This is a genomic window from Microcella sp., assembly GCF_051860105.1.
Lineage (GTDB): Bacteria > Actinomycetota > Actinomycetes > Actinomycetales > Microbacteriaceae > Microcella.
Genome location: NZ_JBHYEO010000009.1, coordinates 1 through 111,727 on the forward strand (window position 1 = coordinate 1; position 111,727 = coordinate 111,727).

The window sequence follows — 111,727 nt, forward strand, 5'->3', positions numbered from 1 at the left end:
GCGGTGGTCGAGCGCCTCGCGCGCTGAGCGGCTCCGCCTACGCGAGACCGAGCAGGGCGCGCAGCTCGTCGACGTCGTGGGCGACGGCGCGGGCGTGCTGCCACTCGGCGGGCTCACCGTAGCCCCACGACACGGCAATCGTCGGGATGCCGTGGGCCGCGGCGCCCTCGACGTCGTGCACGCGGTCGCCGATCATGACGGGGCGCGTGAGATCAGCATCCATCGCCCTCAATCGCACGAGTGCTTCCGCGACGACGTCGGCCTTCGCGCTGCGCACCTCGTCGGCCGACGCCCCCGTGATGATGTCGAAGTGGTGGGCGATCGTGAAGTGCTCGAGCATGAGCGTCGCCGGCAGCTCGGGCTTCGAGGTGGCGAGGCTGAGCGGGATTCCTGACGCGGCGATGTCGCGCACGAGCTCGCCCATGCCCGGGTAGAGCACCGCGTCGTACGCGCCGCGGTCGAGGTAGCGCTCGCGGTAGACCTCGAGGGCGCGCTCGCGCTCGGCGAGCGTCATGCCGGCACGGTCGCGGAACGAGTCGAGAATGGGCGGGCCGACGTACTTCAGCAGCTCGACCTGATCGGGCACGGGCAGGCCGAGCTCGGCGAAGGTGTAGGCGAGCGTGTCGGTGATGCCGGGAGCCGAATCGGTGACCGTGCCGTCGAGATCGAGCAGGATCGCCGTGTAGGGAAGCATGGTTCGAGCCTAGGCGGCGCGCGTCAGAACAGCCGGGGCACGCCGTCGTCCATGCCGCGCATCGCGTCGTAGTCGAGCAGCAGGCAGCGGATGCCGCGATCTTCGGCGAGGGTGCGCGCCTGCGGCGTGATCTCTTGCGCCGCGAAGACGCCGGCGACGGGCGCGAGCAGCGGGTCGCGGTTCATGAGCTCGAGGTAGCGCGTCAGCTGCTCGACGCCATCGATGCCGCCCCGGCGCTTGATCTCGACGGCGACGGATGCTCCGTTCGCGTCGCGCGCGAGGATGTCGACCGGCCCGATCGCCGTCATGTACTCGCGGCGCACGAGCGCGTACCCGGGCCCCAGCAGCTCGATGTGCTCGGCGAGCAGCTTCTGCAGGTGCGCCTCGACGCCGTCTTTCTGCAGACCGGGGTCGACGCCCAGCTCGTGCGCCGAGTCGTGCAGCACCTCGTGGATGCTCACCACGAGCAGGTCGGCGGTCTTCGCGTGGGTGACGCGCCACAACTCGAGCACCCCCGCCTCACGCTGGTCGTCGTCGGGCTCGTCGATGACGAGCGTGCACGGCGGGCTCATCCAGTTGAGCGGCTTGTAGCTGAGTGCATCGGCGTGCACGAGCAGGCTGCCATCGCTCTTGTGGATCAGCAGGCGCGTCGCGAGCGGCAGGTGCGCACTCAGCCGGCCCGCGTAGTCGACGGAGCAGCGGGCGATGACGAGGCGCATCCCCTCAGCCTACGGTCGCCCGTTTCTGCCGAATGACGGAAGATCAGCACCCAGCAGCCCGCTATCCGACCTCGAACAGGGCGATCTCCGTCACTTGGCGGGCGGACTCAGGCCCAGAGGCCGGGGCGGCGCTCCTCGGCGATGCCGTTGCCTCCGTCGACGACGATGAGCTGGCCGGTGATGTAGCTCGCTCCCGGCGAGGCGAGCCACGCGATGGTGCTCGCGATCTCGTCGGGCCGACCGCTGCGACCGAGGGGCACGAGCTCGCCCTCCTCGGCCTCCTGCGGCAGCTGCGAGGCGGTGGCGATCCAGCCGGGCGCGACGGCGTTGACGGTGATGCCGCGGCGCGCCTCGTCGACGGCGAGCCCGCGCGTGAAGCCGAGCACGCCCGCCTTCGCGGTGGCGTAGCCGAGGTCATCACGTGCAGCCTGCACCGCCCCGGTCGTCGAGGCGACGCTCACGACCCGACCCCAGCCCTGCGACCGCATGCCCGCGATGACGGCACGCGTCACGAGGAACACGCTCGTGAGGTTCACGTCGACGGCGCTGCGCCACTCGTCGATGCTCATCTCGATGTCACCGCGCGGAAACTCTTCGCCCGTCGCGATCATGCCGGCGTTGTTGACGAGGATGCTGAGCTCGCCCACCGCCTCGATGGCAGCCGCGACCGCCGCGTTTGCCGCCCGCTCGGTCTCGAGCCGCGCGACAACCCCGTGCGCCTCGAACCCGAGCGCGTGCAGCTCGGCCACGCGCTCGTCGATGCGCTCGGTCGTGGCGGTCATGACGACGCGGGCCCCGCGCTCGGCGAGCGCGCGGGCCGTGGCGAAGCCGATGCCCGAGGCTGATCCGCACCCGGTGACGAGGGCCGCGCGGCTTGTCAGATCGAGGTCGGCGGGCAGAGCGGGGCGTGCGGAGGCGGAGCTCGTCATGCGGTGAGCCTAGAGGCGTGCATCCGGGGCCGGGGCCGCTGCTTCGGCAGGCGTGGCCGTGTCGTCAGCCGACCCGCGCGCGGCGGATCCGCTCTCGCGCGCCGCGGGCGTCGCGATGAACGCGAGCGCGATGAGCACGAGCACGACCCAGAACGCCGAGAGAAGGCCGACGACCTCGCCGAGGAACCCGATGAGGGGTGGGCCGACGAGGAAGGCGAAGTAGCCGACCGTCGCGACGGCCGAGACGCGCGCGGCCGCCTTGGCGGGGTCGTCGGCCGCGGCCGACATGCCGACGGGGAAGCCGAGGGAGGCGCCGAGGCCCCAGGCGACGATGCCGATCGCGGCGGCGACGGGGGAGTCGACCGTGATGAGCAGCGCGAGGCCCGCGATCGCGAGCAGGGCCGAGGCGCGCAGCACGGGCACGCGTCCGAAGCGGTCGAGCACCCACACGCCGCCGATGCGGCCCACCGTCATGGCCGTGGCGAAGAGCGTGAAGTAGAGGGCGCCGGTGGCCTCGTCGACCCCGCGGTCGTCGACCATGGCGAGGGCGAGCCAGTCGTTGGCCGAGCCCTCGGCGAAGGCCATGCCCAGCACGATGAGGCCGATGACGAGCGTGCGCGGCTCGCGCCAGATCGCCATGCGCTCGGCGAACGTCGTGCCCGCCGGGCCGTCACCGTCATCGTCCAGCCCCGGCAAGGCCCGGTGCTTCGGCAGGAACCGCACGACGACGAGCGCGCCCGCCCCGAGCAGCACGGCCATGAGCACGGTGTGCACGTCGACGCCGAGGCCGAGGGCGCTGACGCCCGCGGCGATGCCCGCGCCCGTGATCGTGCCGAGGCTCCACGAGGCGTGGAACCACGGCATGATGCTGCGGCCCTGCGCCTGCTCGACCGCGGCGCCCTCGACGTTCATGGCCACGTCGGTCATGCCCGATGCCGCCCCGAACACCATGAGCCCGATGAAGGTGACCGCGAAGCTCTGCAGGGTCGCGGCGCCGATGCCCATGAGCGCGAGGGCGCCGAGGCTCGACAGCATCGCGACGAGGATCGTCGTGCGCGAGCCGATGCGCGCGATGACGTGCGACGACGCGAGCAGGCCGATGATCGAGCCCGCAGCCATGCCCATGATGAGGATGCCGAACTCGTCGGTGCGTACCTCGAGCGCATCGCGCACGGCGGGCGTGCGGGCGAACCACGTCGCCATGGCGAGGCCGTTGATGGCGAAGACCGCGAAGACGGCGATGCGCCAGGCGGCGAGAGTGGGCAGGGTGCCGGTGGAGGCGGACACAGCGGCCTTTCGAGAGCGTGGGGTGGGGCGCAGGCCCGGGGTGGGGCTGGCAAGTCGAATCGATTCGATAGCAGAGTTCGACTACAGTAACAGCCGATGACGACCCCGGCAACGCGCGCCCCCTCCGCGCCCGACGAGGCGGCCCGGCCGACCCTCGCGGCCGTCGCGGCGCGCGCCGGCGTCTCCGCCTCCACGGCCTCCCTCGCCTTCAGCGGATCCGGTCCCGTCGCCGACGACACCCGCGAACGCGTGCTGGCCGCCGCGCGCGAGCTCAACTACGGCGGACCCGACCCCCGCGCGCGCAGCCTGCGCACGGGCCGTAGCGGCATCATCGCCGTTGTCATCGAAGACCGCATCCGCGATGCCTTCAGCGACCCCATGATGGTCGCCCTGCTCGACGGCATCGCCGACGAGCTCGGCCAGGCCGGGTACAGCCTGCTGCTGCTCACCGACAGCGACGACCGCCCGGTCGGCGGCCTGCGCGATGCCTCGATGGATGCTGCTCTCCTGCTCGGCTGCAGCACCGACCTCGACCCTGCCGTCGCTGTGCTGAGCCAGCGCCAGGTGCCGCTCATCGGCGTCGAGGCGCGCGAGCGCGCCGGCATGCACCGCGTCGACCTCGACAACCGCGTAGGGATGCGCACCGGTGCCGAGCACCTCCACGCGCTCGGCCACCGCCGCGTCGGCGTCATCACGCTGCCCATGGATCGCGCGCACACGCGCGGCCCGCTCACCGCGGAGTGGGAGGCCGAGAGCGACGCGTACACGGGCCTCGAGCGGCTCACCGGCGTGCGCGACATCTACCCGGATGCTCCCGCCGAGGTCGCCGCCGGCAGCCTCATCGACGAAGGCCATCGGGCCGCGCTCGCGCTGCTGCGGCGCGATCCCGAGCTCACCGCGATCGTCGCGCAGAGCGACCTGCTCGCCCTCGGCGCGATCCAGGCCGCCGAGGAGCTCGGCCTGCGGGTGCCCGACGACCTCAGCGTGCTCGGCTTCGACGGGGCGCGCATCGACGGGCTCAGCATCCACCGCCTGACGACCCTCGTGCAGCCGATCGTCGAGAAGGGCCGGGCGGCGGCCCGCATGGCGCTCGCCGCGCTCGCCGGAGAACCCGTCGCCGACGTGGCCTTCACGAGCGAGCTGCGTCTCGGCACGACGACCGCGCCGCCGCGCGCCGACACGCTCCGGTAGACGCCTCGTCGCGCCCTGTCAAGGGGGTGCGCGCTCGCGCCCGGGGTGCGACGGTGGAACGAGCCGGTTCACGAGATCGGCTCGAACACCGACGACGACGAGGAGTCGACCATGAATGATGCAGCAGACAAGATGAAGCACCAGGGCGAAGAGCTCGGCGGCAAGGCGAAAGAGGCCGCGGGCAAGCTCACCGGCAACGAGCGTCTCGAGGCCGAGGGCAACGCCGACCAGGTGAAGGCCAACCTCAAGCAGGCGGGCGACGACGTGAAAGACGCCGTCGGCCTCTGAGCCGCACCGCATCGCGAACGGGCGCTCGAGCTTCGGCTCGGGCGCCCGTCGCCGGTGTCGACCGCGTGCGGACTTGCGTTACGACGCAGCAGGACTAGAGTCTGCGGGTGCCTCTCACGAGGGCGCCCCAGCGACGCTCGGACAACCGCAACCGACTGAACCCGCCCCAGGCCGTGGTCATCGGGTTCCTCGGCGCTATCCTCCTTGCGACCGCACTGCTCGCCCTGCCCATCGCGCACGCGCCCGGTGCGGAGGTCACGGTGCTCGAGGCGGCCTTCACCGCCGTGTCGGCCGTCTGCGTCACCGGGCACATCGTCGTCGACACCGCGACGGTCTGGTCGCCCTTCGGGCACGCGGTCATCGTCGCCTTCATTCAGATCGGCGGGCTCGGCATCATGCTCGTCGCCTCGCTCATCGGCCTCGCCCTGCTGCGGCGCATCTCGCTGCGCGGGCGCATGGTCGCGGGTGCCGAGAACCGCGCGGTGACGACGGGCGACGCCGTGCGCCTCGCCCTCGGCATCGTGCTGACGTCGCTCATCATCGAGGCCGTCGTGGCGGTCATCCTGACCCTGCAGTTCTGGCTGTCGTACGGGGATGCTCTGCCGACCGCGCTCGGACGCGGCGTGTTTCTCGCCATCTCGTCGTTCAACAACGCCGGTTTCGCCCCGTTCAGCGACAACATGATCGGCTTCGCGACCGACCCGATCGTCGTGCTGCCGATGTGCATCGCGACCATTCTCGGTGGCCTCGGTTTCCCCGTTCTGCTGCAGCTGCGGCGCGAGCTGCGCAGACCGCTGCACTGGACCATGAACACCAACCTCGTGCTCGCGATGACCGCGCTGCTGCTCGTGCTCGGCACCGTTGTGATCGCGGTCTTCGAATGGAGCAACCCCGACACGATCGGTGAGCTCTCGGTGGGCGACCGCATCCTCGTGTCGTTCTTCCACTCGGTGCAGGCGCGCACGGCGGGTTTCAACTCGGTCGACATCGGGCAGATGACGAGCGAGACCTGGCTCAGCATCGACGTGCTCATGTTCATCGGCGGCGGTCCGGCCGGCACCGCGGGCGGCATCAAGGTCACGACCTTCGCCGTGCTGCTGTTCATCATCATCACCGAGCTGCGCGGCGAGGGCGCCGTCAATATCTTCGGTAAGCGCCTCTCGCGCGCCGTGCACCGCGAAGCGATCACCATCACGCTGCTCTCGATGGCCGCGGTCATGAGTGCGACGATCGCCCTCATGGTGATCACCCACCTCGACCTCGACGTGCTGCTCTTCGAAGTCGTGTCGGCGTTCGGCACCGTCGGCCTCAGCACCGGCATCACAGCTGACCTGCCCCCGGCTGCGCAGATCATCCTCATGATCCTCATGTTCCTGGGCCGCCTCGGCCCGCTCACGCTCGGCACCGCCCTGGTGCTGAAGCAACGCAAGGTGCTCTACGAGCTCCCCAAGGAAAGGCCCGTCATTGGCTAACTCCCGCATCTTCAGCCGCGATCGTGCCACGCGCATCGCCGAGGCCGATTCGGTCGCCGTCATCGGGCTGGGGCGCTTCGGCCGCGCGATCGCCCTCGAGCTCATGGCCACGGGCACCGAAGTGCTCGGCATCGACGCCGACGAAGACATCGTGCAGTCGCTCAACGGGCAGCTCACCCAGGTGGTGCGAGCCGACACGACGAAAGAAGAGGTGCTGCGGCAGCTCGCGGTCAACGAGTTCGACCGCGTCGTCGTCGCCATCGGGTCCGACGTGCAGTCGAGCATCCTGACCACGTCGATCCTGCTGCGCATGCAGATTCCGCACCTCTGGACGAAGGCCGTGAGCGACGCCCACGGGCAGATCCTCACGCAGCTCGGCGTGCAGCACGTCATCTACCCCGAGCACGAGATGGGCCGTCGCGTCGCGCACCTCGTGCGGGGGGCTGCGCTCGACTACATCGAGGTCGACGACGACTACGCCATCGTGAAGATGGGCCCCAACCGCGTGGTCGAGGGCAAGCGCCTCGGCGACACCGATCTGCGGCGGCAGCATGGCGTGACGGTCATGGCGGTGCAGCGCGGCGACGCCGAGTGGTGCAACGCCGACGCCGACACGGTCATCGAGCCCGGGGATACGATTCTCATCGCGGGCCCGATCAAGAAGGCCGAAGCGTTCGGCCAGTTGCGCTGAGCGCGCACGAGAAGGAGGACACCTGATGGGGTCAAATCTCACCGGCTGGCACGGACTGATCCTGCTGCTCGTCGTGCTGCTGTTGTTCGCGGCGCCCAAGCTGCCGATGCTCGCCCGCAGCCTCGGGCAGTCGATCACGATCTTCCGCGGCGAAGTGAAGAAGCCCGCGGGCGACGAGCACGCGACGGCCGACAACGACGCCGCGAAACCGAGCGCGTGACCGTCGCCGATCAGAGGGTCGCCTGTGGCCGTCGTCGATAGCGCCGTCTACGTCGAGGGCGTGCGCCGCCCCGGCGTCGTCGGCCTCGACGAGACCTACGACGTCACACACGCGACCGGCGGTGTCGCCTGGATCGGCCTATATCGCCCGACCGTGGACGAACTCGACTCGGTCGCCGACGAGTTCGGTCTGCACCACCTCGCGGTGGAAGACGCCCTCAAGGGCCACCAGCGCTCGAAGCTCGAACGCTACGGCGACACCCTCTTCCTGGCCCTGCGCACCGCGCGCTACATCGACGAGACCGAGACGGTCGAGTTCGGTGAGCTGCACGTCTTCGTCGGCCCGCAGTTCGTCGTCACCGTCCGGCACGCCGAATCGCCGGACCTCGCCCTCGTGCGCGACCGCCTCGAGGCTGACCCCGAGCTGCTCGCGAAAGGCCCCGAAGCCATCCTCTACGCCGTGCTTGACGAGGTCGTCGACGAGTACGAGCCGGTGATCGCGGGGCTCGAGAACGACATCGACGAGATCGAGGACCAGCTCTTCGGTGAGGCCGAGCACGACATCCTCACGCGGCGCATCTACGACCTCTCGAACGAGGTCATCGGCTTTCAACGCGCGGTGCAGCCGCTCATCGGCATCATCGGCGCACTGCAGCGCGGCGGCGACAAGTACGGTGTCGACGTCGATCTCAGCCATCACCTCGGCGACGTGCTCGATCACGTCACGCGCGCGGGAGAGCGGGCCGACGCCTTCCGCACGCTGCTCGACAAAGCGCTGCAGGCGCAGTCGACGCTCATCACCCGGCGCATGACCGAGGTGAGCGTGGCGCAGAACGAGCAGATCAAGCGCATCACCTCGTGGGCGGCCATCCTCTTCGCCCCGACGCTCGTCGGCACCGTCTACGGCATGAACTTCCGGTACATGCCCGAGCTCGAGTGGGTGTTCGGCTACCCCTTCGCCATGGGGCTCATGCTGCTGCTCGGCATCGGGCTCTACGTCGCCTTCAAGCGGCGCGACTGGCTCTAGCCGCGAAAGCTCAGGCGGCGCCCGTCACGATCCACGCCGACCCGCGCGCTCGCAGCCCGAGGGTGAGCGCGCGGGCGCCGAGGTAGGCGAACGTGAAGGCCGCGAGCAGGGGAGCAAGGCCCGCGATGAACGGCAGCACCGCCAGGTAGACGAGCAGGTTGAGCACGCCCGTCCACGCCAGGTACCGGGCATCGCCCGCGCCGATCAGCACGCCGTCGAGCACGAACACGAGCCCCGCCAGCGGCAGACCGGCGGCCAGGATGCCCAGGGCGAGAGGCAGCGCCGACCGCACCGCGGCATCCGAGGTCATGACGATCGTCAGCAGCGGGATGCCCGCCGCGACGAGCACCGCGAGCACGGCGCCCGTCAGCACGCCCCAGCCGACGAGCCGCCGGGTGATGGCGTGCACGCGCTCGACCTGCGCCGCCCCGAGCCCGTGGCCGATGAGCGCCTGGCCCGCGATCGCGAGCGCGTCGAGGGCGAGCGCGAGCAGGCTGTAGACCGCGAACCACACGTGCGTCGCGGCGAGCTCGGGCGTGCCGAGGCCTGTCGCCACGACGACCGTCGTGACGAGGGCGATACGCAGGCTCAGCGTGCGCAGCAGCAGCCACGAGCCCGAGCGCGCCGCCGCCTCGATGCCGGTGCGGCCCGGCCGCAGGGCAGCGCCCGCCGCGCGCGCGTGCCGCACGCACACGGCGACGAGCGCGATCGCCATGCCCCACTGCGCGATGACGGTGCCGATCGCCGAACCGGCGATGCCGAGCCCGAGCCCGTAGATGAGCACGGCGTTGAGGGCGATGTTGGCGCCGAAGCCGGCGGCGGCGACGAGCAGCGGGGTGCGGGCATCCTGCAGCCCCCGCAGCATGCCGGTCGTGGCGAGAACGAGCAGCATGCCCGGGATGCCCCACCACGCGATGCTCAGATACTCGAGCGCCGCGCCGCCGACCGCGGGGTCGGCCCCGAACGCGTCGATCACGAGCGGGCTGAGCGGCACCATGAGCGCGAGCAGCAGCGCGCCGATGCCGAGCGCCAGCCACAGCCCGTCGATGCCCGCCGCGAGCGCGCCGCGCGCATCGCCCGCGCCGAGCCGCCGAGCGACGAGCGGCGTCGTGGCGTAGGCGAGGAAGACGAGCAGGCCGATCGCTGTCTGCAGCACCGTGCTCGCGAGGCCGAGGCCCGCGAGCGGTTCGGCGCCGAGGTGACCGACCATCGCCGTGTCGGTGAGCACGAACAACGGCTCGGCGACGAGCGCACCGAGCGAGGGCACGGCGAGGCGCAGGATGTCGCGGTCGAGCGCGGGGCGGCTGGTCACCTCGCCACGGTATCCGGTGAGAGAATCCCCCTCGGCACGGGCCTTGCGGTTAGGCTCTCCCGCGTGACTGACGTGCTCGCCAGCGGCATCGACCGCGCTGAACTCGACCCCGACATCCGGCCCCAAGACGATCTCTACCGCCACGTGAACGGGCGCTGGGTCGCGCGCACGCCCATCCCGGCCGACAAGGCGCGCTACGGCTCCTTCATGATCCTCGCGGAGGAGGCCGAGAAGGCCGTGCGCGAGATCATCGAGCAGGCGCAGGCCGCCGCGCCGGGAACGCTCGAGAAGAAGGTCGGCGACCTGTACGCGAGCTTCATGGACGACGCGCGCATCGAAGCCCTCGGAGCCGCTCCGCTGGCCCCCCTGCTCGCCGAGGTCGACGCGATCGATTCGGTGGATGCCCTGCTCGCCACGCTCGGACGCCTCGAGCGCCGCGGCGTCGCCGGCGCCGTGCAGCTCTTCGTCGACAACGACCCGGGCGACCCCGAGCGCTACCTCGTCTTCGTCGAGCAGGGCGGCATCGGCCTGCCCGATGAGTCGTACTACCGCGACGACGCGCACGCCGACACCCGCACGGCCTATCGCGGTCACGTCGAGCGCATGCTCGGGCTCGCCGGCCTCGACGACGCGGGTGCCCGTGCCGAGCACGTCATCGCACTCGAGACCGCTCTCGCCGCGCACCACTGGGACAAGGTGCGCAACCGCGACGCGCAGGCCACCTACAACCTGTCGACCTGGCAGGCGTGGGCGGGCAGTGCCGCCGGAGTAGACCTCGCCCTCTGGCGCGACGGCTACGGAATCCCCGCCTCGGCGCTCGCCGAGGTCGTGCTGCGCCAGCCCGACTTTACGAGCGGTCTCGCCGCCGAGCTCACCGGCCGCGACCTCGCCGAGTGGCGCGACTGGCTGCGCTTCGCCGTCGTGCGCTCGATGGCGCCCTACCTGTCGAGCGCGTTCGTCGACGAGAACTTCGCCTTCTACGGCCGCACCCTCACGGGTGCGCCCGAGCTGCGCGCGCGGTGGAAGCGCGGCGTCGCCCTCGTCGAGCGCGCCATGGGCGAGGCCGTCGGTGCGGTCTACGTCGAGCGGCACTTCCAGCCCGAGGCCAAGGCCGCGATGGACGATCTCGTCGCGAACCTCATCGAGGCCTACCGGCAGAGCATCGAGACCCTCGAATGGATGACCCCCGAGACCCGCGAGCGCGCCCTCGACAAGCTGCAGAAGTTCACGCCGAAGATCGGCTACCCCGAGCGGTGGCGCGACTACTCGACGCTCGAGATCTCGGCCGATGATCTGCTCGCCAACGTTCAGGCTGCCGGCGAGTTCGAGTTCCAGCGCGAGCTGAAGAAGATCGGCTCGCCCATCGATCGCGACGAGTGGTTCATGACGCCGCAGACCGTCAACGCCTACTACAACCCGGGGTTCAACGAGATCGTGTTCCCCGCCGCGATCCTGCAGTTCCCCTTCTTCGATGCGGGGCGGGATGCTGCCGCCAACTACGGCGCCATCGGCGCGGTCATCGGCCACGAGATCGGGCACGGCTTCGACGACCAGGGCTCGCGCTTCGATGGCGACGGCCGGCTGCACGACTGGTGGACCGAGGAGGATCGGGCGGCGTTCGAGGCGCGCACCGCATCGCTCATCGCCCAGTACGACGCTCTCGAGCCGGCCGAGACGCCCGGCCACCACGTCAACGGCGCACTCACGATCGGTGAGAACATCGGCGACCTCGGGGGGCTCGGCATCGCCTGGAAGGCGTACCTGCTGTCGCTCGACGGCGCAGAGCCGCCCGTGATCGACGGGCTCACCGCATCCCAGCGCTTCTTCCTCTCGTGGGCGCAGGCCTGGCAGATCGCGATCCGTCCCGAAGAGGCCCTGCGTCTGCTGTCGATCGACCCGCACTCGCCGAACGAGTTCCGCTGCAATCAGATCGTGCGCAATATCGACGCGTTCTACGCGGCGTTCGACGTGACCCCTGACGACGGGCTCTGGCTCGCCCCCGACGAGCGGGTCACCATTTGGTAGATGCTCCGCTGACGCGCGATCGGGGAGCCCGGGCGGGCACCCCCCGTCGGGCGCGCCACCTGGCGGAGGTGCGCGAGCCGACGTTCCGCTCGGCCTACCGCGCGCTGGGAGCGGTGGCGTTCGAGGGTGCGCGCGTCTCGGTGGCGGTCGTCGACATCGAGACGGGCGAGAGCGTGTTCGCCGTCGATGAGCGCATCGTGCTGCCGACCGCGAGCATCGGCAAGATCCTGCTGCTCATCGAGGTCAGTGCGCGCCTGACCGATCGCACCGTGAGCGATTTCGCGATCGCCGACCGGTCGACTCAGGATGCTGTGGCCGACAGCGGCATCTGGCAGCACCTGCAGGCTCCCGCCTTCCCGATCGCCGATCTCGCGGCACTCGTCGGGGCGACGAGCGACAACCTCGCCACCAACGTGCTGCTGCGCCAGGTCGGCCTCGACGCGGTGCGATCGCGCACCGAGAAGCTGGGCCTGGTGCGCACGGCCCTTCTCGATCGCGTGCGCGATGTGCGCGGGCCCGACGACGCCCCGCAGCTCTCGGTCGGCTCGACGGCCGAGCTCGCCTGGCTCTTCCAAGCCCTGGCCAACGGACACATCATCGACCCCGTGACGAGCCATCGCGTGCTGAGCTGGCTGTCGCTCAACGCCGACCTCTCGATGGTCGCGAGCGCCTTCGGGCGCGACCCGCTCTCGCACCGCGGGGTCGAGCACAACACCTGGATGGTCAACAAGACCGGCACCGACGTCGGGGTGCGCAGCGAGGCCGGCATCCTCCGCGGTCCGCGAGCGGGCGTCGCCTACGCGGTCTCGGTGCACTTCGACGACATCGACCTGCCCCGCCGACTGCGGGTCATGGATGCCCTGCGCGCGTTCGGCGTCGACCTGCTCGAGTTCGTGCACTGACCGGGCCTCGTCGGGGACCTCTGACCTAGAACTTTCTGTCCACTCTTGCCAGGACGGCGGAGCGGGGAACATGGTACCTACGCATCGCGGGCCCGACATACCCGAAGTTCGTCGGGGGTCGTGATCGACACACCGTGTAACCCCACACCCGAACACCCGAATACCCGAATACCCCGTGACGCGCGTCGGCGCGGGCCTTTGGGCTCCGACCCCCCTGGAGCACATCATGTTGCGTACCCGAATTCTGGCGGCAGCAACAGCTGCCGTCCTCATGCTCGGCATGAGCGTCGGCGGCGCCGGCGCTGCCTTCGCCGACGAGGCACCGCCCGTCGATCTCGACGCGGTGGCCACCACGGTCGATCCCGCGACCGAGCCGGTCGAGACTCTCTCCCCCAGCGTGGCCGCGTTGAAGGTCTACGTCTGCAAGTACGTCGGCACCCCGGGTGTCAACGAGGTTCTGCAGACGGGCAACAACCCCATCAGCGTGAGCGTCAACGCGATCCCCAACTATCAGGGTGTCGGCTCGTACTTCGCCGATGCGCAGGGCCGCTCGTACGTGCTGGCGGAAGACACGACCACCGGAGGAGGCCAGTCCGGCGAGCCCTCGGTGAGCGAGTGTCCCGACCCGGAGGGTCCACCTGAGGCCACGAACGTCACCGTTCGTGTGACCTTCATGTGCAAGGTCACGACGGCGGGCGCCATCACGAACGCGCCCGGCACGTACGCCGCCGGTGACTACGTCTTCCGCATCCGCCACGAGCGACCGACTTCACGGCCGGCGTCGGAGGCTCGGGACTGTTCTCCGGCAACCTGTCCGTCTCGGAGGTCGAGTACTACACGACCACGACTGCGGTTGCCGGCGTGAGCGTGAAGACGACCCCGCTGCCGAACACCTACCTCGGCACCGCCTCGACCAACGAGTCCGCCTGCGGCACCCCGCAGCCGACCCTCGAGGTCGGCCTGTACCTGTACAAGAAGCTCAACCCCGACGCCCCTGCGGCGTGGTCGAACTCGGGCCTGCAGAGGTTCATCGCCTCGCAGTCCGGCAGCTCGTGGTTCACCGAGTTCCCGACCGTCCTCCCCGAAGACGTCTGCGGTGAGGGCTGGGCGGTGCAGCAGGACAAGGTGTCGCACACCGGTGGCTTCACGTGGCCGTCGACCATCGAGTACCCCGATGACAACATCGGGTGGCCTCCGATCTACGCGGCCAAGCACGACAACCTCGAGCTCTACCTCGACGTGCCCGACTGCGAGCCTCCGACCCTGCCTGCTCTCGGGGTCGTCGCTGAAGCGTCTGAGATCACCTGCGAGACCGACGGCTGGTTCGGGTTCGGTCCGGGCCTCGGCGTGACCGAGGACGAGGCTGCGCTGATGGAGTGGACGGTCGGTCCGGCGGAGTACGCGGGCGCGACCGAGACCGATGTGAAGCACCCCGTCTCCGGGCCCGTCACCATCACGGTGACCGTCAGCCTCATCGACAGCGCGCAGGGCGACTACTCCCTGAGCGACGAGTCGGGGGGAGGCACAGCCGACCCCAAGACGGGCGACATCACCTACACGTTCGTGTTCGATGCTCCCGTCGACTGCCCGGTCGTCGTGCCGGAGATCACGTGGGTGGATGAGTGCGTGATGGAGGACATCGAGCTCGAGCTGGCCGCGTCGGCGCTGATTCCGGTCGCGTCGTTCACGGTCACCGCGTCGCCGAACGTGTCGTACACGTACACGATCGATGGTGGTTCCCCGATGGATGTCGTCTTCCCGTTGGGTGAGGACACGGTGACGATCCCGGTGACTCCAGGTGCGACGGTCGTCGTGACCGCTGCAGCTGCGTCGGGCTTCGTTCTGCCCGAGGGCTACGAGCCGTGGGAGAAGACGTTCGAGGTGTCGGAAAGGTGCATCGACCTGCCCGTGCTGGCGAACTGGCCGGCGAGCGCTTCGGCGACCGCCCAGGTGTGCTCGCCGCTGGGCTCGCTCGTGAGCGGTTCGATCACGGTCGTCTTCCCGGAGGGCTCGATCGAGAACCCGGACCCGGTGCGCTACTTCATCGCGTACGGAACTCCTCAGCAGCAGGAGCTCACGAGCGCGGTGACGGCGGTCGCTCCGGGGTCGTACGTCGTGACGGCGATCCCGACGGTTCCGACCGACAGCATCAACGACTCCGGCGATCGGGCGGACTTCCCGCTCACGGTGGGTGCGGCGGCCGATCCTGACTGCGGTCAGCTCGACACCCTCGCCTTCACGGGCGCGGGAGCCGTCACCAACTGGCTCGGTGTTGCCGCCGTGCTGCTCATGGTGGCGGGCATGGGTTTCGTGATCCGCCGCAACCGCGTCGAGGTGTGACCCGCACCTGACCGCGAAACCGGATGCGCCGGGCCGACCCGAATACGGCCCGGCGCATCCGCGCGTCTGCGGGCGCGCTGATGCTCTTCCTGCCGAGCCACCCCCAGAGAGTGGGTAGACAGACCGGTTCATGTTGGGGGGCGATGTGCGACCCGGTATTGTGACCTATAGTCACGAGCCGCGTACACCCGACATTCGCGCGGGGTCGTGATGCACCGCCTACCCGAATACCCGAACACCTGATGTCTCCGAGTCGTCCCCGCGACCGTGAGAGTACGGGCTCCATCCCCCCAGGAGCACCCCCATGCTGCGCAAAGAGCAGCGGCGCCGTGCGCGCCGCGCCGTCGTCCGTACCCGTCTGATCGCTGCCGGAACCGCGGTCGTTCTCGCCCTCGGTGCTGCCGTGGGCGGAACCGCCACGGCCATGGCCTCCAACGGCGGCGGTGGCGGTAGCTCGACGAACACCAACTCGGAGACCTTCTGGCAGCAGCTGCCGGGCGAGGTGTGCGTCAAGCCCGCCTTCTCGAGCGAGAACTCGACGACGACGCCCTTCGTGCTGCCGGCGATCGACTCGAGCCGCGTGTTCTCGAAGGTGATCGTCAAGGCGGGAAGCTCCGGCAAGAGCGTCGTGCAGGAGAACGCGGTCTTCACGACCGACAGGAACGGCGGAACGCTGACGGCGGGCGACACCTTCGTGCACCCCGAGAAAGACAGCATCAGCCATGTGATCTACTGCACGGTGCCCTCGGTTCCCGCAGCCAGCACCGACGTCGACTGCACGAGCATCGAGTTCCTGGTCGGCCGGGCTCTCAACGGCTCCGACCACATCAACGTCGACATCGTCTACAACGGCACGCGCGGCCAGATCAACGTCGAGATCAACGAGGTTCAGCCGGCCAACGGCGACCCGGCCAGCACCTCGGGCCTGTACGCCCTCTACAAGTTCGACGCGATCGGGCTGCCGAACGTCAAGCTGCCGATCTCGGCCGCCGACGCTGCCGCCGGTCGCATCGTCTTCGTCTACAGCACGTACCTCACGGGCGAGTGGACGATCGAGTGGATCCAGTTCAACAGCACCTACTTCAACAAAGACCGCATCCGCTCTGAAGTTCATCGTGTGCGACGACCTGCCCACCAAGGATCTCGTGACGCCGACCGCCCGCATGGTCGACCTCGGCTGCGAGACGAACGGCTCGTACACGCTCGATCGCGTCGAGGGCATCCGCTGGTTCATCGGTGACAAAGAGGTCGAGCCGGGAACCACAATCGTGGCCGTCGCGTCGACCGTGACCGTGCGCGCCGAGGCCATCTCGCCTGACTACGGCATCGAGCCGGGCGCGCAGACGGAGTGGACCTTCACCTTCACCGAGCCCGATGACTGCGTGCTCCCCTGCCTGCCCAACAGTGCCGTCAGCTACACGTACTACAACCTCAGCAACGACAGCGAGGCGAACCCGGCCAACTCGGGCCTCATCACGGTCGCCGCACGCGACGGCTACAGCGCCGAGCTGTGCAACGACTTCTGGGTCGTTGCGGCGGCATGGAACTACTCCTCGTCGACAAGCATCTGGCCGCAGACGCTGCGGTCGACCGATCCCGCGGGCGACCACTCGCAGGGCTACATCGGCTCGGTCGGCACGTACTTCTTCCACGCTCCCGTCGCGTGCGGTCAGGGTGACGTGTACGCCTCGTTCACGGGTATGCCCTATGTCGGCCCCGAGCTGTTCGGCCCGAGCAACCCGTTCACCGAGACGTTCCTGCACAACATGGGCTTCACGGGCCCGCGGCCGACCTACCTGAACACCGCGCCCGGGTGCAACGTCGTGAACCCCATCGCGCCCACGGCGAACCCCATCGTCGAGTGCGGCACGACGGGCTCGATTGACATCAGCGACGTCGCCAACCCCTACATCGGCTACACCGTGTACCGCGGGGCTGCTGACGCGAACGGGTCGGTCGCCGGCCTCGAGACCGTCAACCTGCAGGATGCGACCCAAGGCGTGTTCACGGTCGTCGCGACCCCGATGGGCGGCACGATCTTCGCTCCGGGCACGGTGCGCCAGTGGGAGTTCAACCTCGGCGAGCAGTACGACTGCCCGATCGAGGTCGCGCCGGTCGCCACCAAGAACACCTGCGAGACGGGCGGAGCCTCCATCCTGCTCCCGGTCGTGCCGGGGGTGCTGTGGTTCGTGAACGACGTCGCGACCGTCGGCAGCGCGACGCCCGTGGCGGTGCTCGAGGCCGGTGACTACACCGTGACGGCGCAGATCGATCCCGATGCCGAGGGCGCTCCGTATGCCTTCGCCGCCGGGGCGACGACGAGCTGGCCGTTCGTCTTCACCGACGAGGAGATCTGCGACCTGCCCGAGTTGCCGATCACGAACGCGTCGATCGGCTTCATCGCCCCGACGTGCGAGCTCGGTCAGCAGCTCGACCCGGCGAAGATCGTGGTGGAAGACGCCGACCTCGCGCGGTACGCCCCCGAGCTCTCATCGCTCACCGGGCCGGACTACTCGGTCGTCTTCGTGACGATCGACGAGGATGCGCGGTTCTTCACCTCGTCGACGCCAGTACCCGGCCGCACCGTGTCACCTGACGGCAAGACGCTGGCATTCACGGGCATGTTGTTGGGTCCCGACGCGGAGGACTGCGAACTGCTGCCGCTCGTCGACCCGTTCGACTTCGTCGACACCTGCACCGAGCAGAGCTTCACGCTCTACTTCGTCGAGGGCATCACCTACTGGGTGACCATCAACGACGAGGCACCGTTCTCCGCCGTCTTCGGTCTGGGAGAGGACTCGCGCACCTTCCTGGTCGAGCAGGGCGACCGCGTCTCGGTCATGCCGACCGCCGACCCCGGATACGTGCTCGCGCCCGAGCAGCCGACGCCGCTCGACCGGGAGTTCGCCGTCTACGGACCCGACGAGTGCCAGCTGCCCGAGCTGCCCAACTGGCCGGCCAGCGTGACGGTCGCCGACCAGGTGTGCTCGCCCCTGGGAATGACCGGTGGCTCGATCTCCATCCAGCTCTCGACCGGCCCGGATCAGAACCCGACGCCAGTGCGCTACTACCTCGCCTACGGCACGGCCGGGCAGCGTGAGCTCACGAGCGCGACCACGTCGGTCGCGCCGGGGTCGTACGTCGTGACGGCCGTGGCCACGGTCGCCACGGACAGCATCAACGACGCGGGCAACACCGCGGTGTTCCCCGTGACGGTGGGCGCTGCCGCGGATGAGGACTGCGATCTCACGACGCTCGCCCTCACCGGCGCGACCGTGTCGCTCGCGGGGCTCGGCGCGGCATCCCTGCTGCTCCTGCTCCTCGGCCTCGGGGCCGGGGGTCCATTACCGCTGCCCGCCTGCGGGCGGCGCCGACGCGCCGGAGGGCGCATCCGACCAGTGCACCGGGCCGACCCGAAAGCGGCCCGGTGCACTGCTCTGCTCGCGCCCAGGTGAGCGCGCGACGATGTCGGCATGATCAGCACCGGTCTCGCCCGACAACTGCGCGACGCGGGCCTGCGCTGGAAGCCCGCATCGGGCGACCGGTTCCAGATCGATCGGCACGAGTTCGACGCCGAGATCTTCACCGTGAGCGAGCTCACTATCGAAGCCCACGAGTACCCCACCGGCACGGCGCTCGGCTTCAATGGCACGACGGAGTGGGCGCTCGACTCGGTGGAGGTCGACGACACTCTCTGGTTGCCGCGCGAGGATCAGCTGCGCGACCTGCTGCGCACTGCATTCCGGTCACTCGAACGCACGTCCGAGGGCTACTGCGTCACGATCGAGCTCGATGGCGACGAACGGCGCCACGAGAGCGTCTCGGCGCCCGAGGCCTACGGGCTGGCGTTGCTGGCGCTGCTGGCGCGCGTCGCGGACTGAGCTCGCGGCGTCAGCCAGGGGTTGACACGTACGCTGAAGGCGTGCCGAACCCGCCCGACGGTGACCCCACCCCCCTGACGTCAGCGACGAGCCCCGCTGGGCGGCCGGAGGGCGTCATCGTGGTCGGCGCGGGTATCGCTGGTCTCGTGATCGCCCGGGAGCTCGTTCTGAGGGGCTGGCGAGTCCGGGTCCTCGAGCAGTCGCCGAGCGCGGGAGGGCAACTGAGTGGTGAGGTTCTCGACGGCCTGCGCGTCGATACCGGTGCCGCTGAGTTCTCGACGGCAGAGAGCGCCGTGGGAGAGCTTCTCGAACGGCTGGGGCGACCATCCTCGATCGTCGCGCCGCACGACGAGACGACGTGGCTCTCCGCCCGCGATGGTGAGGTGATGCCTCTGCCGAGCCCGACCCTCCTGGGCATCCCGATGGCTCCTCTCGCGGAAGACGTCGTGCGGATCGTCGGACGAAGCGCTGCATGGCGGGCGATGCTGGATGCCCTGCTCCCCGGCCCGATCGGTGCGCGTTCTGCCACACTCGGCGAACTCGTTCGTCGTCGCATGGGTGCCGGACTGCTGGAGAAACTCGTCGCGCCCGTGGTGGAAGGGCTGCGGGGCCGTCACCCGGATGATCTGCCGATCACCGAGGTGCCGGGCCTGACCCACCATCTGCTGCGCGAGAACTCGCTGGGTCGTGCCGTGATGCGCATCCGCCTCGGTTCTGACGCCCCCGGGCGCGTCGACGCGGAGGTCGCGTCGATCGACGGGGGGATGGTGTCGCTCATCGACCTGCTTCTGGCCGAGCTCGACCGTTTCGGAGTGCCCGTCGACTACGGGGTGCGGGTCATCGAGGCGCACGCTGATCACGTGCGTGTCGCCGCCGTATCGCGTGGTGACGACGGGCGCGATGACTCCGCCGATGGTGCGGTCGAGGCAGATCAGATCGACGGCCTCGTCGTCGTGGCAGCCCCCGGTCTCATCGGCGATGAGTCTGCTCCGGCGGATGAGGCCGGGTGCGTGGTCACACTCGTCCTCGCGCCGAGCGATCCGTTGCGGGCGTCGTTGGGCGCGGCACCGCGGGGCGGCGGTGTCATCGTGGCTCCCGGGTCGAGTGTGCACGCGCGACGCCTCGAGCACCTGAGCGCTGCGTGGCCGCACGTGCGCGCCGCCGCAGGTAGCCGCGAGGTGGTGCGCGTGCACTACGCACAGCAGCCGAGCGTCGAGCGGGCGAGGCTCGACGCGGAGACGCTGCTGGGAGTGAGCATCCCGAGCGAGGCGATCGCTGCCTCATCGATGCGCTCGTGGATGCGGGCGGCGCGTGTCACGTCGCCGACCGGGCTGCCGGTGGTCGGTGAGCAGGTGGTCGGCGCCGACCTCGGCCGTGTGATCGCGCACGCGCGGGCGGTCGCGGACGAGATCGGCGACGCGGCGGCCGCGCGAGACTAGGCCTTCCCGGTCGTTGGCGCCCTCCTCGGTCGAGATCGGGCAGGGCGCACTACGCTGGGGGAGTTGCCGCGGCCGATCCGCCACGGTCGGGCAGCGTGAGGAGTGCGTCATGAGAGGCAAGATCCTGTTCGCCGCCGGCCTCGCCGTCGGCTACGTGCTGGGCACTCGTGCTGGCCGCGAGCGCTACGAGCAGATCGCGAATGCCGCGAAGGGCTTCTGGAACGACCCGCGCGTGCAGAAGCGGGTCGACCAGGTCGAAGACTTCGTGAAGGAGAAAGCGCCCGAAGTCGCCGAGTTCGTCTCCGACGGTGCGAAGAAGGTCGTCGACCAGGTGACCGGTCGGGGGCCGAAGAAGCCGGCCAAGCCCGCCGCGGCCAAGCCGACGGCGGCGGCGGCGAAGAAGCCTGCCGCACGCAAGTCCGCTGCGCAGGGCACTGCCACCGCTCCGTCGTCATGACCGACACGGCGCCGGGTACGACGCGGGAGCGCCGCGGCCTCTTCAAGCTCATCTCCGACATTCCGGGGCTGATCCGTGAGCTCATCGAGGCCGAGATCGCGTCGCTCAAGGCCGAGATCGTCGGCAAGCTCAAGGCCGCGGGCATCGGTGCCGGGTTCCTCGTCACCGCCGGAGTGTTCGCCTTCTTCGCGACGCTCGTGCTGACGGCCGCGGGCATTCTCGCCCTCGCGCTCGTGCTGCCCGCGTGGGCGGCCGCACTGATCGTCGGCGGTGCGCTGCTCGTGCTCGCCGGCATCGCCGCGGCGATCGGCGTGGCCCAGCTCAAGCACGGCGTACCGCCCACCCCCACCCAGACCATCGAGAGCGTCAAAGAAGATGTCCGCGTCGTACGCGGGCTCAGAAAGCGAGGAGCATCATGAGCGACACCGTCTCGAGCCCCGTCGCGGCCACCCGTGCCCGCCTGGAGCAGACCTTGGACGCGATCGACGACAAGCTCGACGTGAAGAAGCAGGCCGGCGAGCTCACCGAGCGCGTGAAGAGCTCGTACCAGGCCAACCCCGTGCCGTGGATCATCGGGGCGACCGCGGCCGCCGTGGTCGTCGTCGGGCTCGTCGCCTGGGCGATCTTCAGCGACGACTGATCGCAGCCCCGGTCGAGCCCTCGCCCGATTATGACTCTCGCGTCAGCAGAGTCATCATGGAAGGGATGGCTCTCTCTTCGCACGACCTGACGATCGAGCGCACGCCTACGGGCGTGCTGCCGGTCATCAAGCCGCTCCTGGGCTGGCGGGTTCTCGTGCCGCGCGGCGGCAAGTGGGGTGACGGCGTCGCGGCACAGCTCCGCGCGCTGGGCGCCGCCCCTGTCATCGCTCCGCTCATCAACTTCGCCGGCACCGAGAACCCCGAGCAGCTCGCCGCCGAGCTCGCCGCGCTGCAGGCGGGCGACTTCGGCTGGCTCGTCGTGACGAGCGCGACCACGGTCGACGTGCTCGTCGGCCATGGCGTGCGGGTTCCGGCGACGACGCGCATCGCCGCCGTCGGCGAGACGACCGCGCACGCCCTGCAGCTCGCCGGGTACTCGGTCGACTTCGTGCCGACCGACCACTCCGCCCGCGGTCTCGTGCGCGAATGGCCCGGCACCGCCGCGCAGGGCGCGGTGCTCGTGCCCCAGAGCGAGATCGCCGAGCCGACCCTCGTGAGCGGCCTCGCCGAGCGCGGCATCGACGCGCGCTTCGTGACCGCCTACCGCACCGTCGGAGTCACGGCCCCCGCAGAGGTCGTGGCCGACATCGCCGCGGGATCGATCGGCGCGCTCATCGTGAGCTCGGGCAGCGTGGCGCGGCAGATCGCCGAGCAGTTCGCCCCCCTGCCGTCGGGCACCGTGGTCGTCTGCATCGGCCCGCGCACGGCCTTCGACGCCCGTGCCGCCGGCCTCGCCGTGCACCGCATCGCCGAGGAGCGCTCGACCCAGGCCCTCGTGCGAGCGCTCGCCGAGTACGCCATGAACCCGAACGACAGCGCTCCGCCCGTCATCCCGTAGCGCCTGTCGGCACCAGCGGTCAGCGACCCGCTACCAGCGCGACGATCGCGACGAGGGGCGGGATGCCCTGCGCGAGCGCAATCGGAAGCGTGCGGGGCGGCGCCGTGAAGGCCAAGGCGGCTCCGGCCACCGTCATGACCGCGCACCCGGCGACGATGACCGCGGTGCCCGCGATCGCGCCGGGATCGAGCACGACGAGCACGATGCCCACGAACACGACGATCGCGAGCGCGAGGTTGTAGACGCCCTGATTGACGGCGAAGAGCCGCAGCGGGGCCGAATCGTTCTCGGCCCGCACGCCGAAGACGCGGCGACCGAGCGGCAGCCGGAAGAGCACGCTCTCGAGCACGAAGAACGCCACGTGCAGGGTCGCAGCCATGCCGGCGAGCACGAGGCCGATGAGCTGCAGCGCGGTCATGCGGATGCTCCCGAGGCCACCCGCACCGCGAGGCGGCCGGGCACCCGCCCGGCGAGCACGTCGGCGGCACGCTCGGCCGCGTGCTCGAGCTCGACCGTGCGCGCGATGGAGTCGACGACCGCGGGGTCGAGGTCGCGCGCCAGTCGCTGCCAGGCCTGCTCGCGCAGGGCGAGCGGGGTGATCGTCGAGTTCACGCCGAGCAGGGCGACACCGCGCAGGATGAACGGCATGACCGTCGTCGCGAGCGCGGGCGATGAGGCGTTGCCGCAGGCGACCACCGCGCCGAGGGGCCGCACCTGCGCGAGGGCCGTCGCGAGCGGCTGCCCGCACCCCGCATCGATCACGCCCGCCCAGCGCTGCGACTCGAGCGCCCGGGAGGGGCGGTCGAGCTCGGAGCGGTCGATGATGCTCGCGGCGCCGAGCGCCCGCAGCCGCGCCGCGTTCTCGGGCCGACCGGTCGCGGCCGTCACCGTGAAGCCCGCGCGGGCGAGCAGGGCGATCGCGAACGATCCGAGTCCACCACTGGCGCCCGTCACGAGCACGTCGCCGCTCGTCACGCCGTGCCGCTCGAGGGCGAGCACGGCGAGCATGGCGGTGAAGCCCGCGGTTCCGATGCCGGCGGCCTGGGCATCCGTGAACACGGTCGGGGTCGCGACGAGCGTTGCCCCGTCGAGGTGCGCGCGCTCGGCGAGCCCGCCGTGGCGCGTCTCGCCGGCACCGGCGCCGTTGAGCAGCACGCGGTCGCCGACCGCCCAGCGCGGGGTCGACGAGGCGGCGACCGTGCCGACGACGTCGATGCCGGGCACGAGGGGCGAGCACCGCACGACACCCGGGTTGCCGGTGAACGCCAGCGCGTCTTTGAAGTTGAGTCCTGAGAACGTGACGGCGACCTCGACGTCGGCCGCAGCATCCGGAGCATCGGCGGGCGGCCGCAGCGACTCGGCGTCCAGCTCGACGAGCTCGACCCGCGGCGCGTCGTCCGTGAGGGTGATCTGCCAGCCGCGCGTCATGACCGCCAGCCTAGGGCGCAGGCGCCGGAGACGGCAGGGTTCAGCCGAACAGCAGCGCGGCCTCGTCGTACCGCGACTGGGGCACCGTCTTGAGCTTGCCGAGCGCCGCCTCGAACGGCACGCGCACGATCTCGGTGCCGCGCAGCGCGACCATCTCACCCCAGCGCCCGTCGTCGACGGCCGAGATGGCGGCCATGCCGAGGCGCGTGGCGAGCACCCGGTCGAACGCGCTCGGGGTGCCGCCGCGCTGGATGTGGCCGAGGGTCGTCGCCCGCGTCTCGATGCCCGTGCGCTCCTCGATCATGGGCGCGAGCATCTCGCCGATGCCGCCCAGGCGCGGGCGGCCGAAAGCGTCGAGCCCGCGCTCGGAGTGCGGCTGGTCGGCCCCGTCGAGCGTGAAGCCCTCGGCGACGACGACGAGCGGGGCGCGCCCGCGGTCATAGGCGCTCTGCACCCACGCGCACAGCTGCTCCATGCTCGTGTTCTGCTCGGGGATGAGGATCGCGTGGGCGCCAGCGGCCATGCCCGAGTGCAGGGCGATCCAGCCGACATGGCGGCCCATGACCTCGGCGACCATGCAGCGGTTGTGGGCGTCGCCCGTCGTGCGCAGGCGATCCATCGCCTCGGTCGCGATGCCGACGGCCGTGTCGAAGCCGAAGGTGTAGTCGGTCGCGTCGAGGTCGTTGTCGACCGTCTTCGGCACGCCGACGATGCGGATGCCCGCATCCGTCAGCCGCTTCGCTGCCGCGAGGGTGCCCTCGCCGCCGATCGCGATGAGAGCGTCGAGCCGGTTCTCGGCGAAGACCTCGTTGATGCGGTCGACGCCGCCGCGGCCCTCGAAGGGGTTCGTGCGGCTCGTGCCGAGGATCGTGCCGCCCTGCTTCGAGATGCCCTTGACCTCGTGCCGGCCGAGGGGCAGAGTGTCGTTCTCGACGAGGCCCTTCCAGCCGTCTTTGAACCCCACGAACTCGTGGTGGTGCACGGTCGTGCCGGTGAGCACGGCCCCGCGGATGACCGCGTTGAGCCCGGGGGCGTCTCCGCCGGAGGTGAGCATTCCGATGCGCATGGGTTCCATCATGGCCCGTCGCGGGGGGCCGTGCGAAAACGGGCCGGTTCACGGCCCGCGCCCGGCCCCCGCGACTATCGTGATCGGCGCAGCCGCACGCCCAGGAGGATCCATGACCGACCCCGTCGTCGCTCTCGCCGACGAGCAGTACGTGCTGCTCACGACCACGCGCCGCTCGGGCGTCGCCGTGCCGACCCCCGTGTGGGTCGCACGGCACGACGATGCCCTGCTCGTGACGACGGGCGCCGAGGCCGGCAAGGTCAAGCGCGTGCGGCACACGCCCCAGGTCACCCTGCAGGCCTGCAACCGGGTGGGCACGCCACTGCCCGGCACCTCGGTCGTCGAGGCGCTCGCGAGCGTGCACGACGATGACGAGACACGGGCGCACCTCGATGCCGCGCTGCGCGAGAAGTACGGGGTGCAATACGCGGCCATCCGGGCCATGAGCGCCCTGCGGGGCCGCCGCGCACCCGGCTCGGTGGTGCTGCGGCTCGTCGCGATCACGGCGTGATCTGAGCAGAAACTGCTCTGCCGCGGCGGGCACGCGGGGCAGTACGATTCGAACGAACGGGGCCACCTCGGCCCCCCACCCCGCAGGAGTCAGAATGTCCGACGTTCCTCCCCCCGCTCCGCCCGTTCCTCCCGCTCCGCCTGCCGCGGCCTACTCCGGTGCCGCTGCCGCCCCCGTCAACCCGGGCAAGACCATGGGCATCGTCGCGCTCGTGCTGTCGATCATCGGTCTGCACCTCATCGGCATCATCGTCGGCTTCGTGGGCCTCAACCAGTCGAAGAAGGCGGGCCAGAAGAACGGCTTCGCCCTCGCCGGCATCATCATCGGTTTCATCGGGCTCGTGATCGGCATCATCGTGATCGTCAGCATCGTCGCCGGCGGTGCCGCGCTCTTCGGCGGCCTTGCGCAGGTGTGCGCCGAGCTCGGTTCGGGTGTCTGGGAGGTCAACGGCGTCACGTACGAGTGCCCGTAAGGCATACGTCACGTCAGTTCGCGACGGCGGGGAGGGCGCTCACGACGAGCGGCCTCCCCGCCGTTCTGCATGGTCAGGGCGCGGCCGTACGCTGAGCGCGTGGTCGAGATGATGCCGGATGCCGAGCGCGAGCTCGCCCCCTCCGAGCCCCTCGACCTCGGCGCCACCCTCGGCTTCCTGCGCCGGGGGCGCGGCGACCCAACCCTGCACACCGCCGCGGGGTCGGATGCGTGGCGCGAGGTCTGGCGCGCGCAGCGCACACCCGAGGGTGTCGCCTCGCTGCGGTTGGCCGTGCTCGACGGCCCGCCGACCGCCGCTCGCCGGCTGCAGCTCGCCGCGTGGGGCCCCGGTGCGGCCTGGAGCATGGACCACGCGCCCGAGCTGCTCGGCGCGGGCGACGACTGGAGCGCTCTCGACTCCCTGCTCGAGCAGCGGGCGCCGCACGACGCGGCCGCGGCGGCCCTGCAGCGCCTGCGCCGGCGCACGCGGGGGCTGCGGCTCACCCGATCCCACCTCGTGCTGGAGGCGGCGGTGGCCGCCGTGCTCGAGCAGAAGGTGACGGGGGTCGAAGCGCGGCGCGCGTGGCGGCAGCTCGTGCGGCAGCACGGCGAGGTGGCGCCCGGCCCCGCACCCGAGGGGCTCACCGTGATGCCCGACGGGGTGGGGTGGCGCAGCATCCCGGATCACGACTGGCATCGCGCGGGCGTGGGCCCGCAGCGCATGGCGACCATCCGTCGCGTGGCCGCGGTCGAGACCGCCCTGCAGCGCACGCTCGCGCTCGGTCGCGGCGGGCCGGCGGCGGTCGCGTCGCTGCGCTCGATTCCGGGCGTGGGGGAGTGGACGGCGGCCGAGGTGCTGCAGCGCTCGCACGGCGACCCCGACACGCTCAGCGTCGGCGACGCGCACCTGCCGCACGTCATCGGCACCTGGTTCACGGGCGATCGCGTCGACGATGCGGGCATGCTCGAGCTGCTCGCGCCCTACGCGGGCCATCGGCACCGGGTTGTGCGACTCATCACCTCTCTCGGCGTCGAGGCGCCCCGCTTCGGTGCGAAGGCCACCATCGAAGACCACCGGGGGCGCTGACCGCCCTAGCGTGGCCGCGTGAACAAACTGCTGCGCTTCCTCTGGGTGCTGTGGCGTGCCCGTCGCGCTACGCCCCTCGCCCCCACCGACGTCGGTTCGGTTCGGTTTCGCGTGCTGCCCAACGACCTCGATCTGCAGCGCCACATGAACAACGGCGTGTACCTCTCGCTCATGGATCTCGGCCGCATCGACCTCATGGTGCGCTCGGGGGTGTGGAGCGAGCTCACCGCCCGCGGCTACTACCCGGTCATCGTCAGCTCGACCATCACCTACCGCCGCTCGCTCGAACTGTGGCAGACCTACGAGCTCGAGAGCCGCATCGTGGGTATCGATGACATCGCCGCCTATGTCGAGCAGCGCTTCGTGCGCGACGGCGAGATCGTCGCACGCGCGGTCATCAAGGCGCGCTTCCTGAAGAAGTCGGGTGGCATCGTGCCCATCCCCGAGCTCGCCGAGCTCTTCGGCATGGACCCGCAGAACCACCCGCTGCCCGCCTGGCTCGCCGAGTGGAGCGGCAACGCCGCGCTGCCCTCGCGCCGCGAGCCCGCCCCGAGCGTGTGGGAGTGAGACGCGTCAAGGGGTCCCGATGACGCGCGGCGAGGCGGTACCGTGCGGTCATGACTGACGACGACCGCCGACCCCGCAGCGTCTACGGCGTGGGCGACGAGCCCGAGGTGCAGGCCTCGCTCGCCAACGAGCGCACGGCCCTGTCGTGGATCCGTACGGGCATGACCCTCATCGCGGGCGGGGTGGCCCTCGCGACCCTGTCGAGCTTCGGCGCGGTTCCCCTCGTCATCCTCGCCATCGCGGGTCTCGCGAGCCTGGGGGGCGCAGCCCTGGCGGTGTGGGCGCTCGTCTCGTGGCGCCGCACCGAGCGCGCACTGCGCCTGCGCGAGCCGATCCCCGAGCCCTCGGTGCTGCCCTGGGTCGTCGCGGGTGTCGTGGCGGTTGGGCTGCTGCTCGCCGTGCTCACGGCGTTCCAGGCGATCGATCTGGCGCGGTGATCGGGCGGGTCGCGATGAACGCCGCCGCACCGGATGCCCGCCGCGCGCCCGTCGACCGCACGAGCCTCTCGTGGCAGCGCACGGCGATGCACTCCGCCCTGCTCGCCCTCGTCGCCGCCGTCACGGCGATCACGCTCGGCGAGCCGCTCGTCGCCGGCCTCGCCGCGGTCGCCGCGGGTTTCGCGATCCTCGTCGGTGCGACGACGCCGCGCGTGAAGCGGTCGGAGGTCGCCGACCGCGATCCGTGGACGCTCATGGTGCGCACCGTCATCGTGCTGAGCGCGACGGCGCTCGTCGCGGTGATGCTCGTGGTGGCGGTCGCCCTCGAGCTCTAGCGCCGCAGCGCCTCACCTAATCACTCATTGCCGCCGCCAGCCATAGTCGAGTTGTGCTCGAGACTGCAATGATGGAGACATGCGCGTGGGTGTCTACATCGATGGCTTCAACCTCTACTACGGAGCTCGCGGACTATGCGGGCGCTCAACTCCAGGCTGGCGCTGGCTTGACCTCCGCGAACTCGCCACAAAGCTTGTGCAGGACCACTCGGCCTGGAACGCCGCAGCTGTCGAACGTGTTGTGTACTGCACTGCTCGCATCAGCGGTGCTTCTAACCACGATGGTCAGCGTGACCAGGATGTGTACCTACGGGCTCTCACGTTCAGTAAGTCAGTGGATGTGCTCGCGCTCGGAAACTACGTTTCACGAGTGACGACCGCACCCCTTGCCGTGTCTGACCGTAAGGGGCGACCGGTTCTCACACGCCCGCAATGGCCCATCATGGTGAAGGATTTCACAGGGGCCGATGACGCGTCCGCAACCTTCATGGCGTCGGTTGCCCGCCGGGAAGAGAAAGGCTCCGATGTCAACGTCGCGTCTCATCTACTCCTCGATGTCCTTGAGAAACGAGTGGACGCGGCGGTCGTCATCAGCAACGACAGTGATCTTGAGTTCCCGATTGCGCAGGCGCGTCTTCGAGTACCACTAGGCCTGGTGAACCCGACGCCCAGCTACCGAGCCGGAAAGCTCGGCGGCTTGCCATCAGACGGTGTGGGTGGTCACTGGTGGCATCAGTTGACGGCGGAGGAAGTGCGTTCTTCGCAGTTGACTCGGACGATAGGAAGAACAACTCGACCAGACGGCTGGTGAATGTGAAAGTCCTCGCTCTCAAGCGTTGGACCGCCGGCGTGGACTGAGTAACGCGGAGCTGTGGCCACCGTGCTATGGTCCTTTACACACCACTCGGTCCCTCTGGGGCCGAGTTTTTTCTGTGCCAGGAGAAATCACTCCTGGCGTACGAGCCGCATCTCCCAGAAAGTAGGGACGCGCTCGTCGGGCTTTTCGACCCCGTCGGCAATAAAGCGGTTCTTCTCGTAGAACCGGTGGGCACGCGGATTATCTCGCGCCACCCAGAGCGTTGCCGGCCCGTCGCCGATGACTGCATCGAGCAACCGCTGGCCGATTCCTTGTCCGTGGTGACTCGCCAATACGTAGATCGCGTAGAGCGATCGTTCGGTTGGCACCCCAAGCGCGTCCTCAAGAGTCGGACCGGACCATGCGAATCCGACGAGTCCTTTATCCTCGGCAACCACGATTCGATGCTTCGAGTCAGGCTCTTGGACTAGCGCGCGGGTCCACATTCGACGACGATGCTCGAGCGCCGCGTCATCATAGAACTGGCTCGGCAACTGGTGGCCGTAGGTCTCGAACCAGGTTCGAATGTGGAGTGCCGCGAGCGACTCAACATCGCTCGCGGTCGCTTGTCGCAGTGACACCGTCATCGTGGCCTCTTCTGTCGTCGGGCCCACCCATACTCTCAAGACGCTCACGACGCAGGCGTCCTGAATCCCCACCACGAATTAGCGCGACTCGAGCACCGCCATCGCGGCGTTGTGTCCCGCGATGCCGCTGACCGCTCCGCCGCGGCGCGCACCCGATCCGCAGAGCAGCACGCCGGGCATCCCGGTGGCGACGCCCCAGCGGCGCGCGGGGGTGTCGAGCGGCTCGTCGTCTTCTGCCCACGGCCACGCGAGATCGCCGTGGAAGATGCTGCCGCCCGGCAGTCGCAGTACGTGCTCGAGATCGCGTGTCGTCTTCGTCTCGACGCACGGCTCACCGTGCGCGTCGATGAGCAGCAGGCTCTCGATCGGCTCGGCGAGCACCGAGTTCAGCGAGTCGAGCACGGCCCGCTGCAGGGTCTCGCGCATGGCGTCGTTGTTCGCCTCGGTCAGCAGCCGGTCGGGCACGTGCAGGGCGAAGACCGTGAGCGTCTGGGCGCCCGAGGCGCGCAGCTCGGGGCCGAGGATGCTCGGGTCGGTGAGCGAATGGCAGTAGATCTCGGCGGGGATGACGCCCGGCACCTGCCCCGCCGCGGCTTCGTCGTAGGCGCGCTGCAGCTGGCTGAACGTCTCGTTGATGTGGAAGGTGCCGCCGAAGGCCGCGGCCGGGTCGACGCTCTCGTCGCGCAGGCGCGGCAGGCGGCGCAGCAGCAGGTTGACCTTGACCTGGGCGCCCTCGGCGGGTGGGGCGGCCATACCCGCATCACCGGATGCTGCGCTCTCGTCGCCTGCGGCGAGCAGCCGCGCGAGCTCGTGCGGCGAGCAGTTGACGAGCACGTGCTCGGCCCTCGTCGCGTGCTCGACCCCGGCGTCGTCGACCCAGCGGACGGTCTTGTCGGCCGTCAGCGCGACGACCTCGGCCCCCGTCGTGAGGGTCGCGCCCGCGAGCCGCGCGGCCCGCTCGAGCTCGCCCGAGACGGCGCCCATGCCCCCGACGGGAACGTTCCAGTCGCCCGTTCCGCCGCCGATCACGTGGTAGAGGAAGCAGCGGTTGGCGAGCAGCGTCTCGTCGTCGTTCGGGGCGAAGGTGCCGATGAGCGCGTCGGTGTAGACGACGCCGCGCACGACGTCGTTGCGGAAGGTGTCGGCGATCGTGCGGCCGACGGGCTGCTCGATGAGGGCATCCCACAGGGCGGCCCCGTCGATGCCGGCCGCGTCGGCCGCCGCGACCACCGCGGCGCGCGCCTCCGACCGCGTCAGCAGCGGGTCGGTCACGGTCGGGAACAGCGCCCGGGCGAGGTGCTGCGTGCCCTCGTAGAAGCGGGCCCAGGCGACGGCGTCGTCCTCAGCACCGAGCGCCGCGAAGCTCTCGGCGGTCGCGACCGGATCGTGGTTGTCGACGAGCAGGCCGTGGTCGGTGCCGGGCACGGGAGTGTAGGAACTGTAGCGGCGCGGCGCGAGCTCGATGCTCAGCCCGAGGTCGTCGATGATGCGCTGGGGCAGCAGGCTCACGAGGTACGAGTAGCGGCTGAGCCGGGCATCCACCCCCGCGAAGGCTTCGGCCGAGATCGCGGCGCCGCCGAGCACGTCGAGGCGCTCGAGCACCTGCACGTCGAGCCCGGCCTGGGCCAGGTAGGCGGCGGCGGTCAGGCCGTTGTGGCCTCCGCCGATGATGACGACGTCGCGCTGTGTGCCCATGGCGCCAGCGTATCCGCCGAGAACTGGGCGCGAGATGCCCGCGCGCGAGAGGATGGGCGCGTGACGACTCTCGAGCAGCCCGATGCCGATGCCGCCGTCGGCCTGGTGCGGCAGTGGCTGCGGCAGACCGAGGGGGCGCAGACCGACGCCGGCGCCGCGCGCTTGGCGGGGCTGCTGCACGACGAGGCGGGGCTCGAGTTCGCCATCGGGTTCGTCGACCGGGTGGCTCGGCCCGACGACCTCGGCGTCGCGGCGCGCAACCTCGAGCAGCTCGCGCAGCGCATCCCGCGCTTCCTGCCCTGGCCGCTGCGCGTGCTCATCGCCATCGGCGGACCCCTCGCGCGGCTGCTGCCCTGGCCCATCGTGCCCATCGCGCGGCGCGTGCTGCGCGGCATGGTCGGGCACCTCGTCGTCGATGCGACCCCGACCCGCCTCGGGCGCACGCTCGAACGGCTGCAGGGCGAGGGCGATCGGCTCAACATCAACCTGCTGGGCGAGGCAGTGCTCGGCGACGGCGAGGCCGATCGCCGACTCGCGGGCATCACCGAGCTCGTCAAGCGCCCCGACGTCGACTACGTCTCGGTCAAGGTCTCGGCCGTCGTCAGCCAGCTGAGCATGTGGGCCTTCGACGAGACGGTCGAGCGGGTCGTCGAGCGGCTCGTGCCCCTCTACGAGACGGCGGCGCTCGGCGTGACCCCGGCCTTCCTCAACCTCGACATGGAGGAGTTCCGCGATCTCGATCTGACGATCGAGGTGTTCCAGCGGCTGCTCGACCGGCCCTCGCTGCGCGGCTACGAGGCCGGCATCGTGCTGCAGGCCTACCTGCCCGAGGCGCTGCCCGCGCTCGACCGGCTCACGATCTGGGCCCAGCAGCGGCGGGCGGCCGGCGGGGCGGGCATCAAGGTGCGCGTCGTGAAGGGCGCCAACCTCGCCATGGAGCGGGTGGATGCTGCGCTGCACGACTGGCCCGTCGCCGTGCTGCCCAGCAAACGCGACAGCGACGCCAACTACAAGCGCGTGCTCGAGGCTGCGCTGCGCCCCGATCGGGTGGATGCGGTGCGCATCGGCCTCGCGGGCCACAACCTGTTCGACATCGCGTGGGCCTGGCTGCTCGCCGAGGCGCGCGGGGTCTCGCAGAGCGTGGAGGTCGAGATGCTGCTCGGCATGGCGCCCGACCAGGCCGACGCCGTGCGCCGCACCGTCGGGCACCTGCTGCTGTACACACCCGTCGTGCACCCGCGCGACTTCGAATCGGCCATCAGCTACCTGATCCGCCGGCTCGAGGAGAACGCGAGCTCCGAGAACTTCCTCTCCGGCGTGTTCGAGCTCACACGCGACGCCGCAATCTTCGACCGGGAGGAGCAGCGCTTCCGCGCCTCGCTCGCCGCGTTCCAGGCCGCGCCTGCCGCTCCCGCGCCGCACCGCGTGCAGAACCGGCTCGACGAGCGGCCGCTCGAGGGCACCACGGCGCTGCCCGAGCCCGGCGGTGTGCGGTCAGGCTTCGAGAACTCTGCCGACACCGACGTCGCCCTCCCCGCGAATCGCACGTGGGCCCGGGCGATCCTGCAGCGCGCTCAGACGACGACACGGGGCCAGGCGCTCGTCGACGCGAGCGCGGTGGCGTCGGTCGCCGCGATCGAGCGCATCGTCGCCGAGACCCGCGGGGCCGGAGCCGACTGGGCCGCGCGGTCGGTCGACGATCGTGCGGGCATCCTGCATGCGGCTGGTCGGATGCTCGCCGCGCGCCGCGCCGACCTGCTCGAGGTGATGGCGGCCGAGGCCGGCAAGACCCTCGCCGAGGGCGACCCCGAGGTGAGCGAGGCCATCGACTTCGCGCACTACTACGCCGAGAGCGTGCGCGACCTGACGCGCATCGATGACGCGACCTTCACGCCCGTGCGGCTGACGGTGGTCGCGCCGCCGTGGAACTTCCCCGTCGCCATCCCCGCGGGCGGCGTGCTCGCGGCGCTCGCCGCGGGCAGCGCCGTGATCATCAAGCCCGCGCCGCAGGTGACGCGCAGTGCGGCCGTCATGGTCGAGGCGCTGTGGGATGCGGGCGTGCCGCGCGAGGTGCTGCGCTTCGTCGACGTGCCCGAGAACGAGGTCGGCCAGGCGCTCATCGCGCACCCGGCCGTCGACCGGCTCGTGCTGACGGGGGCGTGGGAGACCGCGGCGCTGTTCCGTTCGTGGCGGGCCGACCTGCCGATCCTCGCCGAGACGAGCGGCAAGAACGCGATCGTCATCACGCCCTCGGCCGACATCGACCTCGCCGTCGCCGACCTGGTCAAGTCGGCCTTCGGACACGCCGGCCAGAAGTGCTCGGCGGCCTCGCTTGCGATTCTCGTCGGCTCGGTCGCGACGTCGGAGCGGTTCGAGCGCCAACTCGTGGATGCCGTGCGCACCCTGCGCGTCGGCCCCGCCCTCGACCCGACCACGGTCGTCGGGCCGCTCATCGAGCGTGCCTCGGGCAAGCTGCTGCGCGCCCTCACGACGCTCGACGACGGCGAGGAGTGGCTCATCGAGCCGCGCGCGCTCGACGCCTCGGGGTCGAGCTGGTCGCCGGGCGTGCGTCGCGGCGTGGCGCCGGGCAGCGCCTTCCACACGACCGAGTACTTCGGGCCCGTGCTCGGCCTCATGCGCGCGCGCGACCTCGACGAGGCGCTCGACCTGCAGAACGCCACGGCCTTCGGACTCACGGCGGGGCTGCACTCGCTCGACGCCGAGGAGGTGGAGTACTGGCTCGAGAACGTCGAAGCCGGCAACCTCTATGTGAACCGCGGCATCACGGGCGCGATCGTGCGCCGCCAGCCGTTCGGCGGATGGAAGCGCTCGAGCGTCGGGGGCTCGACTAAAGCCGGCGGGCCCTCGTACGTGATGGGCTTCGGGTCGTTTGCGCCGGTGCCGCGCACCCCGAAGCAGAACCTCAGCCTGCGCGGTCTCGACACGGGCGTGCGCGAGGTTCTCGAGGCGAGCCAGCCGGGGCTCGACTTTGTTGGCTTCGACGACGCCCGCGCCGGCGCGCTGAGCGACCAGCGCGCCTGGGATGACGAGTTCGGCGTCGCCCGCGATGACAGCCTGCTCGGTGTGGAGCGCAACCTGCTGCGCTACCGTCGCACCCCGGTGACCGTGCGCGCCGCCGAGGGCGCCCCCCTGGCCGACCTCGTGCGAGTGCTGCTGGCGGCCGCCCGGGCAGGTTCGCGGGTCGAGATCAGCAGCGCGATGCCGTTGCCCGCGACTCTGCTCGCCCTGCTCGACACCGGGGTGTCGGCGCTGCGCGCCACCTCGATCACGATCGAGTCAGACGCTCGCTTTGGCACGCGCATGCGCTCTGTGCGTCCGAACCGTATTCGTCTGATCGCCCCCGCGGGTGATGATGTTGCCCGCGAGCTCTCGGTCGCTCTTGACGGAGACCCCGACGTGGCGATCTGGTCGGGCCCGGTCACGGCTGCCGGCCGGGTCGAGCTGCTGCCGTTTGTGCGCGAGCAGGCCGTGTCGATCACGGCGCACCGCTTTGGCAACCCCTTTCCGGCGATGGCCGAGCTACCCCTGTAGCGCCTCGGCGATCACATGCCCGATGAGCACGGCGCTCGCCGCCGGCCCGCTCGTGGGGGTCGTCGGCAGGATGCCGAGGTCGGCGATGAACAGTCGCTCGACGCCATGAACGGCACCGCGACCATCGACCACCGAGGTTGTGGGGTCGGTTCCCATGGGCGTGGTGCCGCAACTGTGCAGGGCGGTCGAGAGGCGAGCGCCCATCCAGACGTCGAGGTCGGCGTCATCGAGTGCGGTGAGCGCCGGATGCTCGGGCACCGCGCCGAGCTGCCGCATCGCGTCGCTCGCGAGCAGGGTGGCGGCCAGCCGCACGGCCGCACGCAGCCGCGCTCGGTCGCCGTCGGTGCTGAGGTAGCGAAAGTCGAGAGTGGGGGCATGACCGTCGAGGCGGGGGTCGAGAAGCAGTGTGCCGTGACCGTCTGACCGCAGCGGCGAGATCAGCAGGCTGAGCTGCCCGTCGCGCGGGTCGGTGCCCAGCATGCGGCCGAGGGGGTGCAGCACCGACAGCACTTCGAGGTCACCGACATCGCCACTGACACCGCTCGACCCATGGGCCGACACGCCGAGCGACGTCTCACCCCGATGAGCGGCCACTGCCGTGGGTACCGAGAACCGCACGGCAACCTGCGGGTGGTCGTGCAGGTGCACCCCGACCGGAGCATCCTGCACAACGGGCACGCCCGCCTTCGTCAGCAGAGCGGCCGGTCCAATGCCGCTGCGCACCAGCAGCTGGGGCGTGGCGATTGCCCCGCCGCACAACACGACGCGGTCGGCGCGAATGTTCTCGACACGGCCGTTGACCCGCACCGTTACCCCGGTTGCCCGCCCGCCCTCGATGAGCACCGTCATGACCTCATGGTCACCGCGCACCTCGAGCGAGGCCGGTGGGGTGTCGAGGTACGCCCGCGCGGTGCTCCACCGCTCACCCCGGAGGGTGTTGGTGGGTGTCAGCCCGATTCCCGGTGCCCCCTCGGGGCTGGCGTTCTGGTCGGGGTCGAGGGGCAGGCCCGCCTCGACTCCGGCCACGATCAGTGCGGCGCTCACCGGGTGGCTCGCATCACCCCGGGTCACCGGCATCGGCCCGGTCGTGCCGTGCCCGGGGCGGCCGCCGACGTCGTGGTCGTTTTCGATGTTGGCCCACAGGGGCTGTGTGGCAGCGGCACTCCAGCGATCGTCGTGCGCGGCCTCTGCCCAGGCGGTGAGGTCGTGGGCACGGGGGCGCCGAAAGTAGCCGCCATTGATCGCTGTTGACCCTCCGGCGACCCGACCGCGCACGACCGTGTGATCGCGCCCCGCCGTCAGTCGGCTCGGGTACGCGAAGGCCAAGGGATGCCCGGGCATCGCCGCGGCAAGGCTCGCGCCGTCACGCATGGCGGGGGGAGCGGGAACCGGCCCCGCTTCGAGCAACAGCACGCGCCACCCCCGCGCGGCCAGCCGCGCCGCAAGGGGTGCTCCCGAGCCCCCGGCCCCGACCACGAGCACGTCGGGGGCTGCACTCGTCATGGGCGCTGGGGCTCGTCGAGCAGCATGAGGTCGCGGGTGGCCAGAAAACCCTCGTCGAGCAGGTCGCTCAGCGAGGCGTCGTCGTTCGCGAGCCACTGCTCGTAGGCAGCGATCGAGACTCCGAGGCAGACCCAGGCGACCGTTTGCGGTACCAGCGCCGAGGGGGCGATCCCCAGACGCTCACCGACGAAGTCGGCAATGACCTGCCGCCAGGAGGCGTAGCGAATGGTCGAGTGGGCGACGAGCGAGGGCACCGTGAGCAGCAACGTCATGCGCTCGCGGTGATACTGACGCTCGTCGGGGGGGATGTGGTTGAACACGACGATCGCGATGCGCAGGGCATCCCGCAAGGCGAGGCTGCGCGGAAGAGACGCGAGGTGATCGCGCATGCCCTGCAGCATCTCGTCAAACTGGCCCCACGGCAGGTCGTTCTTCGACGGAAAGTAGCGAAAGAAGGTGCGGCGACCAATGCCGCAGGCGGCCGCAATGTCGTCAACCGTCACGCGATCAAAGCCGCGCTCAACGAACAGGCGCAGGCCGATGTGGCTGATCTCGGCGTGCGTGGTGGCCGGCTGGCGACCGATGCGCACCACGCGCGCGTCGCCCACGATCGACAGTTCACTCATGTTTCACCGCCTCCCTCTTCCCTTCGGCACTCAGTGCCAATACAGTACTGAGCACCGGCCGTCTCCGACACCTGTGTCAGAGACTCATTGCAAAGGAGCATGCCATGAGCGTTCCCGTTACCCCCACCCCCGATGTCGTTGACGACCTGGTCGACGACGAGTCGCTGGTAGAAGAAGTATCGATCGACGGAATGTGCGGCGTCTACTAGGCCGATCACTGTGGCTACCGTCGATCTCGACAGCGTCATCGCCGTGCACCCCCGGGTCTCGATCAGGCCCGAGCCCTTCGGCGCCCTGCTCTACCACTTCGGCACGCGACAACTCAGCTTTCTGAAAGACCGCATACTGCTCGACGTGGTTCACGCCTGCGATGGTCGCCGGCCGTTGGCCGAGGCCTTCGCGGTCGCCGGGGTCCCGTCGACCCAGACGGCGCGGTACCTGCGGGCTATGACAACCCTCGTCACCTCAACGATGGTGACGGTCTCGTCGGTGAACGAGGTGGCGGCATGACCCTCACCGCCCCGCCGCCGCGCGCGAGTGCGATTCGCCCGCCCACCGTCTCGGCCGGAGCCCCCGCCCCGACCTCGCAGACCCTGCTCGGCCATTTCGAGAAGGGGCTGGATGCTCCCATCTGCCTGACCTGGGAACTCACCTACGCGTGCAACCTGTCGTGTAGCCACTGCCTCTCAAGCTCGGGTCGGCGCGACCCGCGCGAGCTCACCACCGAGGAATGCAAGGGCATCATCGACGAGCTGCAGCGCATGCAGGTGTTCTACGTGAACATCGGCGGCGGCGAGCCGACCGTGCGCAGTGATTTCTGGGAGCTCGTCGACTACGCCACCGATCACCAGGTGGGGGTCAAGTTCTCGACCAACGGCGTGAAGATCACCCCCGAGATTGCCCAGCGGCTCGCCGCGAGCGACTACGTCGACGTGCAGATCTCGCTCGACGGAGCGACCGCGGAGGTCAACGACCGGGTGCGCGGGCCGGGGTCGTACGACCTCGCGATGCGCGCCATGCAGAACCTTGCTGACGCGGGCTTTCGCGGCTTCAAGATCTCGGTGGTGTGCACGCGCGAGAACATTCCGCAGCTCGACGAGTTCAAGGCCATCGCCGATCGCTTCGACGCCCAGCTGCGCCTCACCCGACTACGGCCGAGCGGCCGCGGTGCCGACGTGTGGGATGACCTGCACCCGCTGCCGCACCAGCAGCGCGAGCTGTACGACTGGCTCGTCGCGCACGGCGACGGCGTGCTCACGGGTGACTCGTTCTTTCACCTGTCGGCCTTTGGTGCGGCACTGCCTGGCTTGAACCTGTGCGGCGCGGGCCGGGTCGTGTGTCTCATCGACCCGATCGGCGACGTCTACGCCTGCCCGTTCGCGATTCACGATGAGTTTCTCGCCGGCAGCATCCGCGAGCCCGGCGGGTTCGAGGGCGTGTGGCGGCACAGCGAGCTGTTCCAGAAACTGCGCGAACCCACCGGCGGCGGCGCCTGCGGCTCGTGCGCGTTCTACGACTCGTGCCGGGGCGGCTGCATGGCCGCCAAGTTCTTCACCGGCCTGCCACTCGACGGGCCCGACCCCGAGTGCGTGCGCGGTTTCGGCGAGCAGCTGCTGGCCGAGCGCGAGGCGGATGATCTGCCCAAGCCCACGGGTGACCACTCGCACCGCACGTCGCCGCCGCGGCCGCGCGGCCAGGCGGGGCCCGTGCCACTCACGCTCAGCATCCGTCGCCCCGATGCGATGCCGACACACGCCTGCGCCGAGAGCCCGCTCGCGGGCTTTAGCCCGACCGCCGCGAGCGCTTGCGCCTGCGGCGGGCACTAGAACGACCCCGCGCCGCGCGGTTCGCGGCACACAACTCCCGTACCGATCACAAAGGAGGCACGCAATGGGGCGTGTAGAAGGAAAAGTTGCATTCGTCACGGGCGCGGCCCGCGGTCAGGGCCGGGCGCACGCGTTGCGCCTCGCCGAGGAGGGCGCCGACATCATTGCGGTCGACCTCTGCGCGCCGGTGCCCGACCTGCAGTACCCGCCGGCCACTCCCGATGACCTCGCCGAGACCGTCCGGATGATCGAAGCTCTCGACCGTCGCGTCGTCGCCCACCAGGCCGACGTGCGTGACATGGCCGCGCTGCAGAAGGCCGTTGACGACGGCGTTGCGCAGCTCGGTGGCCTCGACATCGTCGTCGGCAACGCCGGCATCTGCATCATCGCCGACGCCGAGAGCACGACGCCCGAGATCTGGAAGAACACGATCGACACCAACCTGACCGGCGTGTGGCACACCGTGCAGGCGACGGTGCCGCACCTCAAAGCGCGCGGCGGCGGCTCGATCATCCTCACCAGCTCCGCGGCCGGTCTCGTCGGCATGCCGTTCCTGACCGCGTACATCGCCGCCAAGCACGGCGTGACCGGCCTCGGCAAGGCGTACGCGATCGAGCTCGGCCGGTTCAACATCCGGGTCAACACCCTGCACCCGGGCGGCGTCAACACGATGATGGGCGGCATGGGCGCGGCCTTCCCCGCGGCCATCGAGAAGAACCCCGGCATCGTCATGGGCGGGTACGGCGTGCTGCCGAACACCACTACCGAGCCGGTCGATCAGGCCAACGCGGTGCTGTGGCTGGCCTCTGACGAGGCCAAGTTCGTCACCGGCACGCAGGTCTCGGTCGACGCGGGCATGGTCGTCTGCTAACAGCCCGATCGGGCTGAGACCCGGCGAGGGCGGCCCACCTGCCGCCCTCGCCGCACCCGACCCGGTCACACGGGGCGGCGGGTGAACCACCACCAGGAAGGGAGAACGCAATGGGGCGTTTAGACGGAAAAGTGGTCTTCATCACGGGCGTCGCCCGCGGGCAGGGTCGCAGCCACGCGATCCGGTTCGCGGAAGAGGGTGCCGACATCATCGGCATCGACGTCGTCGAGCCGATCGCAGGCAGCACCTCGCCGCCCGCGACCCAGGCCGATATGGACGAGACCGTTGCCGCGGTGGAAGCCCTCGACCGCCGCATCATTGCGACGAAGGCGGACGTGCGCAATCTCGGGCAGCTGAAGAAAGCGGTCGACGAAGGGGTTGCCCAACTCGGGCGCCTCGATGTCGTCATCGCCAACGCGGGCGTCTCGACGTCGATGGGGCCAGCCGAATCGCTCACGGAGGAGGCATTCGTCGACATGGTCGACATCAACCTCACCGGCGTGTGGCGCTCGTGCATCGCGGCGATCCCGCACATCAAGGCGGGAGGGCGAGGCGGATCAATCATCATGACCAGTTCGGCAGCTGGCCTGATGGCGATGGGCAACATTTCGCACTACGTTGCGGCGAAGCACGGCGTGGTGGGGCTCATGCGCTCGCTCGCGCTCGAACTCGCTGCCGACGGGATTCGTGTCAACTCGATCCATCCGACGACGGTCGACACCCCGATGGTCAACAACGATGCGACCTTCAAGTTGTTCCGACCCGACCTCGAGAACCCGGGAGTCGACGACTTCCTCGACGCGGCCAAGCTCATGAACGCCATTCCGGTGGGCTGGGTCGAGTCTGCTGACATCTCGAATGCCATGCTCTGGCTCGCTTCAGACGAAGCCCGATATGTCACGGGCGTCACCTTGCCGGTCGACGCGGGAATGCTCATCAAGTAGTGCCGTACGAGCCCGGCCCGCGGGCGACCGCGGGCCGGGCATCCCGACGTCAACGAAGAATGCGAAGGAGATCATCATGGGAGTGACCATGCCCGTCCATGCCGGAATGATGGTCCAGTGACCGACACTTCCACGGTCTCGGCGAGTCGCTACCGTGTCGCGGCTCACCTCGTCGGCCGCGAGCGTGAGATCGAACTCACGCTCGCGGCCGTCGCGGCCGGCCGTGACATCGTGCTCGAAGGCCCGCCCGGCACCAGCAAGACGACCATGTTGAAGGCCATCACCGAAGAGTGGGGCATTCCCCTGCTGTTCGTCGAGGGCAACGCTGACCTCACCCCGGCGAAGCTCGTCGGGCACCACAACCCCTCGCGGGTACTGCGCGAAGACTATTCGCCCGACAACTTCGTGCCCGGCCCGCTGACCGAGGCGATGCAGACGGGGGGCTTTCTCTACATCGAAGAGTTCAACCGCGCCCCCGACGACACCCTCAACACGCTGCTCACCGCGATGGCCGACCGCCGGCTCGCCATTCCGCGCGTCGGCATCATCCAGGCGCTGCCCACCTTCCGGGTGATCGCCTCGATGAACCCCTACGACAACGTCGGCACCACCAAGCTGTCGTCGTCGATCACCGACCGCCTCAACCGCCTCGCCGTCGACTACCAGAGTGCCGAGGCCGAAGAGAGCATCGTGCACCTGCGGGCGAAACCGCAGGGTGCGCTGGCCGACCGCCTGGTGGGCGATGCGGTCGCGGTCACGCGGGCGACGCGCGAGCATCCGTACATTCGCCAGGGTTCGAGTGTGCGCGGCGCGATCGACCTCGTCGCGGTGGCGGGTCAGCTGGCGGGCCTGCGGTCGATCGCCGAGCCCGATCACGAGCGCTACCCCGAGCTCGTTTACGACGCGATGGTGGTCGCGCTCTCCGGGCGCATTCACATTGATGAGGCCGTCGACATCACGCCCGAGGCCGTGTTGCGCGAGATCTGGGAAGACCGCTTCGTGCTCGAGCCCGCCATGGCCGAGCCCGGATGAAGAGAACTGCAGGTCGACTCGCCGGTTCAGCGCACACGTCAGGGGCAGCGGTCGACCACACCGAGTCGGCCGCTCTCGCGCCAGCCGAAGCAGCTCGATCAGAAGCCGAGCGTCTTCGAGCCGGGGCAGGGGGGTGCGGGCATGGTCTTTCGCGCGCGCCCGGGAGCGCGGGCGGGGCATCAGAAGCAGCGCCCGGGCGGAACGGCCGAGGGCTTCACCGACGAGGTCGCCGAACTGGTGCCGATCGAGGCGACGGGCGCGCTCGACGCCGAGGTGCGCGCGTTGGCACGGCAAATTGCGTCGCGCCTGCTGATTCCCCGTGCGAAGAAGGATGCCCGCTCGCAGCGCGGCGCGGGTGCGATCGCGAGCGTGCCCTACCGGAGGGGCTCCGACGAGATCGACCTCGACAAGACCATCGAGATGCTCGCCGAGCGTCCGGTTCCGGAAGACGAAGACATCATCGTGCGCGAGCGGGTGCGCACCCGGCGCTCGGTGGTGCTCGTGGTCGACGTCTCGGGCTCGATGAAGGGCGAGAGAATCCGCACAGCGGCGGCGATTGTCGGGGCCCTCGCGGGGGAGCTGTCGAACGACGACCTGGCGCTCATCGCCTTCTGGTCAGATGCCGCCGTGCTGCAGACCTTCGGCCAGCACCAGAGCCCCGATCGGCTGCTCGACCTGCTGACCAGCATTCCCGCCCGCGGCCTCACGAACGTCGGCTTCCCGCTCGAGCTCGCCGCGCAGGAACTGCGCAAGCGGCCCGCGCAGGATGCGCGCGTGGTGTTGTTGTCAGACTGCGTGCACAATGCCGGCCCCGACCCGCGGCCGATCGCGGCCCTGTTGCCGCGGCTCGATGTGATGCTCGACCTCAGCGGCGAGCACGACACCGAGCTCGCCCGAGAGCTGACCAGGGCCGGCCGTGGCGTCATGCAGACGGTGCTCACCCACCGCGACGTCGCCCCCGCCCTCACCCGAATCTTCACCGCATGACAACCGCACAGTACAAGGAGCACACACGATGAGCAGGAACGCCTGGTTCGAGACCGTCGCCGAAGCACAGCGGCGAGCCAAGAAGCGGCTGCCAGCCCCCGTTTACGGCGCACTGATCGCCGGATCAGAGAAGGGCGTCACGCTCGACGACAACATCGCCGCCTACAGCGAGCTGGGCTTCGCCCCCCGCATCGCCGATCACCCGGCGCAGCGCGATCTGTCGAGCTCGGTCATGGGGATGGACATGGCGATGCCGGTGATCATTTCGCCGACCGGCGTGCAGGCGGTGCACCCGCAGGGTGAGATTGCCGTCTCGCGGGCGGCGGCTAACCGCGGGGTGATCATGGGCCTCAGCTCGTTCGCCTCGAAGCCGGTTGAAGACGTCGTCGCCGCCAACCCCAACACGCTCTTCCAGGTCTACTGGAGTGGGTCGAAAGAGGAAATGGTGCACCGCCTCGAGCGCGCGAAGGCCGCCGGAGCGAAGGGCCTCATCGCGACCCTCGACTGGTCGTTCTCCCACGGCCGCGACTGGGGTAGCCCGCAGATTCCCGAAAAGCTCACGCTGGGTGCCGCGATCAACTTTGCGCCGCACGCCCTGCCGCGCATCCCCTGGCTGTGGAGCTTCGCCAAGACCTTCCGCATTCCCGACCTGAAGGCGCCCAACCTGAAGCCGAAGGCCGGCGGTGAGCCCCCCACCTTCTTCGGCGCCTACGGCGAATGGATGACCACGCCTCCGCCCACCTGGGATGACGTGAAGTGGCTGCGCGAGCAGTGGGACGGCCCCTTCATGCTCAAGGGCGTCGGCCGCATCGACGATGCGAAGCGCGCCATTGACATCGGGGCGACCACCATTTCGGTCTCGAACCACGGCGGCAACAACCTCGACACCATTCCGGCGCCGATTCGTATGCTGCCGGCCATCGCCGACGCGGTGGGCGACCAGATCGAGATCGTGCTCGACGGGGGCGTGCGTCGCGGCTCTGACGTGGTGAAGGCCGTTGCGCTCGGCGCTCGGGCCATCATGATCGGCCGCGCCTACCTGTGGGGTCTTGCCGCCAACGGTCAGGCGGGTGTCGAAAACGTGCTCGACATCATGCGCGGCGGCATCGACTCGGCCCTGCTCGGCCTCGGGCGGGCGTCGTTGCGCGAGCTGACGCGCGACGACATCTACGTGCCCGAGGGCTTCGAGAAGATTCGCTGATCACGAGTCGCATCGCTCGGCCGGGCTCGATCGGTACGGTGTCGGGGTGACTCGACTCGACGAGACGGCCTGGCCGGGCATCCCGCCGCAGCCGCTGCTGATCGTGCCGCTCGGCTCGACCGAGCAGCACGGGCCGCACCTGCCCTTCGACGTCGACGCGCGCATCGCGGCGGCGGTGGCGCAGGGGGCGGGGTCACGAATTGGTGCCGTCGTGGCGCCGGTGCTGGCCTACGGCTCGAGCGGCGAGCACCAGCAGTTCGCCGGCACGCTCTCGATCGGGCAGGATGCCCTGCGCCTGCTGCTCATCGAACTGACCCGTTCGGCGCGCACGTGGGCGGCGCGGGTCGCCCTCATCACCGGGCACGGCGGCAACGCGCCCGTGCTGTCGGATGTCGTGCCCACTCTGCGCGGCGAAGGTCATGACGTTGCCTGGCTCGCGTGCGGGGTGCCCGGCGGTGATGCGCACGCGGGGCGCACCGAGACCTCGCTGCTGCTGCATCTCGATGCCGCGCGGGTCGGGGCCTTCACCACGGTCACGGGCGCGACCGCGCCGATCGCAGAACTCATGCCCGAGTTGCGGGCCGGCCGACTGCGAGAGGTGGCGCCGAGCGGGGTGCTGGGCGATCCGCGGCAGGCGAACGCTGCCGACGGGGCCGCTCTGCTTGCCGAGCTTGTCGACGACGCGGTGGCGCGCCTCGAGGGCTGGAGCATCGCCGCTCACGGCCAGCTGCGGCGGATCGCGTGAGCGAGAGTTCGCCCGCAGCGGCGTCGGGCGCGCGCCTGCCCGACGGTTTCGTGGTGCGGCTGAACCGCCGCACGCACGTCGCCGACGACGGGTCGACGCTCGTCGGGGGAGTGCCCACGCGGGTGCTGTACCTCACGGCCGCGGCCCGCACGATGCTGAGCGGGGGGCGCCTCACCGTGTCGTCTGCCGCGACCGCGGCGCTCGCCGAGCGGCTGCTCGACGCGGGCATCGCCGACCCGGTCGTTGCCGAACTGCCCGACCTGGGTGCCGCCGACCCGCTCACCGCCGTGACCGTGGTCGTGCCCGCGCACGATCGACCCGAGGCGGTCGCGCGGCTGCTGGCGAGCATCCCGCGATCGGTGCCGGTGGTCGTCGTGGATGACCACTCCCGGAACCCGGTGGCGGTGCGCCGCGTGGTTGAGCGGCACGGGGCGCGGCTCATCGCGCTGCCCGAGAATCGTGGCCCGGCCGGCGCGCGCAACGCGGGCCTTGCCGCCGTGACCACCCCGTTCGTGGCGTTCATCGACAGCGACATGGTGATCGACGCCGACACGCTGCCGCTGCTGCTGCGGCACTTTGGTGACCCGAGGGTGGGGCTTGTCGCGCCGCGCGTGGCCGGCCTCGAGCCCGCCGACGGGCCGAACTGGATCACCCGGTATGAGGCCGCCCGCTCGTCGCTCGACCTCGGGGCAGAGCCGGCGAACGTGCGTCCGGGCGCGAAGGTCTCGTGGCTACCCGCGGCGTGCCTTGTCGCGCGTACGGCGGCGCTGGGCCGCGGATTCAGCCCCGGCATGCGGGTCGCCGAAGACGTCGACCTGGTGTGGCGACTGTGCGAGGCCGGCTGGCGGGTGCGCTATGAACCCGCCGTCGAGGCGCGGCACGAGCACCGGCGCACGGTGCGCGACTGGTTGGGCCGCAAGGCCTACTACGGCACGGGGGCCGACACGCTCGCCGCGCGGCACGGTGATGCCGTGGCCCCCGCCGTCTACACGCCGTGGACTCTCGTGTTCGTGGGCGCCCTGCTCGCCCAGCGGCGGTGGTCGGTGCCGGTCGCGGGCGCGGCTGCCGTTGTCGCCGCCGTGCGCATCGGCTCGCGCCTGCGAGCCACGCCCGATCGCACGCGCATCGCGGTTCGGCTCACCGGCCAAGGAGCCCTCGCCGCGACCGCGCAGACCGCCGAGCTGCTGACCCGACACTGGTGGCCGGTCGCGCTCGTCGGCTCGATCGTCTCACGGAGGGTGCGACGGGCGACGGTGGTCGCCGCGGTCGCCGACGCCGTCTACGAGCACCGCCGCACCCGCACCGGCATGGGGCTGCTGTCGTTCGCGCTCGCGCGCCGGCTCGACGACCTCGCCTACGGCGCCGGAGTCTGGTGGGGCGCCCTGCGCGCGCGCTCGAGCCGGGCGCTGCGGCCCGTCGTGCGGGTGCGGTCGCGCATCCGGTAGCGGCTCGTGTTCGCCGCTTCGTTGCGTTGCTGCGTCGCCGCTGTGCCGCGCGCGGTCGCGCCCCGCGTCTGAGTCGGCGGCGGGATGCTCAGCCGCGCTGAGCCGCGCGCACCAGGTCGAGCGCCGCTGCGTCGTCGAGCCCCAGCCGCCGAGCCCGGTCGACGAACTCGCGCGCGGCGAGCTGCGCCTGCCGTTGACCCGCATCACCCTGCGGCGCGACGAACGAACCGGCCCGGCCGCGGGTCTCGATGATGCCGTCGGCTTCCAGTTCGCGGTAGGCGCGCGCGACCGTGTTGACGGCGAGCCCGAGCTCGTCGGCGAGGGCGCGCACGGTCGGCAACTTCGCGCCCGCGACGAGTTCGCCGGTCGCGACCGCGTCGCGCACCTGCACGCGCAGCTGCTCGAACGGGGGAGTCGCGGCGTTCGCGTCGATCGAGAACCTCATGGGGCGAGCGTATCCGCGCGCGTGTTCGCAACTCAGGCTGTGCACGGTCATATGCCGCACGAATGGTGCACATCGGGCCGTTCAGCCTGAGTTGCGAACACCACACCGGCTCAGCCGGTCGGCGCGTGCCGCTCGAGGAAGCCGAGCACCTCGGTCTGGTCGACCCCGGGGAACGACTCGGTCGGCAGCGTCGCGAGCAGGCTGGCGTGGATGCGCGCCTGCGGCCGCGCGCGCCCCTCCCACCGCCGCGCGAGGTCGTCGGGCGCTCGGCGGCAGCACCCCGGGTCGGGGCAGGTCGACGCCCCGCGCCGGTCGGTCTCGCGCCCGCGGAACCACTTGACGTGCGCGAAAGGTGTTCCCACCGAGATCGAGAAGTCGCCCCCGGTGCCCGACTCGATGCGCGAGGTGCACCAGTAGGTGCCCGTCGGCTTGTCGGTGTACTGGTGGTACGGGCTGAAGCGGTCGGGTTCGTCGAACACCTGGCGCGCCGACCACTTGCGACACACGAGTTGCCCCTCGACCGCGCCCAGGGCATCCGTCGGAAACTGCACCGAGTCGTTCTCGTAGGCCTTGCCCAGCACGCCCTGCGAGCTGACCTTCAAGAAGTGCACGGGAATCTCGAGGTGCTGCGTCGCCAGGTTGGTGAACCGGTGCGCGGCCGTCTCGTACGAGACCGCGAACGCGTCGCGCAGGTCTTCGACCGCGAGCTCGCGGCGCTGCTTCGCGCGCTGCAGGAAGGCCACCGCATCGGCCTCGGGAATGAGCAGCGCGGCAGCGAGGTAGTTGGTCTCGACGCGCTGCGTCAGAAACTCGGCGTAGTCGCGCGGCTCAGCGCGCCCGAGCACGTGGCCGGCGAGGGCCTGGAGGAGCGTGGTGCGGGCATCCCGACCCGGAGAGTTCTGCACGGGCAGGTAGATGCGGCCGTTGGCGAGGTCGGTGACGGATCGGGTCGAGGCGGGTAGGTCGCCGACATAGTGCAGGGTGAAGCCGAGGTGGGTGGCGAGTTCGGCGGCGAGGCGCTGTGAGAGCGGGCCGCCCTCGTGCCCGACCGCCTTCAGCAGGTCGGCCGCCTGCGTCTCGAGTTCGCCGAAGTAGTTGCCGCGGGCGCGCATCGTTCGGCGCAGCTCGGTGTTCGCGCGGCGGGCCTCTTCGGGTGTCGCGGCGCGCTCGCTGTGCACGCGCTGCAGTTCGGCGTGCAGGGCGAGCACCGTCTCGATCGCCTCATCGCTGACGCTCTTACGCAGCGGCAGAGGCGGGATGCCCAGACTCGCGAACAGCGGACCACTCTGCACGCGCGCAAGCTCAACCTCGAGGGCCGCGCGCCCGGTGAGCGGCTCGACGCTGAGCAGGTCGTCGAGACTCGCGCCGACGGCCCGCGCGATCGCTTGCAGCTCGCTGAGCTTCGCCTCGCGCTTGCCGTTCTCGAGCACGCTCAGGTGCGAGGTCGCGATGCCCACGGCGTCGGCGACCTCGGCGAGAGTCAAGTGGGCGCCCGTGCGCAAGGCGCGGATGCGGTGGCCGAGAGTCAGAGGATCAAGCACGTCTTCAGCCTGGGCGCTGGCGGGCGGCGAATCGAGCATGTCGAGAGCCTGACAGCCCGAACTTTTCAGCGCAACTGAAATATGCGGGTATTTCAGTCAACGAGAGTCGGTCGAGGGTGTTGTTCTTCGCCCAGAGTGGCTCATACGAACCCCACGAGCCCGCCGCCGCTGGCGTTGTGTTCGTAACTCAGGCTGAGAGCCGAAATGTGCGCGAGTAATCGATCACATGTCGACCTACAGCCTGAGTTACGAACACACCCCCGGCGGGAGCCAACCGAAGGAGCACCTCATGACGCAGCACCAGCCGACCCGACCGGGCGACCAGACCGAGACCGCCGCCGAGCTCGAGACCCGCTGGAAGACCGACGCGCGCTGGAACGGCGTGCGCCGCGACTACACCGCGGAGGACGTCGTCGCGCTGCGCGGCCCCGTGCGGGAAGAGTGCACGCTCGCTCGCCGTGGTGCCGAGAAGCTGTGGGAGCAAATCCAGGCCAACACGGGCAACCCCGAGGAGTGGACGTACGCGCTCGGCGCCCTCACCGGCAACCAGGCCGTGCAGCAGGTGCGCGCCGGCCTCAAGGCCATCTACCTGAGCGGCTGGCAGGTCGCCGCTGACGCCAACCTGTCGGGCCAGACCTACCCCGACCAGAGCCTCTACCCGGCCAACTCGGTGCCCGCCGTCGTGCGCCGCATCAACAACGCGCTGCTGCGCGCGGGTCAGATCGAGCAGGACGGCCGCGACTGGATGGCCCCCATCGTCGCCGACGCCGAGGCCGGCTTCGGTGGCCCGCTCAACGCCTACGAGCTCATGCACGGCATGATCGAGGCCGGCGCGGCGGGCGTGCACTGGGAAGACCAGCTTGCGAGCGAGAAGAAGTGCGGCCACATGGGCGGCAAGGTGCTCGTGCCGACGAGCCAGCACATCCGCACCCTCAACGCCGCGCGCCTCGCGGCCGACGTGGCCGACGTGCCGACCATCGTCATCGCGCGCACCGACTCGCTCGCCGCCAACCTCATCACGAGCGATGTGGATGACCGCGACAAGCCCTTCCTCACCGGCGGCCGCACGGCCGAAGGCTTCTACGAGGTCGAGCCGGGGCTGCCGGCCGTGCTCAGCCGGGCGCACGCCTACGCCGAGTACGCCGACATGCTCTGGGTCGAGTCGAGCGAGCCCGACCTCGAGCTCGCGCGCACCTTCGCGGAGAGCATCCACCAGGAGTTCCCCGGTAAGAAGCTCGCCTACAACTGCTCGCCGTCGTTCAACTGGAAGCGCCACCTCGATGACGACACCATCGCGACGTTCCAGCGCGAGCTGTCGGCGATGGGCTACGCGTTCCAGTTCATCACCCTGGCCGGATTCCACTCGCTCAACCACTCGATGTTCGAGCTCGCGAGCGGCTACCGCGACCGCCAGATGAGCGCCTACGTCGAGCTGCAGGAGGCCGAGTTCGCCTCTGAGGCTCACGGCTACACCGCCACCAAGCACCAGCGCGAAGTGGGCACCGGCTACTTCGACCGCATCGCCACGGCTCTCAACCCCGAGAGCGCGACCCTGGCACTCGTCGGCTCCACCGAGTCAGAGCAGTTCCACTGATCCCTCGCACGAATGAAGGAGCAACGACCCTGGTCCGCGGCGTGTCGACCTCGACACGCCGCGGGTGGGGTAGCGCCGTCCTTCATTTGTGCGTTCCCACCACACAGGAGATGACCATGACCACGACCTCCCTCACCATCAATGGCCCGATGCGGCCGCGCTACGACGAGATCCTGAACCCGGATGCTCTGGCCTTCGTCGAGCAGCTGCAGCACCGGTTCGCCGGCCGCCGCCACGAGCTGCTCGCCGAGCGCATGCAGCTGCGCTACGACCTCGGCAACGGCCGCGACCTGCGCTTCCTGCCCGAGACGGCATCCATTCGCGAGGACGCCGAGTGGCGCGTCGCCGGCGCCGGCCCCGGCCTCGAGAATCGTCGCGTCGAGATCACGGGCCCCTGTGACCCGAAGATGACGATCAACGCGCTCAACTCGCGCGCCAACGTGTGGCTCGCCGACCTGGAAGATGCGACGAGCCCGACGTGGGGCAACATCATCGAGGGGCAGCTGAGCCTGTTCGACGCGATCCGCGAGCGGCTCGAGCACACGAGCCCTGACGGCAAGCAGTACTCGGTGACCGCTGAGCGCACCCCGACGATCGTGATGCGCCCGCGCGGCTGGCACCTCGTCGAGAAGCACCTCGAGCACACCGACCGCAGCGGCCGCACCTACGCGGCGAGTGCGAGCCTCGTCGACTTCGGGCTGTACGCGTTCCACAACGCGCGCGAACTGATCCTGCGCGGCCGGGGGCCGTACTTCTACCTGCCGAAGCTCGAGAACCACCGCGAGGCCCGGCTCTGGAACGACGTGTTCACCTTCGCCGAGCAGCAGCTCGGGCTGCCGCACGGCACCATCCGTGCGACGGTGCTCATCGAGACCTTCCCGGCCGCGTTCGAGATGGACGAGATCCTCTACGAGCTGCGCGACCACTGCGCGGGCCTCAACGCGGGTCGGTGGGACTACGTCTTCTCGATCATCAAGAACTACCGCAACCGCGGCCAGCGCTTCGTGCTGCCCGACCGCGACCGCATCCTCATGACGCTGCCGTTCATGCGCGCCTACACCGAGCTGCTCGTCAAGACGGCGCATAAGCGCGGTGCCCACGCGATCGGCGGCATGAGCGCCTTCATCCCCAACCGGCGCAGCCCTGAGGTCACCGAGCGGGCGCTCGAGCGCGTGGCTGCCGACAAGCGCCGCGAGGCTCGCGACGGCTTCGACGGCTCGTGGGTCGCGCATCCCGATCTCATCCCAACGGCGCGCGCGGAGTTCGACGCGGTGCTCGCCGACCGCCCGAACCAGCTCGACCGGCAGCGCGATGACGTGCACGTGACGGCGCGCGACCTGCTCGACATCCGCTCGGCGGGCGGCGAGGTGACGCTCGCCGGTGTGCGCGCGAACGTGTCGATCACGGTGCGCTACCTCGAATCGTGGCTGCGCGGCGTCGGTGCCGCAGCGATCGACGACCTCATGGAAGACGCCGCGACGGCCGAGATCAGCCGCTCGCAGCTGTGGCAGTGGATGCACCAGGACCACCGCACCGTCGAGGGCGAGCAGATCACCCGCGAATTGGTCGAGGGGATGCTGACCTCCGTTCTCGAGGAACTACCGCGCCCCGAGGGCCACAAGCTGGAGGGGGCCGAGGAGGTCTTCCGCACGGTCACGCTGCAGGAGGACTTCCCGACCTTCCTCACGGTGCCCGCCTACGCGCGGTTCCTCGTCGAGCGCGAGGAGCCGGCGCTGCAGGCTGCCGCCGCGTAGTTCTGCTCACGTTATCCTCGGGAGATGGCGCCCACGCAACCGCTGACGACACGACGCCCCGGCCCCTTCGCGGTCGATGCGGCACTGATCGCTCTCGCGTTCGGAGTGTCGGTGCTCGTGTTCGCGGTAGCGCCATCTCCCGAGGTGTGCGCGCTCTCTCTGCCGACGCCCGGCCCGTGCACCCCGCCCGATCGGCAGCAGATCGCGCTCATCACGATCGTCAGCGTGCTCACGCTCGTGCTGGCCGGATCCATCGCCAACCACGTGTTGGCCGGTCGAGTTCGCGCGGTTGCTGTCGGCGCATCCATGATCGTCGCGTTCGCAGTCGGCCTGCTGGGGGCGAGCTCGCTTGCGTTCAGCTTCTGGATCATCCACCCGTTCTGGCAGCTCGGGCTGGCGGGTTAGCGAGTTCCTCCGCTACTGGTTGCGGCGGTCGATGAGCCTCGTGAGGATGATCGCGCTGCGCGTGTGGTCGACGTTCGGGGCGACGCGCACGCGCTCGAGAGCGTCTTCGAGCGAGGCGATGTCGCGCGAGCGGATGTGCACGATCGCGTCGGCGTCGCCCGTGACGGTTCCGGCGTCGACGACCTCGGGAACGGCCGAGAGGATGCGCCGCAGCTCGTCGGGCGCGACGGTGCCGCGGCAGAACAGTTCGACGTAGGCCTCGACGGCCATGCCGTCGACCGCGGGGTCGACCTGCACGGTGAACGAGCGGATGACCCCATCGCCGACGAGCCGGTCGACGCGCCGTTTCACGGCGGAAGCCGAGAGCCCGACCACATCGCCGATGTCGCCGTAGCCGGCGCGCGCGTTCTGCCGCAGCTGGTCGATGATGCGGTAGTCGATGGCATCCATGAGGGTGAGCGTAGCGCTCGGCCGGTGCCCAGCATCCGGTTTGGCGGTCGAGGTAAAGTAAGGCTAACCTTACCTGCGGCAGCGTCGCCGGGTCCCACCCTCTCTACTCCTCTGGAGCATCCCTCTCATGCGCATGACCGCACCCCTCTCGCTCACCGCCCTCGCCGCGACCGGTCTGCTGCTCGCCGGCTGCGCCGCGCCCGCGCCGACCGAGAGCGAGGCCCCGACCGAGCCGACCGCCGACGGCGCGTTCACGCTCTACTCGGGCCGCGACGAGGCCCTCGTGCAGCCGCTCATCGACCAGTTCGAGGCCGAGACGGGCATCGAGGTCGAGGTGCGCTACGGCAACACCGCCGAGCTCGGCGCACTGCTGCTCGAAGAGGGCGACGCGACGCCCGCCGACGTCTTCCTCTCGCAGGATGCCGGAGCGCTCGGCGCCCTCAGCCAGGCCGGGCTCTTCACGACCCTGCCCGCCGACATCACCGACGTGATCCCCGCCGGGTTCACCTCGACCGATGGCAGCTGGGTCGGCATCACCGGCCGCGCGCGCGTCGTCGTCTACGACGGCGAGCGGCTGACCGCCGACCAGCTGCCCGACACGATCGACGGCTACGTCGCCGACGAGTGGAACGGCCGCCTCGCCGTCGCCCCCACCAACGCGAGCTTCCAGTCGTTCGTCACCGCTCTGCGTGTGCTCGAGGGGGAGGAGCCGGCCGCCGAGTGGGTCGCGGCGCTCGCCGGCAACAGCCCGCAGATCTTCGAGGGCAACACGCCGATCTTGACCGCGGTCAACGACGGCGTCGTCGAGGCGGGGCTCATCAACCACTACTACTGGTTCCGTGCCGCCTCGGAGGTCGGGGCCGAGAACATGCGCGCCCAGCTGAAGTTCCTCGACGCGGGCGACGCGGGCTCGATCGTCAACGTGACCGGAGCGGGCATCTTGAACGGCTCGGCGACCGACGCCGACGCGCTCGAGTTCGTGCGCTACCTCGTCTCGCTCGAGGCGCAGACCTACTTCGTCGAGCAGACCTTCGAGTACCCGCTCCTGCGGGGCGTCGACGCCCCCGAGGGTCTGCCGAGCCTCGAGAGCCTGCTCACCCCCGAGCTCGACCTGAGCGACCTCGACGACCTCGCGACGACGCAGCAGCTGCTCGCCGACGCGGGCCTCATCTGAGTGCTCGGCGGGGGGACTTCGGTCTCTGCCGACCACCAGTCGAACCGTGATGCACTAGACGCATGACCATCGCGCCCGGGCGAGAACGCACGATCGTCGCGGGGGCTCCGGATGCCCGGATCGCCCCCGCGGCATCGTCGCGGTCGCCCGGCGCGCGGCGGGCGCCCCTCGCACTCGTGCTCGCCGCCGTCGTCGCGGCGGCCGCCGCGGCGATCCCGCTCGTTTACCTGCTGGTGCGGGCGGCAGAGTCGGGTGTTACCGCGATCATCGAGACCCTCGCGCGCGGGCGCGTTCTCGAGTACGCCGCGAACTCGCTCGGCCTCGCCGCGGCGACGACGGTGACGGCACTCGTGCTCGGCACGGCCGTGGCGTTCGTGCTCACGCGCGTGCGGGTGCCCTTCGCGCGCACCTGGCTGCTGATCTCGGCCTTGCCGCTCGCGGTGCCCTCATATCTCGCGGGCTACGGGTGGCTCGTGGCGTTTCCGGCCCTCAACGGGTTTCTGCCGAGCTGGCTGCTGCTCACAGCGGTCACCGTTCCGTATGTGACGCTGCCGGTCGCGGCTGCCCTGCGCGGAGCATCCGGCGACCTCGAGGGGGTCGCACGCACGCTGGGCCGTGGCCCGCTGCGGGCGTTTCTCGTGGCGACCTGGCCGAGCGTGCGTCCGGCCGCGATCGCCGGCTCGCTGCTCGTCGCCCTCTACGCGCTGAGCGACTTCGGACTCGTTGCGATGATGCGGTTTCCGACCCTGACGTGGGGCATCAACGCCGCCTACTCGGCGAGCTTCGACCGCGCGCAGGCGGCGACGCTCGCGCTGCTGCTCGTCGTGCTCGCGCTCGTCGTCGTGGCCGGCGAGCGGGCCGCGCGTCGCCAGCTGCCGCGTGCCGCCGCGCGGGCTGTCGCGCCCCGACCCGTCGGCCGCGGGATGCTGCTCTCGCAGCTGCCCGTCGTCGCCGTCGCCCCGCTCATCGGTGTGGCGGTGCCCCTGCTGGGCTTGCTGTCGCGCCTGCTCGAGGCGGCGACCCTGCGCGAGATCGACGTGCCACGGCTGCTCGAGGCGGTCGGCTCGACGGTCGGGGTCGCCGTGGTCGCGGCGCTGCTCACTGTCGTGCTCGCGCTGCCGATCGCGGCGCTCGCCGCCCGCCACCGCGGCCGCCTCGTCACCGCGATCGAGTCGGTGGGTTACCTCGGGCACGCGCTGCCCGGCATCGTCGTGGGGCTCTCGCTCGTGTTCTTCTCGCTCGCGGTCGTGCCGGCGCTGTACCAGAGCATCGCCGTGCTCGTGTTCGCCTACGCCGTGCTCTTCATGCCGAAGGCGATCGGCACGATGCGCGCCGGCCTCGGCGACGTGCCGCCGCGGCTCGTGGCCGTGGCCCGCACGCTCGGCATGTCGCCGCTGCAGGCGTGGTGGCGCGTGACGGTTCCGCTCGCGCTGCCGAGCGTCGGCATCGGCGCCCTGCTGGTTGCCATCGCGACCATGAAAGAATTGCCGGCGACGCTGCTGCTGCGCCCGACCGGGGTGCAGACGCTCGCCACCGAGCTGTGGAACCGCACGGTGGTGTTCGAGTTCGGCGCCGCGGCCCCCTACGCGGCACTGCTCGTGCTCGTCGCGGCGGTGCCCGCGGTGATCTTGGCGGGTGTGCGCAGTTCAGCCAAGGAGGAGTTGTGAGCGACCTCGTCGTCGATGGTGTGAGCGTGACCCACGGGTCGACGCTGGCGGTCGACGACGTCTCGCTGAGCATCCGCAGCGGTGAGCTCGTGGCGGTGCTCGGCCCCTCCGGATGCGGCAAGACCACGCTGCTGCTCTCGATCGCCGGGCTGCTGCCCGTGCAGACCGGAACGATCACGATCGGCGACCGCGAGATCTCGCGCCCCGGCCGCACGGTCGCACCCGAGAAGCGCGGCGTGGGCTGGGTGCCGCAAGAGGCCTCGCTGTTCCCTCACCTGTCGGTCGGCGAGAACATCGGTTTCGCGGTGCCGCGTGGTCGCGGGGCACGAGGGCAGTCGCGTGCCTTCCACTCCGAAGTTGTGGAAGGCACAGGCACGGGTCACACCGCCCCCTCGACGCGCGCCGCCCGAATCGCCGAGCTCGCGCAGCTCGTCGGCCTCGGCGACCTCACCGGCCGCGCGCCCAACCAGCTCTCAGGCGGGCAGGCGCAGCGCGTCGCGCTGGCCCGCGCGCTCGCCCCGCGCCCCGACCTGCTGCTGCTCGACGAGCCCTTCGCCGCCCTCGACACCCAGCTGCGCACGGGACTGCGCCGCGAGGTCGCCGAGCTGCTGCGCCAACAGGGCACGACGTCGCTGCTCGTCACGCACGACCAGGAGGAGGCACTGACGCTCGCCGACCGCGTAGCCGTGCTGCGCGACGGGCACCTCGAGCAGTTCGGCACGCCGGAGGAGATCTACCAGCAGCCCGCGAGCGACTGGGTCGCTTCGTTCGTCGGCGACGTCGTCGAGCTGCCCGGCCAGTGGCGCGGCGGCCGCGTGCTGTGCGCCCTCGGCTCGGTCGAGGCCTCGGCCGTGGGCTTCACGCCTGCCGACGGTGACACCGTGCGGCTCATGCTGCGCCCCGAGTGGATCGTGCCGCGCCCCGACCTGCTCGCGGCGGCGGCCGCGGGCGCCGACGCGCGCGTCGCGAGCATCTCGTACGCCGGGCATGACGCCATGATCACGGCCGACCTCGTCGACGGCCCCTCCGTGCTGCTGCGCATGGCCGCGGTCGAGCTGCCCGAGGTCGGCGACGACGTGCGGCTCGCGGTGCAGCGCCCCGGCCTCGCGTTCGCGGCCGCGTAGCCGAGCCCGCGGCTAGGCTCGCGGCATGACTGCCAACCCCGCCGAACTGCGCGCTCGCGCCGCCGTGCTCGACGCCGCCGATCCGCTCGCCGCGCACGTCGCGCACTTCGTGCCCGGTGACGATCTCGTCGCCTACCTCGACGGCAACTCGCTCGGGCGCCCGGTGGCGAGCGTGCCCGCCGCGCTCGAGCACTTCGTGCGCACGGAGTGGGCCGGGCGGCTCATCCGCGGCTGGGACGAGCTGTGGCTCACCCGCCCCGCCGAGCTGGGCGACCGCATCGGGGCGGCGTGCCTCGGCGCAGCATCCGGTCAGACGATCGTGGCTGACTCGACGAGCGTGCTCATCTTCAAGCTGCTGCGGGCTGCGATCGCCGCCAGACCGGGCCGTGACGAGCTCGTCATGCTGAGCGACGAGTTCCCGACCGACCGCTTCATCCTTGAACGGCTGGCCGACGATCACGGGCTGACGGTGCGGTGGGTGGATGCTCCGCTCGACGCCGGCATCACCCCCGAGCTCGCCGCCCAGGTCGTGGGCCCGCGCACCATCGCCGCGCTGTTCAGCGGGGTGGCCTACCGCAGCTCGTGGTGGGCTGACATGCCGGCGGTGACGGCGGCGGTGCAGGCGTCGGGCGCGCTCATGATCTGGGACTGCTCGCACGCGGTCGGGTCTGTGCCGCTCGAGCTCGACGCCTGGGGCGTGGACTACGCCGTGGGCTGCTCGTACAAGTACTTGAACGGCGGCCCGGGCGCCCCGGCCTGGGCGTACGTCGCCGCGCGGCACCACGCAACACTGCGCAACCCGATCCCCGGCTGGCTCGGGGCGGCCGCGCCGTTCTCGATGACCGAGGGCTACTCGCCGGCGCCGGGCGTGGGCTCGCTCGTGAGCGGCACCCCGCCCATCCTGAACATGGTGGCGCTCGGCGAGATGCTCACGCTCATCGAGTCGGCCGGCATCGCGGCGATTCGCGAGAAGTCGATCGCGCTGACGAGCTATGCGATCGAGCTCGTCGACACGCTCATCCCGGCGGCGACGGTCAGCACGCCGCGCGATGCCGCCCGCCGCGGCAGCCACCTGACGATCGACCACCCGAACTCAGCGGTCGCGGTCGAGCGGCTCTGGTCACAGGGCGTCATCCCCGACTTCCGCCACCCGAGTGGCGTGCGCATCGGACTCTCACCGCTCAGCACGAGCTTCGCCGAGGTCGAGCGCGGCATCCGCGCCCTGAGCGAGGCGCTCGCCTAACTCCGCTATCGCGACAGCGATGCGAACTTCCGGATCGACAGCGGCACGAACACCGCGAGCAGCACCGTGACGCCGATGAGCACCGTGGCGATCGGGTTCTGCGCCGTCCAGGCGTCGCCGACGGGCGTGCCGGGCGGCACGTTGCCGAAGAGCTCGCGAGCCGACTGCACGAGGGCCGAGACGGGGTTCCACTCGGCGAAGATGCGCAGCGGCTCCGGCAGCCGCTCGCTCGGCACGAACGCGTTCGAGATGAACGTGAGCGGGAAGAGGATCAAGAACGAGGCGTTGTTGATGATCTCGGGGCTCTTGACCGACATGCCCAGGAACGCCATGACCCACGAGAACGCGTAGGCGAACAGCAGCAGCAGGGCGACGCCGGCGAGGAACTCGAGCGGCGACGAGTTGACCCGCCAGCCGACGGCGAGCCCCGTGAGCATCATCACGATCATCGAGAGCGAGTTGATGACGAGGTCGCCGTTCGTGCGCCCGACGAGCACGGCGGCGCCGCTCATCGGCAAAGTGCGGAACCGGTCGATGATGCCGTCTTTCAGGTCTTGCGCCATCGCCGCACCCGAGTAGGTCGACCCGAACACGACCGTCTGCGCGAAGATTCCGGCCATGAGGAATGACTCGTAGCCGTCGCCGGGAATCTCGATCGCGGCGCCGAAGACGTACGTGAACAGCAGCACGAACATGATCGGCTGAATGAGGCTGAACAGCAGGATCTCCGGCACGCGGATGATCTTCATGAGGTTGCGCCACGTGGTGACCCATCCGTCGCTGAGGAATCGCGAGACCGCGCTGCCGGGCACCGGCTGCAGGGTTCGGGATGCTGCGCTCGTGGTCGTCGTCGCGCTCATGCCGCACTCTCCGTGGTCTCGTCAGTCTCAGCGGTGTGGCCGGTCAGTTGGAGGAAGACGTCGTCGAGGGTCGGACGCCGCATGCCGGCGTCGTGCAGGGCGATTCCCGCGGTCGAGGCGGCGGCCATGATGGCCGCGAGGGCGGCGGGGCCGTCGGTCACGGGCACGACCCAGGTGCGCCCGCCCGTCACGATGGGCTCGCCGGTGCCGTGGCTCGCGAGCAGGCTGCGCACAGCATCCCCATCGGCCTCGTCGACGACAGTGAGAGCAACCCGCTGCCCGCCGACCGAGGCCTTGAGCTGGTCGGCCGTGCCCTTCGCGATGACCCGCCCGTTGTCGATGACCGAGATGGAGTCGGCGAGGCGGTCGGCCTCTTCGAGGTACTGCGTCGTCAGCAGCACCGTCGTGCCGTCGCTCACGAGGGTCTCGATGACGTCCCACAGGCCGATGCGGCTGCGCGGGTCGAGGCCCGTCGTGGGTTCGTCGAGGAAGAGCACGGGGGGCTTGATGACGAGAGCGCCGGCGAGGTCGATGCGCCGGCGCATGCCGCCCGAGTAGCCCTTGACCGGGCGGTTCTGCGACTCGACGAGGTCGAACAGCTCGATGAGCTCGGTCGCGCGCTGCCGCGCGACCTTCGCGCCCAGGTGGTAGAGCCGGCCGACCATCATGAGGTTCTCGAGGCCCGTGAGGTTCTCGTCGACCGCCGCGTACTGGCCGCTGGCCCCGATCATGCGGCGGATCGACTGCGGGTCGGCGAGCACGTCGACGCCGTCGATCACCGCGCGACCGGAGTCGGGCGAGATCAGCGTGGTCAGCACCTTGACGGTGGTCGTCTTGCCGGCGCCGTTCGGGCCGAGCAGCGCGGTGACGGTGCCCTGCGGCACCTCCAGATCGAGGCCGTCGAGCGCGCGCACGACGGGCGCGCCCTTCGGCGTGTAGGTCTTGACGAGCCCGCTCGCCTCGATGAATGCCATGCGCGGGATGCTACCCGCCTCGGGTGACCTCAGGCCGGGCGGTCGACGGTGGCGTGCAGCACCGCGACGGCCGCCGCCGCCGACCAGGCCTGCGGGCGGCAGGATGCCGGGTAGGGCACGGGGCGGGCCGTACTGCTGGCGGGGTCGCCCGAGTGCAGCTCGGGCATCCGGAACCCGAACGATTCGGCGGCGCGCAGGAGGCCCTCGGCGAGCGAGGCCGCGACCGCGTGGTGGCCGTCGCGGGCGAGACCCGTGATGGCGATGGCGGTGTCGTGGGTCCAGACCGAGCCGCCGTGGTAGCTGAGCGGCCAGTAGCCGACCGAGTCGGTCGACATCGTGCGCAGGCCGTAGCCGGAGTCGAGCTCGGGCGAGCCGAGGCGGGCGGCGACGAGCGCCGACTGCTCGGCGTCGAGCAGGCCCGTACCGAGCAGGTGCCCGAGGTTGCTCGTGACGGTGTCGACGGGGCGCTTCTGCGCGTCGAGCGCGATGGCCGGGTAGGGGCCGAGCGGCCCGGTGGTGGCGGGGTCGGTGACCCAGAACCGCTCGTGGAACGCCGCGCGCAGGCGACCCGCCCAGGCGCGCCAGTCGTCGCCGCCGGGCCGGTCGAAGGCGTCGAGCAGCGCCGCGCCGCCCATGGCGGCCTCGTAGGCGTAGGCCTGCACTTCGCACAGCGCGATCGGCCCCTCGGCGAGGGAGCCGTCGCGCCACTGCACGCTGTCGCCCGAGTCCTTCCAGCCCTGGTTGGCGAGGCCGTGCCCGGTCAGGTCGATGTACTCGAGCAGCCCATCGTCGTCGGCGTCTCCCTCGTCGCGCATCCACGCGAGCGCCGCCTCGAGGGGGGGCAGCAGCGCGCGCACCTCGTCGTCGGCGAGCCCCGCGCGCCACGCGTCGTGCAGCAGGCACACCCAGAGCGCGGTCGCGTCGACGGTGCCGTAGTAGAGCGGCGGCAGGGTGACGTCGTCGTCGATGACGAGCGACTGCCGACGCAGCTCGTGCATGATCTTGCCGGGCTGCTCGGCGGTGGAGGCGTCGTGGCCGGTGCCCTGCAGTCGGGCGAGCACCCGCAGGGTGTCGCCCGCGAGCCGGGTGCCGAGGGACAGCATCATGCGCGCCGCCCACAGCGAGTCGCGGCCGAAGAGGGTGAAGAACCAGGGGGCGCCGGCGGCGAGGAACTGCTGATCGGGATGCCCGACCACCGTCAGCCGCAGCGCGTCGAGGTCGGTCAGCGCGCGGTCGACCCAGCGCGTGAGGCGGGGGTCGGCGACGCTCGTGTCGGCGCGCCCCCACGGCACCGGGCCGGTCGCACCGCGCACGACGCTGATCGCGTCGGCGGCGTCGAGGCGCCAGCTGACGCTGACCGAGCCGCGCGGCGGCACGACGACGTCGCCGCTCAGCAGCAGCCCGCCGGGGCGCTCGGCGATGCGCAGCCCGTCGGTCGTGAGGGTCACGGTCACGTGCTCGCCCGACCACTGCGCGCGGTCGCCGTCGACGGTGAGACCCGTCGCGGGCGCACCGGGCATGCCCTGCTTGATCAGGTCGATGAGCGAGGCATCCACATCGATCTCGATCTCGACGCTCGTCGCGATCGACTCGGGGTGGCGCGTGGTGATCGTGAGCGTCTCGGTGCACCCGTCGATGTCGACGGCGCGGTCGATGCGCATCCGCACTCCGGGGTCGGGGGTGGGGTCGTCGAGGTGCCGCAGGAGGGCGTCGATCGAGACGCGGTCGGCGGTCGAGCCGGCCGTGACGAGGTGCTCGGCGGTCGCGCCGCCGATGCGGACGCGCAGGCCGCGCACGACGCGCACGTCGGAGTGCGTGATGCCGTGGATGGCCGCCCCGCCGATCGATCCGTCGTGCGCCGACCACACCTGGGTCGGTGCGCGCATGACCACGAGCTCGTCGTGGAGGAGGGGCTGCAGAAAGTGAGTCACGGGCGTCGAGCCTCCGGGCCGTCTGGGCGGGTCGGTGCCGAACGGGGTTGACACCGATGTCGTCGTGAGCAACACTACAGAATAATTTGATCGATCAAAATGCCGGAACGCCCGAGGTTCCGAGGATCGACGACACCACCAAAGGAGGCGGTCATGGAGCGGATGCCGACCGTCGACGACGTGGCCGCCGCCGCCGCCGTCTCGCGGCAGACCGTCTCGAACGTGCTCAACGCTCCTGAGATCGTGCGCGAATCCACCCGGGTGCGGGTGCAGGAGGCGATCGACCGCCTGGGCTACCGCCCCCACGCCTCCGCCCGACGCTTGCGCACGCGCGCCTCGTCGACGATCGGGCTTCGGCTCGACCCCTTGCGCGACGGCATCTCGGGCGCCGTGCTCGACCGCTTCGTGCACAAGCTCGCCGAGCAGGCCGACGCCCGGGGCCTGCGCGTCATGATCTTCACCGCCAACGGGGCGGAAGACGAGCTCGCCCACATCCGCCGCCTGCGCGACGGCAGCGACATCGACGCCTTCGTGCTTATCGCGACCTTCCACGGCGACCCGCGCATCTCGTGGCTCATCGAGCATGACGTGCCCTTCGTCTCGTTCGGCCGGCCGTGGGGCTCGACCGACGACGACCCGCGGCACCGCTGGGTCGACGTCGACGGGCGCGCGGGCGTGCGCGACACCACCGAGCATCTGCGGGCGAACGGCGCGCGCCGGGTCGGCTACATCGGCTGGCCGAGCCCCTCGGGCACGGGCGACGAGCGCCGCGCGGGCTGGGAAGAGGCGTGCGGCTTCGACGAGCGCGATCGCCAGCGCTACCAGATCGTGACGGTCGACGGCGTCGATGAGGGAGTGCGATCGGCACGCGCGCTGCTGGCGCTGGATGCTCCGCCCGACGCGATCGTGTGCGCGAGCGACTCGCTCGCCCTCGGCGCGCGCATGGCGGCCGACGCCGCGGGACTCATCGACCTGCCCGTCGTCGGCTTCGACAACACCCCCGTCGCGGCCGCGGTCGGGCTCTCGAGCATCGACCAGCCGCTCGACGAGGTCGTCGCGACCGCACTCACCCAGCTCTTCGGCCCGACGGGCGGCACCGTCAGACCGAACCCAGACAGCAACGAGGAGCCGACGAATCGGCTCCTCGTGCCTCGACTTGTCGAACGCCGGTCTAGCCACCGTGCGCTCGGCGAGATCACCGGTGCCTGAGGCTCCGGCAATCACTCATCGAAAGGAATCATCGTGAGGACATCACAATGGGGCGCAGCGGCTCTCGCCGCTGGGCTCGTCGTCACTCTAGCGGCGTGCGCGCCCGCAGACGAGGGCGGCGAGGCGCAGACCGGCCAAGAGCTCACCATGCTCATCGGCTCGAGCGGCGACGCCGAGACGACGGCGGTGCAGGAGGCGGCCGACGCGTGGGCGGCCGAGACCGGCAACACGGTCGAGGTCATCGCCGCGAGCGACCTGGTGCAGCAGCTCGGCCAGGGCTTCTCGGGCAACAACCCGCCCGACCTGTTCTACATGCCGTGGGACCAGTTCCAGACCTACGCGGCCCAGGGCTTCCTCGAGCCCTACGCGGAAGACCTCGCCAACGCCGACGACTTCCTCCCCGCCCTGCGCGAGCAGTTCAGCTACGACGGGCAGTTCTACTGCGCGCCGAAAGACTTCTCGACGCTCGGGCTGCAGATCAACACCGAGGCGTGGGAGGCCGCAGGGCTGACCGACGCCGATGTGCCGACCGACTGGGACCAGCTCGCGACCGTCGCGGCCGCTCTGACCACTCCCGAGCAGGTCGGCCTCTCGATGGGTCGTGAGTACGCTCGCGTGGGCGTCTTCATGAACCAGGCGGGCGGAACGCTCGTCGACGGCGACGCGATCTCGGCCGACAGCGCCGAGAACGCTGAAGGGCTCGCGTACCTGCAGGGCCTGATCGCTGACGGCTCGCTCAAGTTCCCGCAAGAGCTCGAGGCGGGCTGGGGCGGCGAGGCCTTCGGTCTCGGCAAGGCGGCGATGGTCATCGAGGGTCCGTGGATCAACGGGGCCATGCGCAACGACTTCCCCGACCGCCAGTTCATCTCGGTCGAGCTGCCCGCCGGCCCCGGCGGACCGTCGACCTTCGCGTTCAGCAACTGCTGGGGCATGCCGGTCGGCTCGGAGACGCGTGACGCGACCCTCGATCTGATCGAGTTCCTCACGAGCGACGAGCAGCAGCTGGCGTTCGCCGAGGCCTTCGGGGTCATCCCGTCGACCGAAACGGGCTCGGCCGCCTACGCGGAGCAGTTCCCCGAGAACGCCGCCTTCGTCGCCGGTGTCGCCTCGGCTGTCAGCCCCGTCGCCTTCCAGGGCGCCGCGGCAGCGCTCGCCGACTTCAACACCCAGCTCGAGCAGATCGGCAGTGCTGAGCCCTCGGCGCTGCTGACCCCGCTGCAGGAGAACCTGCAGGCCGCGCTCGACGAGGCGAACGGATAACTACTGTGGCCTTGCGTGCCGCAGCACGGCCTCGTCGCGGCGGAGGAATCCGCCGCGGCGAGGCCCGCGCGGGCTGGCTGTTCATCGCGCCCGCCGTCATCATCACGGTGGTGTTCCTCGTGATCCCCATCGCGCTCGCCTTCTGGGTGAGCCTCAGCGACTGGAACGGCTTCCAGTCGCCCCTCAACCCCCGCGTCAACTTCGTCGGGCTCGAGAACTACGCCGCCATCACCGTCGATGACGGCCTCGACCAGCAGAACTTCGGCACGGCCGTGCGCAACAACCTCTACTACGTGCTCTTCGTCGTGCCGCTGCAGACGATCATCGCCCTGCTGCTCGCCGTGCAGGTCAACCGCGCGGCGCTGCGCGGTCGCGGCTTCTTCCGCACGGCGTTCTACTTCCCGTCGGTGACGAGCACCGTCGCGATCGTGATCGTCTTCCAGTTCTTGTTCACCGCATCCGGCGCCGTCAACGCCGTGATCGGAGCCCTCGGCATCGACGGGCCCGACTGGTTCAACGACTCGACGGGCATCTTCCATGGTCTGCTGAGCACGGTCGGCATCACCGAGCCGAGCGGCCTGCTCGCCGAACCCGGGTTTCTCGGCATCTCGGGCTGGGAGTGGCTCGCCGGCCCCTCGGTCGCGATGAGCTCGCTGATCATGCTCGCGATCTTCACGACCTCGGGCACGTTCATGCTGCTCTTCCTCGCCGCGCTGCAGAGCATCGGCGCCGAGATCGACGAGGCCTCGCTCATGGACGGCGCCGGCCCGGTGCGCAAGTTCTTCTCCATCACCGTGCCGATGCTGCGCCCGACGCTGTTCACCGTGCTCACCCTCGGGCTCATCGGCTCGTGGCAGGTCTTCGACCAGATCTACGTGCTCGGCGGCACCTCGGCGGGCGGCACGATCTCGACCCCGGCCTACCTGGCCTACCGATCGTCGTTCGTCGACCTCGAGTGGGGCCAGGGGGCGGCGATCGCGTTCATCCTGTTCCTGTTCATCATCGTGCTCACGCTGCTGCAGCGCTGGGCGCTCGCCGAACGCGGGCCGCGCAAGCGAAAGCCGGCGGCGACGAGCTCGCCACCGACGGCGGGCGACAGCGCAGCATCCGCCACCGCCTTCACCGTGGATGGAGGACTGCGATGACCGCCACGACCCCCGCGCTCGCGGGTGCCGCAGCCGAGCCGCCGCGGTCGTTCCGGCGCCGCAAGGTGCTCGGAGGGCGCGCGCGCACGACGATGCTGCTCAGCTACCTGATCCTCATCGGGCTCGCGCTCGTCTACATCTACCCGTTCATCATCTCGATCTCGGCGTCGTTCAAGACCGACGCCGAGGCGACGCAGGATGCCCTGGGCCTGATTCCTCAGACGATCACCTTCGCGGCCTACGAGCGGCTGTTCGGCGATGTGCCGTTTCCGCTGTGGGCGGGCAACACCCTGCTTATCGCGACGATCGTCACGGTCGGGCGCGTGTTCTTCGACTCGCTCGCGGGCTATGCGCTGTCGCGCCTGAAGTTCCGCGGCCGCACGACGGTGTTCGTCGCCTTCATCGCGATCTTGTCGGTGCCGGGCGTCGTGCTCCTGATTCCGCGGTTCCTCATCCTGCAGCAGCTCGGGCTGTACGACACGTACGGGGGCATGATCATCCCGCTGCTGTCGACCGCGGCGGGGGTGTTCATCATGAAGCAGTTCTTCGACTCGATCCCGGTGAGCATCGAAGAGGCGGCGCGCATCGACGGCGCCGGCACGTTCCGCACGTTCTGGACGATCGTGCTGCCCATGGCGCGGCCCGCGCTCGTGACGCTGTTCATCCTGTCGTTCCAGGGCTCGTGGAACGAGCTCGGCCACTTCATCGTGTCGCGGCAGAGCCCCGAGCTGAACACGCTCACGACGGGTGTCGCCTCGCTCGTGTCGGGCCAGTTGGGCTCAGGCAACCAGTTCCCGCTGCAGCTCGCGGCGGCGGTGCTCATGACCATCCCGGTCGCGATCCTCTTCTTCATCTTCCAGAAGCGCATCATGAACACGACCGAGGGCGGCGAGAAGGGGTAGCGGTCTCGGCAGCGTCGTGCGGCCTCGGCCTCGCCCTGGCTCAGGGCAGGTCGAGGCTGTTCAGGTCGAGTAACTCGATGCGGCCGGTGTCGACGCGCATCGCGAGGTCTTCGTCGAGGCTCGCCATGGCCACGGCGATGCGAGGGCCGTCGGGGTGCGCCGGGTTGACGAGCGCGGGGTTGACGAGCGCGGGGTCAGACACGACGGCGCAGTCGTAGACCCCGAGCGGGCCGGCTCCGGGCCCGGCCTCGATCGGCTCGGCGCGGTAGACGATCGCGGGCTCCGCATCCGGCCCCGCCTCGCGGTCGTCGCTGGAGACCGGGGCGAGGCGCGCGAGGGCGCCGGCGAAGGCGAGCGCGACGTAGACGGTGCCGTCGGGCGCGATCGACAGCCCGTCCGGTCCGCTGCCCGCGGCGAACCGCCCACGCGATGTGACCTCGTTGTCATGTGACATCAGCGACACACGGTCGGCGAAGGTCTCGGCCACCAGCAGGGCGCCGCTCGCGTCGCGCTCGCAGCCGTTGGGGAAGACGAAGACGGATGCCGTGATCGAGACGGCGCCGTCGGGTGACACCCGCACGAGCGGCGAGGGCATCGGCTCGTCGTGCTCGGGGTCGAAGCCGTAGCCGCCGACCCACGCGGTGCCGTCGGGGTCGACGTGCATGTCGTTCGCGGAATGCGTCATGACGGCGGCGAGGTCGGCATGCACGGTCACCGCCGTCGCACGCCCCGACTCGACCCGCGCCCGCAGCACGCGGCGCTGCTCGCAGTCGACGACGAGCAGATCGCCCGGGCCCTCCGGCCCGTCGGGAAGCCAGCCGAGCCCACCGGGCACGGTTGGTCCGCCACCGGCGGCATCGAGCACGACCGATGCTGGCGAGCCCGGCACCCAGCGCATCACGCGCGACCGGAACATGTCGCTGAACCACAGCGCGCCGTCGCGCCAGCGCAGTGCTTCGGGGAAGCCGAGGCCGTCGAGCGTCGTCATGATCAGAACGTCATGGTGAGACCGCCGTCGACGGTCACCACCTGGCCGGTCGTGTAGGTGTTGTCACGCGACGAGAGGAACTCGACGACGGGGGCGATCTCGGCGGGCATCGCCGCGCGGCCCAGCGGTAGCTTGCCGCTCGCCACATACTGCTGGCGGAATGCGTCGGTGTCGGTCTCATCGGTGCCGTCGGGCAGCAGGCTCATGCGCGTGCGCACGAAGCCGGGCGCGACGGCATTGGCGAGCACGCCGTGCGCCGCGAGGTCGAGCGCGGCCGAGCGCGTCGCCGCCTCGAGGCCGGCCTTCGACACGTCGTACGCGAGGCAGCCGGGCTGCGCCTGCCGCGCGTGCACGCTCGTGATCGTGACGATGCGCCCGAAGCCCTGCGCGGCCATGCCCGGCGTGAGCAGGCGCATGAGGTCGAGCGGGGCATCGAGGTTGACGGCCCACACCGCGCGCCAGTCGTCGAATCCGCTGTCGTGGATGGACCCCTGCCGGAAGATGCCGGCGACGGTGACGAGCACGTCGACACCGCCCAGGCTCTCGGCCGCGATCGCCGCGCCGCGCGCGCGGGCCTCGGGGTCGGCGAGATCGGTGATCACGACATCCTGGCCGTCTTCGCGATCGAGGCCGATGACGCGGTCGCCGCGGGCCCGCAGGCGCTCGGCGATCGCCGCGCCGATGCCGTTGGCCGCGCCGGTGACGATGGTGCGCAGTGCCGAATCAGCAGGGGCGGTCATGGTTCCTCCATCGGTCGGGGGTGGTCGGGGGCGGTTGCAGGGTTGGGGTGGGATGCCCACCGCACGCTGAGCGCGGCCCCCCACTCGAGCGAGCCGCCGGGCGGCAGCCGCACGAGGCCCTCGTCGAGCGCGGTGCCGGCGCCGTGCGGGGTCGACGTCGGTTCGATGCCGAGCGCGACGACCTGCCCGTTCCACGGCTGCTCGGTCGAGACCCCGAGCTCCTCCCAGAGCAGCGCGTGGGGCAGGGCGGAGCCCTGCCATTCGACGGTCACCGCCACGTGCGCGCCATGCGCGCCGATGCGCTGGGGGTGCACGGCCGCGAGCCCGGTGACGCGCGCGGGGGTCGCCCGGTCGACGGTCGTCCAGCGGTCGGCCGGCTCTCCCGGCCACGCCGTGGGCGAGCCCTCAGGCAGGCCCGCGTAGTCGAGCGGCCGCAGCAGGGCCGAGGAGGGCACGCCGAGGGTCAGGGGCCCGGCGAGCACGTCGCCGCCGAGGATGAGGTGCTCGGCGATGACGAGCACGCGCGTCTCAGCCCCGGCGTTGTGCACGCGCGTGGCGACGGCCGCGCCGTCGTCGGTGAGCCGCCAGACGCGCTCGGCGCTCAGCCCGTCGCGGTCGGCCCAGCCGAGAGCGACGGTGTCGGCAGTGCGCGCCACGTCGAGCCACGGCGCCTGCGAGGCAGCCCCGTGAAACCCTTCGGGTGGGGTCGCGGCAGGGTTGGGCTGGCCCGCCGTGGGGAAGCACAGCTGCCAGCCGCCGCGCCAGCGGGCGACCCAGGTCGATTCATCCGCCGCCGGCCGGGCCCCGGGCAGCACTGCCGAGCCCCACGGCGTCGCGGCGAGCACGGGCCGCCCGTGCACGAGCAGGTCGAGCAGCACGCCGCCTTCGTCGGGCAGCACGACCGCGCTGATGCCGCCGCGCTCGAGGCGCACGGCCGGTTGAGCGGTCATCCGGAGGCTCGTGAGAGGTCAGGCAGTGCTCGCGCCATCGCGCTGCTCGCTGAGGGCTTTGATGAGCGCGTTCTTTCCGTCGAGCACGACGTGCAGCATGGCGTCGGCGGCCTTCTCGCCGTTGCCGCCGTTGATCGCGCGGAAGACGGCGGCGTGGGTCTCGGCGTCTTCGTGGAAGACCTCGTCGTCGGCCGCGGTCGCCTGCTGCACCGTGAACGAGGCGTACATGAAGTCGGCGACGACGCTGCCGAACTGGCGCAGCAGCACGTTGTGCGAGGCCGCGTAGATGGCGAGGTGGAACTCGACGTCGGCGTGCGCGTAGCCTTCGCGGTCGGTCGCGTTGGCGACCATGCCGGCGAGAGCGTCGTCCATGCGTCGCAGGTCGTCCATCGATGCCCGGCCAGCGGCGAGCCGGGCGGCCGCGGGTTCCATGATCTGCCGCACCTCGACGAGGTTGCGCATGATCTCGTCGCCGCGCCCGACCTCGGTGTGCCAGCGCAGGATGTCGCTGTCGAAGACGTTCCAGTTCTCGGGCTGGCGCACGCGCGTGCCGATCTTCTGGCGGATATCGACGAGGCCCTTCGCGGCGAGCACACGCATGCCCTCGCGCACCGAGGTGCGCGAGACGCCGAACTGCTCGGTGAGCTCGGCCTCTTTCGGCAGGAAGTCGCCCGGGGCGTAGGTGCCGCCGATGATCTGGCGGCCGACGCCGTCGATGACCCGGCCCTGCAGCCCGCGCATGGAGTAGCCAGCACCGCGATCGACCTCAGCAACGATCTCTGCCACGAGCCACCCTCCTTGCCCCTAGACGACGTGACTCACCTTATGCGGCACCTCGGGGCTCGTGTACACCCGCTCGTGATCGATCGAGATCTCGACGTGCCGCAGGTAGGGCGTCAGACCCGCCAGATCGACCTCGATGCCGAGGCCGGGGGCATCCGGTGCACGCACTTCGCCGTTGGCGTCGAGCTCGATGTGGTTGCTCGAGATGGCGAGCGCGACGGGCTTCGGCTCGACGGGGTACTCGCAGATGCGGTGATCGGCGAGGCCGGCGAACGGCTGAATCGAGGCCGAGAGGGCGAGGTGCGAGGTGAAGGTGTGGTTGACGTAGGTGACGCCGTGGCGCACCGCGTGATCGGCGACGGCCTTCGAGGGGCCGATGCCGCCGATGCGGGCGGCATCGACCTGGATGAACCGCACGCCGCCGTAGTCGATGAGGTTCGTGGCCATGTGCACGGTGTGGGCGCCTTCGCCGCCGGCGATGCCGACCGTGCGGGTGCGCGAGGCGAGGGCGGCGTGCGCGACGAAGGCGTGCGGCACGAAGGGCTCTTCGAGCCAGGTGGCGTGCGCCTGCTCGAGCGCGTCGAGGCGGGCGATCGCCGCGTCGACGTCGTCGCCCCAGATCTGGCCGGCATCGATGAGCAGCTGGGCGTCGTCGCCGAGGCCTTCGCGGGCGGCGGCCACGTGGTCGGCGTCGGCGGCGGCCGTGCCGGTGCCGTAGCTGCCCCAGCCGAACTTGACGGCGCGGAACCCGTTGCTGCGGGCGAGGCGGGCGCGATCGAGCGTCTCTTGCGGGGTGTCACCCATGAGCATCGAGGCGTAGGGCAGCTTCGCGTGGTTCTGGCTGTAGCCGAGCAGTCGCCACACGGGCTCGTCGCGCACCTTGCCGAGCAGATCCCACAGCGCGATCTCGATGCCCGACCAGGTGTGGCCGGCTTGCAGGAGGTCCATGCTGTTGCGGCCGACGAGGCGCGCGATGCGGTGGATGTCGTCGGGGCCGTCGAGCCGTTCGCCGATGACGGATGCCGACACCGGCTGGCACACGCCGTGAGAGCGCGGGGTCACGAACGCGGCGATGGAGGTCAGCGGCGATGCCTCGCACTCGCCCCAGCCGACGTGGCCATCAGCGACCACTCGGACAAGGAGGGCATCCTGACTGCCGTCGGCCTCGAGGGTGACCTCGGGCATCGATGCGTAGAAGAAGTCGACGGAGTCGATATTCATGTGCCGTGTGCCGCCTTCGCGATGATGGAGGGGTGATGCGTGCTCCCCGCGCGGGGGAATCGGGCTCTCACCCGTGACCGCCACCGCGCGATGCACCGTTACATCATACGTTACACCCGCGAATCGGCATCGGCACGGTAACAATTTCGCATACGGCCTTGCGCGAGGCGCGTCTAGGTATGATGTAATGACTCAACGCCGCGGCTCCAGCCGTGTTGCGAAGAAACGGGACGATGATGTCGCAGATGCTCCAGAGCCCCCCGGCTGCCGCCGGCGCTCGCCTGCGTGCCTCCCGCCTTCGCCCCTCTCGCCCTTCGGCGGGCCACCTCGCCCGCCCGAAGCTCGCCGCACCATCCACGGCCCGGCGACGTGCCGTGCGTGTGCGCGCGATTCCCGAAGCGGCCGGGGCCACCCGACCGTGTGCTCCGATTGGAAGGACACAGCAATGAAGACACGAAAGGTAGCGGCAATCGTCGCGACCGTCGGCCTGGTTGCCGGTCTCGCCGCGTGCGCGCCGACCGACACCGCTGCCGAGGGCGACCAGACCCTCCTGGTCTGGGACACCGGCATTCTCGGCCGCACCCTCGAGAGCGGGGAACCGGATCTCGAGAACTCGTTCCTCGACCAGATGGCGGTCGCGTTCGAGGAGGCCAACCCCGGTGTGGACATCGAGGTCGTTCAGCAGGGTGGCGACATCAGCTCGGCCGCCGCCCAGTTCCAGGCCGCATCGATCGCCGGCAACGGCCCCGACATCCGTGTGCAGTACGCGGGCGGCCCGACGATCTCGTTCGGTGACTTCTTCACCGACCTCGATGAGCTCATCGCCCCCGAGGTTCTCGACAACCTCGCCGGTGTCAACGTGAACCGTGAGGGCTTCTCGGCCGACGGCCGCCTGCTCGGCATGCCGTACGGTGCGGGCAACCTCTTCACGGTCTTCCAGAACCACGCCGTGCTCGAAGAGGCGGGGCTCGATCCTGCCGATCCGCCCACGACGTGGGAGGAGTTCCTTGCCAACGGCCAGCAGGTCGTCGACAACACCGACAAGAACGGCATGTGGGTCGCGAACCTCGAGGGCTATGTCGGTGCGTGGATGATCTCGGCGCTCGTCGGCGGTCAGCTCGGCGAGTCGGTCTTCACCCAGATGTACGCCGGCGAGATCCCGGTCGACGACCCGGCCATGGTGCGCGCCTACGAGGCGTTCGCCGAGTGGGGCGCGAGCGGACTCACCAACCCCGACGCCGGCCAGGTGTCGAACGGCGAGTCGACCGCGGGCTTCGTCAACGGCAGCAGCGCCTACTACCTCGTCGGTAGCTGGGAGAACAACAACATGCTCGACGCCTTCGGCGAAGACGGCGTGAGCTCGTTCTTCATCCCGACGCTCGAGGGCTCCGACTTCCCGGCAATGGGTGCGGGTGGCCCGGAGATCGCGCTGTCGATCACGGAGTACTCGGAGAACAAGGAGCTCGCCGCTGAGTTCCTGACGTTCCTCGCTCAGGCGGAGAACCAGGACGTGTTCGTCGAGCTCTACCAGACGCAGGGCTCGAACCACGTCGACGGCGACGCGTCGAAGATCGAGAACCCGCTGCTGCGTCAGCAGTTCGAGCAGCTCGCCGAGGCGACCGACGGCGTCACGTTCGCCTTCGACAGCGTCATGCCGCAGGCCACGATCGACCTGTTCTACCGCGTGAACGCCGGTGTCTTCATCGGCAACATCACGCCGGAAGACGCGGTCGCGCAGCTCAAGGCGTCGTACGAAGCTGAGATCGCGAACCAGTGACCTCAGCAGCTCTGACCTCGCGCGTGGGCGCCGCTTCGGCGGCGCCCACGGGCGGGGCCCCCGCCCCCCGCAAGCCCGGAGGCATCCGCCGGCGTGACCGCATCATCGGTCTGCTCGCGGTGCTTCCGGCCTTCCTCGTCGTGGTCGGCTTCATGGCCTTCCCCGTCGCTTTCGCTCTCTTCATCTCGTTCACCCGCACCAACGGCCTGACGTTCGAATGGCGATGGTTCGAGAACTACATCGCCCTGTTCAACGACCCGATCGTGCGTCAGGTCTTCCTCAACAACCTGACGTTCCTCATCTCGGTGCCCCTCGTCATCTTCGCGGCGCTCATCGTCTCGGTGCTGCTCTTCGAGCGGGTGCGGGGCTGGAAGTACTTCCGCGTCATCTTCTTCCTGCCGAACGTGCTCTCGGTGGCGGTCATCGGCATCATGTTCCGCAACGCCTTCGGCTTCTACGGTGGCGTCAACCAGGCGCTCGGCCTCTTCGGTGTCGAGCCCATCCAGTTCTTCACCAACGGCACGACCGCGATCGCGATCATCATCCTCGCGCTCGTCTGGGCCGGGTTCGGCTACCAGTCGCTGCTGCTGCTCGCCGGCCTGACTGCGATCAACCCCGCCGTGTTCGAGGCTGCGGCCATCGATGGCGCCGGCTGGTGGAAGCGCCTCTGGTACATCACGCTGCCGAACATCCGTCGCGTGCTGGGCTTCGTGTTCATCATCAACGTGATCTACACGTTCGCATCGTTGTTCGGGTTCATCTACGTGATGACGGCGGGTGGCCCGGGCTTCGACACCACGACGATCGACTACCTCGTGTTCTTGCGCGCGTTCTCGAGCACCAACCTCGGTTCGGGTGCGGCGCTCGCGGTCATCCTCTTCCTCTTCATCGGCATCCTCACCCTGATTCAGAACAGGGTGTTCAGGCTCGGGGAGGAGGACTGATCATGGCTGAAGAAGACGTCGTCATCAGCAAGCGCATCTCGGCGGGCCGGGGTCAGATCGTCATCTTCATCGCGCTCGTCGCGGTCGCCGCAACGATCATCTATCCGCTCTACTTCGTCATCTTGACGTCGCTGAGGCCCAACAGCGACTACCTGCAAGACCCGTTCGGGCTACCGGGGGTCTGGACCTTCGAGAACTACGTCAATCTCGCCGCCAACTACGGCATCGGCCAGGCGTTCCTCAACAGCCTCTTCGTCGGCACGGTGTCGGTGAGCATCATCCTCGTGCTCGCCTCGCTCGCGGGCTACGCGCTCGCGAAGCTGCCGGTGCCGGGGCAGAAGTACATCACGGCCACGTTCGTGTCGGTCATGCTGCTGCCCGGGCCCGTGCTGATCATCCCGATCTACCTCATGCTCGCGCGGCTCGAACTGGTCGGCAGCTACGCCGGCCTGATCCTCGTCTACGTGGCGACCGGCCTGCCGTTCGCGACGTTCTTCCTGACGCTCTCGTTCCGCGGCATCCCCGACGAGGTCATCGAGGCGGCACGCATCGACGGCGCGGGCTTCTTCCGCATCATGTGGTCGATCATCTTCCCGATGGGCTCGAGCGGCCTCGCGACGCTCGCGGTGCTGCAGTTCTTGGGTGCGTGGAACGAGCTGATCTTCGCGGTCATCCTGATTCCAGAGCAGTCGATGCGCCTGCTCACCCCGCAGCTCGCGAGCATCGGCGAGCGCTTCCTGACCGACCAGCCGCTCGTCTCGGCGGGCCTGTTCATCACGGCCTCCGTGCCGCTGATCCTGCTGGCCTTCGCGTCGAAGTACATCATGCAGGGCCTGCAGGTCGGCGTCAGCCGCTAGGTCGCACCGTCTCTCGCGGGGCCGGGCTGCCCGAGCGTCCGGCCTCGCGAGCCTGTGCTGCGCGTCGACTACCGCGCCTGACCAAAGGGCGATTGCGGCTCCCGTGTCCTCCAAAGTGCCGACAGCGCGCCTTCCCTGAATCTTCTTAGAGTTCGGAGTGATCGACGCTCACGTCAGGTGCTCGCCGGTGTTTCCACCCCTCTTGAGCACGGAGTCGTCGCATGGTCGCTTTGCCACAGTTCTCGACGTCAATTGCGATTGCCACAGGGTTCGCCCTCGTTGTCGGCCTTTCCGTTATGCCCGGCACCGAGTCGATTGCTATTGCTGCACCAGTAGAGCAGGTCGATGTGCTGCTCGACTCCGAGCGCCAGGCGCCCGTCGTTGACGCCCCCGAGTACGAAGCGCCGCTGCCTAGCATGCCCGTGGGCGACTTCGAGATTTCTGCTCCGGTGCTCCTGGCCGAAGTGCCGGTGGAGAAGGGCGGAGGTCCGCGTACGCAGACCCAGCAAGACATCGAGTCTCTCGGGGTGGAGCAACTGCCCGTTGCCGATCGGGATGAGTTCTCAACGACGTACGAGAAGCCTGACGGTGGAATGGTGACGGTCATCGCCGACGTGCCGCAGAACATCGAGGTTGACGGCGAGTTCGTTGAGATCGAGACTTCGGCGCGCTTCGAGGACGGTCGTTGGGTCGTGGATCCGCACCCCATGTCGCCGAGCTTCGCGGGGTCAGCATCGGGTCGAGTTGCTGAGTTCTCCGCGGGTGGCTACACGGTCTGACCTGCCCTGGGTTTCTCGGACAGTTCTTTAGTGCTTGATCATGCCGCCTTCTCGAGCTGCTTGTGAAGGCTCTCGAACTCGATCGGGCTGCGATACCCCAACGCTGAGTGTCGTCTGGTCGGGTTGTAGAACCCCTCGATCCACTCAAAGATCGCCTGCCCAAGCTCCGCTCGGCTGACCCAGTGACGGCGGTCCAGCAGCTCGATCTGCATCGAGCCGAAGAACGACTCCATCAACGCGTTGTCATACGCCGAGGCAACTTTCCCCATCGACCCCATCAGGCCCGCCTGACGAAGACGAGAGCCGAACAGCCACGAGGTGAACTGCGCGCCGCGATCGGAGTGGACGATCGTGCCGACGGGCTTGCGTCGCCACCTGGCCATATCCAGCGCATCCACGATCAGCTCGGTGCGCAAATGGTCCGGATCGACCAGCCCACGCAGCGACGGGAAAACACGTCGATGACGGCCGCGCAATAGACCCAGCCTTCGCCGGTGCGGTGCTGGGTAATGTCAGTCACCCAGAGCCGGTCAGGTGCGTCGGCGACGAACACGCGTTGCACGTGATCGTCAAACACGGCCGGCTGGCGGTGCCCGCCATGGCGGAAACGACGCCGATGCACGCCCTGCAACCCTTCCTGCCGCATCAAACGCTCAACCCGACCCCGGCCGACCGTCACGCTGCGCCCCAAGGTGAGCTCGGCATGCACGCGGCGCGCTCCGTAGGTTCCACGAGCCATAACGTGAATATCTTCGATGGTGGCCAGCAACTCACGATCAGCGACCGCTCGAGGCGACGGACCACGCTTCGCCCAGTCATAGAACCCGGACGGGGAGACCTTCAGCACCCGACAGAGCACGCGGATCCGGAACCTTGCGGGATCCTGCTGATGCAGTTGCGCGATCAGTCGGTAAGTCCTTTTGGGAGGACGTTCTCCTTCGCGAAATACGCAGCCGCTTTCTTCAGGATCTCGTTCTCCAACTCCAACCGTCGAATATCCCGCCGAAGTCGCACCACCTCGGCGCGGTCATCGGTGGCGATGCCGGGCATCTCGCCGGCATCGATCGCTGCTTGCCGGTTCCAGTTCGTCAGCGACGTGGCAGAGATCCCGAGCTCTTTCGCGATGCTCTCCATCGACCTGCCGCTGGAGCGATACAAGGCAACCGCACGCTCCTTGAACTCACGCGGATACGCGTCCTTCCTGGCCATAATGGACTCCATTCCTCGGGCTCATCCCGATGCTAGGTGTCCGAGAAACCCAGGGCAGGTCAGTCGTGCAGATGGGGGCACGCGTGTATGTGCCGGCCCTCGGGCGGTTCCTGAGTGTTGATCCGGTCGAGGGTGGGGTGGATAACTCGTATGTGTATCCGACGGATCCGATCAACTTGCTCGATCTTTCAGGACTCTGCAAGTCGCCACCATCTGCTAGGTCTAACTTGTGCAGCGGTGGCACTGGCGGATTCTCAGCACCGTCGTGGCTGAGAGCTGAGTATGGCGGTGGCGCTTGGGCTGCGTCGTCGAGACTGGCGGGACAGGCGCAACGCAACGGATCGCAGTCGTCGACAGTTCGCTCAGCGCCTTCATCGGCCACCACGGTCGCCGGGGGTTCTACACAAACCAAGGGGCCGAGGTCGAGCCCCAAATTCGAGAACCCAACCCACCTCCCGCAAAGCCCGATCGAGCAGGTACCGTCGGGGTGGAGGGTGAGAATCATGCCCGCGACGCCGAACTATCCGAATGGCTACTGGAAGTTGGAGAAACCGATGAACCAGGGTGGTTGGCAAGCGATAAATCCTTCAACAATGCGGCCTGGCACTCGTCCGGAAACCCACATTCCGCTCCCAGAGGGATTCTGACATGTACGGGTTCAAAGGGCAGCTCGATTGGGCTGTGTTTGAGGGCCGATCAGTCGAAGCTGTCTGCTTCTCAGAAACCACCGTTCGAATTGCCTTCAGCGATCGACTCGCCGTGACCATTCAAGACGCGGCGATACTGAAGCTTCGCAGCGGTGATGAAGAGACTGTCCGGGCGCTAGACAAAAGCAGCCTGCCGACTCTCGTCGGCGAAACAGTCGAGCTGGTGGAGTGGGACGAGATCCTCTTGAAACTCACTCTGCAGTCAGGCGCCTCGTTGCTGCTTTCCGACACTTCCAGGGTGTTCGAGTCGTTCACCATCGAGCTAGCTGGCAACGAGCACTACGTCTAGACCGGGTGAATGCGACCACCGTCACCCTCACCGATCGTGACCCGCAGAATGGTGACACGGCGTATCGCAGGGCCTACCAGTTCGATGCTGCCGCGCGGCTGACGCAGGCGACGCTGTCGGTCAACGGCGTTCCGGACCATGTTCTGGGCTACTCCTTCGCGGACCTGACCTGCCCCGGGTTTCGTGGAGTATTTCGGTTTGATCATGCCGCGGCTGCGGCACTCTTGTGAAGGGTCTCAAACTTGACCTGTCCCTGGTTCCGTGGTGCCCCAGAACCCGGTGGCTGCCTGTGGCTTGGAATCGACACTGCACATCTCTGAGCGGGGGTTAATCGGGTTGAGCGCAGTCGTACCTCCCTGAGGCCGGTATCTGTCCGCCGCACCGGGAGCCCAATGGTGCTAACGCGCGGTGTCGAACCAGCCGCGCGGGTGGAACGTCGCGTCGAGGGCGGGGCCCCGACGTGTGGGCGCGGCCCACTGCACGCCGTTGGCGAGCACGCGGTGGATGCTCGGGTCGTGGTAGACCGGGTACTCCTGGTCGCCCGGCGAGAAGTAGAACACCCGCCCGTGGCCGCGGGTCCACGTCGCACCCGAGCGGAAGACCTCGCCACCCGAGAACGACGAGATGAAGATGAGCTCTTCCGGCGTGGGGATGTCGAAGAACTCGCCGTACATCTCCTGCGCCTCGATGACGAGCGGGTCGGGCACGCCCTGCGCGATCGGGTGGGTGGGGTCGACCGTCCACACCACTTCGCGGTCGCCGTCGTTGCGCCAGCGCAGCGAGCAGCTCGTGCCCATGAGCTTCTTGAAGATCTTCGAGTAGTGCCCCGAGTGCAGCACGATTAGCCCCAAGCCGCCGAGCACGGCGTCGTAGAGGCGGTCGACCACTGCGTCATCGACCTCGGGGTGCGCCTCGTGGCCCCACCACAGCAGCACGTCGGTCGAGTCGACGACCGACGGCGGCAGGCCGTGCTCGGGCTCGTCGAGCGTGGCGGTGCGCACCTCGACAGCGTCGCCGAGCAGCGAGGTGAGCCCCGCGGCGATCGCGCCGTGCATCCCCGTCGGATACAGCTGGGCGGTGAGCGAATCGGGGTAGTTCTCGTGCCGGTTCTCGTTCCACACGGTCACGCGCAGGGGGGCGGTGTTCATCAGGGGCGCAGTGGTCATCAGGGCTCCAGTCGAATCTCGCGGCCTTCGGCGGCCGAGCGGTAGCAGGCGTCGAGCACCGCGGTGCGATGCAGGGCGAAATCGCCGCGGTGGGCATCCCAGTCGCCGCCCCGAACGGCGTCGACGAACTCGCGGATGACCAGCGGATGCTCGCCGCCCGGCACGTGCACCTCGGGCTCGATCGTCACGGGTGCGCCGGCCACGTAGCGGAAGATGCGCAGGGTGCCATCGCTCGCATACCGGGGCACGAAGAGCCGCACGCCGCCGTCGACGCCGAGCAGCTCGATCGCGATGTCTTCGTCGTCGACCGTGTGACCGGCCCAGCTGATCTCGAAGGCGACACTCGAGCCGTCGTCGAGCCGGAACAGCGCGCTCGCGAGGTCCTCCACCTCGAAGGCGCCGGTGTCGCTGAGCATCTGCTCGGCGCGATCCATCGCCCCGTACCCGGCGCGGCCGAGTTCGCCGTGCGTCACGGCGCTCACCGCGACGACGCGCGGTTCGCCGAGCAGGAAGAGCAGCGAGTCGAGCACGTGCGGGCCGAGGTCGATGAGGGCGCCGCCGCCCGCCATGGCCTTGTTGGTGAACCACGAGCGCAGGCCCGGAATGCCCGCGCGCCGCTTCCACGAGGCGCGCGCGTGGTAGACCCGGCCGATGCCGACCTCGTCGAGGTAGCGCTTGGCGTATTGCACGTCGGCGCGGCGCCGGTGGTTGAAGGCCACCTCGAGCACGCGGTCGTTGTCGCGCGCCGCCTGCACCATCTCGCGCGCGTGCGCGGTGTCGATGGCGATGGGCTTCTCGCAGAACACGTGCTTGCCCGCGGTGAGCGCGGCGATCGCGATGGGGTGGTGCAGTGCGTTCGGGGTGGCGATGCTGACGGCGTCGAGCTCGGGCAGCGCCACGAGGTGCTGCCAGTCGGGGAACAGGTGCGCCACGCCGTACTGTGCGCCGAGCTCGGCGAGCCGCGCCTCTTCTTTGCCGGCGAGGGCGACGACCTCGACATCGGGCATGGCAGTGAAGGCCTCGAGGTGCACCGAGCCCATGCCGAGGCCGACGACGCCGACGCGCAGCGGGGCATCGGGAGAGGCGGGGGTGGTCGCCGGGCCGGCGGAGGGGGAGGATGCCACGGGCGGATTCTTTCGACGAGAGGAGCGGCAGCGGGGTGCCGCGAAGCAGCGCCCTTTAGGTATGATGTAAAGCCTACAGGTGAGGACCTCAGGATGACCGACGCAACGTTGCGCGCCCGCCCCGACGACGGCGGGCGGCTCATCGTCGCCCTCGCCGACACCATTCTCAGCGACGCACCCCCGCTTCTCGTGGAGGTCGACCGGCGGCCCGTCGACCACTGGGTCGCGCCGCGCATCGCGGGCGACGCCGAGCACTTGACGATCGACGGCGCGCTCGAGGGCACGACCCTGCACGCCGCGTGGAGCGCGCGCCGCATCGCGGGCCAGCCCGTGTGGGAGTTCGCGCTCACGCTGCGCAACGACGGCGAGCATCCCGTGACCATCACGCGCATGGACCCGCTCGCACTCGACGCCGGCCCCGCCTGGCGCACGCACGGCTTCCACAGCGCGTGGGGCGACGAGTTCCGCCCCCTGCACGGCCACGCGGGCCACCACCTCGTGCTCGAGAGCCGCTCGGGGCGCAGCTCGCACGGCCAGATCCCGTGGCTCGGCCTCGAGCGCGGCGGCTCGGGCACCCAGCCGGGCGCGGGCGAGCCGCCGGCCGCCCTCACGATCGCGCCCGCCTACAGCGGCAACTGGCACATCCACGCCATGGCCGGCGGGCACATCACCGCGGGCATCTCGCCGTGGCAGTTCTTCGTCGAGCTCGCACCGGGCGAGACCGTGACGGCCCCCAGCGTGGTGCTGACGATCGCCGAGACGCTGGATGCGGCCAGCGTGGCCCTGCAACGCGCCGTCGCCGCCGACTGGCTGCCGCGCACCCCGTTCACCGACGGGCTGCCCGTCGAGTGGAACCACTGGTGGCCGTATGAAGACCAGGAGGTCGACGAGCGCGTCATCGCGGAGAACGCGCGCGTCGCGCACGAGGTCGGCATCGAGATCGCGACGGTCGATGCGGGATGGTTCGGCGCGGCCGATCCCACGAGCTACTGGCAGGAGCAGCGCGGCGACTGGGCGAGCGTCAACACGGCGCGGTTCCCCTCGGGCCTCGCCGCGCTCGGGCAGAGCATCCGCGACGCCGGGGTGCTGCCGGGCATGTGGATCGAGGCCGAGGCCGTCGGCGCGCACTCGCTGCTGAGGGCCGCACGCCCCGACGCGATGGCGCACTCGGTCGAGGGCCGCCGCGCCGACCCCTCGTACCGCGTGCAGACCGAATCGCTCGACCCCGACGACCCGACCTTCTTGGGCTACGTGTGCCTGGGCTCGCCCGCCGGTCGCGACCACGTGCTCGAGTCGATGAGCACCCTCATCACGACGACGGGTGCGCGGTGGATCAAGCTCGACTTCAACATCGACCCCGACGCGGGCTGCACGCGCACCGATCACGGCCATGGCGCAGGCGACGGGCTGCTGCGGCACTACGAGGGCCTCTACGCCGTGCTCGACGCGGTGCGCGAGCGGCACCCCGACCTGCTGCTCGAATCGTGCTCGTCGGGCGGGCTGCGCATCGACCTCGGCCTCGCCCGCCACGTGCACGGCTTCTTCTTGAGCGACCCCGACTACACCGAGCACCACCTGCAGGTGCTGTGGGGCGTGCGGCACCTGCTGCCGCCCATCGGCATCCTGCACTGGTCGTGGTCGCAGTGGCGCGGCGACTACCCGCCGTCGCGACTCGAGTGGGCGACCCTCAGCGCCGACGACTTCGACACCACCCTGCGCGCGGCGATGCTGCACCGCTTCGGCGTGAGCCTGCGGCTGCCCGAGCTGCGGCCCGCGCTGCTCGAGCGCCTGCGCGTGCACGTCGACCTCTTCCAGCGCGAACTCGAACCCTTCGTTCGCGACGGCGTGCTGCAGCCCCTCACCGAGAGCCCCGAGCGGGGCGGGTTCGGGCAGCGGGCGCCGAGCATCCAGCTCAGCCACCCTGACGGCCGCGTGCTCGTCGCCGCCTTCGTGCTCGAGGGCGGCGCGCGGCCCACCGCGCTGCGACCGCGCGGGCTCGAGCCCGACACCACCTACACCGTCACTGACCTCGCCGACTCTGTTCTCCGCAACCACGACGTGCGCCGCACCTCGGGCATCGAGCTGCTCGAGGAGGGGCTCGTGCCGCTCGGCGACGACGGCGTCACCTCGTGGCTGCTGCTGATCGCACCCGCCTCCTGACCCCCTCCACCTCCTGACCACCCCCCTTCCAGAGAGTTCGCATGCACAACGACCACTCCCTCGTCGAAGCCCGCCTCGATCGCTTCGTGCGCGATCACCTGACGCCGGCGCTCTACCGGGATGCCCGCCCGCTCGCCGCGACCGCCTGGCAGGTCGAGCGTGAGCCCGTGCCCTTCGAGACCGCCCTGCAGCAGTCGTTCGAGCCCGTGCCGCTCGGCTGGCGCTGGGGCCGCGCGTGGTCGACCGTGTGGCTGCGCGTCACGGGCGAGGTGCCCGCCGAGTGGCTGCCGCAGCCGCCCGAGGGCACGCGCATCGAAGTGCTCGTCGACTTCGGCTACAACCGCTCGCGCTCGGGGTTCCAGGCCGAAGGCCTCGCCTACCGGCCCGACGGCACGCTCATCAAGGCGATCTCGCCGCTCAACTCCTGGCTGCCCGTCGCGCCCGGCGAGGCGGCCATCGATGTGCTCATCGAGGCCGCCGCGAACCCCGACGTCGCGGGGGAGTACACCTTCGACCCGACGCCGTACGGCCAGTGGGAGACGGCGCCCGAGGAGCCGCTCTACGCGCTGAAGCAGCTCGAGGTCGCGCTGCGCGACGACACCGTGTGGGAGCTGCTGCAAGACATCTGGACCCTGCGCGGCCTCATGGCCGAACTGCCTGACGGCTCGTCACGGCGTCACGAGATCCTTCGCGCGCTGGAAGACATGCTCGACGTGCTCGACCCCGAGGGCATCCCGACCACCGCGGCCGACGGCCGCGCCGTGATCGCCGGCATGCTCGCCAAGCCCGCCCACGCGAGCGCGCACCGCGTGCTCGCCACCGGCCACGCGCACATCGACTCGGCGTGGCTGTGGCCGCTGCGCGAGACCGTGCGCAAGTGCGCCCGCACCTTCACGAACGCCATGTCGCTCATGGACGAGTACCCCGACTTCGTCTTCTCGTGCTCGAGCGCCCAGCAGTACCGATGGATGAAAGACCACCACCCGCCGGTCTTCGACCGCATCCGCGAGAAGGTCGCCGCCGGCCAGTTCTCGCCCGTCGGCGGCATGTGGGTCGAGAGCGACACGAACATGCCCGGCGGCGAGGCCATGGCGCGGCAGTTCATCGCGGGCAAGCGCTTCTTCCTCGACGAGTTCGGGGTGGAGTGCGAAGAGGCCTGGCTGCCCGACTCGTTCGGCTACTCGGCCGCCCTGCCGCAGATCGTCGCCGCCGCGGGCTCGCGCTGGTTCTTGACGCAGAAGATCTCGTGGAACCAGTTCAACCGCATGCCGCACCACACCTTCTGGTGGGAGGGTATCGACGGCACGCGCGTCTTCACGCACTTCCCTCCTGTCGACACCTACATCAGCGAGCTCTCAGGCAAGGAGCTCGCGCACGCCGAGCGCAACTTCTCAGAGAAGGGCCGCGCGAGCATCTCGCTCGTGCCCTTCGGCTGGGGCGACGGCGGGGGCGGGCCGACCCGCGAGATGGTTGCCGCCGCGCGCCGCACCGAAGACCTCGAAGGCTCGCCCACCGTCGTCATCGGAACCTCGGCGCAGTTCTTCACCGAGGCGCAGGCCGAATACCCCGACGCTCCCGTCTGGCGCGGCGAGATGTACCTCGAGCTGCACCGCGGCGTCTTCACCTCGCAACTGCGCACCAAGCAGGGCAACCGCCGCAACGAGGCCCTGCTGCGGCAGGCCGAGCTGTGGGCCGCGACGGCCGCGCTGCGCACGGGTCTGCCCTACCCGGCCGCCGAGCTCGAGCAGGCCTGGCACACCGTGCTGCTGCTGCAGTTCCACGACATCCTGCCCGGCAGCTCGATCGCCTGGGTGCACCGCGAAGCCGAGCAGCGCCACGCGGCCGTGACGGCGACGCTCGAGGCGATCATCGAGGCCTCGCTCGCGGCGATCGCCGGAACACCGGGCGACGCGGCAGTCGACCTCGTCGTCAACGCCGGACCGTTCGCGCGCGCGGGCGTGCCGGCTCTGGGCGCGGCGGTACTCGCCGCGCAGCATCCGGAGGTCACCGCCAGCGAGGCCCCCGACGGCGCGACGGTGCTCGACAACGGCATCGTCCGCGCGGTCGTGGATGCTCGCGGTCACGTGATCTCGCTCGTCGCGCACGCCGACGGTCGCGAGGCGATCGCACCCGGCGCCCCCGCCAATGTGCTGCGCCTGCACCGCGACTTGCCCAACCTGTGGGACGCGTGGGATCTCGACCAGCACTACCAGCGCACCGTCACCGAGCTGCTCGACGTCGACGAGCGGCGCGTGCGCGCGACCGTCGACGAGGCGGCCGTCATCACCGTGCGCCGCATCGGGGCGTCGGGTGGTCAGCAGAGCACCATCGAGCAGCGACTGATCCTGCGCGCGGGGGCCACCGCGCTCGAGATCGAGAACCGCATCGACTGGCGCGAGCGCGAGAAGATCCTCAAGCTCGCCGTGCCGCTCGACGTGCACGCCGAGCAGATCGCGGCCGAGACCCAGTTCGGCCACCTCTCCCGCCCCACCCACACCAACACGAGCTGGGATGCCGCGCGCTTCGAAGCCTGCCAGCACCGCTTCGTGCACCTCGCCGAGCCCGGCTATGGTGTCGCGATCGTCAACGACTCGACCTACGGCTACGACGTCGGCCGCGACACGCGCCCCGACGGCGGCACCACGACGACCGTGCGGTTCTCGCTGCTGCGCGCCCCGCTCTTCCCCGACCCCGAGAGCGACCAGGGCGAGCACCTCCTGCGGTTCCGCATCGCGCCGGGGGCAACGATCGGCGACGCCGTCGCGCTCGGCTACGACCTCGCGACTCCGCTGCGGGCGGTGAGGGCGGATGCCCCCATCGCGCCGATCGTCACGAGCAGCGACCCCGCCGTCGTCGTCGAGACCGTCAAGCTCGCGGAAGACGGCTCGGGCGACCTCGTCGTGCGCCTCTACGAGTCGCGCGGCGGGCGGGCGCGCACCGTGCTGACCCTCGACGGCACGGCCGCCGCGATCGTCTCGACCGACCTGCTCGAGCGTGAGCTGGCCGCTGAGCCCTCCGCCGCGGGAGCGAGCATCGAGCTGCCCTTCCGGCCGTTCCAGCTGCGCACCGTTCGGTTCGGCGGGGTGAGCGCGCGATGACGGGTTCTCGGCCGCTCGCACCTCACCCCCTCGACGACCCGCGCCCGGCGCCGGGCAGCCTGCCCCCCGCATCCACTCTCGACACCGACGCGCGCGTGCTGAGTCTCGACGGGCTGTGGCGGTTCCGGTGGGCGCCGAGCGCGAGGGCGGCGGAGGCCGGTGTGGAGCATCCCGACTTCGATGACAGCGCGTGGGGCACGATCGCGGTGCCCTCGAGCTTCACGATGCCCGTGCACGACGCGACCGTCGGGGGGCCGCACGGCGCGCCCGCCTACACGAACGTCAAGTACCCCTTCCCGGTCGACCCGCCCTTCCCGCCCGACGCGAACCCGGTCGGCGATCACCGCCTGCGGTTCGCGCTCGAGACCGTTCCCGAGCGCGCGCACCTGCGGTTCGAGGGCGTCGAAGGTGCCGGCGATGTCTGGCTCAACGGCGTGTTCGTCGGCTCGACGCGCGGCAGCCGGCTGCCGACCGTGTTCGAGGTCGGCGAGCTGCTCGCGGCCGACAACGTGCTCGTCGTGCGCGTGCACACCTACAGCGCCGCGTCCTACCTCGAAGACCAGGACGAGTGGTGGAACCCCGGCATCATCCGCTCCGTCACCCTGCGCGAGCGGCCCGAGCTCGCCATCGACGATGTGCACGCGGTCGCCGCCTGGGGGCACGCGGGGGCGACGCTGCGCGTCGACGTGCGCGCGGCATCCGGCGCCCCGATCTCGGTCGAGATCGTCGAGCTGGGGCTGGCGGTGACCCCCGGCATCGAGGTCGCTGTTCCGGATGCCCGGCCGTGGTCGGCCGAAGACCCCCAGCTCTACACGCTGTGGGTCAGCACCGGCGATCACCCTGAGACGGGCGAGACCGTGCACGTGCGCATCGGGTTCCGCTCGATCGCCATCGTCGACGGCGTCTTCACCGTCAACGGCGCGCCCGTGCAGCTGCGCGGCGTCAACCGGCACGAGCACCACCCCGATTTCGGGCGCGCCGTGCCCACCGAGACCCTCGTGCGCGACCTGCACCTCATGAAGCAGCACAACATCAACGCCATCCGCACCTCGCACTACCCGCCGCACCCCGACATGCTCGAACTCGCCGACGAGCTCGGCTTCTGGGTGATCGACGAGTGCGACCTCGAGACGCACGGCTTCGGCGACGTCGGCTGGCGCGAGAACCCGACCGACGAACCGCTGTGGGAGGAGGCGCTGCGCGACCGCGCCGCCCGCATGGTCGAGCGCGACAAGAACCACGCCTCGATCATCATGTGGTCGCTCGGCAACGAGGCCGGGGTGGGGCGCAACCTGGCCCCGATGGCCGACGAGATCCGCGGGCGCGACGCCACGCGGCCGCTGCACTACGAAGGGGACCAGGCGAGCATCGACGTCGACGTGTGGAGCCGCATGTATGCCTCGCACGCCGACGTCGAGCTCATCGGCCAGGGCCTTGAGCCGCCGCTCGGCGACGACCCCTGGGTGACGCTCGGCCCCGACGACGACGCCGAGGCGCTGCACGAACGGCGTACGGGCATGCCGTTCGTGCTGTGCGAGTACGTGCACGCCATGGGCACAGGCCCCGGCGGCATGAGCGAATACCAAGAGCTGTTCGACCGCTACCCGCGCATCATGGGCGGGTTCGTGTGGGAGTGGCTCGAGCACGGCATCCACCGCCCGCTTCCCGACGGCCGTACCGGCACCTTCTACGGCGGCGACTTCGGCGAGCCCGTGCACGACGGCAACTTCGTCATCGACGGACTCCTCGCCGCCGACCGCACCCCGCGCGCGCAGCTCGCCGACCTCGCGGCCGTCTTCTCGCCGGTCGTGCTCGATCTGGATGCGGAGGCCGGAGTTCTGCGCGTGCGCAGCCGTCTCGACCACACCGACACCTCGCGATACCAGCTGAGTTGGCGGGTCGCCTCGGCCGAGTCGTCGGTCGACGCTGACGGGCTCGACCCCGATGGCGTGACGCAGGCCCGCGCCGGCGTGTTCGGTCACCAGCCGGTGCCGCCCCGCAGCTCGGTCGAGATTCCCCTGCCGCCGCCGCTGCTCGAGCACGTGCGCACGCCCGGTGTGGTGGTGACCGTCGAGGCGTTCGAGTCCGACGACACGGCGTGGGCTCCGCGCGGCTGGGTCGTCGCGCGAGCGCAGGTCGTGACGACGGGAGCCGCGGATGTTCGGCCGGTCGAGCTGCCGGCGGCGAGCATCCTGTCGCTCAGCGACCTGGTGATCGATGACGCAACCGGCGCGGTCACCGCGTTCGGTTCGCAGCCCGTCGAAGACTGGCGCCTCGAACTGTGGCGCGCGCCCATCGACAACGATCGCGGTGCGGGCTGGGACACGGGCGGTGCGCCCTCGGATGCCGAGCGCTGGACGTCCCTCGGCCTCGACCGCCTGCGCTCACGCCTCGTGTCGCACACGCGCACGCCCGAGCGCGTCGAGGTCGTGACGCACATCGGTGCGGCCGCGGTCGACTGGAGCCTCACGGCCACCTGGGTCTACACGGTCGAGGCCGCAGCGTTGCGCCTCAGCCTCGACGTGACCCCGCACGTGCCGGAGGGCGTTGACCTGCGGTGGGCCCGCGCGGGCATCTCGTTCGCCCTGCCCGGCCTCGTCGACGAGGTGCGGTGGTTCGGCCGCGGCCCCGGCCCGGCCTACCCCGACACGGGCCAGGCGGCGCACGTCGGCTGGTTCGCCCGCTCGCTCGACGGCATGCTCGAGCGCACGGTGCGCCCTCAGGAGTCAGGCGCCCGCGCGGGCGTGCGCTGGGCACGGCTCGACGGTGCCGGTTCCGGCGCTCTCGAGGTGTCATCGACCGACCCGTTCGCTCTCACCGTGCGACCGTGGTCGACCGAGACGCTGGCCGCCACGACCCACGACCACCTGCTGCGCGGCGACGGCCGCACGCACGTCGTGCTCGACCTGGCCCAGCACGGGGTCGGCACGGGCGCCTGCGGACCCGGCGTTCTGCCGCAGTACCGGCTCGCCGCGCGCGACGTGCGCGGGAGCATCCGATTCAGTATTTCGTCACACCGAGGAGCCTCATGACCGAGACCAGCCGCATCGAGCCGACCGTCATCGCCACCGGCGTCGACGGCATCACCGTGACGCTCGAGCCGACCGAGCGCTTCACCTTCGGCAGCTTCGTCGACTGCAACATGGCGACCGCCTGGGTCGGCGACCGCTTCCGCATCTTCCCCGGCAAGTACGGAGAAGACCCCGTCTGGGGCCAGGCGAACGAGCTCAAGCACGCCGACGGCGCAACCGTCGCCGAGGCCTTCTCGCGTCGGCCGGAGGAGTTCGTCGAGCCGACGATGCCGCCCAACACCCCGCCCGGCGAGCCCGGACTGCACGGGGCCGTGTGGTTCGAGACGGTCTACCAAGACCCCTCCGACGCCTCCGGCCGCACGCTCTACGCGCTGTACCACAACGAGAACTACCCCGAGACGCTGCCCTTCGACCCCGAGACGGGGGAGGGGCTGCGGGCCGACGACTGGCCGCCCGGGCTCACGGGCCCCGAGTCGGTGCAGGCGGTGCCGCGCATCGGCATCATGAAGTCGACGGATGGCGGCGAGAGCTGGGCGAACCACGGCATCCTGCTCGAAGACCGCGACGAGCGGATGATCCGCCTGCCGGTCAACCGCAACAACTGCTTCCCCGGCGGGGTCGGCGACCCGAGCGCGGTCGCCTCGGGCGAGTTCTTGTACGTCTTCTTCGGCGAGTACGCCTACCCCGAATCGTGGGATGCCGACACGTGGTCGCGCGAGACCGAGGCCGCGGCGCAGTGCGTGAGCGTGGCCCGCGTGCCGCTCGCCGCGCTCGACGCGCCCACGGGCGCCGCGCGGCGCTGGAGCGGCACGGCCTTCGATGCGCCGTGGGACGGCGTCGGGCAGCCGATCGCGAGCCTGCGCATCCCGTTCTCGGAGGGCGGGGGCGCCGTCTCGCAGGGCGACGAGCAGTACTACTGGGGCCCCTCGGTCAGCTGGAACGAGCACCTCGAAGCCTGGGTCATGCTGCTCGGCCGCGTCGACGGCAGCTTCTGGGTGGGCGACAGCCTCTTTGTGTCGATCAACCCGCACCGCGATCTCGGCGAGGGCGACAACGCGCAGCAGTGGTCGACGCCCGTGCGCATCGTGCACCGCCCCGGCCACACGCTCTGGTACCCCTCGCTGCAGCCGACCGACTCGCCGGAGGATCTCGCCGCGAAGCGCACCTGCCTGCGCCTGGGTCGTGAGGCGCGGCTGTTCTTCAAAGACATGACGCCGGAGGAGCACGTGTACATCAGCGACTTCCGGGTCACGTTCGACCGTGCGGCGGTCTCGTCGTGAGCGCCGCACGGCGGGCTCTCATCACGGGGGGCGCGAGCGGGCTCGGGGCGTCGGCGGCCGAGCGGCTGCGCGCCGACGGCATCGAGGTCATCACCGTCGATCTCTCGTCGGCGGCCGACCACCAGGTCGACATCGCCGACGACGCGGCCGTGCAGGCTCTCGCCGCGGCGATCGGCCCCGTCGACATCCTCGTCAACTGCGCCGGCATCGTCGGGCCCAACAAGCCGCTCATCGAGACGACGGCCGACGAGTGGCGACGCACGATCGACGTGAACCTGCTGGGCACGGTCGCTACGATCCGCGCCTTCGCGCCCGGCATGGTGGCGCGTGGCTGGGGGCGCATCGTCAACCTCGCCTCGATGGCGGGGAAGGACGGAAACCCCAACCTCGCCGCCTACTCGGCGACCAAGGGGGCCGTGATCGCGCTCACGAAGTCGGTGGGCAAAGAACTCGCGCAGACGGGCGTGCTCGTCAACGTCATCGCACCGGCCGTGATCGACACCCCGATGAACGCGAAGACCGATCCGGCGGTGCTGCAGTACATCACCGACCTCATCCCCATGAAGCGCGTCGGCCGGCCCGACGAGGTCGCCGAGCTCATCGCGTGGCTCACCTCCGACCGGGTGAGCTTCTCGACCGGCGCCGTCTACGACATCAGCGGCGGCCGCGCCACCTACTGATCCGCTTCCACAACTTCGGAAGGGGAGCCGCGCGCAAGTCGGCCCCGCTTCCACAACTTCGGAATGGAAGGTACTGCGATGAAACTCATGCGCCTCGGCCCCGCGGGCCACGAGAAGCCCGTCGTGCGCGTCGACGAGGGCCACTACGTCGACGTCTCCGACGTCGTTGCCGACTTCGACGAGCGGTTCTTCGGCGAGACGGCGACCGGCGGCGGGATGCTCCGTCTCGAGCAGGTCGTCGCTGAGCGCATCGCGGCCGGCAGCGTGCATCCCTTCGCTGGAGAAAGGGTCGGCGCCCCCATCGCCCGCCCCCACCAGATCCTCTGCATCGGCCTCAACTACAGCGACCACGCGGCCGAATCGGGCATGCCGGTGCCCGACGAGCCGATCCTGTTCACCAAGAGCCCCAACACGCTCGTCGGGCCGAACAACGAGGTGATCATGCCGCGCGGCGCCACGAAGCTCGACTGGGAGGTCGAGCTCGGCATCGTCATCGGCGCGCGCACGAGCTACCTCGACAGCCCCGAGCAGGCGCGCGAGCACATCGCCGGGTTCGTCGTCGTGAACGATGTGAGCGAGCGGGCGTTCCAGATCGAGCGCGGCGGCCAGTGGGCCAAGGGCAAGTCGGCCGAGACGTTCAACCCGGCCGGGCCGTGGCTGGCGACGCCCGACGAGCTCGACGACGTCATGCAGCTCGGCATGTGGCTCGACGTCAACGGGCAGCGGCGGCAGACCGGCTCGACCTCGACGATGATCTTCGACCCGTGGTTCATCGTGCACTACCTCAGCCAGTTCCTCGTGCTCGAGCCGGGCGACCTCATCAACACGGGCACGCCGCCCGGGGTGGGCCTAGGCATGACCCCGCCGACCTACTTACAGGTGGGCGATGTCATGCGGCTCGGCATCGACGGCCTCGGCGAGCAGCACCAGACGGTCGCGCCGCCGCGCTAGCGCGCTCGGGTGCTGGCGCTGGCGCGCGCCGGGCGGTGACGCGGTTCGGGGGCGATGAGCCCGAACGTTCGGCGTCATCGCGAACGAATCACCTCATCGCGCGGCCGACGCGGGGCGGGTCGCGCGCTCGAGCAGCTCGAGCACGTGGCGATAGGGCAGGCCCGTCGCGCGGCTCATGCCGAGCTCGCACGTGCGGTTGGCGCTCACGGCGTGGTCGAAGTCTCCCCCCTCGCGCTGGAGGCGGGCGAGGTCGGCGACCTCGTCGGCCGTGGCCGCCGCCGTGAGCTCGGGGTGCAGCATGCCGCGGTCGCCGGCGAAGGCGCAGCATCCCCACGCCTCGGGCACGACCGCCTCGTCGGCGACGGCGCGCGAGATTGCGACGAGCGCGTCGGTCGCACCGAGCTCCTGCGTCGAGCAGGTCGGATGCACGGCCACCCGCCCCTGCCGCCGCAGCACCTCCAGCCGGGGCAGCAGGGTCTCGGCGGCGAAGGTCACGGCGTCGATCACGCGACCCGAGGGGCCGGCCAGCAGCCCTGCGAAGCCCTCGGTGCACGACGCCGCGTCGCTGATGATCGGCAGCCCGGCCGCCGAGGGGCCCAGCGCCTCCACGGCGTCGTGCACGCGGTCGCGCATCGAGGCATAGCCGGCGGTGTGACCTTTCGACTTCCAGGGGGTGCCGCAGCAGAGGCTGTCGATGCCCTCCGGCACGAGCAGCGTGACGCCGGCGCGCTCGCACAGGGCGAGCAGCGCGGCCGTCGCGCCGGCGGTGTCGGAGTCGGCCCCCGCGGAGTCGGCACCTTCCGGCCCGAACATCGTGCCGACGCACGCGGGCAGGTAGATCGCGGCGTAGGAGGGCGGCGCGACGGGCGAGGCGACGCGAACGGCGGAGGAGGTGTCGAGCAGGCGCGAGCGGCGAGCCCCGCCGCGGGGGAGGCCGGCCTCGTAGCGCGGCACGACATCGGTGCCGAGCACCGCGCGGGCGGCCGAGCTCGCTGCGCGCACGAGGGGCGTCGGCAGGGCATCCGCGACGGTCAGGGCGGCGGAGGCGGTGCGGGTCGTGGCATCCCAGCGGTCGGCGGCGGCGTTCCAGACTCGGCGGCCCGGCGTGCGGGTCTCGGAGCGCAGGCGGCGCACGAGGTCGCCGGTGTTGATCGACACGGGGCAGGCGATGCCGCACAGGCCATCGACCGCGCAGGTCTGCACGCTCTCGTAGGGTTCGTCGACGAGCAGCGCCTCGACGAGCGCATCGTCGCCGCGGGCCTCGGCGGCGGCGAGCTCGCGGCGCACGACGATGCGCTGCCGCGGGGTCAGCGTCAGCGTGCGACTCGGGCACGTGGGCTCGCAGTAGCCGCACTCGACGCAGCGATCGACCTCGGCCTCGACAGTGGGCGTCGTCTTGAGGTGCTGCAGGTGAGCATGCGGGTCATCGGTGATGATGACGCCCGGGTTGAGCACGCCCGCCGGGTCGCACAGCCGCTTGAGCGCGCGCATCACCTCGGTGAGCTCGGCGCCGTACTGCCGCTCGACGAACGGCGCCATGATGCGGCCCGTGCCGTGCTCGGCTTTGAGCGTGCCACCGTGCGCGAGCACGAGCTCGACGATCTCTTCCGTCACGGTGGCGTAGCGCGTGACGCCCTCGGGGGTGTCGAAGCGCTCGGTGAGCAAGAAGTGGATGTTGCCGTCTTTCGCGTGCCCGAAGATCACGGCGTTCTCGTAGCCGTGCCGCTCGAACATCGCCTCGAGCGCTTCGCACGTCGGCAGCAGATGTGCGACGGGCACGGCGATGTCTTCCAGCAGCGCAGTCGTTCCACTCGGGCGTGCTTCGGCGACCGCCGGGTAGAGGCCCTTCCGCACGTGCCACAGCGCGGCGCGGGCGGCGGGCTCGCGCGAGAACGCGAACTCGGCGGCGAGCGGCAGACCGGCGATGGCGCGGTCGGCGGCGGCGAGGCCGAGCGCGAGGTCAGCATCCGTCGCCGCGTGCACCTCGACGAGCAGGGCCGCATGCCGGTCGATCGTGAGAGCGGTGATCGCCTCCGGCGCGTCGGAGAGGGTCTGCGCGACGCGCAGCGAGGTGGCGTCCATGAGCTCGATCGTCGCCAGCCCCGCGTCGACGAGCGCGGGCAGAGCGGCGGTCGCCGCCGCCAGGGTCGGCAAGACGAGCAGCCCCGTCGCGACGAGCGGCGCGACCGGCACGGTGCGGAACACGGCCTCGCCCACCCAGCCGAGCGTGCCCTCGCTGCCGATCATGAGGCGCACGAGCAGGTCGATGGGCCGCTCGTGGTCGAGCAGGGCGTTGAGGCCGTAGCCCATCGTGTTCTTCATCGCGAATAGGCGCCGGATGCTCGCCACCGACTCCCCGTCGGCCAGCACCCGCGCCCGCAGGGCCGACAGCCCGGCCCAGAGTTCAGGAGCGGCGAGCCGCAACTGCTCATCCGCGTCGCTGGATGCGGAATCGATCGTCGCCCCGCTCGCGAGCACGAGCGTCATCGACTCGAGCGTGCGGTAGGTGTTCTGCTCGGTGCCGCACGCCATGCCGCTCGAGTTGTTGGCGATGATCCCGCCGATCGTGCAGGCGATCTCGCTCGCCGGGTCGGGGCCGAGGCGGCGGCCGTGCCGCGCGAGTCGAGCGTTGACCTGGCGCACGGTCGCGCCGGGCTGCACGCGCACGCGCTCGCCGCCGTCGAGCACCTCGATGCCGCGGAACGCCGCGCGCGTGTCGACGAGCAGCTGGTCGGTGACGCCCTGCCCCGACAGGCTCGTGCCGCCTGATCGGAAGGTGAGCGGTCGGCCGGAGCGCGTCGCCTCGGCGAGCAGCTCGGCGACCTGAGCGATCGAGGTCGGTGTCGCGACGGTGTGCGGGCGCAGCAGGTAGTGGCTCGCGTCGTGCGCCATCGCGACGAGGTCGATCGCGCGCTGCGAGGTCGGTGCGGCGGCGATCACGGCGCGATCAGCTCTGGTTCGAGAAGGCGGCGTCGAACGACTGCTCGGGGAGATCCCACAGCAGCGAGCGCACGAACTGCACGGCCTCCGCAGCGCCGTGCAGTCGGCTCATGCCGGCGTCCTCCCACTCGATCGAGATCGGGCCGGTGAAGCCGATCGACCGCAGGGCGCGGAACGAGTCCTCCCACGGCACGTCGCCCCGCCCGGTCGAGACGAAGTCCCAGCCGCGGCGCGGGTCGCCCCAGGCGAGGTGCGATCCCATGACGCCGGCGCGGCCGTCGCGCGGCCGCAGCCGCGTGTCTTTGCAGTCGACGTGGTAGATGCGGTCGGCGAACTCGACGATGAAGCCGACGGGGTCGATTCCCTGCCACATCATGTGAGACGGGTCCCAGTTGAAGCCGAAGGCCTCGCGGTGGCCGATGGCCTCGAGCGCGCGGCGGCTCGTCCAGTAGTCGTAGGCGATCTCGCCGGGGTGCACCTCGTGGGCGAAGCGCACGCCCTCGCTGTCGAAGACGTCGAGGATGGGGTTCCAGCGGCGGGCGAAGTCGTCGTAGCCCTCGTCGATCCTCGACGCCGGTACGGGCGGGAACATGGCGACGTACTGCCAGATGCTCGAGCCCGTGAAGCCGACGACGGTGTCGACGCCGAGGCGGCGGGCGGCGCGCGCGGCGTACTGCAGCTCGGTGGCGGCGCGCTGGCGCACGCCCTCGGCCTCGCCGTCGCCCCACACCCGGCTCGAGAGGATCGCCTGGTGCCGGAAGTCGATGGGGTCGTCGCACACGGCCTGACCGGCGAGGTGGTGCGAGATCGCGTGCACCTGCAGCCCGTGGCGGTCGAGGATCGCGCGCCGGTCGGCGAGGTAGGCATCGTCTTCGACGATGCGCTGCACGTCGAGGTGCTCGCCCGAGGCGGCGATCTCGAGGCCGTCGTAGCCCCAGCCCGCGGCGAGCTCGGCGACCTCCTCGAGCGTCAGGTCGGCCCACTGGCCGGTGAACAGGGTGACGGGGTGCGTGCTCATCATGACTCCTTCGTCGGGGTGATGGCGGGCGGCAGGTCGACCCAGGCGCCGGAGCGCGCCGAGTCGAGCACTGCCTCGGTCAGGTGCGCGGCGCGCAGGCCGTCGGCGAACACGGGCAATCCCTCGACCGCCGCGCCCTCCGCGATCGAGCGGGCCGTGTCGGCGACGAACGCCGTGAACGCGTCCTGGTATCCGAGCGGATGCCCGGCCGGGAGCGTGCTCAACCGCGCGGCGTCGCCCTGCAGCTCGTCGGGGTTGCGCAGCTGCAGCAGGCTCTCGCGCCGCCGGCCGATCCACAGCTCCTCCGGGCGCTCTTGCTCGAAGCGCAGGCTCTCGCCGTCGCCGTGCAGCTCGAGCACGAGCCCGTTCTTGCGGCCGGGCGCCACCTGCGACACGAGCAGGCTGACGAGGGCGCCGCCCTGCAGCTCGGCGAGCATCCCGACCAGGTCTTCGGTCTCGACAGCGTGGCCGCCGCGCTCGGGGTGTACCGTGCGCGTGCGCGCGACGAGCCGGGTGATGCGCTCGCCCGCGATGAACTCGAGCAGGTCGCACAGGTGGCTGCCGATGTCGGCGAAGGCCCGCGACGCGCCGCCCTGGCCGGCGTCGACGCGCCAGTTGTCGTCGTCGGCGGCGAGCAGCCAGTCTTGCAAGTAGGCGCCCTGCACCGAGAGCAGGCGGCCGGTCTCGCCGCGCGCGATGCGCTCGCGGGCGGCACGCACCATGGGGTGGAACCGGTAGACGAAGGGCACGGCCGCGATGAGGCCGGTGCCGGATGCCCGGGTCGCGAGCGCGGAGGCGTCAGCGGCGGTCGTCGCGAGGGGCTTCTCGCACACGACGTGCCGACCGGAGTCGAGCGCGCGGGTGGCGAGCGCGGCGTGCGTCGCGTTGGGGGTGAGCACGTGCACGAGCGTCACGGCCTCGTCGGCGAGCAGCTCGTCGACGTCGGCGTAGGCGCGGGCGATGCCGAGGCGCTCGGCGGCGCGGGCGGCGCTCGCGGGCGACGACGACGCGACCCCGACGATCGGGATGCCCGCGGCGCGCAGCGCGTGCGCGTGCACCTGGCCCATAAAGCCGCCGCCAATAATGGCGGCGGCGACAGAAGATACAGGGCCGCCGCCCAGGACCTCGGCCGGGGAGGCTGTGCCGCCGCCGACCGCAGCGCCGTCACTCATAGCGTCGCCCCCCACGGGTCGAAGTCGTCGGGCATCGCGGGTGCGGGCGTCGCGGTGGTCGTGAGCGTGATCGGCTCGCCCGAGGCGGCCGACTCTTCGGTGCTCTGCATGATGTCGAGCACGTGCAGGGCGAGCTCGCCGCTCGCGCGCTCCGGCACGCCCGCGCTGATCGCGCGCGCGAGCTCGACCACGCCGAGGCCGCGCGTCATGCCGTGGCCCGTCGTCTCGTGCCGCTCGGGCTCATCGTCGGGCATCATGCCGGCGCGCCAGATGGTGATGTCGCCGTCGAACATGTTCGGGTCGGGCAGCACGAGCGTGCCCTCGGTGCCCGTGATCTCGACGACGCCGACCCGCGGGCGTGGCGACTCGAAGCTGAAGGTGCTCTGCGCCACCTGCCCGGCCGCCATCTCGTAGAGGGCGGCGACATTGGTCGGCACCTCGACGGGGAAGCGCGTGCCGGCCTTGGGGCCCGAGCCGATGACGCGTTCGGTGCGCGCGCGGGTTCCGCGAGCATCCACGCGGGCGATCGGGCCCAGCAGCTGCACGAGGGTCGTCAGGTAGTAGGGCCCCATGTCGAACAGCGGCCCGCCGCCGCGGGCGTAGAGGAACTCGGGGCTCGGGTGCCAGGTCTCGGGGCCCGACACCTGGAACATCGTGAGCGCGCTCACGGGCTCGCCGATCGCACCCTGCTCGAGCAGGCGCCGCGCGGTCTGCACGCCGGGGCCGAGCACGGTGTCGGGCGCGCACGCGACCCGCAGGCCGCGCTCGGTCGCGAGGGCGAGCAGGCGCTGCCCTTCGGCGCGATCGAGAGCGAAGGGCTTCTCCGTCCAGACGTGCTTGCCCGCCTCGACGCAGGCGGTCGCGCCGCTCGCGTGCACGGCCGGGATCGTCAGGTTGAGCACGATGTCGATGTCGTCGCGCGCGAGCAGCTCGTCGACCGAGCCCGCGCCCGCGACGTCGTACTCGTCGGCGCGCGCACGGGCCCGGTCGAGGTCGAGGTCGGCGATCATGCGCACGGTGACATCGGATGCCCGGCTGAGGTTGTCGAGGTATTGCGTGCTGATCACGCCGGCGCCGATGACGCCCACGCCCACGGGCCCGCTCATCGCCCGGCCTCCTCGGCGACGAGCGCGGCGACGAAACCGGCCGAGGCGGCGATGGCCTCCCAGCCCTCGCCCGGCACGATGTCGAACTCGACGACGGGGCGGGCCTGCGGCGCGGCGGCGAGCACGGCGGCGAGCGGCACCGAGCCGAGGCCCGCGGGCACCTGGGCGCCGACCCCGTCCGCGGGGTCGCCGTCTTTCACGTGCACGGCGACGAGCCGGTCGCCGAGCGCGGTCGCGATCGCGGCTCCGTCGACACCCGCGACGGCTGCCCAGTAGGCGTCGAGCTCGAACACGACGCTCGGATCGGTGAGCTCAGCGAGCAGCAGCAGGGGGGCGAGGCCGTCGATGCTGCCGCGCAGCTCGGCGTCGTGGTTGTGGTAGCCGACCGTGATGCCGTGCGGGGCGGCCAGGGCGGCCGCGGCGGTGAGTTCGGCGGCGACGGCGGCGATCGAGGCGCGGTCGGCGAAGCGCGCGGGGTCTTGGTAGGGCTCGATGATCGTGCGCACGCCGAGGGCGTTCGCGGCGGTGATCGTCTCGGCGGGGTGCGCGAGAAGCGATCCGTGCGCCGTGGGGGCGGCCAAGCCGTGGGCGGTGATGGCGGCGCGCACGGCCTCCGGCACGTCGGGCAGCCCGAAGGGCTCGACGGCCGTGAAGCCCAGCTCGGCGATCGCCGCGATGGTGCCCTCGGGGTCGGCGGCGAGCCGATCGCGAACGGTGTAGAGCTGCACTGACATATCGGGTCGCGTCATCGGGTCCTCCGGGGTTCACCGGGCCAGACCGCCCGGAGCTCAATCATATGATGTAAGGCTCCACGTACCTGAGGGCATTGATCACGAACGCCCGAGTAGCGTGGGCACCGTGGACGATTCGAGCGTACTGACACCGGCACTGCTCGCGCGCATCCGCGAGCGGGCCCCGGGCTATGACGAGCGCAATGAGTTCTTCGCCGACGATCTCGACGAGTTGCGCGCCGCCGGCTATCTGACGCCGCGCAGCCTGAGCACCGCATCCGCCGACCAGCGCCTGCTCGCCGCCCATGCGCCCGCCACCGCGCTGGGTCTCACGATGCACCTGGTCTGGATGGGCGTGGCACGCGATCTCGCGGCCACCGGCGACGACAGCCTCGCCTGGGTGCTCGACGAGGCGCAGCGGGGTGAGCTGTTCGCGTTCGCGATCAGCGAGGCCGGTAACGACCGCGTCATGAGCGACTCGTTGACCCGCGTCGAGCGGGTCGCGCTCGACGGCGGCACGGGCGGGTGGGCCTTCACCGGCACGAAGATCTTCACGACCCTCTCGCCCGCGTGGACGCGGCTCGGCGTGCTCGGGCGGCACGACCCGCCCGATGGCTCGCCGCCCCAGATCGTGCACGGGTTCCTCACTCGCGAGGCCGGCGGCGACACCCCCGGTGTGACGATCACCCCCGATTGGAACACCCTCGGCATGCGCGCCACGCAGAGCCACACGACACGGCTCGACGGCGCGGTGGTGACCGACGATCGGGTGGCGCACATCCTGCCGGTCGGCCCCAGCGGCGACGTCTACACGCTCGCGATCGCCGCCAACTTCCACACCCTCATCGCGAGCGTCTACGCCGGCCTCGCCGACCGCGCGCTCGAGCTGGCCGTCGACAGCGCGCGGCGCCGCACGAGCCTCCGATCGGGCGGGTCGCCCCAGGCGCTCGACCCCGACATTCGCTGGCGCATCGCGTATGCCGCGCTCGCCCTCGACGCGCTGGCCCCGCAACTGCAGGCGGTCGCCCGCGATCGCGACCAGGGTGTCGATCGCGGTGCGCGGTGGTTCCGCGACCTGGCGGGCCTCAAGCACCGCAGCGTCGAGACGGCGCGGCACGTGGTCGACCAGTCGATGCGCATCGCGGGCGGCGGAGCCTACCGCTGGTCGGCCGAGCTGAGCCGGCTGCAGCGCGACGTGCTCGCCGGCATCTACCACCCGAGCGACACCGAGGCCGTGCACGCCACCGTCGCGGCCGACCTGCTCGGGCCCCTGTCATGACCGAGGTGCACGAGTTCGACCTCACGCTGCCCGACGGGCGCACGCTGCACGGTTACGAGTGTGACGGCGATGGCGTGCCCGTCATGTGGCACCACGGCACGCCCAACGTCGGCACACCCCCGAAGCCCCTCTTCGCGCTCGCCGCCGAGCTCGGCCTGCGCTGGGTGTCGTTCGACCGCCCGGGCTACGGCGGCTCGACCGCGCACCCGGGTCGCACGGTCGCGAGCGTGGCGGCCGACGCCGCGGCGCTCGCCGATGCGCTCGATTTCGACCGCTTCGCCGTCGTCGGGCACTCCGGCGGCGGGCCGCACGCGCTCGCGTGCGCCGCACGGCAACCCGCGCGCGTCATCGCCGCCGTGAGCCTCGGCGGCCTCGCGCCGTTCGACGCCGAGGGTCTCGACTGGTTCGCGGGCATGGGGCCGACGAGCCACGCCTCGTTACGCGCCGCGGCCGCGGGCATCGAGGGCAAGCGGGCGCACGAGCAGGAGCATGCCGACGCCCCGATCGACTTCACCGCCGGCGACTGGACGGCGCTGAGCGGACCGTGGGGCTGGCTCGGCGAGGTCGCCGCGGCGGGCATGGCCTCGGGGCTCGACGCCCTCATCGACGACGACCTCGCCTACGTCACGCCGTGGGGGGTCGACCTCGGCGCGATCATCGCTCCCGTGCTGCTCGCCCACGGTGTCGATGACCACGTCGTGCCCGCGAGCCACGCAGCGTGGCTCGCCGCGCACCTCTCGACGGCCGAGCATTGGCAGCTGCCGGGTGAGAGCCACATCTCGGCGCTCGCCGCCGAGCAGCACGGCGCCGACGACGCGCTGCGCTGGCTCGCCGAGCACGTGCGGCGGTAGCACGCCGCAGGAGTAGTGTCGCGGCGTGCCCCTCCTGCGCTCGCGCGCCGTGCTCTTCCTCGCCTTCGCCTTCGCGGTCATGGCCGACCCCGTGTCGTCGGTGGCCTACGCGGTCGAGGCGGCCCTGCACGCCCTGGGCGGCCGCCTCGACCTGCTCGTCGCCACGATGGGGCTCGTCGTCGCGATCATCGCGCTCGTCGTCGTCAACTACCGCGCGCTCATCGCCCGCTACCCGGAGGGCGGGGGCGCCTCGGCGGCGGTCGGTGAGGCGTTCGGCGACGGCTGGTCGTTCGTGCCCGTCGGCGCGCTCGTCGTCGACTTCGTGCTGACGATCGCCATCAGCGTCTCGGCCGCCGCCTCGGCCGTCATCGCCTACGTTCCGGCGCTCGAGCCCTGGCGTCTGCTCATCGCCCTCGTGCTCGTGGCACTCGTAGCGGGGCTGTGCTGGTTCGGTCACCTGGGGCGCATCGTGTTCGCCCTCATGACCGTCGTCTTCGTCGGCGTCGCGGCGGCCGTGCTCATCTTCAGTGCGTTCGCCGCCCCGCTCGACGCGACCCCCGCATCCATCAGCACCGCCGCCGACCCGGGCATGCTCGCGGGACTCGTCGCGGTCGTTCTCGCCTTCCCCGTCGCCATGGCGCTCGCGACGGGCGTCGAGGCGCCGTCGACGGCGATCGCCCAGCTCGGCGAGCTCGGCGACGACGGCCGGCGCCGCTTCGGCCAGCTGACCCTGTGGCTCACGCTCGGCATCGTCGGGGTCATCACGCTCGGGCTCGCCACCCAGGCGGCGCGGCTCGGCGTCGGGCTGCCCGACGACGGATCGACCCTCATCGCCGACTTCGCCCGGCACGTCGCGCCCGCCCCGGTGTTCGCGCTGTTCCAGCTGATGACCGCGCTGCTGCTGCTCGCCGCGGCGAGCTCGTCGTTCCAAGCCGGGCCGGGGCTGCTCAAGGCACTCGCCGTGCATCCGGGCCAGGCGCATGCCGTCGGAATCCTGCCGGCCGCCTTCGGTCGCGTCAACAGCCGGCACACGCCCTACTGGGGTCTCGTGCTCTTCGCGGCCCTCGCCATGGCGGTCGTCGCCGCTGCCGGAGCCGACGACCAGCGGCTCGTGCTGTTCTACGCCGTCGCCGTGTTCCTCAGCTTCCTGTCGGGCCTGCTCGCGATGACCCGATTCACCCGCCTTGCCGGGCAGCGCAAGCGCTTCGCGCTCAACGTGTTCGGCTCGGTCGTCGTCGCCTTCACCCTCGTCGTCAACCTCGCGCGGGGCTGGCCGCTCGTGAGCCTCGTGGCCGCCGTGCTCATCGCGGGCGCGCTGAGGATGCTGTGGGTGCGTGCCGGGCGCCCGGAGGGCATCCGATCGATCGCGTCGCTCGCCGAGAAGGCCGAAGCCGAGACGGCCGCGATCACGCCCGATCAGTAGGTCAGTCGACCCAGCCGAGCTCGCGCAGCCACTCGGCGCAGTCACGCGTCCAGTGCGCGGCGATTCCGGCGTGCTCGCCGCCCTCGATTCCCGTCACGAGCCCGAGGCCGTGGCGGCCGCGCGGGTACACGTGCAGTGCGTGCGGAACGCCGTGCCGGGCGAGCGCCTGGGCGAGACGGTACGGATGCTCGAGCGGCACCGACTCGTCCTCCGCCGTGTGCCACACGAAGGTCGGGGGCATGCGCGGCGTGACGAGGCGCTCGAGCGAGGTCGCGGCGCGCGCCCACGGGGTCGCCCAGCGCCCGAGCAGCTCGCGCCGCGAGCCCCCGTGCGTCGGCGTGAGCATCGACACGACCGGGTAGCACAGCACGGCCGCATCGACGAGGCCGAGCGCGGCGGCATGGCCCGCGAGGTGACCACCGGCCGAGAAGCCCAGGATGCCTAGCCGTTCGACGCCCGCGGCGCGCAGCTCGGCCACGCGCATCCGCACCGCATCGATCGGGCCGGGGTGGCGCGTGCGCACGGGGTAGTCGAGCACGCTCGCGTCGAGGCCGAGCGACCGCAGCCAGTCGGCGACGGGCTCACCCTCGTGGTCGGCGCGGAAGGCGTAGCCGCCGCCGGGCAGCACGATGACGTGCGGGCGCGCTGTGGTCATCGGCCCGTGCTCATCGGCCGGAGAACGCGGCGTTCAGCAGCTCGTCGATGTCGACGCCGACGTCGGGCTCGCCCGTGTCGAGGCGGTTGGTGAGCAGCACCACGCACCGACCGGTGTGGCGCGACACCCAGAACTGCGAGCGGCACCAGCCCTCGTGGCCGAAGGTGCTGTGGTCGAGCAGGCTGGGGCGGTGGGGCAGGTTGAAGCCGATGCCGAAGTCTTCCGGGTGCCGGGCCCGGTTCGGGTCGATGACGGGCAGGCCGCTCGTGCGCGGCCGCAGCATCGCCTCGAGCGTGACGCGGTGCACGACGGCGTCGTCGCCCGCGATGAGCGAGCGGCCGAGCGCGAGCAGGTCGGAGGCCCGGGCGGCGGCGCCCGCCGCGGGGTGCCGCAGCGCGCGCAGCCCGGCGACATCGTGCTCGTAGCGCTCGGCGCCGTGCACGTGGTGCACATCGTCGGTGTCGAACGAGAGGCCTTCGGCGCCGATCGCTGCGGCGAGGTCGGCGAACTCCTCCTCGAACGCGCGGCCCGTGGCGTGCTCGATGAGCGCCGTCACTCCCGCCCAGGTGATGTTCGTGTAGCGGCGGGCCGTGCCCGGGGCGAAGTCGAGCGGAGCCCGCTCGATGCCCTCACGCAGCGTCGTCGCATAGCCGTGGGTGCGGGTCGAGCCGCCGCCCTCGACCGTCAGCTCGGCGACACCGGAGGTGTGGCTCGTGAGGTGCGCGAGGGTGACCTCGGGGCTGGCGAAGCCCGGCAGGGCGCGCTGCAACGGGGTCTCAGTCGTGAGCAGCCCGCGCTCGACGGCGCGCATCGCCGTGAGGGCGACGAGCGGTTTCGTCACCGAGTAGAGGGCGAAGCGGTCGTCGACGTGGGCGGTGCGACCGCTGACCGGGTCGGTGCCGAACGCGGCCACATCGACGACGCCGTTCACGTCGACGATGCCGAGCACGGCGACGGGCAGGCGGCCCGCCTCGACGTGACGGCGGGTCCAGTCGGCGGCGGCGCCGAACGCGGTGGGGGTCATGGATGCTCCAGTCACGTCAGGTGCGGCAGCACGTCGGCCGCGATGAGGTCGAGGTGCTCGAGGTCGGTCATGTCGACCGTCTGCAGGTAGACCCGGTCGACGCCGAGCTCGCGCAGCGCCCCGAGCCGGTCGACGACCTCGGCCGGGGTGCCGACAAGGCGCTCGCCGTGGTCGCTCGCAGGGTCGATGCCGACCGCCTCGCAACGGCGCGCGATCTCGGCGGCGTCGCGTCCGACCACGGTGGGCCACGCCGCCGAGTAGGTCAGCGTCGCCGGATCGCGCTCCTCTTCGACGCACACCGCGCGCACGTTGGCGAGCACCTCGGCGAAGCCCTCGAGCGTGCGGAACCCGATGTTGAACTCGGTCGCGTACCGCGCGGCGAGCTGGGGCGTCTTGCGCGGTCCGCCGCCTCCCACGATGACGGGCATGCGCTCCTGCACGATCTTCGGCAGGGCGGGCACGTCGACGAGCCGGTAGTGGTCGCCCTCGAACGAGTAGGTGGCGCCGTCGGGGGTGGCCCAGTAGCCGGTCACGATGGCGAGCTGCTCCTCGAGCATCCCGAACCGCTTGTCGGGGAAGGGGATGCCGAAGGCCTCGTGCTCGCGCGCGTACCAGCCGGTGCCGAGGCCGAACTCGACGCGGCCGTGCGACATCTGGTCGACCTGCGCCACCTGCACGGCGAGGATGCCGGGGTGCCGATGCGTCGCCGAGCTGACGAGGGTGCCGAGGCGGATCGTGCTGGTCTCGCGCGCGAGGCCGGCGAGGGTGGTCCAGGCGTCGGTCGGGCCGGGCAGACCGTCGCCCTCGCCCATGATCAGGTAGTGGTCGCTGCGGAACCAGGCGTGGAAGCCCAGGGCCTCGGCGCGCTGCGCGTGCGCGACGATCGTGTCGTAGCTCGCGCCCTGCTGGGGCTCGGTGAAGATGCAGTACTGCATTGCTCGAGCCTATTCGGCCGGTTCAGGTGCTACCGCTCACTCGGCGTGATCTGCGATCGGCCGACGATCGATACAAGCGACTCGCCGCGCTTCAGCCGCACCTGCAGTCGCAGTGAGCCCGAGCGCGCGATCAGCATGCCGATGATGATGGCGGCGACCGCGGGCACGGTTCCCGAGATGATCAGCGCCGTCGACGGCCCGAGCACCTCGGCGACGCCGCCCATGAGCGGCCCGCCCAGCGCTTGCCCGCCGACCATGATGATCACATAGAAGGACATCACGCGACCTCGGATGCCCGGGTTGCAGCTGAGCTGCACGAGCGAGTCGGCCATGATCGCGTAGACGAGCCGAGCGAGACCGACGCCCACCAGCAGGGCGAGGAACGCGCCGTACCAGGGGGCGAGCCCGGCGAGCGCTTGAAGAACCCCGTAGACGAGCATCGCGGCGACGATCGTTCGCAGGCGGAGGGTGCGCATCCGGGTCGAGACAAGCGCGCCGGTGAGCGCGCCGATCGCGACGAGCGAGCTGTAGAGGCCGTATCCGGTCGAGCCCGATTCGTAGACCTCGTTGGCCATGCCGGTGAGGATCACCGGCAGAGACATGCCGAAGACGGCGACGAACATGAGCATGATCATGGGCCACACGATCGTCGGCTTCGAGCGGGCGTAACGCAGCGCCTGACGGATCTGACCGCTCTGTCGCGGCTGCACGGGGATGACGCGCAATTCATCACTGCGCAGGCTCGCGAGAGTAATGACCACCACGAGGGCGGCCAGAGCGTTCACGCCGATCGCCCACCCTGAGCCCGCCAGTGCGATGATGACGCCACTGACCGCGGGCCCGACGAAGCCACCGAAGTGAAAGACCGAGGCGTTGAGGCTGATGGCGTTCTGCAGCAGCTTCGGCTCGACCATCTCACTCACGAGCACGACGCGCGCGGGGCTCTCGACGACGAAGACGCAGCCGATGATCACTGAGATCACATACACGTGCCACAGCTCGACCACTCCGGTCAGGGCGAGCGTCGCGAGTAGCGCGCTCAGCACCCCGAACACCGCGTAGACACCCATGAGCAGCGTGCGCTTCGAGAAGCGGTCGGCGATGACGCCCCCGTAGGGCCCGAGCAGCAGCATCGGCCCCCACTGCAAGAAGACCGTCAGACCGACCGCGGCGATGTTGCCGGTGATCTCGAGCACGAGCCAGTCGGTGGCGATGCGCTGCATCCACCCCGCGGTGTGGGCGAGCAGCTGCGAGGCCTGGAACCGCCGGTAGTTGCGCACCTGCAGCGACGAGAACGAGTCGCGCAGACGAGGGTTTCCCCGATGCACCGGTATCGGTTCGGTGGGCGGGAATGCGGGAGCTACGGGGTTGGACACAGTGCCTTCATGAGGGGCGACGGACGCGCGGCGCGCGTCGCCGGCACGGCTCCAGCCTATGCCTCCGATCGCCGAAGAGCCCCGCCGCGAAGACCACCACGCCTCGCGACGGGGCTCAGCCCGCGGGTGACGATCAGCCGCGCGGCACCAGCCGCTGCAGCTGCGTCACGTGGCCCGGCTCGAGCTCGTCGAGCGAGCGCACGCCGAGAAGCTTCATCGTGCGGGTGATCTCGCCGCGGAGGATCTCGATGGCGCGGTCGACGCCCTCGCGCCCGCCGGCCATGAGGCCGTAGAGGTAGGCGCGGCCGATGAGCGTGAAGCGCGCGCCGAGAGCGATGCTCGCCACGATGTCGGCGCCCGACATGATGCCCGTGTCGAGGTGCACCTCGGTGTCCCTCCCGACCTCGCGCACGACCTCGGGCAGCAAGTGGAAGGGGATCGGTGCGCGGTCAAGCTGCCGACCGCCGTGGTTCGAGAGGGTGATGCCGTCGACGCCGAGCGCGGTGAGCCGCTTCGCGTCGTCGACCGTCTGCACGCCCTTGACGACGAGCTTGCCGGGCCACTGCTCCTTGATCCATTTCAGGTCGTCGTAGGTGACCGTGGGATCGAACATGGCGTCGAGCAGCTCGCCCACCGTGCCGTTCCAGCTCGAGAGGCTCGCGAAGGCGAGGGGCTCGGTGGTCAGGAAGTCCCACCACCACCACGGGCGAGGGATCGCGTTGACGATCGTGCCGACCGTGAGCGCCGGCGGAATCGAGAAGCCGTTGCGCTTGTCGCGCAGGCGCGCGCCCGCGACGGGTACATCAACCGTGACGAGCAGCGTGTCGTAGCCCGCGGTCGCCGCGCGTTCGACGAGCTGCATCGAGCGCTCGCGGTCTTTCCACATGTAGAGCTGGAACCAGTTGAGGCCCTCGGGCGCCGCATCGCGCACGCCCTCGATGCTCGTCGTGCCCATCGTCGACAGCGCAAACGGGATGCCCGCCGCCGCCGCTGCCGTCGCCCCCGCCACCTCGCCCTCGGTGTGCATCATGCGGGTGAAACCGGTCGGCGCAATGCCGAAAGGCATGGCGACTCGTGAGCCGAGAACGTCCCACCCGGTATCAACGTGGCTCACGTCGCGCAGGATCGCGGGGTGGAACTCGATGTCGCTGAACGCCTGCCGCGCGCGGGCGAGACTCAGCTCGCCCTCGGCCGCCCCCTCGGTGTAGTCGAACGGCGCCTTCGGGGTGCGGCGCTGCGCGATCGCCCGCAGGTCGTGGATGGTGAGCGCGCCCTGGAGGCGGCGCTTCTTCGCGTTGAGCTCGGGCGTCTTGAACCGCATGAGCGGCGCGAGCTCTTTGGGGCGGGGGAAGCGGCGTTTCACCATGGTCGGTTCCTCGTTCTGCGGTCGGTCGTGTCACAAATCACGGAGTTTCGGGGTGTGTGGCACTGCACGGCGCGGGTCATGGGGTCGCTCCGGGCGAGACTTCCGTGATGTGTGACGCACGCGCGTCGTAGCGGGCGAGCAGGCGGTCGCGCGCGCCCTCGATGTGGGCGCGCGTGAGGGCGCCCGCGCGCTCGGGGTCGCCCGCGGCGACGGCGTCGAGAATGCCCTGGTGCTGGGCGACGACGTCGTCGAGGGCGAGCAGCCGATGCGCTTGCACCTGCCCCGTGCACAGTTCGATCTCGCCCATGAGCAAAGCGTGCAGTCGTGCGAGCCGGGGGGAGCGCTGCGCTTCGACGAGGGCGCGGTGAAAGGCGATGTCGGCGCGGGCGAGAGCCGGGGGAACCTCCGTACCCGGGGCCGAGGAGCGGGCCGCGGCCGCGGCGTCAGTGAGCATCCGCTGCGCCGCGATGGCCGCGATGGGCACGACGCCGTCGGCGGCGAGGGTGCGCAGCGCGGCCTCTTCGACGATGGCGCGGTTGGCGTAGAGGTCGACGATGTCGTCGCGGCTCAGCTCGGGCACGCGCGCGGTCTTGTGCGCCTCGCGCCGCAGCAGGCCCTCGGCCACGAGCCGCTCGAGCGCGACTTTGGCGGTCGGGCGCGCGACGCCGAAGCGGTCGGCGATGGCCTGCTCGGTCACGGCGGTTCCGGGCGCTTCGCGCTGGCTCAGGATGCTCTCGCGCAGCGCTTCGTACACCGCATCGGGCACCCGGGTCACGGCGAGGGCGCCACTGCACATGTCGGCGTTGACCATATCGGTGACAGTACCAGATTGTTATACAAGTACACGAGAGGCGGTTCTGTTGTACAGCGTGGAGTGTGGCCCCGGTGAGGCGACCCCCTACGCTCGAGAGCGTGACCCCCGTGCTCGATCGACCCGGCGTCGTGCTCGGCATCGCCGCCCTCGTGCTCAACGAGGGCGCGACCGACGAGAACGCCCGTGCCGTCATCGCGGCGGCCGTCGACGCGGGCGCGGTCGCGCTCGACACGGCACGCGCCTACGCCCGGCTCGACGACGACGGAGTGGGGGAGTGCCTCGCCGCCGCGGGTCGCGAGCTCCGCCCCGGCCTGCCGATCATCACCAAGGCCGGCCACTACCGGGCGGGGGCGTCGGCCTGGCACTCCGACGGCAGCGTCGACCGGATGCGCGCCGACGCCGCCCGCAGCGTCGAGCTGCTCGGCGCTCCCCTCGACCTCCTCCTGCTGCACCGTGCCGATCGCGTCGACGACCTCGAGGAGTCGGTGACGGTGCTCGCCGCCCTTCGGGAGGAGGGGCTCGCGCGCGCCGTCGGGCTGTCGAACGCTTCGATCGAGCTCATCGACCGCGCTCTCGCGGTGGCTCCCATCGATGCGGTGCAGAACCGGCTGGGTCTGGCGGTCGACTCGTTCGCCGAGTACCACCACTGCCGCGACGCCGGCATCGACTTCTTCGGCTACGCGCCGTTCGGGGGCCCGCGGGCGGCGCCGCTCGCGACCCGGGTGCCGCACGTGGCCGCTCTGGCGACGCAGCGCGGCGCCTCGGTGCACCGACTCACTCTCGCCGCGGTTCTCGACGTGCTCCCCGGCTACTGGCCGGTCATCGGCTCGACTCGGGCGGATTCGGCGCGCGACGCGATCGCGGCCACGGGCGAGTCGGTCGACGACGAGCTCAGGCAGGCGCTGCTCGGCGACCTCGCCTCGCGCGGCGTTCCGGTTTAACTGGCGGGGCCGGCGCCCCTCGCGCGCGCTCATCGGGGCACGGCTCTCTGCCCGGTGTTCCTGTCACCCTTGGTAGATTCAGGACGTGGCCGTCACCGATGAAGCGATCGACAAGATCAAGGAGATGATCGTGTCGGGCCAGTTTCCTTCCGGCTCACGGTTGCCCCCCGAGAAAGACCTCGGTGAGGCACTCGGACTGTCTCGCAGTTCACTCCGCGAAGCGGTCAAGGCGCTCGAGGTGATGCGGGTGCTCGACGTGCGGCGCGGAGACGGAACTTACGTCACGAGTCTTGAGCCGTCGATACTTCACGAGGCCATGTCGTTCGTCGTGGACCTTCACCGCGATGACACTTTGGTGCAGATCTTCGCGGTCAGACGGCTGCTCGAGCCCCCGACCGCCGCGCTCGCCGCTCGTCATGCGCGAGATGCCGACTTCGCTACCATGCGGCGGCTGCTCTCGGTGTCGGACGAGTCGAGCATCGAGCAGCTCGTCGAACATGATGTCGAGTTCCACCACGCGATCGCGGCGTCGACGGGCAACGCCTATCTCGCGAGCCTTCTCGATTCGTTGTCGAGCCAGACGGTGCGCGCGCGAGTGTGGCGGGGAATTACGGACGGCGGGTCGGTCATGCGAACGATCGATGAGCACGAGCGGATTCTTGATGCTCTCGTGTCACGGGATTCTGAGCTAGCGGAGGCCCTGATGCTTGCCCATGTGTCGGGGGTCGAGCGGTGGCTCCACACTGCTCGGTGACCACTCACCCTTCGGTGGTGGCGACACGCAGTTCTCGCCACGCGTACTGATGGAGTGTCGACGCTCTCATCTCGGTGCTGGCCCCCGGTGACATCGGAGCGAGGTACCGCCCTCTCACGACTCGGGTAGGGCTGACGAAGTGCTCGTGCAGGTGGTCGACGTATTCGATCATGCGGCCCGTCGCATCACCGCTGACCGCGACGAAGTCGAACATAGCCAAATGCTGAACCGCCTCACAGAGACCCACGCCGCCCGCGTGCGGGCAGATGGGTAAGCCGTACTTGGCTGCGAGCAGGATGATGGCGATGTTCTCGTTGACGCCGCCGACTCGAGCGGCGTCGATCTGCACGACGTGCATCCCGCCCGCCTGAATGAACTGCTTGAACATCACTCGGTTGTGTGCGTGCTCACCGGTGGCGATACGAATTGGATGCACGCCGCGAGCAATCGCGGCGTGCCCGAGCACGTCGTCGGGGCTTGTGGGCTCCTCCACCCAAGCCAGATCGAACTCCTCCAGGGCGGTGATCCATTCGATCGCGGTGTCGACATCCCAGCGTTGATTGGCGTCGATCGCGAGAGGAAAACCGTCGCCGCAGACTTCCCGGGCGATCGCCAGGCGCCGCCGATCGTCGTCAACGTTGCTCCCAACCTTGAGCTTGATCTGCGGGTAGCCCTCGGCGATGGCTTCGGCACAGAGTCGCGCCAACTTCTCGTCCGAGTATCCGAGCCACCCGGGGCTGGTGGTGTAGGCGGGGTATCCGTCGACGAGCAGTGCTTCTTCTCGCTGCCCACGGCTGGGCACGGCACGCGTGAGGATCTCGACCGCTTCTGATCGGGTGAGGGCGTCGGTGAGATATCGGAAGTCAATAAGATCGGCGATCTCCTCAGGCGACAATCGAGACAGGAGCTGCCAGAGAGGCAGACCCGCGCGTTTTGCTTTGAGGTCCCAGAGCGCATTGATGACAGCACCGGCGGCCATGTGGATGACGCCCTTCTCCGGCCCCAGCCACCGCAGCTGGGAGTCGCTGTTGAGGAGGCTCCAGGTTGCCCCCATGTCTGCGAGGAGCGCCTCGACGTCACGGCCTAGCACGCACTGCGCGACGGCCTCGATCGCCATCACCTGAACATCATTACCGCGACCAATGGTGAAGGCGAAGGCATGACCCTCGAGCTCATCGCCGGAGTCGGTGCTGATGACCACGTAGGCCGCCGAGTAGTCCGGATCGGGATTCATGGCGTCGGATCCGTCGAGGTCTGCTGAGGTGGGGAATCGAATGTCTGCCGTGCGCACAGACGTGATGACGCTCATCGTGACCCTCTCCCATGACCGGCATACATCAGATCGGATTTCCTTTGCTCGAAGGGCCTGGGCATTGCTGATTCCCCCGGGGAGGGAGGCCCGAGCACGCTCGGTGGCGCGACGATCGTCGAGAGCGCCGCGCCCGGTGGACAAGACATAGGATGTCTGTCGCTTCCTCGTGAGTCAAGTGCGCCCTACTCATGAGTGGGGCGGCTCTTGACAGCGATTTATCATCGGATGTTTCATTGCACGCACGATATGTCTGACGTCATGTGTCGGCGCAGATCACCAGCAGGCAACGTTCCCCCGCCGTTGCACATACAAGGAGGTAAGGAATGATCACTCGCAATCACAGGAGGAAGGCCGCGGCGTCGTTCACCGGCATTGCCATGATGGCGGTCGTCATAACGGGGTGTACTGCAGGAGGGGGCGCTGGCTCGGGTTCTGGCGAGCCGCTCACGATAACGTTCCTCACCGGCAGCGTCCAGCAGAACACCGAGGCAGCGGCCGTTCTCGCTGCTGCTTTCGAGGCGGAGAACCCGGACGTTCGAGTGCGAACGGATACCGTCCCGGATGGCGTCGAGGGTGAGAACTTCATCAAGACGAGCCTCTCGACAGGAACCTCCGCGGAGGTCTTCCAGGCGAACTCCGGTTCATTCGTTCTGGCGCTCCAGCCGGATGCCACTCTCCTGGACCTCTCGGATGAGCCCTGGGCTGCCGATGTCACTGACGACTTCAAGGAGTCCGTCAGCACGAGCCAAGGCATGTACGGAGCGCCGATTGGGGCCTCCTTCGCTGGCGGAATCCTCTACAACATCAAGGCTCTATGAGCAGCTGGGTCTCGAGGTGCCCCAAACCTGGACCGAGTTCATGGCGAACAATGAGGTGATCAAGGCCGCAGTCATTGTGCCCGTCGTTCAGACGTACGGCGCTACGTGGACCAGCCAGATCTTCGTGCTTGCCGACTTCGCGAACGTGACCGCGCAAGACCCGACATGGGCGCAGCGGTACATCGCGAATGACGCGAAGTATGTCGATCAGCCCGCCCTGACCGGCTTCGAACACCTGCAGGAGACGTTCGAGGCGGGATACTTCAACGAGGATTTCGCCTCGGCGACACTTGAGCGCGGCTTGAGCATGCTGGCCACCGGCGAGGCCGCGCACTACCCCATGTTGACGGCTTTGATTGCGACTGCTCAGCAGAACAACCCTGATACGGCAGACGACATCGGCTACTTCGCCATGCCTGCCGACGATGCTGCGAACACCAGTGCGACCATTTGCCAGCCACAGGCGTTGTTCATTGCGAAGTCGGCCACCGGTGAGAAGCTCGACGCCGCCAAGCGTTTCGTTGCCTTCGTCAACAGCCCGGCTGGGTGCGAGATTCAGAGCGCGGGGGGGGGGGGGGGGGGGGGGGGGGGGGGGGGGGGGGGGGGGGGGGGGGG

General features: G+C 70.4%; 107 protein-coding genes. 67 read left to right on the plus strand and 40 right to left on the minus strand.

The window, feature by feature from the left end; translation table 11 throughout:
* Positions 1 to 37 precede the first annotated feature (37 nt).
* The 4 genes from ACTIE9_RS06735 to ACTIE9_RS06750 form a co-directional block, all read right to left on the minus strand.
* Positions 38 to 694, minus strand: a complete 657-nt coding sequence (locus ACTIE9_RS06735; protein ID WP_439564811.1) for an HAD hydrolase-like protein — start codon at positions 692 to 694, stop codon at positions 38 to 40.
* 23 nt (positions 695 to 717) lie between these two features.
* On the minus strand, positions 718 to 1,413 hold the full coding sequence (gene nucS, locus ACTIE9_RS06740; RefSeq protein WP_439564812.1) for an endonuclease NucS: 696 nt from the start codon (positions 1,411 to 1,413) through the stop codon (positions 718 to 720).
* Between the two features lie 107 nt (positions 1,414 to 1,520).
* Complete coding sequence (locus ACTIE9_RS06745) at positions 1,521 to 2,342, minus strand: SDR family NAD(P)-dependent oxidoreductase (protein WP_439564813.1); 822 nt, start codon at positions 2,340 to 2,342, stop codon at positions 1,521 to 1,523.
* Positions 2,343 to 2,351: 9 nt separating this feature from the next.
* Positions 2,352 to 3,629: an MFS transporter gene (locus ACTIE9_RS06750; RefSeq protein ID WP_439564814.1), complete on the minus strand. Its 1,278-nt coding sequence runs from the start codon at positions 3,627 to 3,629 to the stop codon at positions 2,352 to 2,354.
* 96 nt (positions 3,630 to 3,725) lie between these two features.
* Here ACTIE9_RS06750 and ACTIE9_RS06755 point away from each other — a divergent pair, with 96 nt between their 5' ends.
* The 6 genes from ACTIE9_RS06755 (at position 3,726) to corA (ending at position 8,517) form a co-directional block, all read left to right on the plus strand.
* Positions 3,726 to 4,820 (plus strand): LacI family DNA-binding transcriptional regulator, encoded by a 1,095-nt coding sequence (locus tag ACTIE9_RS06755; RefSeq protein WP_439564815.1) that lies wholly within the window; start codon positions 3,726 to 3,728, stop codon positions 4,818 to 4,820.
* 111 nt (positions 4,821 to 4,931) lie between these two features.
* Entirely contained in the window at positions 4,932 to 5,108 is a 177-nt protein-coding gene (locus tag ACTIE9_RS06760; RefSeq protein ID WP_439564816.1) for a CsbD family protein, read from the plus strand.
* Positions 5,109 to 5,215: 107 nt separating this feature from the next.
* Positions 5,216 to 6,580, plus strand: coding sequence for a TrkH family potassium uptake protein (locus tag ACTIE9_RS06765; protein ID WP_439564817.1), 1,365 nt, complete (start codon positions 5,216 to 5,218; stop codon positions 6,578 to 6,580).
* On the plus strand, positions 6,573 to 7,271 hold the full coding sequence (locus ACTIE9_RS06770; RefSeq protein ID WP_439564818.1) for a potassium channel family protein: 699 nt from the start codon (positions 6,573 to 6,575) through the stop codon (positions 7,269 to 7,271). Before ACTIE9_RS06765 ends, ACTIE9_RS06770 begins: the two co-directional genes overlap by 8 nt.
* Positions 7,272 to 7,296: 25 nt before the next feature.
* The gene (locus ACTIE9_RS06775) at positions 7,297 to 7,491 is read left to right on the plus strand and encodes a twin-arginine translocase TatA/TatE family subunit (protein ID WP_439564819.1); all 195 of its coding nucleotides are present in this window, start codon (positions 7,297 to 7,299) and stop codon (positions 7,489 to 7,491) included.
* Positions 7,492 to 7,515: 24 nt separating this feature from the next.
* Positions 7,516 to 8,517: a magnesium/cobalt transporter CorA gene (gene corA, locus ACTIE9_RS06780; RefSeq protein WP_439564820.1), complete on the plus strand. Its 1,002-nt coding sequence runs from the start codon at positions 7,516 to 7,518 to the stop codon at positions 8,515 to 8,517.
* Positions 8,518 to 8,527: 10 nt separating this feature from the next.
* Here corA and ACTIE9_RS06785 read toward each other — a convergent pair whose 3' ends face one another.
* Positions 8,528 to 9,829 carry an MATE family efflux transporter gene (locus tag ACTIE9_RS06785; protein ID WP_439564821.1) on the minus strand — a complete coding sequence of 434 codons (1,302 nt, stop codon included), beginning with the start codon at positions 9,827 to 9,829 and terminating at the stop codon, positions 8,528 to 8,530.
* Positions 9,830 to 9,892: 63 nt separating this feature from the next.
* Between ACTIE9_RS06785 and ACTIE9_RS06790 the strand changes: the two genes are divergently transcribed.
* The 12 genes from ACTIE9_RS06790 to ACTIE9_RS06845 all read left to right on the plus strand — a co-directional run bounded on the left by ACTIE9_RS06790 (position 9,893) and on the right by ACTIE9_RS06845 (position 22,412).
* The gene (locus ACTIE9_RS06790) at positions 9,893 to 11,854 is read left to right on the plus strand and encodes a M13 family metallopeptidase (RefSeq protein WP_439564822.1); all 1,962 of its coding nucleotides are present in this window, start codon (positions 9,893 to 9,895) and stop codon (positions 11,852 to 11,854) included.
* Between the two features lie 59 nt (positions 11,855 to 11,913).
* On the plus strand, positions 11,914 to 12,756 hold the full coding sequence (locus tag ACTIE9_RS06795) for a serine hydrolase (protein ID WP_439564912.1): 843 nt from the start codon (positions 11,914 to 11,916) through the stop codon (positions 12,754 to 12,756).
* Positions 12,757 to 12,982: 226 nt separating this feature from the next.
* Positions 12,983 to 13,621 carry a hypothetical protein gene (locus ACTIE9_RS06800; protein ID WP_439564823.1) on the plus strand — a complete coding sequence of 213 codons (639 nt, stop codon included), beginning with the start codon at positions 12,983 to 12,985 and terminating at the stop codon, positions 13,619 to 13,621.
* On the plus strand, positions 13,618 to 15,096 hold the full coding sequence (locus ACTIE9_RS06805) for a hypothetical protein (RefSeq protein WP_439564824.1): 1,479 nt from the start codon (positions 13,618 to 13,620) through the stop codon (positions 15,094 to 15,096). Before ACTIE9_RS06800 ends, ACTIE9_RS06805 begins: the two co-directional genes overlap by 4 nt.
* Before the next feature lie 304 nt (positions 15,097 to 15,400).
* The gene (locus ACTIE9_RS06810; protein ID WP_439564825.1) at positions 15,401 to 16,336 is read left to right on the plus strand and encodes a hypothetical protein; all 936 of its coding nucleotides are present in this window, start codon (positions 15,401 to 15,403) and stop codon (positions 16,334 to 16,336) included.
* Positions 16,242 to 18,551 carry a hypothetical protein gene (locus ACTIE9_RS06815; RefSeq protein WP_439564826.1) on the plus strand — a complete coding sequence of 770 codons (2,310 nt, stop codon included), beginning with the start codon at positions 16,242 to 16,244 and terminating at the stop codon, positions 18,549 to 18,551. Before ACTIE9_RS06810 ends, ACTIE9_RS06815 begins: the two co-directional genes overlap by 95 nt.
* Positions 18,552 to 18,569: 18 nt before the next feature.
* Entirely contained in the window at positions 18,570 to 18,977 is a 408-nt protein-coding gene (locus tag ACTIE9_RS06820) for a pilus assembly protein CpaE (protein WP_439564827.1), read from the plus strand.
* Positions 18,978 to 19,018: 41 nt separating this feature from the next.
* On the plus strand, positions 19,019 to 20,416 hold the full coding sequence (locus ACTIE9_RS06825; RefSeq protein WP_439564828.1) for a protoporphyrinogen/coproporphyrinogen oxidase: 1,398 nt from the start codon (positions 19,019 to 19,021) through the stop codon (positions 20,414 to 20,416).
* A gap of 109 nt (positions 20,417 to 20,525) precedes the next feature.
* Positions 20,526 to 20,873: a YtxH domain-containing protein gene (locus ACTIE9_RS06830; protein ID WP_439564829.1), complete on the plus strand. Its 348-nt coding sequence runs from the start codon at positions 20,526 to 20,528 to the stop codon at positions 20,871 to 20,873.
* Positions 20,870 to 21,292, plus strand: coding sequence for a phage holin family protein (locus ACTIE9_RS06835; protein WP_439564830.1), 423 nt, complete (start codon positions 20,870 to 20,872; stop codon positions 21,290 to 21,292). Before ACTIE9_RS06830 ends, ACTIE9_RS06835 begins: the two co-directional genes overlap by 4 nt.
* Positions 21,289 to 21,513: a DUF3618 domain-containing protein gene (locus ACTIE9_RS06840; protein WP_439564831.1), complete on the plus strand. Its 225-nt coding sequence runs from the start codon at positions 21,289 to 21,291 to the stop codon at positions 21,511 to 21,513. Before ACTIE9_RS06835 ends, ACTIE9_RS06840 begins: the two co-directional genes overlap by 4 nt.
* A gap of 65 nt (positions 21,514 to 21,578) precedes the next feature.
* Complete coding sequence (locus tag ACTIE9_RS06845; protein WP_439564832.1) at positions 21,579 to 22,412, plus strand: uroporphyrinogen-III synthase; 834 nt, start codon at positions 21,579 to 21,581, stop codon at positions 22,410 to 22,412.
* A gap of 19 nt (positions 22,413 to 22,431) precedes the next feature.
* Here the strand turns inward: ACTIE9_RS06845 and ACTIE9_RS06850 are convergent, their stop codons facing one another.
* The 3 genes from ACTIE9_RS06850 to ACTIE9_RS06860 are packed head-to-tail and all read right to left on the minus strand — an operon-like array spanning position 22,432 to position 24,906.
* On the minus strand, positions 22,432 to 22,830 hold the full coding sequence (locus tag ACTIE9_RS06850; protein ID WP_439564833.1) for a DUF1304 domain-containing protein: 399 nt from the start codon (positions 22,828 to 22,830) through the stop codon (positions 22,432 to 22,434).
* Positions 22,827 to 23,840: an acrylyl-CoA reductase family protein gene (locus tag ACTIE9_RS06855; protein WP_439564834.1), complete on the minus strand. Its 1,014-nt coding sequence runs from the start codon at positions 23,838 to 23,840 to the stop codon at positions 22,827 to 22,829. Before ACTIE9_RS06855 ends, ACTIE9_RS06850 begins: the two co-directional genes overlap by 4 nt.
* Positions 23,841 to 23,880: 40 nt before the next feature.
* The gene (locus ACTIE9_RS06860; protein WP_439564835.1) at positions 23,881 to 24,906 is read right to left on the minus strand and encodes a 6-phosphofructokinase; all 1,026 of its coding nucleotides are present in this window, start codon (positions 24,904 to 24,906) and stop codon (positions 23,881 to 23,883) included.
* Positions 24,907 to 25,018: 112 nt separating this feature from the next.
* On the opposite strand from ACTIE9_RS06860, the gene ACTIE9_RS06865 reads away from it, so the two are divergent.
* From ACTIE9_RS06865 to ACTIE9_RS06895, 7 genes are all read left to right on the plus strand, one after another.
* Positions 25,019 to 25,417 carry a PPOX class F420-dependent oxidoreductase gene (locus ACTIE9_RS06865; RefSeq protein WP_439564836.1) on the plus strand — a complete coding sequence of 133 codons (399 nt, stop codon included), beginning with the start codon at positions 25,019 to 25,021 and terminating at the stop codon, positions 25,415 to 25,417.
* Positions 25,418 to 25,511: 94 nt separating this feature from the next.
* Entirely contained in the window at positions 25,512 to 25,889 is a 378-nt protein-coding gene (locus ACTIE9_RS06870) for a DUF4190 domain-containing protein (protein WP_439564837.1), read from the plus strand.
* Between the two features lie 108 nt (positions 25,890 to 25,997).
* The gene (locus tag ACTIE9_RS06875; RefSeq protein ID WP_439564913.1) at positions 25,998 to 26,975 is read left to right on the plus strand and encodes a DNA-3-methyladenine glycosylase family protein; all 978 of its coding nucleotides are present in this window, start codon (positions 25,998 to 26,000) and stop codon (positions 26,973 to 26,975) included.
* A gap of 18 nt (positions 26,976 to 26,993) precedes the next feature.
* Positions 26,994 to 27,542: an acyl-CoA thioesterase gene (locus tag ACTIE9_RS06880; RefSeq protein WP_439564838.1), complete on the plus strand. Its 549-nt coding sequence runs from the start codon at positions 26,994 to 26,996 to the stop codon at positions 27,540 to 27,542.
* A gap of 50 nt (positions 27,543 to 27,592) precedes the next feature.
* Complete coding sequence (locus tag ACTIE9_RS06885) at positions 27,593 to 27,979, plus strand: YidH family protein (RefSeq protein WP_439564839.1); 387 nt, start codon at positions 27,593 to 27,595, stop codon at positions 27,977 to 27,979.
* Between the two features lie 14 nt (positions 27,980 to 27,993).
* Entirely contained in the window at positions 27,994 to 28,314 is a 321-nt protein-coding gene (locus ACTIE9_RS06890; protein WP_439564840.1) for a DUF202 domain-containing protein, read from the plus strand.
* Positions 28,315 to 28,393: 79 nt separating this feature from the next.
* Positions 28,394 to 29,125, plus strand: a complete 732-nt coding sequence (locus ACTIE9_RS06895; protein ID WP_439564841.1) for an NYN domain-containing protein — start codon at positions 28,394 to 28,396, stop codon at positions 29,123 to 29,125.
* A 134-nt stretch (positions 29,126 to 29,259) separates the two neighbouring features.
* On the opposite strand, the gene ACTIE9_RS06900 is transcribed toward ACTIE9_RS06895, so the two are convergent.
* Positions 29,260 to 29,757, minus strand: coding sequence for a GNAT family N-acetyltransferase (locus tag ACTIE9_RS06900; protein WP_439564842.1), 498 nt, complete (start codon positions 29,755 to 29,757; stop codon positions 29,260 to 29,262).
* Positions 29,758 to 29,835: 78 nt separating this feature from the next.
* Positions 29,836 to 31,452, minus strand: a complete 1,617-nt coding sequence (locus tag ACTIE9_RS06905) for a phytoene desaturase family protein (RefSeq protein WP_439564843.1) — start codon at positions 31,450 to 31,452, stop codon at positions 29,836 to 29,838.
* 60 nt (positions 31,453 to 31,512) lie between these two features.
* Between ACTIE9_RS06905 and ACTIE9_RS06910 the strand changes: the two genes are divergently transcribed.
* Complete coding sequence (locus ACTIE9_RS06910; RefSeq protein ID WP_439564844.1) at positions 31,513 to 35,004, plus strand: proline dehydrogenase family protein; 3,492 nt, start codon at positions 31,513 to 31,515, stop codon at positions 35,002 to 35,004.
* Here the strand turns inward: ACTIE9_RS06910 and ACTIE9_RS06915 are convergent.
* A complete protein-coding gene (locus ACTIE9_RS06915) occupies positions 34,993 to 36,507 on the minus strand; it encodes a GMC family oxidoreductase (RefSeq protein WP_439564845.1) in 1,515 nt (504 codons plus the stop codon). The genes ACTIE9_RS06910 and ACTIE9_RS06915 overlap by 12 nt on opposite strands.
* A complete protein-coding gene (gene mftR / locus ACTIE9_RS06920; RefSeq protein ID WP_439564846.1) occupies positions 36,504 to 37,115 on the minus strand; it encodes a mycofactocin system transcriptional regulator in 612 nt (203 codons plus the stop codon). The genes ACTIE9_RS06915 and mftR overlap by 4 nt, the downstream gene beginning before the upstream one ends.
* A gap of 122 nt (positions 37,116 to 37,237) precedes the next feature.
* Here mftR and mftA point away from each other — a divergent pair, with 122 nt between their 5' ends.
* The 10 genes from mftA to mftF all read left to right on the plus strand — a co-directional run bounded on the left by mftA (position 37,238) and on the right by mftF (position 46,184).
* Positions 37,238 to 37,342: a mycofactocin precursor MftA gene (gene mftA / locus ACTIE9_RS06925; RefSeq protein ID WP_439564847.1), complete on the plus strand. Its 105-nt coding sequence runs from the start codon at positions 37,238 to 37,240 to the stop codon at positions 37,340 to 37,342.
* A 10-nt stretch (positions 37,343 to 37,352) separates the two neighbouring features.
* Complete coding sequence (mftB, locus tag ACTIE9_RS06930; protein WP_439564848.1) at positions 37,353 to 37,643, plus strand: mycofactocin biosynthesis chaperone MftB; 291 nt, start codon at positions 37,353 to 37,355, stop codon at positions 37,641 to 37,643.
* Entirely contained in the window at positions 37,640 to 38,959 is a 1,320-nt protein-coding gene (gene mftC / locus ACTIE9_RS06935; RefSeq protein ID WP_439564849.1) for a mycofactocin radical SAM maturase, read from the plus strand. Before mftB ends, mftC begins: the two co-directional genes overlap by 4 nt.
* A gap of 64 nt (positions 38,960 to 39,023) precedes the next feature.
* A complete protein-coding gene (locus ACTIE9_RS06940; RefSeq protein WP_439564850.1) occupies positions 39,024 to 39,830 on the plus strand; it encodes a mycofactocin-coupled SDR family oxidoreductase in 807 nt (268 codons plus the stop codon).
* Between the two features lie 110 nt (positions 39,831 to 39,940).
* The gene (locus ACTIE9_RS06945) at positions 39,941 to 40,774 is read left to right on the plus strand and encodes a mycofactocin-coupled SDR family oxidoreductase (protein WP_439564851.1); all 834 of its coding nucleotides are present in this window, start codon (positions 39,941 to 39,943) and stop codon (positions 40,772 to 40,774) included.
* Between the two features lie 117 nt (positions 40,775 to 40,891).
* Positions 40,892 to 41,806: an AAA family ATPase gene (locus tag ACTIE9_RS06950; protein WP_439564852.1), complete on the plus strand. Its 915-nt coding sequence runs from the start codon at positions 40,892 to 40,894 to the stop codon at positions 41,804 to 41,806.
* A 141-nt stretch (positions 41,807 to 41,947) separates the two neighbouring features.
* Positions 41,948 to 42,793 carry a vWA domain-containing protein gene (locus ACTIE9_RS06955; protein WP_439564853.1) on the plus strand — a complete coding sequence of 282 codons (846 nt, stop codon included), beginning with the start codon at positions 41,948 to 41,950 and terminating at the stop codon, positions 42,791 to 42,793.
* Between the two features lie 28 nt (positions 42,794 to 42,821).
* Positions 42,822 to 43,994, plus strand: a complete 1,173-nt coding sequence (gene mftD / locus ACTIE9_RS06960; RefSeq protein ID WP_439564854.1) for a pre-mycofactocin synthase MftD — start codon at positions 42,822 to 42,824, stop codon at positions 43,992 to 43,994.
* 46 nt (positions 43,995 to 44,040) lie between these two features.
* Positions 44,041 to 44,739, plus strand: a complete 699-nt coding sequence (gene mftE, locus ACTIE9_RS06965; protein ID WP_439564855.1) for a mycofactocin biosynthesis peptidyl-dipeptidase MftE — start codon at positions 44,041 to 44,043, stop codon at positions 44,737 to 44,739.
* Positions 44,736 to 46,184, plus strand: a complete 1,449-nt coding sequence (gene mftF, locus ACTIE9_RS06970; RefSeq protein ID WP_439564856.1) for a mycofactocin biosynthesis glycosyltransferase MftF — start codon at positions 44,736 to 44,738, stop codon at positions 46,182 to 46,184. The genes mftE and mftF overlap by 4 nt, the downstream gene beginning before the upstream one ends.
* 88 nt (positions 46,185 to 46,272) lie before the next feature.
* On the opposite strand, the gene ACTIE9_RS06975 is transcribed toward mftF, so the two are convergent.
* Positions 46,273 to 46,629 (minus strand): GntR family transcriptional regulator, encoded by a 357-nt coding sequence (locus ACTIE9_RS06975; protein WP_439564857.1) that lies wholly within the window; start codon positions 46,627 to 46,629, stop codon positions 46,273 to 46,275.
* A 110-nt stretch (positions 46,630 to 46,739) separates the two neighbouring features.
* Positions 46,740 to 48,209 (minus strand): helix-turn-helix domain-containing protein, encoded by a 1,470-nt coding sequence (locus ACTIE9_RS06980; protein ID WP_439564858.1) that lies wholly within the window; start codon positions 48,207 to 48,209, stop codon positions 46,740 to 46,742.
* Positions 48,210 to 48,459: 250 nt separating this feature from the next.
* Between ACTIE9_RS06980 and aceA the strand changes: the two genes are divergently transcribed.
* The 3 genes from aceA to ACTIE9_RS06995 all read left to right on the plus strand — a co-directional run bounded on the left by aceA (position 48,460) and on the right by ACTIE9_RS06995 (position 51,923).
* Positions 48,460 to 49,764, plus strand: a complete 1,305-nt coding sequence (gene aceA, locus ACTIE9_RS06985) for an isocitrate lyase (protein WP_439564859.1) — start codon at positions 48,460 to 48,462, stop codon at positions 49,762 to 49,764.
* 116 nt (positions 49,765 to 49,880) lie between these two features.
* Entirely contained in the window at positions 49,881 to 51,518 is a 1,638-nt protein-coding gene (gene aceB, locus ACTIE9_RS06990) for a malate synthase A (RefSeq protein ID WP_439564860.1), read from the plus strand.
* Between the two features lie 24 nt (positions 51,519 to 51,542).
* Positions 51,543 to 51,923, plus strand: a complete 381-nt coding sequence (locus tag ACTIE9_RS06995) for a hypothetical protein (RefSeq protein WP_439564861.1) — start codon at positions 51,543 to 51,545, stop codon at positions 51,921 to 51,923.
* 12 nt (positions 51,924 to 51,935) lie between these two features.
* On the opposite strand, the gene ACTIE9_RS07000 is transcribed toward ACTIE9_RS06995, so the two are convergent.
* The gene (locus ACTIE9_RS07000) at positions 51,936 to 52,373 is read right to left on the minus strand and encodes an Lrp/AsnC family transcriptional regulator (RefSeq protein WP_255160713.1); all 438 of its coding nucleotides are present in this window, start codon (positions 52,371 to 52,373) and stop codon (positions 51,936 to 51,938) included.
* Positions 52,374 to 52,506: 133 nt separating this feature from the next.
* Between ACTIE9_RS07000 and ACTIE9_RS07005 the strand changes: the two genes are divergently transcribed.
* The 4 genes from ACTIE9_RS07005 to ACTIE9_RS07020 all read left to right on the plus strand — a co-directional run bounded on the left by ACTIE9_RS07005 (position 52,507) and on the right by ACTIE9_RS07020 (position 57,581).
* Entirely contained in the window at positions 52,507 to 53,547 is a 1,041-nt protein-coding gene (locus ACTIE9_RS07005; protein ID WP_439564862.1) for an iron ABC transporter substrate-binding protein, read from the plus strand.
* Between the two features lie 62 nt (positions 53,548 to 53,609).
* On the plus strand, positions 53,610 to 55,214 hold the full coding sequence (locus ACTIE9_RS07010; protein ID WP_439564863.1) for an ABC transporter permease: 1,605 nt from the start codon (positions 53,610 to 53,612) through the stop codon (positions 55,212 to 55,214).
* On the plus strand, positions 55,211 to 56,338 hold the full coding sequence (locus ACTIE9_RS07015) for an ABC transporter ATP-binding protein (protein WP_439564864.1): 1,128 nt from the start codon (positions 55,211 to 55,213) through the stop codon (positions 56,336 to 56,338). The genes ACTIE9_RS07010 and ACTIE9_RS07015 overlap by 4 nt, the downstream gene beginning before the upstream one ends.
* 25 nt (positions 56,339 to 56,363) lie before the next feature.
* Entirely contained in the window at positions 56,364 to 57,581 is a 1,218-nt protein-coding gene (locus ACTIE9_RS07020) for a kynureninase (RefSeq protein WP_439564865.1), read from the plus strand.
* A 5-nt stretch (positions 57,582 to 57,586) separates the two neighbouring features.
* On the opposite strand, the gene ACTIE9_RS07025 is transcribed toward ACTIE9_RS07020, so the two are convergent.
* Genes ACTIE9_RS07025 through ACTIE9_RS07035 form a run of 3 tightly spaced genes read right to left on the minus strand, consistent with a single transcriptional unit; the run spans position 57,587 to position 61,346 of the window.
* Positions 57,587 to 58,441 carry an ABC transporter permease gene (locus tag ACTIE9_RS07025; protein WP_439564866.1) on the minus strand — a complete coding sequence of 285 codons (855 nt, stop codon included), beginning with the start codon at positions 58,439 to 58,441 and terminating at the stop codon, positions 57,587 to 57,589.
* Positions 58,438 to 59,415 (minus strand): ATP-binding cassette domain-containing protein, encoded by a 978-nt coding sequence (locus ACTIE9_RS07030; RefSeq protein WP_439564867.1) that lies wholly within the window; start codon positions 59,413 to 59,415, stop codon positions 58,438 to 58,440. The genes ACTIE9_RS07025 and ACTIE9_RS07030 overlap by 4 nt, the downstream gene beginning before the upstream one ends.
* A 29-nt stretch (positions 59,416 to 59,444) precedes the next feature.
* A complete protein-coding gene (locus ACTIE9_RS07035) occupies positions 59,445 to 61,346 on the minus strand; it encodes an amylo-alpha-1,6-glucosidase (RefSeq protein ID WP_439564868.1) in 1,902 nt (633 codons plus the stop codon).
* A 153-nt stretch (positions 61,347 to 61,499) separates the two neighbouring features.
* On the opposite strand from ACTIE9_RS07035, the gene ACTIE9_RS07040 reads away from it, so the two are divergent.
* From ACTIE9_RS07040 to ACTIE9_RS07055, 4 genes are read left to right on the plus strand one after another with little or no spacing between them, the layout of a single operon-like run.
* Complete coding sequence (locus ACTIE9_RS07040; RefSeq protein ID WP_439564869.1) at positions 61,500 to 62,555, plus strand: LacI family DNA-binding transcriptional regulator; 1,056 nt, start codon at positions 61,500 to 61,502, stop codon at positions 62,553 to 62,555.
* Between the two features lie 33 nt (positions 62,556 to 62,588).
* Entirely contained in the window at positions 62,589 to 63,815 is a 1,227-nt protein-coding gene (locus ACTIE9_RS07045) for a sugar ABC transporter substrate-binding protein (protein WP_439564870.1), read from the plus strand.
* 5 nt (positions 63,816 to 63,820) lie between these two features.
* The gene (locus ACTIE9_RS07050; protein ID WP_439564871.1) at positions 63,821 to 64,960 is read left to right on the plus strand and encodes a carbohydrate ABC transporter permease; all 1,140 of its coding nucleotides are present in this window, start codon (positions 63,821 to 63,823) and stop codon (positions 64,958 to 64,960) included.
* Entirely contained in the window at positions 64,957 to 65,862 is a 906-nt protein-coding gene (locus ACTIE9_RS07055; RefSeq protein ID WP_439564872.1) for a carbohydrate ABC transporter permease, read from the plus strand. The genes ACTIE9_RS07050 and ACTIE9_RS07055 overlap by 4 nt, the downstream gene beginning before the upstream one ends.
* 40 nt (positions 65,863 to 65,902) lie before the next feature.
* Here the strand turns inward: ACTIE9_RS07055 and ACTIE9_RS07060 are convergent, their stop codons facing one another.
* From ACTIE9_RS07060 to ACTIE9_RS07080, 5 genes are read right to left on the minus strand one after another with little or no spacing between them, the layout of a single operon-like run.
* Entirely contained in the window at positions 65,903 to 66,850 is a 948-nt protein-coding gene (locus tag ACTIE9_RS07060) for an SMP-30/gluconolactonase/LRE family protein (protein WP_439564873.1), read from the minus strand.
* Positions 66,851 to 66,852: 2 nt separating this feature from the next.
* A complete protein-coding gene (locus tag ACTIE9_RS07065; RefSeq protein WP_439564874.1) occupies positions 66,853 to 67,590 on the minus strand; it encodes an SDR family NAD(P)-dependent oxidoreductase in 738 nt (245 codons plus the stop codon).
* Complete coding sequence (locus ACTIE9_RS07070; protein WP_439564875.1) at positions 67,587 to 68,540, minus strand: hypothetical protein; 954 nt, start codon at positions 68,538 to 68,540, stop codon at positions 67,587 to 67,589. Before ACTIE9_RS07070 ends, ACTIE9_RS07065 begins: the two co-directional genes overlap by 4 nt.
* Before the next feature lie 18 nt (positions 68,541 to 68,558).
* Positions 68,559 to 69,326, minus strand: coding sequence for a FadR/GntR family transcriptional regulator (locus ACTIE9_RS07075; RefSeq protein ID WP_439564876.1), 768 nt, complete (start codon positions 69,324 to 69,326; stop codon positions 68,559 to 68,561).
* Between the two features lie 18 nt (positions 69,327 to 69,344).
* Positions 69,345 to 70,544, minus strand: coding sequence for a mandelate racemase/muconate lactonizing enzyme family protein (locus ACTIE9_RS07080; RefSeq protein WP_439564877.1), 1,200 nt, complete (start codon positions 70,542 to 70,544; stop codon positions 69,345 to 69,347).
* A gap of 445 nt (positions 70,545 to 70,989) precedes the next feature.
* On the opposite strand from ACTIE9_RS07080, the gene ACTIE9_RS07085 reads away from it, so the two are divergent.
* From ACTIE9_RS07085 to ACTIE9_RS07100, 4 genes are all read left to right on the plus strand, one after another.
* Positions 70,990 to 72,321, plus strand: coding sequence for an ABC transporter substrate-binding protein (locus ACTIE9_RS07085; protein ID WP_439564878.1), 1,332 nt, complete (start codon positions 70,990 to 70,992; stop codon positions 72,319 to 72,321).
* Complete coding sequence (locus ACTIE9_RS07090; protein ID WP_439564879.1) at positions 72,318 to 73,265, plus strand: carbohydrate ABC transporter permease; 948 nt, start codon at positions 72,318 to 72,320, stop codon at positions 73,263 to 73,265. The genes ACTIE9_RS07085 and ACTIE9_RS07090 overlap by 4 nt, the downstream gene beginning before the upstream one ends.
* A 2-nt stretch (positions 73,266 to 73,267) precedes the next feature.
* A complete protein-coding gene (locus ACTIE9_RS07095) occupies positions 73,268 to 74,122 on the plus strand; it encodes a carbohydrate ABC transporter permease (protein WP_439564880.1) in 855 nt (284 codons plus the stop codon).
* Positions 74,123 to 74,343: 221 nt separating this feature from the next.
* Positions 74,344 to 74,901 carry a hypothetical protein gene (locus tag ACTIE9_RS07100; RefSeq protein WP_439564881.1) on the plus strand — a complete coding sequence of 186 codons (558 nt, stop codon included), beginning with the start codon at positions 74,344 to 74,346 and terminating at the stop codon, positions 74,899 to 74,901.
* 38 nt (positions 74,902 to 74,939) lie between these two features.
* On the opposite strand, the gene ACTIE9_RS07105 is transcribed toward ACTIE9_RS07100, so the two are convergent.
* From ACTIE9_RS07105 to ACTIE9_RS07115, 3 genes are read right to left on the minus strand one after another with little or no spacing between them, the layout of a single operon-like run.
* Entirely contained in the window at positions 74,940 to 75,317 is a 378-nt protein-coding gene (locus ACTIE9_RS07105; protein WP_439564882.1) for an integrase core domain-containing protein, read from the minus strand.
* Complete coding sequence (locus ACTIE9_RS07110; protein WP_439564914.1) at positions 75,302 to 75,808, minus strand: IS3 family transposase; 507 nt, start codon at positions 75,806 to 75,808, stop codon at positions 75,302 to 75,304. The genes ACTIE9_RS07105 and ACTIE9_RS07110 overlap by 16 nt, the downstream gene beginning before the upstream one ends.
* Positions 75,805 to 76,110, minus strand: coding sequence for a transposase (locus tag ACTIE9_RS07115; protein ID WP_439564883.1), 306 nt, complete (start codon positions 76,108 to 76,110; stop codon positions 75,805 to 75,807). The genes ACTIE9_RS07110 and ACTIE9_RS07115 overlap by 4 nt, the downstream gene beginning before the upstream one ends.
* A gap of 71 nt (positions 76,111 to 76,181) precedes the next feature.
* Here ACTIE9_RS07115 and ACTIE9_RS07120 point away from each other — a divergent pair, with 71 nt between their 5' ends.
* The 3 genes from ACTIE9_RS07120 to ACTIE9_RS07130 are packed head-to-tail and all read left to right on the plus strand — an operon-like array spanning position 76,182 to position 77,336.
* Positions 76,182 to 76,757, plus strand: coding sequence for an RHS repeat-associated core domain-containing protein (locus ACTIE9_RS07120; protein ID WP_439564915.1), 576 nt, complete (start codon positions 76,182 to 76,184; stop codon positions 76,755 to 76,757).
* Position 76,758: 1 nt separating this feature from the next.
* On the plus strand, positions 76,759 to 77,106 hold the full coding sequence (locus ACTIE9_RS07125) for a hypothetical protein (protein ID WP_439564884.1): 348 nt from the start codon (positions 76,759 to 76,761) through the stop codon (positions 77,104 to 77,106).
* A 5-nt stretch (positions 77,107 to 77,111) separates the two neighbouring features.
* The gene (locus tag ACTIE9_RS07130) at positions 77,112 to 77,336 is read left to right on the plus strand and encodes a hypothetical protein (protein WP_439564885.1); all 225 of its coding nucleotides are present in this window, start codon (positions 77,112 to 77,114) and stop codon (positions 77,334 to 77,336) included.
* A 168-nt stretch (positions 77,337 to 77,504) separates the two neighbouring features.
* Here the strand turns inward: ACTIE9_RS07130 and ACTIE9_RS07135 are convergent, their stop codons facing one another.
* Both ACTIE9_RS07135 and ACTIE9_RS07140 read right to left on the minus strand, forming a co-directional pair.
* Positions 77,505 to 78,272, minus strand: coding sequence for a ThuA domain-containing protein (locus ACTIE9_RS07135; RefSeq protein WP_439564886.1), 768 nt, complete (start codon positions 78,270 to 78,272; stop codon positions 77,505 to 77,507).
* Complete coding sequence (locus ACTIE9_RS07140) at positions 78,272 to 79,396, minus strand: Gfo/Idh/MocA family protein (RefSeq protein WP_439564887.1); 1,125 nt, start codon at positions 79,394 to 79,396, stop codon at positions 78,272 to 78,274. Before ACTIE9_RS07140 ends, ACTIE9_RS07135 begins: the two co-directional genes overlap by 1 nt.
* A 93-nt stretch (positions 79,397 to 79,489) precedes the next feature.
* Between ACTIE9_RS07140 and ACTIE9_RS07145 the strand changes: the two genes are divergently transcribed.
* The 6 genes from ACTIE9_RS07145 to ACTIE9_RS07170 all read left to right on the plus strand — a co-directional run bounded on the left by ACTIE9_RS07145 (position 79,490) and on the right by ACTIE9_RS07170 (position 90,597).
* The gene (locus ACTIE9_RS07145) at positions 79,490 to 81,556 is read left to right on the plus strand and encodes an alpha-galactosidase (protein ID WP_439564888.1); all 2,067 of its coding nucleotides are present in this window, start codon (positions 79,490 to 79,492) and stop codon (positions 81,554 to 81,556) included.
* A gap of 41 nt (positions 81,557 to 81,597) precedes the next feature.
* Positions 81,598 to 84,654, plus strand: coding sequence for an alpha-mannosidase (locus tag ACTIE9_RS07150; RefSeq protein ID WP_439564889.1), 3,057 nt, complete (start codon positions 81,598 to 81,600; stop codon positions 84,652 to 84,654).
* Positions 84,651 to 87,686 carry a glycoside hydrolase family 2 TIM barrel-domain containing protein gene (locus ACTIE9_RS07155; RefSeq protein ID WP_439564890.1) on the plus strand — a complete coding sequence of 1,012 codons (3,036 nt, stop codon included), beginning with the start codon at positions 84,651 to 84,653 and terminating at the stop codon, positions 87,684 to 87,686. Before ACTIE9_RS07150 ends, ACTIE9_RS07155 begins: the two co-directional genes overlap by 4 nt.
* Positions 87,683 to 88,966, plus strand: coding sequence for a hypothetical protein (locus ACTIE9_RS07160; RefSeq protein ID WP_439564891.1), 1,284 nt, complete (start codon positions 87,683 to 87,685; stop codon positions 88,964 to 88,966). The genes ACTIE9_RS07155 and ACTIE9_RS07160 overlap by 4 nt, the downstream gene beginning before the upstream one ends.
* A complete protein-coding gene (locus ACTIE9_RS07165; protein WP_439564892.1) occupies positions 88,963 to 89,646 on the plus strand; it encodes an SDR family NAD(P)-dependent oxidoreductase in 684 nt (227 codons plus the stop codon). The genes ACTIE9_RS07160 and ACTIE9_RS07165 overlap by 4 nt, the downstream gene beginning before the upstream one ends.
* Before the next feature lie 78 nt (positions 89,647 to 89,724).
* A complete protein-coding gene (locus tag ACTIE9_RS07170; RefSeq protein ID WP_439564893.1) occupies positions 89,725 to 90,597 on the plus strand; it encodes a fumarylacetoacetate hydrolase family protein in 873 nt (290 codons plus the stop codon).
* A 93-nt stretch (positions 90,598 to 90,690) separates the two neighbouring features.
* On the opposite strand, the gene ACTIE9_RS07175 is transcribed toward ACTIE9_RS07170, so the two are convergent.
* From ACTIE9_RS07175 to ACTIE9_RS07195, 5 genes are read right to left on the minus strand one after another with little or no spacing between them, the layout of a single operon-like run.
* Positions 90,691 to 93,537, minus strand: coding sequence for an FAD-binding and (Fe-S)-binding domain-containing protein (locus tag ACTIE9_RS07175; RefSeq protein ID WP_439564894.1), 2,847 nt, complete (start codon positions 93,535 to 93,537; stop codon positions 90,691 to 90,693).
* Positions 93,538 to 93,544: 7 nt separating this feature from the next.
* The gene (locus tag ACTIE9_RS07180; RefSeq protein WP_439564916.1) at positions 93,545 to 94,555 is read right to left on the minus strand and encodes a sugar phosphate isomerase/epimerase family protein; all 1,011 of its coding nucleotides are present in this window, start codon (positions 94,553 to 94,555) and stop codon (positions 93,545 to 93,547) included.
* Positions 94,555 to 95,727 carry a Gfo/Idh/MocA family protein gene (locus tag ACTIE9_RS07185; protein WP_439564895.1) on the minus strand — a complete coding sequence of 391 codons (1,173 nt, stop codon included), beginning with the start codon at positions 95,725 to 95,727 and terminating at the stop codon, positions 94,555 to 94,557. Before ACTIE9_RS07185 ends, ACTIE9_RS07180 begins: the two co-directional genes overlap by 1 nt.
* Positions 95,724 to 96,833 (minus strand): Gfo/Idh/MocA family protein, encoded by a 1,110-nt coding sequence (locus ACTIE9_RS07190; protein WP_439564896.1) that lies wholly within the window; start codon positions 96,831 to 96,833, stop codon positions 95,724 to 95,726. Before ACTIE9_RS07190 ends, ACTIE9_RS07185 begins: the two co-directional genes overlap by 4 nt.
* Entirely contained in the window at positions 96,830 to 97,582 is a 753-nt protein-coding gene (locus ACTIE9_RS07195; protein WP_439564897.1) for a sugar phosphate isomerase/epimerase family protein, read from the minus strand. The genes ACTIE9_RS07190 and ACTIE9_RS07195 overlap by 4 nt, the downstream gene beginning before the upstream one ends.
* A gap of 109 nt (positions 97,583 to 97,691) precedes the next feature.
* Between ACTIE9_RS07195 and ACTIE9_RS07200 the strand changes: the two genes are divergently transcribed.
* The 3 genes from ACTIE9_RS07200 to ACTIE9_RS07210 are packed head-to-tail and all read left to right on the plus strand — an operon-like array spanning position 97,692 to position 101,117.
* The gene (locus ACTIE9_RS07200) at positions 97,692 to 98,843 is read left to right on the plus strand and encodes an acyl-CoA dehydrogenase family protein (RefSeq protein ID WP_439564898.1); all 1,152 of its coding nucleotides are present in this window, start codon (positions 97,692 to 97,694) and stop codon (positions 98,841 to 98,843) included.
* Positions 98,840 to 99,694, plus strand: a complete 855-nt coding sequence (locus ACTIE9_RS07205; protein WP_439564899.1) for an alpha/beta fold hydrolase — start codon at positions 98,840 to 98,842, stop codon at positions 99,692 to 99,694. Before ACTIE9_RS07200 ends, ACTIE9_RS07205 begins: the two co-directional genes overlap by 4 nt.
* Positions 99,695 to 99,719: 25 nt before the next feature.
* A complete protein-coding gene (locus ACTIE9_RS07210; RefSeq protein ID WP_439564900.1) occupies positions 99,720 to 101,117 on the plus strand; it encodes an amino acid permease in 1,398 nt (465 codons plus the stop codon).
* A gap of 1 nt (position 101,118) precedes the next feature.
* Here the strand turns inward: ACTIE9_RS07210 and ACTIE9_RS07215 are convergent, their stop codons facing one another.
* The 6 genes from ACTIE9_RS07215 to ACTIE9_RS07240 form a co-directional block, all read right to left on the minus strand.
* On the minus strand, positions 101,119 to 101,772 hold the full coding sequence (locus tag ACTIE9_RS07215; RefSeq protein WP_439564901.1) for an alpha/beta hydrolase: 654 nt from the start codon (positions 101,770 to 101,772) through the stop codon (positions 101,119 to 101,121).
* 10 nt (positions 101,773 to 101,782) lie between these two features.
* Positions 101,783 to 102,796, minus strand: a complete 1,014-nt coding sequence (locus tag ACTIE9_RS07220) for a serine hydrolase domain-containing protein (protein ID WP_439564902.1) — start codon at positions 102,794 to 102,796, stop codon at positions 101,783 to 101,785.
* 11 nt (positions 102,797 to 102,807) lie between these two features.
* Complete coding sequence (locus ACTIE9_RS07225) at positions 102,808 to 103,731, minus strand: LLM class F420-dependent oxidoreductase (RefSeq protein WP_439564903.1); 924 nt, start codon at positions 103,729 to 103,731, stop codon at positions 102,808 to 102,810.
* A 29-nt stretch (positions 103,732 to 103,760) separates the two neighbouring features.
* Positions 103,761 to 105,059 carry an MFS transporter gene (locus ACTIE9_RS07230; RefSeq protein ID WP_439564904.1) on the minus strand — a complete coding sequence of 433 codons (1,299 nt, stop codon included), beginning with the start codon at positions 105,057 to 105,059 and terminating at the stop codon, positions 103,761 to 103,763.
* A gap of 181 nt (positions 105,060 to 105,240) precedes the next feature.
* On the minus strand, positions 105,241 to 106,473 hold the full coding sequence (locus ACTIE9_RS07235; protein WP_439564905.1) for an alpha-hydroxy acid oxidase: 1,233 nt from the start codon (positions 106,471 to 106,473) through the stop codon (positions 105,241 to 105,243).
* Between the two features lie 76 nt (positions 106,474 to 106,549).
* Positions 106,550 to 107,284 carry a GntR family transcriptional regulator gene (locus tag ACTIE9_RS07240; protein ID WP_439564906.1) on the minus strand — a complete coding sequence of 245 codons (735 nt, stop codon included), beginning with the start codon at positions 107,282 to 107,284 and terminating at the stop codon, positions 106,550 to 106,552.
* 101 nt (positions 107,285 to 107,385) lie between these two features.
* On the opposite strand from ACTIE9_RS07240, the gene ACTIE9_RS07245 reads away from it, so the two are divergent.
* On the plus strand, positions 107,386 to 108,228 hold the full coding sequence (locus ACTIE9_RS07245; protein WP_439564907.1) for an aldo/keto reductase: 843 nt from the start codon (positions 107,386 to 107,388) through the stop codon (positions 108,226 to 108,228).
* A gap of 85 nt (positions 108,229 to 108,313) precedes the next feature.
* Positions 108,314 to 108,982 carry a FadR/GntR family transcriptional regulator gene (locus tag ACTIE9_RS07250; RefSeq protein WP_439564908.1) on the plus strand — a complete coding sequence of 223 codons (669 nt, stop codon included), beginning with the start codon at positions 108,314 to 108,316 and terminating at the stop codon, positions 108,980 to 108,982.
* Positions 108,983 to 108,986: 4 nt separating this feature from the next.
* Here the strand turns inward: ACTIE9_RS07250 and ACTIE9_RS07255 are convergent, their stop codons facing one another.
* Positions 108,987 to 110,291, minus strand: coding sequence for an enolase C-terminal domain-like protein (locus tag ACTIE9_RS07255; protein WP_439564909.1), 1,305 nt, complete (start codon positions 110,289 to 110,291; stop codon positions 108,987 to 108,989).
* 326 nt (positions 110,292 to 110,617) lie between these two features.
* On the opposite strand from ACTIE9_RS07255, the gene ACTIE9_RS07260 reads away from it, so the two are divergent.
* A complete protein-coding gene (locus tag ACTIE9_RS07260; protein WP_439564910.1) occupies positions 110,618 to 111,112 on the plus strand; it encodes an extracellular solute-binding protein in 495 nt (164 codons plus the stop codon).
* A gap of 40 nt (positions 111,113 to 111,152) precedes the next feature.
* A partial coding sequence (locus tag ACTIE9_RS07265; protein ID WP_439564911.1) for an extracellular solute-binding protein occupies positions 111,153 to 111,727 on the plus strand: 575 nt, incomplete at its 3' end.

Bases quoted from the DNA above. Each gene is read 5' to 3' on its own strand.
- ACTIE9_RS07180 (WP_439564916.1), bottom strand. From the start codon at position 94,555: ATGAGCACGCACCCCGTCACCCTGTTCACCGGCCAGTGGGCCGACCTG.
- ACTIE9_RS06855 (WP_439564834.1), bottom strand. From the start codon at position 23,840: ATGACGCGCGGCTGGCAGATCACCCTCACGGACGACGCGCCGCGGGTC.
- ACTIE9_RS06945 (WP_439564851.1), top strand. From the start codon at position 39,941: ATGGGGCGTTTAGACGGAAAAGTGGTCTTCATCACGGGCGTCGCCCGC.
- ACTIE9_RS06835 (WP_439564830.1), top strand. From the start codon at position 20,870: ATGACCGACACGGCGCCGGGTACGACGCGGGAGCGCCGCGGCCTCTTC.
- ACTIE9_RS06840 (WP_439564831.1), top strand. From the start codon at position 21,289: ATGAGCGACACCGTCTCGAGCCCCGTCGCGGCCACCCGTGCCCGCCTG.
- ACTIE9_RS06980 (WP_439564858.1), bottom strand. From the start codon at position 48,209: ATGCTCGATTCGCCGCCCGCCAGCGCCCAGGCTGAAGACGTGCTTGAT.
- ACTIE9_RS07190 (WP_439564896.1), bottom strand. From the start codon at position 96,833: ATGAGCGGGCCCGTGGGCGTGGGCGTCATCGGCGCCGGCGTGATCAGC.
- ACTIE9_RS06905 (WP_439564843.1), bottom strand. From the start codon at position 31,452: ATGGGCACACAGCGCGACGTCGTCATCATCGGCGGAGGCCACAACGGC.
- ACTIE9_RS07070 (WP_439564875.1), bottom strand. From the start codon at position 68,540: ATGACCGCTCAACCGGCCGTGCGCCTCGAGCGCGGCGGCATCAGCGCG.
- ACTIE9_RS07235 (WP_439564905.1), bottom strand. From the start codon at position 106,473: ATGGTGAAACGCCGCTTCCCCCGCCCCAAAGAGCTCGCGCCGCTCATG.
- mftD (WP_439564854.1), top strand. From the start codon at position 42,822: ATGAGCAGGAACGCCTGGTTCGAGACCGTCGCCGAAGCACAGCGGCGA.
- ACTIE9_RS07055 (WP_439564872.1), top strand. From the start codon at position 64,957: ATGACCGCCACGACCCCCGCGCTCGCGGGTGCCGCAGCCGAGCCGCCG.
- ACTIE9_RS07220 (WP_439564902.1), bottom strand. From the start codon at position 102,796: ATGACCCCCACCGCGTTCGGCGCCGCCGCCGACTGGACCCGCCGTCAC.
- ACTIE9_RS07195 (WP_439564897.1), bottom strand. From the start codon at position 97,582: ATGACGCGACCCGATATGTCAGTGCAGCTCTACACCGTTCGCGATCGG.
- ACTIE9_RS06830 (WP_439564829.1), top strand. From the start codon at position 20,526: ATGAGAGGCAAGATCCTGTTCGCCGCCGGCCTCGCCGTCGGCTACGTG.
- ACTIE9_RS07115 (WP_439564883.1), bottom strand. From the start codon at position 76,110: ATGGCCAGGAAGGACGCGTATCCGCGTGAGTTCAAGGAGCGTGCGGTT.
- aceB (WP_439564860.1), top strand. From the start codon at position 49,881: ATGACCACGACCTCCCTCACCATCAATGGCCCGATGCGGCCGCGCTAC.
- ACTIE9_RS07060 (WP_439564873.1), bottom strand. From the start codon at position 66,850: ATGACGACGCTCGACGGCCTCGGCTTCCCCGAAGCACTGCGCTGGCGC.
- ACTIE9_RS06975 (WP_439564857.1), bottom strand. From the start codon at position 46,629: ATGAGGTTCTCGATCGACGCGAACGCCGCGACTCCCCCGTTCGAGCAG.
- ACTIE9_RS07150 (WP_439564889.1), top strand. From the start codon at position 81,598: ATGCACAACGACCACTCCCTCGTCGAAGCCCGCCTCGATCGCTTCGTG.
- ACTIE9_RS07020 (WP_439564865.1), top strand. From the start codon at position 56,364: ATGACTGCCAACCCCGCCGAACTGCGCGCTCGCGCCGCCGTGCTCGAC.
- ACTIE9_RS06885 (WP_439564839.1), top strand. From the start codon at position 27,593: ATGACTGACGACGACCGCCGACCCCGCAGCGTCTACGGCGTGGGCGAC.
- ACTIE9_RS07080 (WP_439564877.1), bottom strand. From the start codon at position 70,544: ATGAATATCGACTCCGTCGACTTCTTCTACGCATCGATGCCCGAGGTC.
- ACTIE9_RS07240 (WP_439564906.1), bottom strand. From the start codon at position 107,284: ATGGTCAACGCCGACATGTGCAGTGGCGCCCTCGCCGTGACCCGGGTG.
- ACTIE9_RS06775 (WP_439564819.1), top strand. From the start codon at position 7,297: ATGGGGTCAAATCTCACCGGCTGGCACGGACTGATCCTGCTGCTCGTC.
- ACTIE9_RS06820 (WP_439564827.1), top strand. From the start codon at position 18,570: ATGATCAGCACCGGTCTCGCCCGACAACTGCGCGACGCGGGCCTGCGC.
- ACTIE9_RS06870 (WP_439564837.1), top strand. From the start codon at position 25,512: ATGTCCGACGTTCCTCCCCCCGCTCCGCCCGTTCCTCCCGCTCCGCCT.
- ACTIE9_RS07120 (WP_439564915.1), top strand. From the start codon at position 76,182: ATGGGGGCACGCGTGTATGTGCCGGCCCTCGGGCGGTTCCTGAGTGTT.
- mftC (WP_439564849.1), top strand. From the start codon at position 37,640: ATGACCCTCACCGCCCCGCCGCCGCGCGCGAGTGCGATTCGCCCGCCC.
- ACTIE9_RS06865 (WP_439564836.1), top strand. From the start codon at position 25,019: ATGACCGACCCCGTCGTCGCTCTCGCCGACGAGCAGTACGTGCTGCTC.
- ACTIE9_RS07010 (WP_439564863.1), top strand. From the start codon at position 53,610: ATGACCATCGCGCCCGGGCGAGAACGCACGATCGTCGCGGGGGCTCCG.
- ACTIE9_RS06800 (WP_439564823.1), top strand. From the start codon at position 12,983: ATGTTGCGTACCCGAATTCTGGCGGCAGCAACAGCTGCCGTCCTCATG.
- ACTIE9_RS06890 (WP_439564840.1), top strand. From the start codon at position 27,994: ATGAACGCCGCCGCACCGGATGCCCGCCGCGCGCCCGTCGACCGCACG.
- ACTIE9_RS07095 (WP_439564880.1), top strand. From the start codon at position 73,268: ATGGCTGAAGAAGACGTCGTCATCAGCAAGCGCATCTCGGCGGGCCGG.
- ACTIE9_RS06845 (WP_439564832.1), top strand. From the start codon at position 21,579: ATGGCTCTCTCTTCGCACGACCTGACGATCGAGCGCACGCCTACGGGC.
- ACTIE9_RS07085 (WP_439564878.1), top strand. From the start codon at position 70,990: ATGAAGACACGAAAGGTAGCGGCAATCGTCGCGACCGTCGGCCTGGTT.
- ACTIE9_RS06810 (WP_439564825.1), top strand. From the start codon at position 15,401: ATGCTGCGCAAAGAGCAGCGGCGCCGTGCGCGCCGCGCCGTCGTCCGT.
- ACTIE9_RS06760 (WP_439564816.1), top strand. From the start codon at position 4,932: ATGAATGATGCAGCAGACAAGATGAAGCACCAGGGCGAAGAGCTCGGC.
- ACTIE9_RS07185 (WP_439564895.1), bottom strand. From the start codon at position 95,727: ATGAGTGACGGCGCTGCGGTCGGCGGCGGCACAGCCTCCCCGGCCGAG.
- ACTIE9_RS07205 (WP_439564899.1), top strand. From the start codon at position 98,840: ATGACCGAGGTGCACGAGTTCGACCTCACGCTGCCCGACGGGCGCACG.
- ACTIE9_RS06955 (WP_439564853.1), top strand. From the start codon at position 41,948: ATGGTCTTTCGCGCGCGCCCGGGAGCGCGGGCGGGGCATCAGAAGCAG.
- ACTIE9_RS07005 (WP_439564862.1), top strand. From the start codon at position 52,507: ATGACCGCACCCCTCTCGCTCACCGCCCTCGCCGCGACCGGTCTGCTG.
- ACTIE9_RS06735 (WP_439564811.1), bottom strand. From the start codon at position 694: ATGCTTCCCTACACGGCGATCCTGCTCGATCTCGACGGCACGGTCACC.
- ACTIE9_RS06940 (WP_439564850.1), top strand. From the start codon at position 39,024: ATGGGGCGTGTAGAAGGAAAAGTTGCATTCGTCACGGGCGCGGCCCGC.
- ACTIE9_RS07135 (WP_439564886.1), bottom strand. From the start codon at position 78,272: ATGACCACTGCGCCCCTGATGAACACCGCCCCCCTGCGCGTGACCGTG.
- ACTIE9_RS07160 (WP_439564891.1), top strand. From the start codon at position 87,683: ATGACCGAGACCAGCCGCATCGAGCCGACCGTCATCGCCACCGGCGTC.
- ACTIE9_RS06745 (WP_439564813.1), bottom strand. From the start codon at position 2,342: ATGACGAGCTCCGCCTCCGCACGCCCCGCTCTGCCCGCCGACCTCGAT.
- ACTIE9_RS06860 (WP_439564835.1), bottom strand. From the start codon at position 24,906: ATGCGCATCGGAATGCTCACCTCCGGCGGAGACGCCCCCGGGCTCAAC.
- ACTIE9_RS07170 (WP_439564893.1), top strand. From the start codon at position 89,725: ATGAAACTCATGCGCCTCGGCCCCGCGGGCCACGAGAAGCCCGTCGTG.
- aceA (WP_439564859.1), top strand. From the start codon at position 48,460: ATGACGCAGCACCAGCCGACCCGACCGGGCGACCAGACCGAGACCGCC.
- ACTIE9_RS07000 (WP_255160713.1), bottom strand. From the start codon at position 52,373: ATGGATGCCATCGACTACCGCATCATCGACCAGCTGCGGCAGAACGCG.
- ACTIE9_RS07145 (WP_439564888.1), top strand. From the start codon at position 79,490: ATGACCGACGCAACGTTGCGCGCCCGCCCCGACGACGGCGGGCGGCTC.
- ACTIE9_RS07065 (WP_439564874.1), bottom strand. From the start codon at position 67,590: ATGACCGCCCCTGCTGATTCGGCACTGCGCACCATCGTCACCGGCGCG.
- ACTIE9_RS07100 (WP_439564881.1), top strand. From the start codon at position 74,344: ATGGTCGCTTTGCCACAGTTCTCGACGTCAATTGCGATTGCCACAGGG.
- ACTIE9_RS06915 (WP_439564845.1), bottom strand. From the start codon at position 36,507: ATGACGAGTGCAGCCCCCGACGTGCTCGTGGTCGGGGCCGGGGGCTCG.
- ACTIE9_RS07025 (WP_439564866.1), bottom strand. From the start codon at position 58,441: ATGAGCGCGACGACGACCACGAGCGCAGCATCCCGAACCCTGCAGCCG.
- ACTIE9_RS07215 (WP_439564901.1), bottom strand. From the start codon at position 101,772: ATGACCACAGCGCGCCCGCACGTCATCGTGCTGCCCGGCGGCGGCTAC.
- ACTIE9_RS07255 (WP_439564909.1), bottom strand. From the start codon at position 110,291: ATGAGCGTCATCACGTCTGTGCGCACGGCAGACATTCGATTCCCCACC.
- ACTIE9_RS07125 (WP_439564884.1), top strand. From the start codon at position 76,759: ATGTACGGGTTCAAAGGGCAGCTCGATTGGGCTGTGTTTGAGGGCCGA.
- ACTIE9_RS07155 (WP_439564890.1), top strand. From the start codon at position 84,651: ATGACGGGTTCTCGGCCGCTCGCACCTCACCCCCTCGACGACCCGCGC.
- ACTIE9_RS06875 (WP_439564913.1), top strand. From the start codon at position 25,998: ATGATGCCGGATGCCGAGCGCGAGCTCGCCCCCTCCGAGCCCCTCGAC.
- ACTIE9_RS06995 (WP_439564861.1), top strand. From the start codon at position 51,543: ATGGCGCCCACGCAACCGCTGACGACACGACGCCCCGGCCCCTTCGCG.
- nucS (WP_439564812.1), bottom strand. From the start codon at position 1,413: ATGCGCCTCGTCATCGCCCGCTGCTCCGTCGACTACGCGGGCCGGCTG.
- ACTIE9_RS07225 (WP_439564903.1), bottom strand. From the start codon at position 103,731: ATGCAGTACTGCATCTTCACCGAGCCCCAGCAGGGCGCGAGCTACGAC.
- ACTIE9_RS06900 (WP_439564842.1), bottom strand. From the start codon at position 29,757: ATGACGGTGTCACTGCGACAAGCGACCGCGAGCGATGTTGAGTCGCTC.
- ACTIE9_RS07040 (WP_439564869.1), top strand. From the start codon at position 61,500: ATGGAGCGGATGCCGACCGTCGACGACGTGGCCGCCGCCGCCGCCGTC.
- ACTIE9_RS07030 (WP_439564867.1), bottom strand. From the start codon at position 59,415: ATGGCATTCATCGAGGCGAGCGGGCTCGTCAAGACCTACACGCCGAAG.
- mftA (WP_439564847.1), top strand. From the start codon at position 37,238: ATGAGCGTTCCCGTTACCCCCACCCCCGATGTCGTTGACGACCTGGTC.
- ACTIE9_RS06850 (WP_439564833.1), bottom strand. From the start codon at position 22,830: ATGACCGCGCTGCAGCTCATCGGCCTCGTGCTCGCCGGCATGGCTGCG.
- ACTIE9_RS07260 (WP_439564910.1), top strand. From the start codon at position 110,618: ATGATCACTCGCAATCACAGGAGGAAGGCCGCGGCGTCGTTCACCGGC.
- ACTIE9_RS06755 (WP_439564815.1), top strand. From the start codon at position 3,726: ATGACGACCCCGGCAACGCGCGCCCCCTCCGCGCCCGACGAGGCGGCC.
- ACTIE9_RS06895 (WP_439564841.1), top strand. From the start codon at position 28,394: ATGCGCGTGGGTGTCTACATCGATGGCTTCAACCTCTACTACGGAGCT.